General features: G+C 74.5%; 102 protein-coding genes, 1 tRNA gene and 2 pseudogenes (1 of these 105 cut by a window edge). 56 read left to right on the top strand and 49 right to left on the bottom strand.

Annotated features, from left to right (window positions below):
• Positions 1-216: the 3' end of a response regulator transcription factor gene (locus KBX06_RS01550; RefSeq protein WP_210832929.1), read on the top strand. It extends 444 nt beyond the left edge of the window; the window shows 216 of its 660 coding nt (coding positions 445-660); the start codon falls outside the window, past its left edge; the stop codon is at positions 214-216.
• 52 nt (positions 217-268) lie between these two features.
• On the opposite strand, the gene KBX06_RS01545 is transcribed toward KBX06_RS01550, so the two are convergent.
• The 3 genes from KBX06_RS01545 to KBX06_RS01535 all read right to left on the bottom strand — a co-directional run bounded on the left by KBX06_RS01545 (position 269) and on the right by KBX06_RS01535 (position 2729).
• Positions 269-841, bottom strand: a complete 573-nt coding sequence (locus KBX06_RS01545; RefSeq protein WP_210832350.1) for a DUF5709 domain-containing protein — start codon at positions 839-841, stop codon at positions 269-271.
• A gap of 104 nt (positions 842-945) precedes the next feature.
• On the bottom strand, positions 946-1671 hold the full coding sequence (locus KBX06_RS01540) for an ATP-binding protein (RefSeq protein ID WP_247684979.1): 726 nt from the start codon (positions 1669-1671) through the stop codon (positions 946-948).
• Between the two features lie 59 nt (positions 1672-1730).
• Positions 1731-2729 (bottom strand): SDR family oxidoreductase, encoded by a 999-nt coding sequence (locus tag KBX06_RS01535; RefSeq protein ID WP_210832348.1) that lies wholly within the window; start codon positions 2727-2729, stop codon positions 1731-1733.
• Positions 2730-2944: 215 nt separating this feature from the next.
• Here KBX06_RS01535 and KBX06_RS01530 point away from each other — a divergent pair, with 215 nt between their 5' ends.
• A complete protein-coding gene (locus KBX06_RS01530) occupies positions 2945-4147 on the top strand; it encodes a glycosyltransferase (protein ID WP_210832347.1) in 1203 nt (400 codons plus the stop codon).
• On the opposite strand, the pseudogene KBX06_RS01525 reads toward KBX06_RS01530, so the two are convergent.
• The 4 genes and pseudogenes from KBX06_RS01525 to aroA form a co-directional block, all read right to left on the bottom strand.
• Positions 4102-5035 (bottom strand): annotated as a pseudogene (locus KBX06_RS01525) (hypothetical protein). The gene KBX06_RS01530 and the pseudogene KBX06_RS01525 overlap by 46 nt on opposite strands.
• Before the next feature lie 59 nt (positions 5036-5094).
• Entirely contained in the window at positions 5095-5913 is an 819-nt protein-coding gene (hisN, locus tag KBX06_RS01520) for a histidinol-phosphatase (protein ID WP_210832346.1), read from the bottom strand.
• Positions 5914-6002: 89 nt separating this feature from the next.
• On the bottom strand, positions 6003-6971 hold the full coding sequence (gene rsgA / locus KBX06_RS01515; RefSeq protein ID WP_307854416.1) for a ribosome small subunit-dependent GTPase A: 969 nt from the start codon (positions 6969-6971) through the stop codon (positions 6003-6005).
• A 166-nt stretch (positions 6972-7137) separates the two neighbouring features.
• Entirely contained in the window at positions 7138-8439 is a 1302-nt protein-coding gene (gene aroA, locus KBX06_RS01510) for a 3-phosphoshikimate 1-carboxyvinyltransferase (RefSeq protein ID WP_210832344.1), read from the bottom strand.
• 102 nt (positions 8440-8541) lie between these two features.
• Here aroA and KBX06_RS01505 point away from each other — a divergent pair, with 102 nt between their 5' ends.
• The 5 genes from KBX06_RS01505 (at position 8542) to rsrA (ending at position 11898) form a co-directional block, all read left to right on the top strand.
• On the top strand, positions 8542-9252 hold the full coding sequence (locus KBX06_RS01505) for an SOS response-associated peptidase (protein ID WP_210832343.1): 711 nt from the start codon (positions 8542-8544) through the stop codon (positions 9250-9252).
• A 195-nt stretch (positions 9253-9447) separates the two neighbouring features.
• On the top strand, positions 9448-9840 hold the full coding sequence (locus KBX06_RS01500) for a WhiB family transcriptional regulator (protein ID WP_210832342.1): 393 nt from the start codon (positions 9448-9450) through the stop codon (positions 9838-9840).
• Between the two features lie 83 nt (positions 9841-9923).
• Entirely contained in the window at positions 9924-10538 is a 615-nt protein-coding gene (locus KBX06_RS01495) for an alpha/beta family hydrolase (RefSeq protein WP_210832341.1), read from the top strand.
• A 231-nt stretch (positions 10539-10769) separates the two neighbouring features.
• On the top strand, positions 10770-11609 hold the full coding sequence (locus tag KBX06_RS01490) for a sigma-70 family RNA polymerase sigma factor (RefSeq protein WP_210832340.1): 840 nt from the start codon (positions 10770-10772) through the stop codon (positions 11607-11609).
• 1 nt (position 11610) lies between these two features.
• The gene (gene rsrA / locus KBX06_RS01485; protein ID WP_210832339.1) at positions 11611-11898 is read left to right on the top strand and encodes a mycothiol system anti-sigma-R factor; all 288 of its coding nucleotides are present in this window, start codon (positions 11611-11613) and stop codon (positions 11896-11898) included.
• 135 nt (positions 11899-12033) lie between these two features.
• On the opposite strand, the gene KBX06_RS28630 is transcribed toward rsrA, so the two are convergent.
• On the bottom strand, positions 12034-12108 hold the full coding sequence (locus tag KBX06_RS28630; protein WP_369700219.1) for a 50S ribosomal protein bL37: 75 nt from the start codon (positions 12106-12108) through the stop codon (positions 12034-12036).
• A 307-nt stretch (positions 12109-12415) separates the two neighbouring features.
• On the opposite strand from KBX06_RS28630, the gene KBX06_RS01480 reads away from it, so the two are divergent.
• Both KBX06_RS01480 and KBX06_RS01475 read left to right on the top strand, forming a co-directional pair.
• The gene (locus tag KBX06_RS01480) at positions 12416-12637 is read left to right on the top strand and encodes a biotin/lipoyl-binding carrier protein (protein ID WP_172896635.1); all 222 of its coding nucleotides are present in this window, start codon (positions 12416-12418) and stop codon (positions 12635-12637) included.
• The gene (locus tag KBX06_RS01475) at positions 12634-13143 is read left to right on the top strand and encodes a GNAT family N-acetyltransferase (RefSeq protein WP_210832338.1); all 510 of its coding nucleotides are present in this window, start codon (positions 12634-12636) and stop codon (positions 13141-13143) included. The genes KBX06_RS01480 and KBX06_RS01475 overlap by 4 nt, the downstream gene beginning before the upstream one ends.
• Here the strand turns inward: KBX06_RS01475 and KBX06_RS01470 are convergent.
• Positions 13130-14881 (bottom strand): tetratricopeptide repeat protein, encoded by a 1752-nt coding sequence (locus KBX06_RS01470; protein WP_247685080.1) that lies wholly within the window; start codon positions 14879-14881, stop codon positions 13130-13132. The two genes, KBX06_RS01475 and KBX06_RS01470, sit on opposite strands and share 14 nt — an antisense overlap.
• 247 nt (positions 14882-15128) lie before the next feature.
• Between KBX06_RS01470 and KBX06_RS01465 the strand changes: the two genes are divergently transcribed.
• Together KBX06_RS01465 and KBX06_RS01460 are read left to right on the top strand one after the other, a co-directional pair.
• Positions 15129-16160, top strand: a complete 1032-nt coding sequence (locus KBX06_RS01465) for an SIS domain-containing protein (RefSeq protein WP_210832928.1) — start codon at positions 15129-15131, stop codon at positions 16158-16160.
• Between the two features lie 25 nt (positions 16161-16185).
• The gene (locus KBX06_RS01460; protein WP_210832336.1) at positions 16186-17829 is read left to right on the top strand and encodes a PAS domain-containing sensor histidine kinase; all 1644 of its coding nucleotides are present in this window, start codon (positions 16186-16188) and stop codon (positions 17827-17829) included.
• 237 nt (positions 17830-18066) lie between these two features.
• Here the strand turns inward: KBX06_RS01460 and KBX06_RS01455 are convergent, their stop codons facing one another.
• On the bottom strand, positions 18067-19464 hold the full coding sequence (locus tag KBX06_RS01455; RefSeq protein ID WP_247685078.1) for a glycosyltransferase family 39 protein: 1398 nt from the start codon (positions 19462-19464) through the stop codon (positions 18067-18069).
• A gap of 549 nt (positions 19465-20013) precedes the next feature.
• Between KBX06_RS01455 and KBX06_RS01450 the strand changes: the two genes are divergently transcribed.
• From KBX06_RS01450 to KBX06_RS01435, 4 genes are all read left to right on the top strand, one after another.
• Positions 20014-21723, top strand: coding sequence for a nitrite/sulfite reductase (locus KBX06_RS01450; RefSeq protein WP_210832335.1), 1710 nt, complete (start codon positions 20014-20016; stop codon positions 21721-21723).
• Positions 21720-21878 (top strand): hypothetical protein, encoded by a 159-nt coding sequence (locus KBX06_RS01445; protein ID WP_210832334.1) that lies wholly within the window; start codon positions 21720-21722, stop codon positions 21876-21878. The genes KBX06_RS01450 and KBX06_RS01445 overlap by 4 nt, the downstream gene beginning before the upstream one ends.
• The gene (locus KBX06_RS01440) at positions 21875-22684 is read left to right on the top strand and encodes a phosphoadenylyl-sulfate reductase (protein WP_210832333.1); all 810 of its coding nucleotides are present in this window, start codon (positions 21875-21877) and stop codon (positions 22682-22684) included. The genes KBX06_RS01445 and KBX06_RS01440 overlap by 4 nt, the downstream gene beginning before the upstream one ends.
• A 125-nt stretch (positions 22685-22809) precedes the next feature.
• Positions 22810-23550 carry a sirohydrochlorin chelatase gene (locus KBX06_RS01435; RefSeq protein WP_210832332.1) on the top strand — a complete coding sequence of 247 codons (741 nt, stop codon included), beginning with the start codon at positions 22810-22812 and terminating at the stop codon, positions 23548-23550.
• A 99-nt stretch (positions 23551-23649) separates the two neighbouring features.
• Here the strand turns inward: KBX06_RS01435 and KBX06_RS01430 are convergent, their stop codons facing one another.
• Positions 23650-23907: a WhiB family transcriptional regulator gene (locus tag KBX06_RS01430; RefSeq protein WP_007072794.1), complete on the bottom strand. Its 258-nt coding sequence runs from the start codon at positions 23905-23907 to the stop codon at positions 23650-23652.
• Between the two features lie 450 nt (positions 23908-24357).
• Positions 24358-25308 (bottom strand): diacylglycerol kinase family protein, encoded by a 951-nt coding sequence (locus KBX06_RS01425; protein WP_210832331.1) that lies wholly within the window; start codon positions 25306-25308, stop codon positions 24358-24360.
• A 43-nt stretch (positions 25309-25351) separates the two neighbouring features.
• On the opposite strand from KBX06_RS01425, the gene KBX06_RS01420 reads away from it, so the two are divergent.
• Positions 25352-25741: a hypothetical protein gene (locus KBX06_RS01420; protein ID WP_210832330.1), complete on the top strand. Its 390-nt coding sequence runs from the start codon at positions 25352-25354 to the stop codon at positions 25739-25741.
• A gap of 28 nt (positions 25742-25769) precedes the next feature.
• Here the strand turns inward: KBX06_RS01420 and KBX06_RS01415 are convergent, their stop codons facing one another.
• Together KBX06_RS01415 and sodN are read right to left on the bottom strand one after the other, a co-directional pair.
• Positions 25770-26177 (bottom strand): ATP-binding protein, encoded by a 408-nt coding sequence (locus tag KBX06_RS01415; RefSeq protein ID WP_121400125.1) that lies wholly within the window; start codon positions 26175-26177, stop codon positions 25770-25772.
• A 228-nt stretch (positions 26178-26405) separates the two neighbouring features.
• Positions 26406-26810 carry a superoxide dismutase, Ni gene (sodN, locus tag KBX06_RS01405; protein WP_210832329.1) on the bottom strand — a complete coding sequence of 135 codons (405 nt, stop codon included), beginning with the start codon at positions 26808-26810 and terminating at the stop codon, positions 26406-26408.
• Between the two features lie 86 nt (positions 26811-26896).
• On the opposite strand from sodN, the gene KBX06_RS01400 reads away from it, so the two are divergent.
• The 3 genes from KBX06_RS01400 to KBX06_RS01390 all read left to right on the top strand — a co-directional run bounded on the left by KBX06_RS01400 (position 26897) and on the right by KBX06_RS01390 (position 29622).
• A complete protein-coding gene (locus tag KBX06_RS01400; RefSeq protein WP_210832328.1) occupies positions 26897-27247 on the top strand; it encodes a S24 family peptidase in 351 nt (116 codons plus the stop codon).
• A gap of 141 nt (positions 27248-27388) precedes the next feature.
• Positions 27389-28564 carry an NADP-dependent malic enzyme gene (locus KBX06_RS01395; RefSeq protein WP_210832327.1) on the top strand — a complete coding sequence of 392 codons (1176 nt, stop codon included), beginning with the start codon at positions 27389-27391 and terminating at the stop codon, positions 28562-28564.
• A gap of 95 nt (positions 28565-28659) precedes the next feature.
• Positions 28660-29622, top strand: coding sequence for a zinc-binding dehydrogenase (locus KBX06_RS01390; RefSeq protein WP_210832326.1), 963 nt, complete (start codon positions 28660-28662; stop codon positions 29620-29622).
• 46 nt (positions 29623-29668) lie between these two features.
• Here the strand turns inward: KBX06_RS01390 and KBX06_RS01385 are convergent, their stop codons facing one another.
• From KBX06_RS01385 to KBX06_RS28625, 4 genes and pseudogenes are all read right to left on the bottom strand, one after another.
• Complete coding sequence (locus KBX06_RS01385) at positions 29669-30652, bottom strand: chlorophyllase (RefSeq protein ID WP_210832325.1); 984 nt, start codon at positions 30650-30652, stop codon at positions 29669-29671.
• Positions 30653-30853: 201 nt separating this feature from the next.
• Positions 30854-31387 carry a nucleotidyltransferase domain-containing protein gene (locus tag KBX06_RS01380; protein ID WP_210832324.1) on the bottom strand — a complete coding sequence of 178 codons (534 nt, stop codon included), beginning with the start codon at positions 31385-31387 and terminating at the stop codon, positions 30854-30856.
• A gap of 240 nt (positions 31388-31627) precedes the next feature.
• Positions 31628-32101 (bottom strand): hypothetical protein, encoded by a 474-nt coding sequence (locus tag KBX06_RS27555; protein WP_247684975.1) that lies wholly within the window; start codon positions 32099-32101, stop codon positions 31628-31630.
• Positions 32102-32249: 148 nt separating this feature from the next.
• A pseudogene (locus KBX06_RS28625) lies at positions 32250-32495 on the bottom strand (alpha/beta hydrolase); the annotation flags it as partial.
• A gap of 187 nt (positions 32496-32682) precedes the next feature.
• Here KBX06_RS28625 and KBX06_RS01370 point away from each other — a divergent pair.
• Positions 32683-32853: a hypothetical protein gene (locus KBX06_RS01370; RefSeq protein WP_210832323.1), complete on the top strand. Its 171-nt coding sequence runs from the start codon at positions 32683-32685 to the stop codon at positions 32851-32853.
• A gap of 134 nt (positions 32854-32987) precedes the next feature.
• Here the strand turns inward: KBX06_RS01370 and KBX06_RS01365 are convergent, their stop codons facing one another.
• The 7 genes from KBX06_RS01365 to KBX06_RS01335 all read right to left on the bottom strand — a co-directional run bounded on the left by KBX06_RS01365 (position 32988) and on the right by KBX06_RS01335 (position 43274).
• Positions 32988-34145 (bottom strand): acetate/propionate family kinase, encoded by a 1158-nt coding sequence (locus KBX06_RS01365; protein WP_210832322.1) that lies wholly within the window; start codon positions 34143-34145, stop codon positions 32988-32990.
• Positions 34142-36214 carry a phosphate acetyltransferase gene (pta, locus tag KBX06_RS01360; RefSeq protein WP_210832321.1) on the bottom strand — a complete coding sequence of 691 codons (2073 nt, stop codon included), beginning with the start codon at positions 36212-36214 and terminating at the stop codon, positions 34142-34144. Before pta ends, KBX06_RS01365 begins: the two co-directional genes overlap by 4 nt.
• An 85-nt stretch (positions 36215-36299) precedes the next feature.
• A complete protein-coding gene (locus KBX06_RS01355) occupies positions 36300-36479 on the bottom strand; it encodes a DUF6104 family protein (RefSeq protein ID WP_210832320.1) in 180 nt (59 codons plus the stop codon).
• 189 nt (positions 36480-36668) lie between these two features.
• Positions 36669-40451, bottom strand: a complete 3783-nt coding sequence (locus KBX06_RS01350) for a multifunctional oxoglutarate decarboxylase/oxoglutarate dehydrogenase thiamine pyrophosphate-binding subunit/dihydrolipoyllysine-residue succinyltransferase subunit (RefSeq protein WP_210832319.1) — start codon at positions 40449-40451, stop codon at positions 36669-36671.
• Between the two features lie 284 nt (positions 40452-40735).
• Complete coding sequence (locus KBX06_RS01345) at positions 40736-41548, bottom strand: ABC transporter permease (RefSeq protein ID WP_210832318.1); 813 nt, start codon at positions 41546-41548, stop codon at positions 40736-40738.
• The gene (locus KBX06_RS01340; RefSeq protein ID WP_210832317.1) at positions 41545-42480 is read right to left on the bottom strand and encodes an ABC transporter ATP-binding protein; all 936 of its coding nucleotides are present in this window, start codon (positions 42478-42480) and stop codon (positions 41545-41547) included. The genes KBX06_RS01345 and KBX06_RS01340 overlap by 4 nt, the downstream gene beginning before the upstream one ends.
• Before the next feature lie 131 nt (positions 42481-42611).
• Positions 42612-43274: a hypothetical protein gene (locus KBX06_RS01335; protein WP_210832316.1), complete on the bottom strand. Its 663-nt coding sequence runs from the start codon at positions 43272-43274 to the stop codon at positions 42612-42614.
• A 287-nt stretch (positions 43275-43561) separates the two neighbouring features.
• Between KBX06_RS01335 and KBX06_RS01330 the strand changes: the two genes are divergently transcribed.
• The 7 genes from KBX06_RS01330 to KBX06_RS01300 all read left to right on the top strand — a co-directional run bounded on the left by KBX06_RS01330 (position 43562) and on the right by KBX06_RS01300 (position 51306).
• On the top strand, positions 43562-44350 hold the full coding sequence (locus KBX06_RS01330; RefSeq protein WP_210832315.1) for a GNAT family N-acetyltransferase: 789 nt from the start codon (positions 43562-43564) through the stop codon (positions 44348-44350).
• A 77-nt stretch (positions 44351-44427) separates the two neighbouring features.
• Positions 44428-45219, top strand: coding sequence for a lysophospholipid acyltransferase family protein (locus KBX06_RS01325; RefSeq protein ID WP_374225550.1), 792 nt, complete (start codon positions 44428-44430; stop codon positions 45217-45219).
• Between the two features lie 93 nt (positions 45220-45312).
• A complete protein-coding gene (locus KBX06_RS01320; protein WP_089003225.1) occupies positions 45313-46014 on the top strand; it encodes a response regulator transcription factor in 702 nt (233 codons plus the stop codon).
• Entirely contained in the window at positions 46011-47570 is a 1560-nt protein-coding gene (locus tag KBX06_RS01315) for a cell wall metabolism sensor histidine kinase WalK (RefSeq protein WP_210832313.1), read from the top strand. Before KBX06_RS01320 ends, KBX06_RS01315 begins: the two co-directional genes overlap by 4 nt.
• A 62-nt stretch (positions 47571-47632) precedes the next feature.
• The gene (locus KBX06_RS01310; protein ID WP_210832312.1) at positions 47633-49219 is read left to right on the top strand and encodes a trypsin-like peptidase domain-containing protein; all 1587 of its coding nucleotides are present in this window, start codon (positions 47633-47635) and stop codon (positions 49217-49219) included.
• Between the two features lie 176 nt (positions 49220-49395).
• Positions 49396-50067, top strand: coding sequence for a BON domain-containing protein (locus KBX06_RS01305; protein WP_210832311.1), 672 nt, complete (start codon positions 49396-49398; stop codon positions 50065-50067).
• Between the two features lie 177 nt (positions 50068-50244).
• Positions 50245-51306: a glycosyltransferase family 4 protein gene (locus tag KBX06_RS01300; protein ID WP_210832926.1), complete on the top strand. Its 1062-nt coding sequence runs from the start codon at positions 50245-50247 to the stop codon at positions 51304-51306.
• Positions 51307-51317: 11 nt separating this feature from the next.
• Here KBX06_RS01300 and KBX06_RS01295 read toward each other — a convergent pair whose 3' ends face one another.
• Positions 51318-52952, bottom strand: coding sequence for a serine/threonine-protein kinase (locus KBX06_RS01295; RefSeq protein ID WP_210832310.1), 1635 nt, complete (start codon positions 52950-52952; stop codon positions 51318-51320).
• 177 nt (positions 52953-53129) lie between these two features.
• Here KBX06_RS01295 and KBX06_RS01290 point away from each other — a divergent pair, with 177 nt between their 5' ends.
• The 5 genes from KBX06_RS01290 to KBX06_RS01270 all read left to right on the top strand — a co-directional run bounded on the left by KBX06_RS01290 (position 53130) and on the right by KBX06_RS01270 (position 60220).
• Positions 53130-53963 (top strand): patatin-like phospholipase family protein, encoded by an 834-nt coding sequence (locus KBX06_RS01290; RefSeq protein WP_210832309.1) that lies wholly within the window; start codon positions 53130-53132, stop codon positions 53961-53963.
• Positions 53963-54979, top strand: coding sequence for a 1-acyl-sn-glycerol-3-phosphate acyltransferase (locus tag KBX06_RS01285; RefSeq protein WP_210832308.1), 1017 nt, complete (start codon positions 53963-53965; stop codon positions 54977-54979). The genes KBX06_RS01290 and KBX06_RS01285 overlap by 1 nt, the downstream gene beginning before the upstream one ends.
• A 9-nt stretch (positions 54980-54988) precedes the next feature.
• Positions 54989-55309 (top strand): divalent-cation tolerance protein CutA, encoded by a 321-nt coding sequence (gene cutA / locus KBX06_RS01280; protein ID WP_210832307.1) that lies wholly within the window; start codon positions 54989-54991, stop codon positions 55307-55309.
• A 47-nt stretch (positions 55310-55356) separates the two neighbouring features.
• Complete coding sequence (locus KBX06_RS01275; RefSeq protein WP_210832306.1) at positions 55357-59019, top strand: SCO7613 C-terminal domain-containing membrane protein; 3663 nt, start codon at positions 55357-55359, stop codon at positions 59017-59019.
• Between the two features lie 151 nt (positions 59020-59170).
• A complete protein-coding gene (locus KBX06_RS01270) occupies positions 59171-60220 on the top strand; it encodes an acyl-CoA desaturase (protein WP_210832305.1) in 1050 nt (349 codons plus the stop codon).
• A 58-nt stretch (positions 60221-60278) separates the two neighbouring features.
• Here KBX06_RS01270 and KBX06_RS01265 read toward each other — a convergent pair whose 3' ends face one another.
• Positions 60279-61055 carry a hypothetical protein gene (locus KBX06_RS01265; protein WP_210832304.1) on the bottom strand — a complete coding sequence of 259 codons (777 nt, stop codon included), beginning with the start codon at positions 61053-61055 and terminating at the stop codon, positions 60279-60281.
• A gap of 196 nt (positions 61056-61251) precedes the next feature.
• Here KBX06_RS01265 and KBX06_RS01260 point away from each other — a divergent pair, with 196 nt between their 5' ends.
• On the top strand, positions 61252-61545 hold the full coding sequence (locus KBX06_RS01260) for a 4a-hydroxytetrahydrobiopterin dehydratase (protein WP_210832303.1): 294 nt from the start codon (positions 61252-61254) through the stop codon (positions 61543-61545).
• The gene (locus tag KBX06_RS01255; RefSeq protein ID WP_210832302.1) at positions 61542-62693 is read left to right on the top strand and encodes an FHA domain-containing protein; all 1152 of its coding nucleotides are present in this window, start codon (positions 61542-61544) and stop codon (positions 62691-62693) included. The genes KBX06_RS01260 and KBX06_RS01255 overlap by 4 nt, the downstream gene beginning before the upstream one ends.
• 67 nt (positions 62694-62760) lie before the next feature.
• Here the strand turns inward: KBX06_RS01255 and rocD are convergent, their stop codons facing one another.
• The 3 genes from rocD to KBX06_RS01240 form a co-directional block, all read right to left on the bottom strand.
• Positions 62761-63975, bottom strand: a complete 1215-nt coding sequence (rocD, locus tag KBX06_RS01250; RefSeq protein WP_210832301.1) for an ornithine--oxo-acid transaminase — start codon at positions 63973-63975, stop codon at positions 62761-62763.
• Positions 63972-64787 carry a dimethylargininase gene (gene ddaH, locus KBX06_RS01245; RefSeq protein WP_210832925.1) on the bottom strand — a complete coding sequence of 272 codons (816 nt, stop codon included), beginning with the start codon at positions 64785-64787 and terminating at the stop codon, positions 63972-63974. Before ddaH ends, rocD begins: the two co-directional genes overlap by 4 nt.
• A 339-nt stretch (positions 64788-65126) precedes the next feature.
• Positions 65127-65960 (bottom strand): UbiA family prenyltransferase, encoded by an 834-nt coding sequence (locus tag KBX06_RS01240; protein ID WP_307854376.1) that lies wholly within the window; start codon positions 65958-65960, stop codon positions 65127-65129.
• A 238-nt stretch (positions 65961-66198) separates the two neighbouring features.
• Here KBX06_RS01240 and KBX06_RS01235 point away from each other — a divergent pair, with 238 nt between their 5' ends.
• Positions 66199-67551 carry a glycosyltransferase family 4 protein gene (locus tag KBX06_RS01235; protein WP_247684974.1) on the top strand — a complete coding sequence of 451 codons (1353 nt, stop codon included), beginning with the start codon at positions 66199-66201 and terminating at the stop codon, positions 67549-67551.
• A gap of 4 nt (positions 67552-67555) precedes the next feature.
• Positions 67556-69157 carry a glycosyltransferase family 2 protein gene (locus tag KBX06_RS01230; RefSeq protein ID WP_307854375.1) on the top strand — a complete coding sequence of 534 codons (1602 nt, stop codon included), beginning with the start codon at positions 67556-67558 and terminating at the stop codon, positions 69155-69157.
• Between the two features lie 93 nt (positions 69158-69250).
• Here KBX06_RS01230 and galE read toward each other — a convergent pair whose 3' ends face one another.
• Entirely contained in the window at positions 69251-70270 is a 1020-nt protein-coding gene (galE, locus tag KBX06_RS01225) for a UDP-glucose 4-epimerase GalE (RefSeq protein WP_210832300.1), read from the bottom strand.
• A gap of 16 nt (positions 70271-70286) precedes the next feature.
• Positions 70287-71381, bottom strand: a complete 1095-nt coding sequence (locus KBX06_RS01220; protein ID WP_210832299.1) for a glycosyltransferase family 2 protein — start codon at positions 71379-71381, stop codon at positions 70287-70289.
• A gap of 209 nt (positions 71382-71590) precedes the next feature.
• Between KBX06_RS01220 and KBX06_RS01215 the strand changes: the two genes are divergently transcribed.
• Together KBX06_RS01215 and KBX06_RS01210 are read left to right on the top strand one after the other, a co-directional pair.
• Positions 71591-72313 (top strand): VOC family protein, encoded by a 723-nt coding sequence (locus KBX06_RS01215; protein WP_210832298.1) that lies wholly within the window; start codon positions 71591-71593, stop codon positions 72311-72313.
• A 49-nt stretch (positions 72314-72362) separates the two neighbouring features.
• Positions 72363-73172, top strand: a complete 810-nt coding sequence (locus tag KBX06_RS01210; RefSeq protein ID WP_210832297.1) for an Fpg/Nei family DNA glycosylase — start codon at positions 72363-72365, stop codon at positions 73170-73172.
• Between the two features lie 130 nt (positions 73173-73302).
• On the opposite strand, the gene KBX06_RS01205 is transcribed toward KBX06_RS01210, so the two are convergent.
• From KBX06_RS01205 to KBX06_RS01190, 4 genes are all read right to left on the bottom strand, one after another.
• On the bottom strand, positions 73303-74181 hold the full coding sequence (locus KBX06_RS01205) for an aminoglycoside phosphotransferase family protein (protein WP_210832296.1): 879 nt from the start codon (positions 74179-74181) through the stop codon (positions 73303-73305).
• Positions 74182-74418: 237 nt separating this feature from the next.
• Entirely contained in the window at positions 74419-75837 is a 1419-nt protein-coding gene (locus KBX06_RS01200; RefSeq protein WP_210832295.1) for a WGR domain-containing protein, read from the bottom strand.
• Positions 75838-75988: 151 nt separating this feature from the next.
• On the bottom strand, positions 75989-77368 hold the full coding sequence (locus KBX06_RS01195; protein WP_210832294.1) for an FAD-dependent oxidoreductase: 1380 nt from the start codon (positions 77366-77368) through the stop codon (positions 75989-75991).
• 13 nt (positions 77369-77381) lie between these two features.
• Positions 77382-78539, bottom strand: coding sequence for a glutamate--cysteine ligase (locus tag KBX06_RS01190; RefSeq protein WP_374225549.1), 1158 nt, complete (start codon positions 78537-78539; stop codon positions 77382-77384).
• Between the two features lie 170 nt (positions 78540-78709).
• On the opposite strand from KBX06_RS01190, the gene KBX06_RS01185 reads away from it, so the two are divergent.
• From KBX06_RS01185 to KBX06_RS01175, 3 genes are all read left to right on the top strand, one after another.
• Positions 78710-79003, top strand: coding sequence for a DUF6412 domain-containing protein (locus KBX06_RS01185; RefSeq protein ID WP_307854373.1), 294 nt, complete (start codon positions 78710-78712; stop codon positions 79001-79003).
• Positions 79004-79098: 95 nt separating this feature from the next.
• Positions 79099-79845, top strand: coding sequence for a membrane protein insertase YidC (gene yidC, locus KBX06_RS01180; protein ID WP_210832292.1), 747 nt, complete (start codon positions 79099-79101; stop codon positions 79843-79845).
• 129 nt (positions 79846-79974) lie between these two features.
• On the top strand, positions 79975-81348 hold the full coding sequence (locus KBX06_RS01175; protein ID WP_210832291.1) for a chitinase: 1374 nt from the start codon (positions 79975-79977) through the stop codon (positions 81346-81348).
• A gap of 60 nt (positions 81349-81408) precedes the next feature.
• Here KBX06_RS01175 and KBX06_RS01170 read toward each other — a convergent pair whose 3' ends face one another.
• Together KBX06_RS01170 and KBX06_RS01165 are read right to left on the bottom strand one after the other, a co-directional pair.
• Positions 81409-82077, bottom strand: a complete 669-nt coding sequence (locus tag KBX06_RS01170; RefSeq protein WP_210832290.1) for a DedA family protein — start codon at positions 82075-82077, stop codon at positions 81409-81411.
• A gap of 124 nt (positions 82078-82201) precedes the next feature.
• On the bottom strand, positions 82202-82804 hold the full coding sequence (locus KBX06_RS01165; protein ID WP_210832289.1) for a DUF1349 domain-containing protein: 603 nt from the start codon (positions 82802-82804) through the stop codon (positions 82202-82204).
• 153 nt (positions 82805-82957) lie between these two features.
• Between KBX06_RS01165 and KBX06_RS01160 the strand changes: the two genes are divergently transcribed.
• Positions 82958-84610, top strand: coding sequence for an alpha-amylase family protein (locus tag KBX06_RS01160; RefSeq protein ID WP_210832288.1), 1653 nt, complete (start codon positions 82958-82960; stop codon positions 84608-84610).
• A gap of 4 nt (positions 84611-84614) precedes the next feature.
• On the opposite strand, the gene KBX06_RS01155 is transcribed toward KBX06_RS01160, so the two are convergent.
• Positions 84615-86201 (bottom strand): DUF4139 domain-containing protein, encoded by a 1587-nt coding sequence (locus KBX06_RS01155; protein ID WP_210832287.1) that lies wholly within the window; start codon positions 86199-86201, stop codon positions 84615-84617.
• Between the two features lie 139 nt (positions 86202-86340).
• On the opposite strand from KBX06_RS01155, the gene fabG reads away from it, so the two are divergent.
• Positions 86341-87099, top strand: a complete 759-nt coding sequence (fabG, locus tag KBX06_RS01150; protein ID WP_210832286.1) for a 3-oxoacyl-ACP reductase FabG — start codon at positions 86341-86343, stop codon at positions 87097-87099.
• Between the two features lie 39 nt (positions 87100-87138).
• Here fabG and KBX06_RS01145 read toward each other — a convergent pair whose 3' ends face one another.
• On the bottom strand, positions 87139-87558 hold the full coding sequence (locus KBX06_RS01145) for a hypothetical protein (RefSeq protein WP_210832285.1): 420 nt from the start codon (positions 87556-87558) through the stop codon (positions 87139-87141).
• Entirely contained in the window at positions 87551-87946 is a 396-nt protein-coding gene (locus tag KBX06_RS01140; protein WP_210832284.1) for a hypothetical protein, read from the bottom strand. Before KBX06_RS01140 ends, KBX06_RS01145 begins: the two co-directional genes overlap by 8 nt.
• 296 nt (positions 87947-88242) lie before the next feature.
• On the opposite strand from KBX06_RS01140, the gene KBX06_RS01135 reads away from it, so the two are divergent.
• The 3 genes from KBX06_RS01135 to KBX06_RS01125 all read left to right on the top strand — a co-directional run bounded on the left by KBX06_RS01135 (position 88243) and on the right by KBX06_RS01125 (position 92051).
• On the top strand, positions 88243-89652 hold the full coding sequence (locus KBX06_RS01135; protein ID WP_210832283.1) for a glycosyltransferase family 2 protein: 1410 nt from the start codon (positions 88243-88245) through the stop codon (positions 89650-89652).
• An 89-nt stretch (positions 89653-89741) separates the two neighbouring features.
• On the top strand, positions 89742-90965 hold the full coding sequence (locus tag KBX06_RS01130) for a glycosyltransferase (RefSeq protein ID WP_210832282.1): 1224 nt from the start codon (positions 89742-89744) through the stop codon (positions 90963-90965).
• Between the two features lie 180 nt (positions 90966-91145).
• Positions 91146-92051 (top strand): Gfo/Idh/MocA family protein, encoded by a 906-nt coding sequence (locus tag KBX06_RS01125; protein ID WP_210832920.1) that lies wholly within the window; start codon positions 91146-91148, stop codon positions 92049-92051.
• Between the two features lie 92 nt (positions 92052-92143).
• Here the strand turns inward: KBX06_RS01125 and KBX06_RS01120 are convergent, their stop codons facing one another.
• Entirely contained in the window at positions 92144-92335 is a 192-nt protein-coding gene (locus tag KBX06_RS01120) for a DUF2795 domain-containing protein (protein ID WP_210832281.1), read from the bottom strand.
• Positions 92336-92546: 211 nt separating this feature from the next.
• Here KBX06_RS01120 and KBX06_RS01115 point away from each other — a divergent pair, with 211 nt between their 5' ends.
• Entirely contained in the window at positions 92547-93803 is a 1257-nt protein-coding gene (locus KBX06_RS01115) for an erythromycin esterase family protein (protein ID WP_210832280.1), read from the top strand.
• Positions 93804-93902: 99 nt separating this feature from the next.
• Here KBX06_RS01115 and KBX06_RS01110 read toward each other — a convergent pair whose 3' ends face one another.
• On the bottom strand, positions 93903-96119 hold the full coding sequence (locus tag KBX06_RS01110; RefSeq protein ID WP_210832279.1) for an MMPL family transporter: 2217 nt from the start codon (positions 96117-96119) through the stop codon (positions 93903-93905).
• Between the two features lie 38 nt (positions 96120-96157).
• Positions 96158-96703, bottom strand: coding sequence for a TetR/AcrR family transcriptional regulator (locus tag KBX06_RS01105; protein WP_210832278.1), 546 nt, complete (start codon positions 96701-96703; stop codon positions 96158-96160).
• A 218-nt stretch (positions 96704-96921) separates the two neighbouring features.
• Here KBX06_RS01105 and ligD point away from each other — a divergent pair, with 218 nt between their 5' ends.
• Positions 96922-97881: a non-homologous end-joining DNA ligase gene (gene ligD / locus KBX06_RS01100; protein WP_210832277.1), complete on the top strand. Its 960-nt coding sequence runs from the start codon at positions 96922-96924 to the stop codon at positions 97879-97881.
• A gap of 326 nt (positions 97882-98207) precedes the next feature.
• Here ligD and KBX06_RS01095 read toward each other — a convergent pair.
• The 4 genes from KBX06_RS01095 to KBX06_RS01080 all read right to left on the bottom strand — a co-directional run bounded on the left by KBX06_RS01095 (position 98208) and on the right by KBX06_RS01080 (position 100841).
• A tRNA-Arg gene (locus tag KBX06_RS01095) sits at positions 98208-98279 on the bottom strand.
• 119 nt (positions 98280-98398) lie between these two features.
• Positions 98399-99091: a winged helix-turn-helix domain-containing protein gene (locus tag KBX06_RS01090; RefSeq protein WP_210832919.1), complete on the bottom strand. Its 693-nt coding sequence runs from the start codon at positions 99089-99091 to the stop codon at positions 98399-98401.
• 257 nt (positions 99092-99348) lie between these two features.
• On the bottom strand, positions 99349-100011 hold the full coding sequence (locus tag KBX06_RS01085) for a DUF305 domain-containing protein (protein WP_210832276.1): 663 nt from the start codon (positions 100009-100011) through the stop codon (positions 99349-99351).
• An 8-nt stretch (positions 100012-100019) separates the two neighbouring features.
• Positions 100020-100841 carry a DUF3105 domain-containing protein gene (locus tag KBX06_RS01080; protein ID WP_210832275.1) on the bottom strand — a complete coding sequence of 274 codons (822 nt, stop codon included), beginning with the start codon at positions 100839-100841 and terminating at the stop codon, positions 100020-100022.
• Positions 100842-100941: 100 nt separating this feature from the next.
• On the opposite strand from KBX06_RS01080, the gene argS reads away from it, so the two are divergent.
• The 6 genes from argS (at position 100942) to KBX06_RS01050 (ending at position 111439) form a co-directional block, all read left to right on the top strand.
• Positions 100942-102606 carry an arginine--tRNA ligase gene (argS, locus tag KBX06_RS01075; protein WP_210832274.1) on the top strand — a complete coding sequence of 555 codons (1665 nt, stop codon included), beginning with the start codon at positions 100942-100944 and terminating at the stop codon, positions 102604-102606.
• 7 nt (positions 102607-102613) lie between these two features.
• On the top strand, positions 102614-103999 hold the full coding sequence (lysA, locus tag KBX06_RS01070) for a diaminopimelate decarboxylase (protein WP_210832273.1): 1386 nt from the start codon (positions 102614-102616) through the stop codon (positions 103997-103999).
• 8 nt (positions 104000-104007) lie between these two features.
• A complete protein-coding gene (locus KBX06_RS01065; RefSeq protein WP_210832918.1) occupies positions 104008-105321 on the top strand; it encodes a homoserine dehydrogenase in 1314 nt (437 codons plus the stop codon).
• 148 nt (positions 105322-105469) lie between these two features.
• Positions 105470-106519, top strand: a complete 1050-nt coding sequence (gene thrC / locus KBX06_RS01060) for a threonine synthase (RefSeq protein ID WP_210832272.1) — start codon at positions 105470-105472, stop codon at positions 106517-106519.
• A gap of 258 nt (positions 106520-106777) precedes the next feature.
• Positions 106778-110083: an efflux RND transporter permease subunit gene (locus tag KBX06_RS01055; protein WP_210832271.1), complete on the top strand. Its 3306-nt coding sequence runs from the start codon at positions 106778-106780 to the stop codon at positions 110081-110083.
• Positions 110084-110194: 111 nt separating this feature from the next.
• Positions 110195-111439: an MFS transporter gene (locus tag KBX06_RS01050; protein ID WP_210832270.1), complete on the top strand. Its 1245-nt coding sequence runs from the start codon at positions 110195-110197 to the stop codon at positions 111437-111439.
• An 85-nt stretch (positions 111440-111524) separates the two neighbouring features.
• Here KBX06_RS01050 and KBX06_RS01045 read toward each other — a convergent pair whose 3' ends face one another.
• Positions 111525-111692 carry a hypothetical protein gene (locus KBX06_RS01045; protein WP_210832269.1) on the bottom strand — a complete coding sequence of 56 codons (168 nt, stop codon included), beginning with the start codon at positions 111690-111692 and terminating at the stop codon, positions 111525-111527.
• 106 nt (positions 111693-111798) lie between these two features.
• Here KBX06_RS01045 and thrB point away from each other — a divergent pair, with 106 nt between their 5' ends.
• Both thrB and rho read left to right on the top strand, forming a co-directional pair.
• On the top strand, positions 111799-112743 hold the full coding sequence (gene thrB, locus KBX06_RS01040) for a homoserine kinase (protein WP_210832268.1): 945 nt from the start codon (positions 111799-111801) through the stop codon (positions 112741-112743).
• A 297-nt stretch (positions 112744-113040) separates the two neighbouring features.
• Positions 113041-115170: a transcription termination factor Rho gene (rho, locus tag KBX06_RS01035; RefSeq protein ID WP_210832267.1), complete on the top strand. Its 2130-nt coding sequence runs from the start codon at positions 113041-113043 to the stop codon at positions 115168-115170.
• Positions 115171-115343: the final 173 nt, after the last annotated feature.

Raw genomic sequence — 115343 nt, 5'->3', positions numbered from 1 at the left:
GCCCGGGGCGCCGGCCCGGCGCCCCGGCTCACCGACCGGGAGACCGAGGTGCTGCGCCTGGTCGCCAAGGGGATGTCCTACCGGCAGATCGCCGAGCGGCTCGGGCTGTCCCACCGCACGGTGCAGAACCACGTGCAGAACACGCTCGGCAAGCTCCAGCTGCACAACCGGGTCGAGCTGACCCGGTACGCGATCGAACGGGGCCTGGACGACTGAGGGCCGTCGGGGAACCGCCCCCGAGGGCTGCCCCGACGACCCCCGCGACGGTTCAGACCGAGTGCGGCGGACGCGTCTCGTGGATGGCCAGCTCCTCGGCGCTCGCGCCGCCGCCGGCCGAACCGGCGTCGTACGCCACCGAGTCGGTCTCCTGGTCGGTGTGCGCCCCCTCGTCCGGTTCGACGAGCCGGCCGACCTGACCGTCGGCGACGCTGCCCAGCTTGCCGTGGTCGTAGAGGGAGACCGGCGAGTCCGGGTCGGAGGTGGGGCCGGGGTCGAGCACGTCCGCGTCGAGCTGGGCCTGGGCCGCGGCCTCCTCGCTGTCGGCCTCGGCGGCGATGTCCGGGTCGACGGGGCCGGACAGCGGGTCGTCGGCGGCACGTTCGTGCCGCTCCCGGTCCAGCTTGTAGTCGAGCGACTCGCCGTCGAGCTGCTCCTCGGCGGTGGTCCCGAACTGGTCCACCGCGACCGGCGTCCGGTCGCCCGGCAACTGGGCGGGCTCCGGGCCGTCCGCCTCGCGCCCGGTCAGGACGTCGTCGTTGGCGGTCGAGTCGTCGTCGGCGGTGTCGGGCAGGCCCTCCGCCTCGGGGTCGGACACGGGGGTCGGGTACTCGTCGTCGCGCATGGCTGACCACTACCCACCTCCCTGGCGGCATAACCGGTACCGGCCGTGGCCATCCGGGCGGAAGGGGCACGTCGGGGGACGGCGGGGCAGGATCGGGGCGGCCGTCAGCCGTGGTTCCCGGCCTCGTCGGCCACGTGCAGGACGCACCAGACGACCTTGCCGTCCGGCACCCGGCTGCTGCCCCAACTGCGGGCGACGGTGTCGATCAGCAGCAGGCCGCGCCCGCCCGCGGTGTCCGGCGGGGCCGTCCCGGTGAACGCCGGCTGCCGCGACGAGTGGTCGCGTACCGACAGGTGCAGGGTGTCGTCCCGGGGTGCCAGGCGGACCGTCATCGGGGTGTGCGCGTGGGCGACGACGTTGTTCACCATCTCGGTGACGGCGATGCACGCAGGCTCGATCAGCTCGGGCAGGGCCCAGGCCCCGCAGCCCCGCGCCACGAGCTGCCGGGCCTGCCGGGCGGCCCCGACGACGGGCGTCAGGTCGGCCTCGACCACCGCGGCCAGCGGCGCGGCGGCCAGCCCGGCCATCGCCCCGTCCAGGGTCGGCCAGGCCGGCACCCCCTCGACGGCACCGGACGGATCGCAGAGCAGCAGGTCGGCGGCGGGCCAGTGGCGCACCTCCCGGCGCACCTCGGCGAAGACGTCCCGGGCGGCCGGGTCGGCGACCCGCAGGTCGGTGAGGTCGGCCACCACCGCGCCGGGCCGGCCACAGAGACGGGTGAGCAGGCCGTCGCGCACGGTGGTCGCGCCGGAGTGGTCGAGCACACCGGTGACCCGGAGCACCCCGGATGCCTCGTCGGCCTCCACCTGGCAGCGCGCGTCGGTCGCCATGATCGCCCCATTCTGCACCGCCCGCGCGGAGCGCGCACCCGACCGCTCGCCCCCGGGCATCAGCGGTCCGTCCGCGCCCGGCGGGTCATCGCGGCCACCGTCCCGACGGCCGTCCCAGCCGCCGCCAGCCCGAAGGCGGCGCTCATCCGCGCCAGCTGCCGCCGCCGGCCGTGCCAGCCGCCGTCGGGCCGCGCCGCCGCATCGGGGCGGAAGACGTTGCCTGAGGTTTCCGGTCGAGGGGCGGGCCCGAACTGGGTGCGGTGCGCGTACCAGCCGAGGACCCGCTCGGCGAGCGCCGGGGCGAGCCGCCACTGGAGGCCGATCAGCCGGGCGGCCCCGCCGGCGTACGCCTCGCGCCGGGGGCGGCGCAGCAGCCGGACGATCGTGTCGGCCACCACCTCCGGCGGATAGACCGGGGGCGGTGGCACCAGTTCCTGGCCGCTGTGGTTGGCGGCGTGCCGGTAGTACGGGGTGTCGATGGTCGCCGGCAGCACCGTGCAGATCGAGACGTTGCCCCGGCCGGTGACCCGCATCTCCTGGCGGACCGTGTCGGCGAGCCCGCGGATGCCGTGCTTCGTGGCGTTGTACGCCGACTGGTAGGGCATCGCCACCTCGGCCAGCACCGAGGCGTTGTTGACCAGCACCCCGCCCCCCGCCGCGCTCAGGTGGGGCAGGGCGGCCCGCATGCCGTACGCGGCGCCGAGCAGGTTCACCTCCAGCACCCGGCGGAACTCCGCCATCGGGATCTCGTCGAAGAGCCCGACGACGGCGACCGCGGCGTTGTTGATCCAGCCGTCGATCCGGCCGAACTCGGCGACCGTGCGGGCGGCGAGGCGCTCGACGGCCGCCGGGTCGGTCACGTCGGTCGGCACCACCAGTGCCCGCCCGCCCAGCTCCCGGCACCGTTCGGCGACCTCCTCCAGGGCCGTCTCGCTGCGGGCGGCCAGCACCACGGTGGTGCCGCGCCGGGCGAGGGCGTGGGCGGTGGCCGTGCCGATGCCGCTGGAGGCACCGGTGAGCACGATGGTGGCGTCGGCGAGGCTGCGGGTCAGAGGCATTCCTCGCCCGTACCCCCACCGGCAGGGGTCATGCGAGCGATGCGGCGCCGGAATTGTCGTGACCGCGGGTGCCGGAGGCGGCGCCGCGACGGTTGTCGTCGCGCAAGCACCCGCCGGGCTCTTCCCGATCTGCCAGGTTTCGGCTCCTCCGGGTTCGGTTAATGGGACCCTCTGACCGAGGACCATCACTTGAGAAGATCGCATGGAGGTGACCCATGCGCGTCGGCCTCGTCTGCGCGCACGCCGGCCCACCCAGGGGCGCCGACGGCCTGACCGTCGGCACCCACCAGCACATCGCCCGGGTCGCCGCCGAACTCGCCGTGCGAGGCCACGACGTCCGGGTGTACGAACGCCGTGACGATCCGGGACTGCCGGAGACCGCAATGGTCGACGGCTACCGGGTGGAGCGGGTGCCGGTCGGCCCGGCCGCCCCGCTGCCCACCGCCGAGCTGGTGCCGTACGTGTCCGTGTTCGGTGCCTGGCTGGCCGGCCGGTGGGTGGGCGACTGGCACCCGGAGGTGGTGCACGGGCACTACTGGGTCGGCGGGCTGGCCGCCGCACACGCGGTCCGCGAGACCGACATCCCGGTGGTGCAGACCTTCCACTCCCTCGGTGTCGAGCAGCTGCGCCACCTCGGCCGGCAGTACGACGGCCCGGGGGAGCGGATCCCGCTCGAGCGGGCGCTGACCCGGGCGGTGGACATCGCGGTCGCCCAGTGCACCGACGAGGTCGACGAGCTGACCCGGATGGGGCTGCAACGCGCCTCCGTGGCGATGGTGCCGGCCGGCGTCGACACCGCGCAGTTCCACCCCGACGGCGAGGCCGCCCCCCGCGACCGGCGGGCCCGGATCCTCTCCGTCGGCGGGCTCTCGCCCGGGCACGGCCAGGAGGACCTGATCCGGGCCATGCGGCTGGTCGGCGACGCCGAGCTGGTGATCGCCGGAGGCCCGCCCGCCGAGCGGCTCGCCAACCACGCCGAGGCCCGCCGGTTGCGTGAGCTGGCCGAGCGCAGCGGGGTGGCCGAGCAGGTGAAGCTGGTGGGCGCGGTGCCGCACGAGCAGATGGCGACCTGGTACCGCTCGGCGGACGTGGTCGCCTGCACGCCGCACTACTCCTCCGCCGGCCGGGTGTCGCTGGAGGCGATGGCCTGCGGGGTGCCCGTGGTGGGCTACTCCCTGGGCGGGATCGCCGACGCGGTGGTCGACGAGGTCACCGGCCGGCTGGTGCCGCCGGGCGACGTCCGCACGCTGGGCGTGACGCTGCGCCGGCTGCTCGCCGACAACGCCGGGCGGTTCGCGTACGGGCACGCCGCCGTCGACCGGGTGCGGTGCAGCTACACCTGGGAGCGGACGGCGGGCGCGCTGGAGCGCCTCTACGAGCGGGTGGTGAGCCGGCGCAAGCCGGTCGAGGCGGCCTGACCCGGGTCGGCCGGCCACGGCTCCTCAGAGCGGGCGACCGGGCGCTGCGGCGCCCACCATGCCCCGGTCGCGTTCCCCGGCGACGGCGTGGTGGTGCTGGGGTTCGGCGTAGCGGGTGAGGCCGATGACGGCCGCGAGCGTGACCAGGAACCCGACCGCGGCGAGCCACTCCCGCCCGGGCCAGATCTTGTCGTTGAGCAGCAGCAGGCCGACGATCGCGGCGGGCACCGCCCCGGCGGCGTCCATCGCCGCCACGGCGGCCGTGGTCGAGCCGCGCTGCATGGCGAGCCCGAGCAGCAGCTGGCCGACGACCGAGTGGACGATCAGCAGGTAGAACAGCGGGTTCTGGACGAATGCCTCCGGCGTCGCGGAGGAGGCGAGGGGCCGGGCGGCCACCGCGGCGGCGGAGAACGCCAGCCCGGCCAGCGCGCCGAGCGCCACCGAGCCGGGCGCCCCGTGCAGGCGTACGGCGAAGAAGCCGATCACGGCGATGACGCCGAGCGACACCACCAGGGCGACCAGGCCGGCGGTGCCGAGCGGCTTGGCCGGCGCGGGCTCGGCGGAGAGCACCAGCGCGGTGATCCCGGCGAAGAGCAGCACCAGCAGGGCCACCTCGGCGGCCGGCAACCGCCACTTCAGCACCAGCACGCCGAGCAGGGCGGTGACCCCGAGCCCGGCGGCGACGCTGGACTGGACGAGGAAGAGCGGCAGGTCCCGGCGGGCGAGCAGGGCCAGCACGAACCCGGCCACCTGGCAGCCGAGCCCGATCAGGTAGGTGCGGTGCCCCGCCAGCCGTAGCAGCAGCCCCGGGTCGAAGGTGTGGTGCACGGTGGTGCGGGCGGCGGCCACCGACTGGAGCAGGTTGGCGACGCCGTACGCGACGATCATGGCCGCGAGGAAGCACCAACCGGAGGAGACCACCTGGCGAGGATAGAGGCTGCCGGAGGTCAGTGCTCGGTTGGCCGACCCAGCCGGGCGAGGATGTCGGCGTGCAGCGCACCGTTGCTGGCCACGGCGCTGCTCTCGGTGCCGGCGTCGCCGGAGGGGGCGGGTCGGCCGGCCAGATCGGTGAACGTGCCGCCCGCCTCGGTGACGATCGGCACCAGCGCGGCGACGTCCCACAGCGACAGCTCCGGCTCCACCATCACGTCCAGCGCGCCCTCGGCCAGCAGCATGTAGCCGTAGAAGTCGCCGTACGCCCGGCTGCGCCAGGTGTCCCGCATGAGCTGGAGCATCGCGTCCAGCCGGCCGTTGGACTCCCATCCCGTCAGCGACGAGTAGCAGAAGCTCGCGTCGGCGAGGTCCCGGACCGCGGAGACCCGGATCGGGGCGCCGCCGGCGGCGTCCGGCCCCGCGTACGCGCCCTCGCCGAGCGCGCCCCACCAGCGGCGGCCGAGCGCCGGCGCGGAGACCAGCCCGGCGACCGGGCGGTCGCCCTCCAGCAGCGCGATCAGGGTGGCCCACACCGGCACGCCGCGGATGAAGTTCTTGGTGCCGTCGATCGGGTCGACCACCCAGCGCCGGCCGTCCGGGCCGCCGGCGGGCTGCTCGCCGTACTCCTCGCCGAGCAGGCCGTCGGCCGGCCGGTGCGCGGCCAGCAGCGCCCGGATCTCCCGCTCCACCGCGGTGTCCGCGTCGGAGACCGGGGTCAGGTCGGGCTTCGCCTCGACCCGCAGGTCGAGCGCGCGGAACCGGGCCGTGGAGACGGCGTCGGCGGCGTCGGCGAGCAGATGGGCGAGGGCGATGTCGTCGGCATACCCGGGCATGCCCCGAACGGTAGCGGCGACCGGCTCAGGACCCCGCGGGCGGGTCGCGCCGTGCCCGCCCTTTGCGCGCGACTGCGGGGCTCGCACGCTCAGGACCCCGCGAGCGGGTCGCCGGGATTGCGCTGGTCGGGTTCCCGCGCGTCGCCCTCACCCGACCGGGAGGCCAGCAGCCGGCGGTACGAGGCGAGCCGGCGCGGATCGGCCTTGCCGGCGGCGACCCGGGCGTCCAGCCCACAGGCGGTCTCGTCGGGCGTGTGCGGGCAGTTGGCGGGGCAGTCGACCGTCCCCTCGACCAGGTCGGGGAAGCCGTGCAGCAGGCTGTCGGCGGAGACGTGCGCGAGCCCGAAGCTGCGTACCCCCGGGGTGTCGACGATCCAGCCGGCTGCGGGCGCAGGCGTGGCGGCGTCCCCGTCGTGCCGTGGGCCGCCGGGCAGCCGGGGCAGCCGCAGCGCCACCGCGCTCGTGGAGGTGTGCCGGCCCCGGCCGATCGCGCTGACCGTGCCGACCGCCCGGGCGGCGTCCGGCACGAGGCGGTTGACCAGCGTCGACTTGCCCACCCCGGAGTGCCCCACCATGACCGAGACCCGCCCGGCGAGCAGGTCGCGCAGGGCGTCGAGATCGGAATCCGGGCGGATCAGCACGTACGGCAGCTCCAGCTCGGCGTAGTAGCCGAGGACCGTCTCCGGGCCGGCCAGGTCGGCCTTGGTGAGGCAGAGCAGCGGCTCGATGCCGGCGTCGTACGCGGCCACCAGGCACCGGTCGATGAAGCCGGTGCGCGGCGGCGGGTCGGCCAGCGCGCTGACGATGACCAACTGGTCGGCGTTGGCGACGACCACCCGTTCCAGCCGCCCCTCGGCGGTGGTCTCGTCGTCGTCGGCGGTGCGCCGCAGCACCGACGTGCGCTCGGCGATCCGGACGATCCGGGCGAGCGCCCCGGCCGCGCCGGAGGTGTCGCCGACGAGGTTGACGCGGTCGCCGACCACCACCGACTTGCGTCCCAGCTCCCTGGCCCGCATCGCGGTGACCAGTGGCGCGTCCGGCCCGGCGTCGGGTGGCACGCACGTGTAGCGGCCCCGGTCGACGGCGATCACGAAGCCGTCCACCGCGTCGGAGTGCCGGGGGCGTGTGCGGGTACGCGGGCGCGACGACCTGCCGGGCCGGACCCGGACGTCGTCCTCGTCGTACTCCCGCCGTCTGGTCGTCAGGACCCGCCCCCTCGTCGTGTCAGCTCTTGCCGGTCACCATCGCCGACCATAGTGCCGGAAACTCGGGCATGGTCTTCGAGGTGCACGCCACGTCGCTCAGCTCGATGCCCGGAACGGCCAGGCCGGCCACGGCGGCGGCGTGCGCCATCCGGTGGTCGTGGTAGGTCTCGAACACCCCGCCGTGCAGCGGCCGGGGCCGGATCTCCAGCCCGTCGGGGGACTCGGTGATGTCGGCGCCGAGGGCGGCGAACTCCCGCGCCAGCGCGGTCAGCCGGTCGGTCTCGTGGCCCCGGATGTGGCCCACGCCGGTGAACACCGACGGCGAGTCGGCGAGCATGGCCAGCGCGGTCAGCGCCGGGGTCAGCTCGCTGACGTCGGAGAGGTCGGCGGTCAGGCCGTGCACGGCGCCGGTGCCCCGGACCGTCAGCCCGGCGGTGGAGAGGGTCACCTCGCCGCCCATCCGCTGCAGCAGCGAACGGAGCTGCTCGACGGGCTGGGCGCTGCTGCGCGGCCAGCCCCGCAGGGTCACCTCCCCGCCGGTCACCAGGGCGGCGGCGAAGAACGGCACGGCGCCCGACAGGTCGGGCTCGATCTGCCAGCCGCGCCCCGTCAGCGGACCGGGCTCGACCACCCACACGTCGGGGGTGCCGTCGTCGACCGCCGCACCGGCGGCCCGGAGCATCTGCACGGTCATCCGCAGGTGCGGCGCGGAGGGCACCGGCGGGCCCACGTGCCGGACCACCACGCCCCGGTCGAAGCGCGGCGCGGCCAGCAGCAGTCCGGAGACCAGTTGGCTGGACGCGGAGGCGTCGATCACCACCTCGCCGCCGGCCACCCGCCCGGCGCCCAGCACCGTCAGCGGCAGGCTGCCGGTGGCGGGGGCGTCCACGCGCACGCCGAGGGAGCGCAGCGCCCCGATGAGCGGGCCGAGGGGCCGGGTGCGGGCCTGCGGGTCGCCGTCGAAGGTGATCCGCCCGTCGGCCAGGCCCGCCACGGGCGGGACGAAGCGCATCACGGTGCCGGCCAGGCCGACATCCACGTGCGCGGGGCCGACCAGGGGGTGGGGGCGGACCAGCCAGCGCTCGTCGTCGCTGACCGACACGTGCGCGCCCATCGCGCGCAGCCCGGCGGCCATCAGTTCGGTGTCCCGCGCGCGCAGCGGCCCGGCCAGGGTCGAGGGGCCGCCGGCCAGGGCGCTCAGCACCAGGGCGCGCGCGGTCATCGACTTGGACCCGGGCAGGCGCAGCGTGGCCGCGACGGGGTCGGAGGCGGTCGGAGCGGTCCACGGCTGCGGCGGCCGGGTCGCGATCAGGTTCCCCACACCCCCATTCTGCCGTGTCCGGGCGTCAGTGCGGCCGGCTGGTGCGCGTACTCCCGGTCAGCGGGACAGCCGGCCGGCGCGCGGCGGGTTAGCGTGTGCGACATGTGCGGGAGGTACGCGACGACCCGGAGCGCGGGCGACCTGAGCACGCTGTTCGAGTCCCACGACGAGACCGACGGCGGCATCGGTCCCGACCACAACGTCGCGCCCACCGACCGGGTGCCGTTGGTGCGGGTCGGCCCGGAGGGCCACCGCGCGCTCTCGGTCGGTCGCTGGGGCCTGGTCCCGTCCTGGTCCCGGTCGCCCGCCGGCGCCGCCCGCATGATCAACGCCCGCGCCGAGACGGTCGCCACCAGCCGGGCGTACGCGGGGGCCTTCGCCCGCCGCCGCTGCCTCGTCCCGGCCGACGGCTGGTACGAGTGGGTCCGCTCGGCGGACGGGCGTAAGCAGCCCTACTACCTGACCCCGTCGGACGGCTCGGTGCTCGCCTTCGCCGGCATCTGGTCGGTCTGGGACGGTTCGGCCGGTCCGCTGCTGACCTTCAGCGTGCTCACCACCGCCGCGCTGGGCGAGCTGGCCGAGGTGCACGACCGGATGCCGCTGCTGCTGCCCCGGGGCCGCTGGGGGGCGTGGCTGGCGTCGACCGACGAGCCGGAGGGTCTGCTCGCGCCGCCTCCGCCGGACTGGCTCGCGACGCTGGAGATCCGCCCGGTGGGCACGGCGGTGGGGGACGTGCGCAACGACGGCCCGCAGTTGACCGAGAGGGTGGCGCTCGCCCGCGCCGCCGCGCCACCGGAGATGACGCTCTTCTGACAGTCCGACACATTGTCGGGTGTGATTTGCCAGAGTTGCGGGCGAAACGTCGCCCCCGCGTTCGCCCGTGTTCGCCGTGAAGTCTTGTACCGGTGTCCGTAAGTGCGATACAACACAGCGCCGGTGGTGGGTGTCGATTCGCACGGGGCGGACGACGCGCACCGATCTTGCCGGTCCCACGGGGGAGGTGGGTGGATGACACGGGCACGTATGCCCCGCCCGCACGAGGTGGCCGCCGCACGACGAGATCCGCGGCTGCTGCGGGCGTTGCGGGAGCGGCGCCAGGACGAGGCGTGGCGCACCAGAGGAACCTGCCAGAACGTCGACCCGGAAACGTTCTTTCCGGCGCCGAACGAGCCGGCCGACGCGGCTGTCGCGCTCTGCCGCAGCTGTGACGTGCAGGGCTCCTGCCTGGCGTGGGCCCTCGACGTGGGCGACTGCCACGGCGTCTGGGGCGGCACCACCCCGCGCGAACGGCGGGCGATGCTGATCGCCTGGCGCGACGAGGTGCAACCGGATCCGGACGCCGCCGACGAGGCTGGTCCACCGGTCCGGGACCGGCTGCTCACCCTGGTGCCGCTGAGCTGACCGCCGACTGAACCGGTCGCCGCCGGCCCGCCACCTCGGCGGGCCGGCGGCCCGTCCTGCCCCGGACGCCGCAGAATGGGCCGGTGCCGCACGACGACGACCTTCCGACCCCGCGCGGGCCCGCCCGGGTCGACACCGACCTGCCGACGGGTACGCCGAGCGCCCTGCTGGTGCTCGGCCACGGCGCGGGCGGTGACGTCGACGCCCCCGACCTGCGGGCGCTCCGGGACGCGGCCGTCGGCGCCGGCCTGGTGGTGGCCCGGGTGACCCAGCCGTACCGCGCCGCCGGCCGGCGTGCGCCGGCTCCGGCGGGGCACCTCGACGAGGCGTGGACCGCGGTGCTCGCCGTGCTGCGACAGCGGCATCCCGGCGTACCCCTGCTGGTGGGTGGGCGCTCCAGCGGCGCGCGGGTGGCGTGCCGCACCGCGCCGGCGGTGGGCGCCACCGGGGTCGTCGCGCTGGCGTTTCCGCTGCATCCGCCCGGCCGCCCGGAGCGGTCGCGGGCGGCGGAGTTGGCGACCGGCCTGCCGACCCTCGTGGTCAACGGAGACCGTGACCCGTTCGGGGTGCCGGAGCCGGGGCCGGGGGTGCGTGTGGTGACCCGCCCGGGGGAGCGGCACGACCTGCGGGGCGACCCGGCCGGTACGGCCGCGGTGGTGTGCGACTGGCTGCGCGGGCGGGGCTGGGCGCGACGCTGAGCGCGGGGTGGCGCGGCGGCGGGCCGTGTCCGGCGGCGGCGGCGGGTCGTTGCATCGGATGGCGCCGGACGCCCGGTTCGGGCGGCGGCGCCGGTCCTCCCAGGCCCTTCCTGGTCCCAGCACCGGCCCGCTGCCGGCGCCGGGACCGGGAAAGGGGAGGTCAGCGGAATGCCCCGCCCCGTCGAGGGCGTTGCACCCCCCGGACGACAATTCTGGCGAGGGGGGAGACCGGTGCCGACCGAGACACGGGCCCGGGAACGGGACGAGCGGGGAGCGCGGCAGCTTCGACGGCTGCTGGGCGGCCCGGACTGGCCCGCGGTGGTGCCGCCGGTCGGCCCGGCGGCGGGGCGCACGACCACGGTGAGGACGAGCACACCCGCCGGAAGTGAATCTGCGGGCACGTCCGGGCGCGTATCCTCGGCGGGACAGCATCCGACGCGAGGGGATGTGCGGTTGACCACCGAGAAGACGGACGAGCGCAGGGCCCGCTTCGAGCGGGACGCGATGCCCTTCGTCGATCAGCTCTACGCTGCCGGGCTGCGGATGACCCGCAACCCGGCGGATGCCGAGGACCTGGTCCAGGAGACCTACCTGAAGGCGTACGCCGCCTTCCACCAGTTCGAGCAGGGCACGAACCTCAAGGCCTGGCTCTACCGGATCCTGACCAACACCTACATCAACTCCTACCGCAAGCGGCAGCGCCAGCCCATCCAGGCGCCGACCGACGAAATCACCGACTGGCAGCTCGCCGAGGCCGAGTCGCACACCTCCAGCGGCCTGCGCTCGGCCGAGACCGAGGCGCTGGACCGGCTGCCGGACAGCGACGTCAAGGAGGCCCTCCAGCAGCTGCCGGAGGAGTTCCGACTGGCCGTCTACCTCACCGACGTCGAGGGCTTCTCCTACAAGGAGGTCGCCGACATCATGGGCACGCCGATCGGCACGGTCATGTCGCGCCTGCACCGGGGCCGACGTAATCTGCGCAAGCTGCTCGAGCAGTACGCCGCCGAGCGGGGCTTCAGCGCCGCGGCGTCGAAGAAGGGCTCGACCGCTTCCGCCGGCCGGGAGGTCTGACATGAGCTGTGGGGATCCGCACGAGACGGACTGCCGCGAGGTCATCGCGGAGGTCTACCTCTACCTGGACCTGGAGTGCGGCGAGGAGCGGCGCACGCTGATCCGGCACCACCTCGACGAGTGCGGGCCGTGTCTGCGCGAGTACGGCATCGAGCAGGAGGTGCGGGCGCTGGTCGCCCGGTGCTGCGGCAACGAGACCGCGCCCGACCAGCTGCGGGAGCGGTTGCGGCTGCGCCTCACCGAGCTGGTCGTCTTCGAGAGCAGCGAGTCGAAGGAGCTGGCCGACTGAGGTCCGGCCGGCAACGGCACCCGACCTCGGTCGGGGGCCACGGATACGGCGACGACGGTGGCCCGGGTCGGACGACCCGGGCCACCGTCGTTCGCGCCGACCGGTCGACGCCGGGCCGTGGGACCCGGCCGCCGGTCAGGAGTTGGGGCGCTTGCCGTGGTTCGCGCCGCTCTTCTTACGGGCCTTCTTCTTGCGGGCCTTCTTCGCCATGGTGACCTCCTCGTGATGGTCGGATCCGCCTGCGCACGAGCTCGGCGCCGGTGCACGCACCGGTCCTCCCGGCGCCGGGGTCCGACCCGCTGATGCTAGTGCGGCCGGCACCCGCCGTCGTCCGCCGGGGCCGCCGGCCGTGCGCCGCGCCGCCCGACACGCCTGAGGCCGCCACCCACCGGCCGGGCCGCGTTCCGCCAACCGGCCGGATGCGAGTCGATCGACCACCCGCCCGGGGCGCTCCACGCCCGCCGGAGGTCGCCCGCATGATTGGATACGTCGGCAGGCAACCGTGAGAGGGAGGGCCCTGGACATGGCCGAGGAGATCCGCGCCGAGATGGTGGCGAACGTCTGGAAGGTCGTCGCGTCGGCCGGGGACACCGTGTCCGAGGGGGACACGCTGGTGATCCTGGAGTCGATGAAGATGGAGATCCCGGTTGTCGCCGAGTCCGACGGTGTCGTCAAGCAGCTCGCGGTCAACGAGGGCGACGTCGTGCAGGACGGTGACCTGATCGCGGTGATCGATTGACCGGCCTCTCGGTCCGCCCGGCCGGGCCGGACGACTTCGCGGCGGTGGCCCGGCTGACGGTCGCCGCGTACGAGGCGGACGGCCAGCTCAAGGGCGAACACGGCTACGCCGCCGTACTCGCCGACGTGGCGTCGCGGGCCCAGGACGGCGAGGTGCTCGTCGCCGTCGACGACGCCACCGGCGAGCTGCTCGGCTCGGTGACCTTCGTCCTGCCCGGCACCCGTTACGCCGAGCTGTCCCGCTCGGGCGAGGCGGAGTTCCGGATGCTGGCGGTCGACCCGGCCGCGCAGGGGCGGGGCGTCGGCGCGGCGCTGGTCGAGGCCTGCGTGTCGCGGGCGGCCGGGCTGGGCTGTTCCGCCGTGGTCATCTGCGTGCGCAGCGGCTTCGCCGCCTCCGCCCAGCGGCTCTACCGGCGTCGCGGGTTCGTCCGGGCGCCCGAGCTGGACTGGGCGCCCCTGGACGGGGTGGAACTGCTCGGCCTCCGGCTGGACCTCAGCGGCTCCTGAGACGCCGCCAGAGGCGGCCCAGGCGGGAGCGCGGCCGGGGCGCCGGTCGGCTGGCCGCCAGCGAGGTGGCCAGGGCCGCGGTCTGCGGGTCCAGGGCCGGACTGGCCAGGGACAGGTGCGCCAGGGACGGCGCGATCGGTACGGGGCGGGTCCGGGCGACCGCCGCCACGTCGGCCAACCGCTCGGTCACCACCCGGGCCACCTCGGGGCGTACCTCCGGGTCGACCCAGGCGGCGGTGACCAGGGCGAACAGGGCCGCCTCGGTGACCCAGTCCTCGACGCCCCAGACCAGGTCCAGCAGCACCCGGCGCCGGGTCGACTCCGCCCACGGCTCGTCGGTGCGGTGGTGCAGCAGGCCGAGGCACGCCCACACCTGCACGCAGCGCACCCAGAGCGAGGGGTCCTGCCCGAGGACCCGGCCCAGCGCGGTGGGCGGCGCCTCCGGCGGATGCGCCAGCAGGCCGAGCAGGTCGGCCAGTTCGAGGGTGGCCAGGCCCACCGCCGCGTCGTACGCCGCCGGCGGGTGCGGCCACGCCGGGTGGGCGAGCTGCCGTAGCCGCGCGGCAGCCTCCGGCGAGGGCGCCGGCACGGCGGGCACGACCGTCGCCCCGTCGTGGTGCCAGAGCCGTCGGTCGGTCGCCCGCCGGGGCTCGCGCGGGTCCGGCTCGGGTACGCCGGCCACCTCGATCCGCAGCCCGGGCGCGGCCGTCGCGGCGGTACGCGTCGCGCTGGGCGGCGCGGGCGAGTCCAGCCGTACGGCGCCGAGGCCGGCGTGCTCGTCGGCGACGGCCCGGCGCAGCGCGTCCACCACCGGCCCCGTCGCCGGGGTGACCTGCCCGAGCCAGGGCCGACCCCGGCAGCTCTCGGCCAGGTCGCCGTGTTCGTGCGTGTCGTCGGGATGCTCCCGGACGAAGTCGGCGAGCGCGACGAGGTGTGCCACGTCGCCGTCGCGCTGGTGCCGCAGCCGGTGCGCGGTGTGCACGGCGCATTCGAACGACGGGTCCCGGGCCAGTGCCCGGTCGATCCAGTCGAGCGCCTCGTCGAGCCGCCCGTTGTCGGCGAGGGTGCCGGCGATGTCGGCGTAGACGGTCAGGTCGTCGGGGTCGTGCGCGACGGCGCGACCGAGTGCCGCCAGTGCCTCGCGGGTGCGCCCGGCGCTGCGGTACGCGTACCCGAGCCACACCTCGCCGATCTTCGACGGCTCCGCGCGTACGCCCCGGGCGGCCCAGCGGATCGCCAGGTCGACCTCGCCGACCCGCCTGGCCAGCGCGGACGCCGCGCCCAGCAGCAGTCCGCACCCGGGGTGGACGGTGACCGCGTTGCGGGCCAGCGCCAGGTAGGGGGCCAGGGCGGCCCGGTCGGCCCGGGGCACGGGATCGGACACGGCGGCGCAGACCTGCATCAGGATCCGGGCGGTCCGGTCCGGTTCGAGGCGCTCGGCGAGTTGCGGGGTGGTCACCCACGGCACCGCGGCCCAGCCGGTTCCCGGCGCGTGGCCGGTCGCCGCGACCAGCAGGTCGAGCCCCTCCGCGGGCCGGCCGACGGCGGCGAGCAGGTGCGCGCGGGCCACCACGGCGCCGACGAAGGCGTGACCCTGGAGCGGGAAGAGGTCGACGCCGCCCGCGCCGTCGGCGGCGGCGAGCCGGGCGAGGGTCTCGTGCACCTCGGGCAGGGTCGGGGCCTGGGCCAGCGCCGCGGCGACGTGACCCGCGGCGTGTCTCAGGTCGCCGTCGTCCATGGCGAGACGGGCCAGGGCCAGTTCCTCCGCCGCGGGCAGCGGCCGGTCGTCCTCGGGCACGTGGTCCTCTCGCTCGTCGGGCTCCGGTGGGTCGGGCAAGCCTAGGTGATGTTGCGGCGGGATGGTGATCATCTGCGCACTACTGCTCGTTCGATTGCTCGGTCCAGCTCAAACGTGCAAGACTGAGCAGGAAACGCGCGGCAACCGCGCAGTGGGAGGAGTTTCCGTGACGCGTGCAGGGGCTGGCATGGCCGCCGACATCGACGAGCAGCCGGCGGGCTACGAGCGGCTGCTCTCCGCCGGGCACGCCGGGGCGATCGCCCGGGTGGCGGCGGTCATCGCGCAACGCCGCCCCCGGCACGTGGTCTTCACCGCCCGGGGCACCTCCGACCACGCCGCCCTCTACGGGGCGTACCTGACCGAGATCCGGCTCGGTCTGCCCGCCGGCCTCGCCTCGCCCAGCGTCGTCACCCTCTACGGCGCCGAGCCGGACCTCTCCGACGCGCTGGTCGTGGGCGTCAGCCAGAGCGGCGGCTCGCCCGACCTCGCCGAGGTGCTGCGGACCGCCCGCGCCTCGGGCGCGCTGACCCTCGCGGTCACCAACGCGCCCGACTCCCCGCTGGCCGGCGTCGCCGAGCTCAGCGTCGACATCGCCGCCGGGCACGAGCGCGCGGTGGCCGCCACCAAGACCTACACCGCCGAGCTGCTCGCCCTGCTGATGCTCGTCGAGGGCGTCCGGGCCGGCGACGGCGCGCTGCCCGCCGACGAACGGGAGGCGCTCTCCGCGCTGCCCGCGCTGGCCGCCCGCACCCTGGAGGATCCCACCCCGGCCCAGCTCGCGCCCCGCTACCGCTTCGCCGGCCAGCTCGTCACCACCGGTCGCGGATACGCGTACCCGACCGCCCGTGAGGCCGCGCTGAAGCTGATGGAGACCTCCTACCTGCCGGCGCTCGCGTTCTCCGGCGCCGACCTGCTGCACGGGCCCCTCGCCATGACCGACCCGGACGTGCCGGTGCTCGCCGTGGTCGGCTCCGGGCCGGGTGGCCGGTCGATGGGCGAGGTGCTGCCCCGGCTCGGCGAGCGCCGCGCCGACGTGGTGGTGGTCGGCTCCGCCGAGGTCGAGGGCGCCACCCGGATGGCCGTCCCCGAGGTCGACGAGCGGTACGCGCCGCTGCTGGACATCCTGCCGTTGCAGCGCCTGGCGCTGGCGCTGGCGCTCGCCCGGGGCGAGGACCCGGACGCGCCGCGCGGGCTGAAGAAGGTCACCGCGACGATGTGACGCCCGCCGTGGCACGCTGGTCAGCGTGTCCACGCTGCGCGACCTCGCCGAGGAGCACACCCGCCTCCGTCCGGCCGACATCGACCACCTGCACCGGATCGCCGGCGACTGGCAGTTGCTGTCCGATCTGTCCTTCGCCGACCTGCTGCTCTGGGTACCCGTGGACGCTGACGGGGCGTTCCTCTGCGTCTCCCAGGTCCGGCCGACGACCGCACCCACCGCGTACCTGGACGACCAGGTGGGGCGGATCGTCGGTGGGCCCGAGGTGGCCCACCTGGAGGTGGCCCACCGGCAGGGCCGGATCTGGCGGGAGGGCGACCCGGTCTGGTACGGCGACGTGCCGGCCCGCCACGAGGCGATCCCGGTCCGGCTGCGCACCACCGCCGGCGAGGCCGGCGAGGTGATCGCCGTGGTGGGGCGGGACACCAACCTCTCCACCGCGCGTACCCCGAGCCAGCTGGAGCTGAACTACCTCACCACCGCCGACGACCTGGCCCAGATGATCGCCGACGGGACCTTCCCGCCGCCGCGCCATCCCGGGGAGACCACCTCCGCCCCGCGCGTCGGCGACGGGCTGGTCCGGCTCGACGCCGGCGGCAAGGTCACCTACGCCAGCCCGAACGCGCAGTCGGCGTACCGACGGCTGGGCTACGCCTCCCACCTGGTGGGCGAGGACCTGGCGGCGCTGCACCGCCGGCTGGCGAGCGACCCGCTGGAGGGCACGGACGCGGCGAACGGGATCCTCGCCGCGCTGCGCGGCGAGGCCCCGCCCCGCCGGGAGATCGACGCGCGGGGTGCGACGATGCTGACCAGGGCGCTGCCGCTGATGCCCGCCGGGGTGCCGATCGGCGCGCTGGTCCTGGTCCGCGACATCACCGAGGTACGCCGCCGCGACCGCGCCCTGATCACCAAGGACGCCACCATCCGGGAGATCCACCACCGGGTGAAGAACAACCTGCAGACGGTCGCCGCGCTGCTCCGCCTCCAGGCTCGCCGGGTGTCCATGCCGGAGGCCCGGATCGCCCTGGAGGAGTCGGTACGCCGGGTCGCCTCCATCGCGCTGGTGCACGAGACCCTCTCCATGTCCAGCGACGAGGCGGTCGAGTTCGACGGCATCGTCGACCGGGTGGCCAGCGCCGCGACGGAGGTGGCGGCGACCGAGGCCACGGTCGGCATGCGGCGCGAGGGCAGCTTCGGCGTACTGCCCGCCGAGGTCGCCACGTCGCTGGTGATGGTGCTCAACGAGCTGCTGCTCAACGCCGTCGAGCACGGCTTCCCGCCGCCCGCCGAGGCGACCGCCCCGACGGGCCCCGGAGGCTTCGCCCCGGCGCAACCGGCGCAACCGGCGCAACCGGTGGCCGCCGGCGCGGAGGGACCGGAGGGGGCCGGTCTGGCGGGATCGGAGGGGGCCGGTGCGGGCGCGGCGGAGGTCGTGGTGTCGGCGCACCGGTTCCGCAAGATGCTGCACGTCTCGGTCACCGACAACGGGCGCGGGCTGCCGCCCGACTTCGACGCCGAGCGGGGCGGCAACCTCGGGTTGCAGATCGTCCGGGCGCTGGTCACCGGCGAACTGCGCGGCACCATCGAGCTGCGCGACGGCGCGAAGGGCGGCACGGAGGCGACGCTCGTCGTTCCGCTGGTCCGTAACGACGGCCGCTCCACCGGCTGACATGCCGGGCGGTTGCCCCCGGGGTCGTGGCACGTGAGGGGTGTCGGAGGAATCATGATCAGTTGATCGGGGACCGGCCGGAACAGGCCCGCCACGCCGGCTCGCCGTCACCCGATCGAGCCCACGTGGGGAGCCCGCGTGGGGAGCCGGGTGGGGAGCGCGGGTGGGGAGCGCGGGTGGGGAGCGTGGGTGGGGAGCGCGGGTGGGGAGCGTGGGTGGGGGAGCGTGGGTGGGTGGTCAGCGGGTCAGGAGGGCGACGGTCAGTCCTGAGCGGGGCCAGACCCGTTCGACGATGAAGTTGGCGCGCAGCGCGTCGCCCTTGGCCCCGGCGACGGCGGCCAGCGGATCGTCGCGACGGCCGGCCACCACCAGCCAGACCCGCTGCGCGCCGGCCAGGCACTCGGCCGGGCGGGCGCACTCGGCGGCCCACAGGTCGCCCCGGCGGGCCTGGTCGTCGGTGACCAGCACGTCAGGGGGCCGACGGTCGCCCAGATGATAGGCGAGACCCAGGTCGAGGAAGAGCCAGCTCCGCCGGGGGGAGAAGACGACCGCGTCGCCCGGCCGCTGGCCGTCGGCGACGATCCGGGCCGCGCCCCGGTAGTCCACCGTCGCGCTGCGCGGCCACTCGTGCGTACGCCGCAGCGCCGCCTGGTCGGGCAGCCCGAGCAGACCGGCCAGGGCGACGACGGCCAGCGCCGGCGGCAGCGGCACCGCCGCCAGCGCCGCCCCGGCGAGCAGGCAGCCGAAGGGCACCACGAAGACGAGGTAGCGGGGAACCCAGAGCGGCACGGTCAGCCCGGCGGCGAAGAGCAGCAACACGGGCAGCAGCACGGCCAGCCCGGGCAGCAGCGCGCGCCGGCCGAGCCGTGCCGCGCCCAGCGCCGCGAGGCCCAGCAGCACTCCGCCAACCACCCCGCTCTGCACCACCCCGCCCGCGAGCGCGGCGAGGTCGTCGGGACGGGCGGTGTCCACCCAGCCGAGCTGCCGGGAACGCTGCGCCCTGGCGAGCAGCACCAGCGGCGCCACCAGCAGTACGGTCGGCAGCAGGGCGAGCAGCCAGCGCAGCGGGCGGCTCGGCGGCCCCGTCCGACGGGTGGCGAACACCGCCACCGCGTGCGCGGCGAGCAGGGTGAGCGCGACCAGGTGGGTGAGCCCGAGCGCGGCCACGGCGGCGGCGTACCCGGCCCAGCGCGTCCACCCCGGCCGGGCCGTCGCCTCGACCAGCAGCAGGGTGGCCAGCACGGCCAGGAGGGTGGCCAGCGCGTAAGGGCGGGCCTCCTGGCCGTACCGCGAGGTGCCCGGGAGCACCGCGAGGAGCAGCCCGGCGAGCAGCCCGGCCCGGGCGCCGACCAGCCGCTGCCCGAGGACCGCGGTCAGGCCGGCGGTGGCGGCCATGGCCAGTGCGGCGGGCAGCCGCAGCGCGGTCACCGAGTCGCCGAAGACGGCGACCCAGGCGTGCATGAACAGGTAGTAGGGGCTGGTGGCGGCGTCGATGGTGCCGGCGAGCCGGACGAGGTCCCCGGGCGACCGGGTCGCCGCGCTCCAGGTGGCCAACTCGTCGCGCCACGGCTGCGCGTGGTCGATCCCGGTCAGTACGACGGCCAGCGTGACCAGGCTCGGCGCGATCCAGACCAGCCGGCCGACACGATCCGGCCCGCCCGCCGCCTCGGGCACCGGCGGGACGCGCTCGCCGGGCGGGTCAGCGGAACCGGTCACGTACCGCAGCGTCACACAATCCGGACCTCCCGTGCGCCGATCCGGCGATCGGGCACGCGTGACCGGAGAAGCCCGGGACCACGGTCTGGTTGACGAACCGTGACTGGCCGCGCCGGACCTCGGCGGCCGGCGGTGTGGTCCGCTCGTCGCGATACCCCACAGGCATCGTCATTCCGCGCTGGCCCGTGATGTGGGATCCCGCACGCGCTCGTTGGCCGACCCTCGTCGGGTGTGGCAGCATGACTTCCATGACCGCCGCTGTCGTCCGCCGCTTCGTGGCCCGCCGCCACGTCGACTACGGCCGCGTGCGCAGCGCGATCTGTCCGGCCCACTGACGACGCCCGACCAATCTGTCTCGGGCGCGCCTCGCGCCGGCTGCCCCGACACCGTTGTCGCCAGCCCGTTCCGACGGGTCGGCCGCGCGCCTTGCGTGTCTCCGAGGCACCGCAGACAACGGAGGACGCCGCCATGGCGGTCAGCAGCATTCCGGCCCGGGCAGGGGACTCTCCCCGACCGGCCCGGACCCCCCGCCGCCCCAGGGGGGAAGGTCAGTGGGCGCTCGGTCACCGCGAGCCGCTCAACCCCAACGAGCGGATCAAGAAGGACGACGACCCGCTGAACGTGCGGGCCCGGATCGAGAACATCTACGCCCACCACGGGTTCGCCTCGATCGACCCGCAGGACCTCCGCGGTCGGTTCCGCTGGTGGGGCCTCTACACCCAGCGCAAGGCGGGCATCGACGGCGGCCGTACCGCCGTGCTGGAGCCGCACGAGCTGGAGGACGAGTTCTTCATGCTCCGCGTGCGGGTCGACGGGGGCGAGCTCAACCTGGCGCAGCTCCGCGTGGTCGCGGACATCTCCCGCGAGTTCGCCCGGGACACGGCCGACATCACCGACCGGCAGAACATCCAGTACCACTGGATCCGCGTCGAGGACATGCCGGAGATCTGGCGCCGGCTGGAGGCGGTCGGCCTCCAGACCACCGAGGCGTGCGGCGACTGCCCCCGGGTCGTGCTGGGCAGCCCGGTCGCTGGCGTGGCCCGCGACGAGCTGGTCGACCCGACTCCGGCCGTCGACGAGATCGTCCGCCGGTACGTGGGCGACAAGGCGTACTCCAACCTGCCGCGCAAGTTCAAGACCTCCATCTCCTGGCTGGTCGACACCCCGTACGAGGCGAACGACATCTCCTTCCTGGGGGTGGACCACCCGGACCACGGGCCGGGCTTCGACGTCTGGGTCGGCGGTGGCCTGTCCACGAACCCCATGCTGGCGCAGCGGCTCGGCGTCTGGGTGCCGCTGGACGAGGTGCCGGACGTCTGGGCGGGGGTGGTCGGCATCTTCCGCGACTACGGATACCGCCGGCTGCGCAACCGCGCCCGGCTGAAGTTCCTGGTCGCCGACTGGGGCGTGGAGAAGTTCCGCGAGGTGCTGGAGAAGGAATACCTGGGTCGGGCCCTGCTCGACGGTCCGGCCCCGCAGCTGCCCGACCGGCCGGTGGACCACATCGGGGTGCACCCGCAGCGCGACGGTCGGCACTGGGTGGGCGCCGCACCGGTGGTGGGCCGGGTCTCCGGCGGGCAGCTCGCCCGGCTGGCCGACGTTGTCGAGGCGCACGGCAGCGGGCGGGTGCGGCTCACCCCGTACCAGAAGCTGCTGGTGCTGGACGTGGCGCCGGAGCGGACCGACTCGCTGGTGCGCGAGCTGCGCGGGATCGGCCTGGAGGCGCGGCCGTCGGCCTGGCGGCGCGGCACGATGGCCTGCACGGGCATCGAGTACTGCAAGCTGGCCATCGTCGAGACCAAGGCGCGCGGCGAGGAGCTGGTGGCCCGGCTGGAGGAGCGGCTGCGTGACTTCGACGCCGACATCTCCATCCACCTCAACGGCTGCCCCAACGCCTGCGCCCGCACGCAGGTCGCCGACATCGGTCTCAAGGGCCAGCTCGTGGTCGGGCCGGACGGCCGGCAGGTGGAGGGCTTCCAGGTCCACCTCGGCGGCGGGCTCGGCATGGCCGAGGGGCAGACGGCCGGGTTCGGCCGCAAGCTGCGCGGTCTGAAGACCACCGCCGAGGAGCTTCCGGCGTACGTGGAGCGGCTGGCCCGGCGTTACCTGGCCGGCCGGGAGGCGGGCGAGACGTTCGCCAACTGGGTGATCAGGGTCGACGAGGAGGAACTCCGATGAGCGAGACCCGTTCCGCGCCGCTGTACTGCCCGTACTGCGGCGAGGAGGACCTGCGGCCGAGCGAGGCCGGCCACGGCGCCTGGGAGTGCCACGCGTGCGCCCGGGTGTTCACGGTGAAGTTCGCCGGCCTGCTCGGCCGGGCGGTGACCCGGTGAGCGCGGGCGCGGCCGGCCGGCCCGGCCTCGTCTCAGCGACGGGCCTGGGCCTGGTGGGCCTGGGCGCTCCCGCGCCGGCCGAGGAGCCCCGACCCGGCCCGGCCGAGGTGGCCGGGCGCGGCCCCGACGAGTTGCGCGCGCTGGCCGAGGAGGCCGGCCGGGAACTGGAGGGCGCGCCCGCGCTGGAGATCGCCCGCTGGGCGGCCGAGACCTTCGGCGACCGGTTCTGCGTCACCAGTTCCATGGCCGACGCCGTGCTGGCCCACCTGGTCTCCCGGGTCGCGCCGGGGGTGGACGTGGTGTTCCTCGACACCGGCCTGCACTTCCCGGAGACGCTCCGGGTCCGCGACGAGGTGGCCCGGACGCTGCCGGTGAACGTGCGGTCGATCCGGCCCCGACTGACCGTGGGCCAGCAGGACGGCCAGTACGGCCCGCGCCTGTTCAACAAGGCCCCGGACGACTGCTGCCAGCTGCGGAAGGTGGAGCCGCTGGAGCGGGCGCTCGCCGGCTACGACGCCTGGGCCGCCGGGCTCCGCCGGGACGAGTCGCCGACCAGGGCGAACACGCCGGTGGTGACCTTCGACGCCCGTCGGGGCAAGGTCAAGGTCAACCCGATCGCGGCCTGGCGGCAGGCCGACGTGGATGCGTACGTCGCCCGCTGGAACGTGCCGGTGAACGAGCTGTTCCGGCAGGGCTACGGCTCGATCGGCTGCTGGCCCTGCACCCGCCGCACGAAGGCGGGGGAGGACCCCCGGGCCGGCCGCTGGGCCATGTTCGAGAAGACCGAGTGCGGCCTGCACGTCTGACCGGGCCGGCCCCGGGCTCTCCCGGGCCGTCTGGTCCGGCCGGGCCGGCCCCGGGCTGTCCCGGGGCGCCGGGTCCGGCCGGGCGGGTTTCGGGCTGTCCCGGGGCGTCGGGTCCGCCCGACCCGGTGGTGCTGGTCGCCCACGGCAGCCGGGACCCGAGGGCCGCGGAGGCGACCCGGGCGCTGGCCCGGGCCGTGTCGGCCGCCCGCCCGGACACGCCGGTGCTGGCGAGCTGGCTGGACCACACCGAGCCGGGACCGACGACGGTGCTGCGGAACCTGGCCGCCGCCGGGCACCCCCGGGCCGTGCTGGTGCCACTGCTGCTCACCGCGGCGTACCACCGGCGGGTGGACGTCCCGGCGGCGGTCGCGGCCGTCCGGGAGGCGGGGCCGCCGATCGCGGTACGGGTGACCGACGTGCTCGGTCCCGCCGACGGGGAGGTGGACGCCGGTCTGCTGGCGGGTCTGCGCCGACGCCTGGCCGAGGCGGGGCCGGGGCGGTTCGACGCGCTGGTGCTGGCGGCGGCCGGCACCAGGGACGCCCGGGCGCGCGGGTCGGTGGGTAGGGTGGCCGCCGCCCTGCGCGCCGGTCTCGGGGTGCCGACCCGGGTGTCGTACGCCTCGGCGGCCCCGCCGGCAGTCGCGGCGGCGGTGACGCGGCTGCGGGACCGGGGTGCCGGGCGGGTGGCCGTGTCCGCGTACTTCCTTGCTCCGGGCCTGTTCCACGACGCCGTCGCCGCGGCGGCACGGGGTGCCGGGGCGGTGGCGGTGTCGGCCCCGCTGACCGACGCGCCGGAGCTGGCCGACCTGGTCCTGCGGCGGGTGGACGCCCTCGGCCGGGTGGCCGGGCTCACGTCGCTGACATGATCGGCAGCGGCGTGCGGCGGGTACCAGAGGTGGTGTGCGGACAGCATCACGCCCCGGCGGGCGTACCCGGCCGGGGCGTGATCGCTGGTGCGTGGGGGATCAGGCGGAGTGAGCGCGCAGCACCCGGAGGCCACCGCGGCGCTTGACAGCCCGCCGTTCCTCCTCGCTCATCCCGCCCCAGACGCCGGCGTCCTGACCGGACTCCAGCGCCCACTGCAGGCACTGGTCGGTCACGGAGCAGCGCCGGCAGACGGCCTTGGCCTGCTCGACCTGCAGGAGAGCCGGCCCGGACGTCCCGATCGGGAAGAACAGTTCCGGGTCCTCGTCGCGGCAGACAGCATGGTGACGCCAGTCCATGGCGGCAACACTCCTCATTCTGGGTGGGTGGCAGATATTGCTTCTGTTGCTTTTCCTATATGCATCCGCAAGGCCGATGGTGACGGTTCGCGTCTGCCTATTCGGCAATGCGTGAGCAGGCTGTGTTGGCCCCGCAGACCTGCTGGAACAGCTCAACCTGACGAGCGTATCCAGGCAATGTCCCGGCAACTCAAGTTCGCTTGTGAATACTTTCACGAACCCCGGGGATGTCAAGGGTGACGCTCGGAAAAACTCCGGGCGGTGAGCAAGCCCACAACCCCTTTGTCCGGATTCCAGCGCCTTCCTGGTTACCCGGTGTACCACTGTCGTGGATCAATATAGTACAGTCCGCGTGACATTGCTGACATTTCCGGCACCTGCCCCTCGGTGTGGCGGTCGTCTCGCCGGTCCGGCGTCGCGACCGCGTCGACCTAGGGCAGTACCCGAGACCTAGTAGATTACTCTCAGTGCGGCGGGAATGGATGTGAATCTGACTTTTTCCCGCTCGCCCAGGTAGTCGCCGTCGAGCTGGAACGCCTGCGGACGGGCCGAGACCAGGGTGAACTCGGCCAGATCGTGCAGCCGCAGCACCTGGCGGCCGTGCGGATCCGGCGTCTGGGAGAAGAACTGCGTGACTGTCCGTGTCGTGCTGGCCACGCGGAGCTGTCGCAGTGCCAGTACGTCCAGGCCCAGATCGAACGACGCCTCCGGGTTCGGGTTGACCTCGCGGTCGCCCAGATAGGTCCACGGCGCGGTGTTCTGGATGATGACCGTCGCCAGTTCGCCCTCCGCCAGCTCGCCCGGCCGCTCCAGACTGATCGCCGGGTGGCGGCGGTCGGAGTTGAGGAAGTACTGGGCCACGGTGGACCGGAAGTAGAGGGCGGGCGTCGAGACCCGGCCCCGCCGGCGGGCCTGCTCCACCCGGTGGATGACCGCGGCGTCGACGCCGAAGCCGGCGCAGAAGGTGAAGTAGCGGTCGTCGGCCCGGCCGAGCCCGATCGTCCGGTACCGGCCCAGTCGCAGGCCCTCCAGGATCATGCTGGTCCCGTCCGGCCAGTCCCGGGGCAGGCCCAGCGCCCGCGCGAAGACGTTGGTGGAGCCCCCCGGCACGGTCGCCAGGGCGGGCAGCCGCTCGGCCGGCGTGGCACCGTTCGGCAGGGTCGGCGGCTGCGCCGTCATCAGGCCGTTGACGACCTCGTTGACCGTGCCGTCGCCACCGAGCGTGACGACGACGTCGACGCCCTCCTCGGCGGCCCCGCGCGCCAGGTCGGTCGCGTGCCCCCGCCGTCGGGTGTAGCGCACGGAGAGGTCGACTTCGGAGCGCAGTGCCCGGACCAGCACGTCCCGGCTGCGCTCGCTGGTGGTGGTGGCCTTCGGATTGACCACCAGGACGGCCCGCATGGGCGGCACTGTACCGCGCGTCACCACAGGTATCGTGGCGCGCGTGACCATCGACTCCGACCCGATCCCCGTCACCCTCCGCTGGGCGGTCCGGTTGCTGCGGGCCGAGGCGGTCGCCGTGGGACTGGTCGCCGCGTGGCTGCTCTGGGCCGACCTCACGGCCACCACCACCGATCTCACGTCGGCGTTGCTGGTGACCGCGTTCGCCATCGGCGCGGCGGCGGCCCTCTGGGCGCTGGGCGGCGCCCTGACGCGCCGCAGGGCGGGAGCCCGGGCCCCGGCGATCGTGCTCCAACTGATGCTGCTGCCGATCGGATGGTTCATGCTCCAGGGCGGCATGGCGTGGCTCGGCGTACCGCTGATGGTGCTCGGCCTCTGCGTGACCGCCCTGCTGGTCAGCGCCCCCACCACCCGGGCCCTCGGCTTCGGGTGACGCCCCGGGCGCGACGCCGAACGGACGGTCAGTAGCCGGAGGCGCGGCGGGTGAGCAGCGAGATGGTGGCCCGGCCGTCGGCGGCCGTCGCGGCCGCCGACGTGGTCAGCGCGGTGAGCACCTTCCAGGCGAAGGACGACTCGGCCGGGAGGGTGGCACCACGGACGGTCGGCACGGTCACCTCCACCGTGAGCGCGTCGTCGGTGACCGCGAAGCGGCAGTCGAGTTCCGCGTCGCGGGTGGCGATGGCGAGCAGCATCGCGCACGCCTCGTCGACGGCGATCCGCAGGTCCTCGATCTCGTCGAGGGCGAACTGGAGCCGCGCCGCGAGCCCCGCGGTCGCGGTACGTAGCACCCCGAGGTAGCCCCCGTCCGCGGGCACGGTGAGGTGCACGACATCGTCGTCGGTCGTCGGCTGCCCGGTCAGTTGAGTCACCACTCATCCCCCCGGTCGGGGACTCTACCCGCTCGGTCGCCCAGGCGTGTGGGGACCGCCACGTTCCCGCGCGGAGGGACCATCAGGGCGCCCCGCCGAGCCCGTTGGAGGCCCGCTCCCGGCCGCGGTCGGCGGCGCGTTCCCGCTCCGCCAGCTCGTGCGCCGTGACGACGACGGCCGGCACGTCCTCGGGACGTACCGGCCGGATCGTCGGCGGACCGGTGCGGGTCAGGCCTGCTTGGTCTCCCAGAAGATCTTGGAGATCTCGTCGATCTTCTGGAGCAGCTCGTCGGCCTTGGACGGGTCGGTGCCGCCCTTCGCGCCGGCGGCGCCGGCCAGCTTGGTGGCCTCGTTGAACAGCTGGTGCAGGTGCGGGTACTTCTCGAAGTGGGCCGGCTTGAAGTAGTCGGTCCAGAGCACCCACAGGTGGTGCTTCACCAGGTCGGCGCGCTGCTCCTTGATCAGGATGGCGCGGGTGCGGAACTCGGGGTCGGTGTTGGACTGGTACTTCTCGCAGATCGCCTTCACCGACTCGGCCTCGATCCGGGCCTGGGCCGGGTCGTAGACACCGCAGGGCAGGTCGCAGTGGGCGCTGGCGGTCACGCGGGGCGTAAGGATGCGCGGAAGTCGCATCAGGATCCTCCATGGGAAGTTTGCGATGATCCAAGACGACATTACTCCTGGACGCGCTCCGGGGAGGGCGGGTGGAGGGGAAACCGATGGGTACCGATCGTCCGGCGTCGGCTCCCCGGCTGCGCTGGCCGTTGACCGCCGTGCTGGTGACCGGCCCCTCCATGTCGCCCACGCTGCGGCACGGCGACGCCGTACTGGTGCGCCCGGGCGGTCGGGCGGTCCGCCCCGGCGACGTCGTGGTCGCCGTCTTCCGCAGCCGTCCCGACCTGCTCGTGGTCAAGCGCGCGGTCCACGCCCGGGACGGCGGCTGGTGGCTGCGCGGCGACAACGACCTGATCACCGACGATTCCCGGGCGTACGGGGTGGCCGACGTGCGGGGCCGCGTGGTGGCCCGCTACTGGCCCCGGCCCGCCCGGGTGCGCCCCCGCCGGATATGACCCCGCTCACATCGGTGTGACGGTGGCGACACTATGCTCGGAGCGTGCCCGGGTGACCCCCGCACCGCGCGCCGCCGCTCGAACGCCTCACCTCGCGTCCGCGCCGGCCGCTCCGTCTGCTCGACAGATCCTGGAGTCACCATGTCATCGTCCCCCGTGGACCCCGCTGATCCCGTCTTCCGGCTGCACCGGGGCGGCAAGATGGCCGTCGCCTCGACCGTCCCGCTGACCAGCCGCGAGGACCTCTCCCTCGCGTACACCCCGGGCGTGGCCCGGGTCTGCGAGGCGATCGCCGCCGACCCGGCGCTCGCCGACGACTACACCTGGGTGTCGCACACCGTCGCGGTCGTCACCGACGGCTCGGCCGTACTCGGGCTGGGCAACATCGGCCCGCGCGCGGCGCTGCCGGTGATGGAGGGCAAGGCGGTGCTGTTCAAGCAGTTCGCCGGCGTCGACGCGGTGCCGGTCTGCCTGGACACGCAGGACGTGGACGAGATCGTGGCCGTGGTGCGGGCGCTGGCCCCGTCGTTCGGCGGGATCAACCTGGAGGACATCAGCGCGCCGCGCTGCTTCGAGGTGGAGCGTCGCCTCGACGAGGCGCTGGACATCCCGGTCTTCCACGACGACCAGCACGGCACCGCGATCGTCGTGCTCGCCGCCCTGCGCAACGCGGCGGCACTGCTCGACCGCAAGCTCGGCGACCTACGGGTGACCGTCAGCGGCGCCGGCGCGGCCGGGGTCGCGGTGACGAAGATGCTCGTGGCCGGCGGCGTGAACCCCGACCAGGTGGTGGTCTGCGACTCCAGGGGGATCATCGGCCGGCACCGGTCCGGGCTGACCGGCACCAAGGCCGAACTGGCGGCGAGCACGAACGCCGACGGTCGCGAGGGCGACGTCACCGAGGCGCTGCGCGGCGCAGACGTGCTGATCGGCGTCTCGGGCGGACAGATCCCGGAGGCGGCGATCGCCGGCATGGCTCCCGGCGGCATCGTCTTCGCGCTGGCCAACCCGACGCCCGAGGTGCACCCGGAGGTGGCCGCCCGGCACGTGGCGGTCGTCGCCACCGGCCGCAGCGACTACCCCAACCAGATCAACAACGTGCTGGCCTTCCCGGGCGTGTTCCGGGGCGCGCTGGACGCCCGCGCGACCCGGATCACCGAGGGGATGAAGGTCGCCGCCGCCGACGCCATCGCCGGCGTGGTGGCCGGGTCGCTCACCGCCGAGGCGATCGTCCCGTCCCCGCTCGACCCCCGGGTCGCCCCCGCGGTGGCCGAGGCGGTCGCCGAGGCCGCCCGCCGCGACGGCGTCACCCGCTGAGGGTGTAAGGAAGGGCCCCTTCCTATCGCCCAGGCGATAGGAAGGGGCCCTTCCTTACACCGGTGCACTTCTTGACGCCCGCTCAGCTTGTTACCGTGCCGATCATGCGTGCTGCCTTCGCCTCCCGCTTCGACGACGCCAACCCGCTCGCCGCGCTCACCGTCGGCGAGCAGCCCGAGCCGACCCACCCGGCCGACGACTGGGTGACCGTGCAGGTGCGGGCCAGTTCCCTCAACCACCACGACCTCTGGTCCCTGCGCGGGGTCGGGCTGCGCGCCGAGCAGCTGCCGATGATCCTCGGCTGCGACGCCGTGGGGGTGGACCCGGACGGCAACGAGGTCGTCGTCTTTCCGGTGATCCCCACCCCTGGGGACCCGCGCGGCGTCTCCATCCTCTCCGAGCACTTCCCCGGCACGCTGGCCGAGCGGGTCGCCGTACCCCGGTCGAACCTGCTGGCCCTGCCGGCGGGCCTGGCGGCGGCGGACGCGGCCTGCCTGCCGACGGCCTGGCTGACCGCGTGGCGGATGCTGACCACCAGGGGCCGGGTCGACGAGGCCGACGCCGTGCTGGTGCAGGGTGCCGGCGGGGGCGTCGCCACCGCGGCCGTCGCGCTGGCCGCCGCCATGGGCAAGCGGGTGTACGCGACCAGTCGCGACGCCGCCAAGCGGGCCCGGATCGCCGAGCTGGGCGCCACCGCCGTCGAGCCCGGCGCGCGGCTGCCGGAGCGGGTCGACGTGGTCATCGAGACGGTCGGGGCGGCGACCTTCGACCACTCGCTGAAGTCCGCCGCGCCGATGGCCCGGATCGTGGTCTCCGGCGCCACGGCCGGGCACGAGCCGAAGGTCAACCTGCGCCGGGTCTTCGCCATGCAGCTGGAGATCCTGGGCACCTCGATGGGCACCCCCGACGAACTGGCCGCCCTGCTCGCGTTCTGCGCCGAACGCGGCGTACGCCCGGTGGTGGACACCGTGGTCCCGTTCAGCGCGGTCGCCGACGCCTTCGCCCGCCTGCACTCCGGCGACGTCTTCGGCAAGGTCGTCGTCGATCACACCGCCTGAGGCCCGGACCGGTGGCCTGCTCCGAGCGGGGGAGGCCACCGGTCGTTCAGAGGCGGTTGTCGAGGGTGGCGAGATCGTCGCGGGCGGCGTCGGTGGGGATGCGGCCCTTGGCGGCCTGGTCGCCGTAGAGCGACCAGCGCAGGAACTCGACCGTGGTGTCCGCGACCACCCGCAGCGCGGCGCCGTCGCTGAGCAGCGCCCGGCCGTGGTCGCCCTTCGGCAGGCTCAGCATCGCCTTCGGCCAGGGCACCCTGTCGTAGACGGCCTTGCCGGCGGCGTACTCGACCACCTCGTCGGCCTCGCCGTGCACGAAGAGCTGCGGGGCGGCGGCGCCCGCGAAGGCGGTGCCGACGCCGAGCGCCGTGCCGGCGAAGACCACCCCGGCGTCCAGCCGCTCGTCCCGGCCGGCGGTGAACAGGCCGATGGTGGTCACCCCGCCGCCCGAGTGCCCGGCCGCCGCCACCCGGTCGGTGGCCAGCCGGCCGCGCAGCGGATCGCCGGCCCGGGCTTCGAGGGCGAGCACCTGGGTCAGCACGTACGACACGTCGGCCGGCTGGTTGAGCACGTCGAGCACGTTGCCGTCGCCGCCCCGGGCGGTGTGCGGGAACGTCGGCGCGGCCACCACGAACCCGGCCGCCGCCCAGCGGGTCAGCAGCGTCGCGTAGTCGGTCGGCCGGCCGTTCAACCCGTGACTGAACATCACGACGGGGAACCTCCCCCCGGCGGCGTCCGCCGACCGCTCCGGCTGCCCGCCGGGCTTCCCGGCCGCCGGGTACCAGACGGTCACCGGCAGCGACCGCTTCCCGTCGCGGTTCAGCTTCAGCTGGCGTACGCCGACGGCGAACGCCTTGTCGGGCGCGGTGCCGGCGGGCACCCGCGGGGTGGGGGCGACCGCCTGCGTGGGCGGCGCCGGGGCGGCCGTCACCTGCGGAGCCGCCTGCGGGGCCGACCCGGTGTCGTCGGAGCAGCCGACCAGACCGGCCGTGAGCAGGGCGGAGGCGAGCAGGGCGGGGGTGACACGACGCGGCATGGAAACGATTGTGCCTCGCCACCCGCCCGCGACCGCCAGGATCGACGCGGTGCACCCCGTCGCACCGTCCCCGGGCGTGTCTGCCGGCTACCGGCACGAGCCGTTCTTGCCGTCCCGGCGCGTGCGTGCCGGCCGGCCTCATGATCCTTTGACGTCGGCCCGGGCGGGGCGCGGCTCGGAGCCCGGCGGAGCGTCAACGGATCATGAGCGCCGCTCGGGGACGCCGGCGGCGCGGAGGCGGGCCAGGTCGGCGGCGTCCTTGGGGCGCCGGGGTCGTTCCGGCATCCAGACGGGGAACATCTCCTTGAACTCGATCTGGGCGGCCACCGAGATCATCGGGACGGTCAGCGCGCCGATGCGGCCGGGCGGACCGGCCAACATGCCGTCCGGCAGGGCGGTGCCCGCCCACGGGCCGGCACCCACCACCACCTGGCCCGTCGCGTCCCGGGCCAGGTAGGCGACGCTCATCTCGACGTCCTCGCGGACGAGGTCGAGCTGCACGTCGACGGGCATCCGAGGGTCGGGCCGCCAGCCGTGCCCGTGCAGCAGGCCGGCCAGCCGGTCGGCGTCGGCGCGCCAGCAGTACCAGTCGACGTCGACGTGCGCCCTGGTGACCTCGCCCAGGTGGAAGTCCATCGCCCAGCCGCCCCGCAGCCACACCTCGATGCCGGCCGTCGCCGCCAGCCCGGCCAGCTCCGTGATGCCGTCCAGCTGCCGCCCCGCGAGATCGTCCACGCCGGCACCGTAGCCGCGATGGTCCCTCCCGCGCACGCGCCTTCGTCCGCTCGGCCTGGCGGTGACCGGTGACCGGTGTCCGGTGTCCGGTGACCGGGTGTCCGGGTGGATGGTGACCGGTGGCCCGGGCGGGGCGCGGCTCGGAGCCCGGCGGAGCGTCAACGGATCATGAGCGCCGCTCGGGGACGCCGGCGGGCGGCGCAGTCGGGGGGTCCGGCTCCTGCGCCGGCACGGGCGGGATCAGCGGGCGAGGCGGGACTCGAACGCCGTCACGCCGGCCCGGCGGGCGTCGGCGGGCAGGCGGCGGCCGGCCGTCTCGTCGCCGTAGAGCGTCCAGCGGAGGAAGTCGGTGGTGGTGGCGATAACCTGGTCGAAACCGGGCCGTCCCGGGGTCAGGTACTCGCCGTGGCCCTGCCCGAGCAGGCTCAGGAAGCTGGACGGGCCGGTGGTGCGGTGGTAAGCGGCGCGGCCCACCGTCGCCGGCACGATCCGGTCCGCCGTACCGTGCACGAAGAGCAGCGGGGCCGCCGGCCCGGCGAAACCGCCGGCCATCCCGCCTCCGGCGATCACGATGCCCGCGCGCAGCCGCCCCGAGCGCCCGGAGGTGAACATGCCGGCCGTGGTGAAGCCGCCCGCCGAGTGGCCGGCGGCGGCGATCCGGGCGACGTCGAGGTGCCCGGCGAGCGGGTCGCCCGCCCGGGCGTCGAGCCGCACCAGGTGCCGGATCAGCCGCCAGCCGCCAGCCGTCGGCCGGCTGGTGGCGTACGTCGGCGCGGCTGAACCGGGCCGCGCCGCGCCGCGTGTGCGGGTAGGCCGGGGCGGCCACCACGAAGCCGTTGGCGGCCCAGCGCGTGGTGAGCCCGGCGTGCAGCTCGGGCAGGCTGTGCAGCCCGTGGCTGTAGACCACCACGGGGAAGCGCCCGGCGGCCACCGCGCCGCCGTCGGCCGGGTACCAGAGGGTCACCGGCAGGGGGCGCGCCGAGGCCGGGTCGACGGTGAACGTGCGTACGCCGACGGCAAAGGTCGCGACGGGCGCCGGACGCGCGGGCGGCACTGCGCCGGGCGCGGCGGTGGCCGCCGGGGCGCAACCGGCCAGCAGCGTCGTCATCAGTACGCCGACCAGCCGCTTGATCCCCACGGCTTGACGGTAGGTGTCCGGTGGCCCGGACCGGCCCCGCCGTCCGGACCGGACGCTCCCGCCACCCGGGCGGATCGTCTCCACCGGCCGGCTCGACCTGACCCGGTTCGCGTGCCGGGGACGGCGGCCCGCAACCGGCTTGGCTAGGGTCACCGCCATGGCTGAGAACCGCACCGACCCGAGCGGCAACACCGAGGCGTTCCGCGCCTACGCCCACACCGCCGAGCCCGAGGCCCCGGCCGGCGCGTCCCGGACGCCGCTGCTCGTCGGCGCGGCGGCGGTCGCGGTCGTGCTGGTCGCCCTGCTCGCCTGGCTCGCCCTGAGCTGAGCCACGGGGCGACCCCGAGCGCCGCGCGCCCGCCGCTCCGCCCGGCTTGCCCGCCGCTCCGCCCCGGGCCACCGCGTGCAGCGCGCCCGCCGCGGCGCGTCCAGCCGCTCGTGCCATGCCCGAGCCTCCGGCGGTCAGCCGGCCGTGGCGACCACCGCGCGGGTCTGGAGGGCGATCTCGCGCTCCTCGTCGGTGCCGACGACGCAGACGGTCACCTCGGCGCCCGCCGGCGAGACGACCCGGTCGCCGCTGCCGGCGTTGCGCTCCGGGTCCACCGCGATGCCGAGCCGCTCCAGGCAGGCCAGGGCGGCGGCGCGGACCGGCGCGGCGTGCTCGCCGACGCCGGCGGTGAAGGTGACCGCGTCGACCCGGCCGAGCAGGGCGTAGTACGCGCCCACGTAGCCGGTGATCCGCCGGCAGTAGACGTCGAAGGCGAGCTTCGCCGCCGGGTCGCCGTCCGCCCGGCGCGCGAGCACCTCGCGCATGTCGTTGGCGCCGGTCAGCCCGAGCAGGCCGCTGCGGTGGTTGAGCAGGTCGTCGATCTCGTCGACGGAGAGCCCGCCCTCGCGGCGCAGGTGGAAGATCACGGCCGGGTCGAGGTCGCCGCTGCGGGTGCCCATCACCAGGCCCTCCAGCGGGGACATGCCCATCGAGGTGGCCACGCTCCGGCCGCCGGCCACCGCGCAGGCGCTCGCGCCGTTGCCGAGGTGCAGGGTGATGGTGTTCACCTCGCCGTACGGGCGGTCGAGCAGTTCGGCGGTGCGCCGCGACACGTACGCGTGGGAGGTGCCGTGGAACCCGTAGCGCCGGATGTCGTACCGCGCGGCGGTGTCCCGTTCGATCGCGTAGGTCGCGGCGGCCTCGGGCAGGGTGTGGTGGAACGCGGTGTCGAAGACGGCGACCTGCGGCACCTGCGGCAGCGCCGCCCGGGTGACCTCGATGCCGGCCAGGTTGGCGGGGTTGTGCAGCGGCGCGAGCGGGACCAGGTCTCGGATCGCCGTCAGCACCGCGTCGTCGACGAGCACCGGCTCGCCGAACCGCTTCCCGCCGTGCACCACCCGGTGCCCGACGGCGGTCAGCCCGGTCAGGTCGAGGGTGTCGAGGATGCCCCGGACGGCGGTCTCGTGGTCGGCCGGCCCGCCGCCGGCCTCGCCGACCCGCTCCACGGTGCCCTTGTCGACCACCCGGTCGCCGTCGAAGAGCCGGTACTTCACCGACGACGACCCGCAGTTGAGCACGAGGACCCGGCCGGTCTCCTGTGGCGCGGGGGCACCGCCGACGGGCGCGTTCACGACGACTCCTCGGTGGCTGCGGCCTGGATGGCGGTGATCGCCACGGTGTTGACGATGTCCGGCACGGTGGCGCCCCTGGAGAGGTCGTTGACCGGCCGGCGCAGGCCCTGCATGACCGGCCCGACGGCCACCGCACCGGCGGAGCGCTGCACCGCCTTGTACGTGTTGTTGCCGGTGTTCAGGTCGGGGAAGACGAAGACCGTGGCCCGGCCGGCGACCTCGCTGCCGGGCAGCTTCGTCGCCGCGACCGCCGGGTCGATGGCGGCGTCGTACTGGATGGGCCCCTCGACGAGCAGGTCGGGCCGGCGCTCGCGGACGAGCCTGGTGGCCGCGGCGACCTTCTCGACGTCGGCGCCCGCCCCGGAGCTGCCGGTGGAGTAGGAGAGCATCGCGACCCGGGGCTCGATGCCGAACCGGGCAGCGGTGTCGGCCGAGGAGATGGCGATGTCGGCGAGCTGGGCGGCGTCCGGGTCGGGGTTGACGGCGCAGTCGCCGTAGACCAGCACCCGGTCGGCGAGCAGCATGAAGAAGACGCTGGAGGCGACCGAGACGCCCGGCACGTTCCGGATGATCTCGAACGCGGGGCGGATGGTGGCGGCGGTGGTGTGGGTCGCGCCGGAGACCATTCCGTCGGCGTGCCCCGTCTGCACCATCAGCGTGCCGAAGTAGTTCGGCTGCGCGACGATGTCGTGGGCCAGCTCGAGGGTCACGCCGCGGTGCGCGCGCAGCCGGGCGTACGTGGTGGCGAACCCGTCGCGCCACTCGCTGGCGGCCGGGTCGACCACCTGCGCGCCGGTGATGTCGATGCCCAGCTCCCGGGTGCGCCGGGCGATGTCGTCGGGGCGGCCGAGCAGGGTGATGTCGGCGACGCCCCGGCGCAGCAGGATCTCCGTCGCCCGCAGGATCCGTTCCTCCGCCCCCTCGGGCAGCACGAGGTGCCGGCGCCGGGCCCGGGCGCGGTCGATCAGGTCGTACTCGAACATCAGCGGGGTGACCCGCTCGGAGCGGCTGACCCGCAGCCGGCGGGCGAGGTCGTCGGTGTCCACGCAGCGCTCGAACGCGCCGAGCGCGGCCTCCACCTTGCGCGGGTTGGCCGCGCTGGGCCGCCCCTCGATCCGGCTGGACGCGGCGACGGTGTCGTAGCTGTCGCTGGGCACGGAGAGCACCGCGAGCCCGGTGTTGAGCCCCTCGACCAGCCGCATCGCGCGCGGGTCGGGCTGCTCGCCGAGGGTCAGCACCAACCCCGAGACCGAGACCTGCCCGGCTATGTGCGCGGCGCTCGCCGCCACCAGCAGGTCGGCCCGGTCGCCCGGGGTGATCACCAGCGCGCCCTCGGTCAGGTGACCCAGCAGCGTCGGCACGTGCGCCGCCCCGACCACGTAGTCGAGCACGTCGCGGCTGAGCGCGTCGTCGTCGCCGGCGAGCAGGGTGGCGCCGAGCGCCGCCGCCACCTCGGCCACCGTCGGCGCCGACACGGTCGGCACCTCCGGAATGGTGTACGTGGGGACGGGCAGTTCGGGCAGCGTCATCGGGCCCGGCACCCGGTTGGCGATCACCGCCAGCACCGTCGCCCCGAGGTCTTCCAGATCGTGGTACGCCCCGCGCGCGGCGGCCGCGATCGCCGCCGGATCCTGCTCGAAGCCGTCGATGACGGGTACCACCACGCTGCCGAACTCGGTGGCCAGCCGGGCGTTGAAGGCCAGCTCGCGGGGGCCGGCCCCGTCGCCGCCGTCGGCGAAGTCGCTGCCCACCACGACCACGGCGGGGCAGCGCCGTTCGACCTCCCGGTAGCGCTCGACGATGCCGCTGACCAGTTCCTCCCGCCGCCCGTCGGCGACCAGCGCGGTCGCCTCCGCGTAGCTGGTGCCGCTCAGGTCGGCCAGCGGCAGCTCGATCCGGTAGCGGTCACTGAGCAGGGCGAGGATCGGGTCGGGGCCGTGCCCCCGTACCAGCGGCCGGAACGCGCCGATCCGCTCGACCTGCCGGGACAACAGCTCTGCCAGGCCCAGGGCGATGGTCGACTTCCCGCCGCCGGATCCCACGCTGGTCAGGTACACACTTCGCGCCACGCACCCACCCTAGAAGATCGCCGGATGCCCGGCTCGGGTCCACGTACCCCCTGATCACGGAAACATGGCCCTGCCCGCGGCCGGTCTACTCGTCGTCGGGGTCGTCGAGCCGGGCGAGCCAGGTGGCGAAGCGTTCGATCGGGGTCTCGAACTCGGGGTTCAGGTCGACGAAGTCGCGGAGGCGCTCGCCGAGCCATTCCACGCTGACCTGCTCGTCGCCCCGGCGTTCGACGAGTTCCTCGATGCCGCGGTCGGTGAAGTACATGCTGTCCGTTCCTCGTTCGTCGCTGTGTGGTGCGGAATCCGGGGTCGGCCCGGTCACGGTACCTGCCCCACCGGGCGCCGGGCTGAGCTGTGGGCACGGTGCCCACCGGCGGTGGGCGGGGCCGGGACGGCGACCGGGGCAGAGCCGTCGTCGTGACGGTCCTGCCCCGGTTCGGCGTCTGCGCTCAGGTCACGGGCGGGGCAGGGCCGCCTCGATCAGCGCGGTCTGCTCGACCTCGTGCATCTTCGCGGAGCCCACGGCCGGGGCGGCCGCGGCCGGGCGGGAGATCCGGCGCAGCCGGACGTCCGCCAGGTGCTCCAGCAGGTTGAGCGCGACGAACGACCAGGCACCCTGGTTGGCCGGCTCCTCCTGCACCCAGGCGAAGTCCTCGGCGTTCGGGTACGCCGCCAGGGCGGCCCGGATCTCCTCGACCGGCATCGGGTAGAGCTGCTCGATCCGGATGATCGCGGTGTCGGTGACGCCGCGCTCGTTACGGGCCTGGAACAGGTCGTAGTAGACCTTGCCCGAGCAGAGCAGCACCCGCTTCACCTGCTCCGGCGCCGGAGCGCCCGAGTCGGGCAGCACCGGCTGGAAGGTGCCGGTGGTGAAGTCCTCCACCGGGGAGACGCAGAGCTTGTGCCGCAGCAGCGACTTCGGCGTGAACACCACCAGCGGCTTGCGCTTCGGCGACAACGCCTGGCGGCGCAGCAGGTGGAAGTAGTTCGCCGGGGTGGTCGGGATGGACACCCGCATGTTGTCCTCGGCGCACATCTGGAGGAACCGTTCGGGGCGGCCGGAGGTGTGGTCCGGGCCCTGGCCCTCGTGGCCGTGCGGCAGCAGCAGGGTCACCGCGGAGCGCTGGCCCCACTTCACCTCGCCGGAGGAGATGAACTCGTCGATCACCGACTGGGCGCCGTTGACGAAGTCGCCGAACTGCGCCTCCCAGCAGACCAGCGCGTCGATGTTCTCCACCGAGTAGCCGTACTCGAAGCCCATCGCCGCGTACTCGCTGAGCAGGGAGTCGTGCACGAAGAACCGGGACCGCTCGCCGTCGCCGGTCAGCGACTGCAACGGCAGGTGGTCGTTGCCGGTCTGCGCGTCGACCACGGAGGCGTGCCGCTGCACGAAGGTGCCCCGGCGGGAGTCCTGCCCGGCGAGCCGGACGGTCACCCCGTCGTGCAGCAGCGAGCCGAACGCGATGATCTCGCCGAAGCCCCAGTCGATGTTGCCCTCGACGGCCATCTTGGCCCGCCGGTCGAGCAGTTGCTGGATCCGCTTGTGCGGGGTGAAGCCCTCCGGCAGGTTGACGTGCGCCTCGCCGACGGCCCGGACGACGGCGGCGTCGGTGGCGGTCTCCACCTGCGGCTCCGGCTCGTCCTCCCGCTTGGGGCGGCTGAGCTGCCGCGGCGTGGTGGCGGCGTCCCGGGTGGCCTTGAAGACCCGCTCAAGCTGCGACTGGTAGTCGCGCAGCAGCTCCTCCGCGTCCTCGACGGTGATGTCGCCGCGCCCGATCAGCTCCTCGGTGTAGAGCTTGCGGACGGACCGCTTCGAGTCGATGATCTTGTACATCTGCGGGTTGGACATCGACGGGTCGTCGCCCTCGTTGTGCCCGCGCCGGCGGTAGCAGACCATGTCGATGACGACGTCCTTGTTGAACTCCTGCCGGTACTCGAAGGCCAGCCGGGCGACCCGGACCACGGCCTCGGGGTCGTCGCCGTTGACGTGGAAGATCGGCGCCTGGATCATCCGGGCGACGTCGGTGCTGTAGAGGCTGGAGCGGCTGTACTCCGGGGCGGTGGTGAAGCCGACCTGGTTGTTGACCACCACGTGGACGGTGCCGCCGGTGCGGTAGCCGCGCAGCTGCGACAGGTTGAGGGTCTCGGCGACCACGCCCTGACCGGCGAAGGCGGCGTCACCGTGCACCGCCAGCGGCAGCACGGTGTAGCCCTCCAGCTTGAGGTCTATCCGGTCCTGCTTGGCCCGGACGATGCCCTCCAGCACCGGGTCGACGGCCTCCAGGTGCGACGGGTTCGCCACCACCGAGACCTTGACCGCGTGGTCGCCGTCGGGCGTGGTGAACTTGCCGTTCTGGCCCAGGTGGTACTTCACGTCGCCGGAGCCCTGCGTGGAGCGCGGGTCCAGGTGGCCCTCGAACTCCGAGAAGATCTTCTCGTACGGCTTGCCGACGATGTTGGCCAGCACGTTGAGCCGGCCACGGTGGGCCATGCCGATGACGACCTCGTCCAGCCCGCCCTCGGCGGAGGCCTCCAGCACCTCGCCGAGCAGCGGGATCAGCGACTCGCCGCCCTCCAGCGAGAAGCGCTTCTGCCCGACGTACTTGGTCTGCAGGAAGGTCTCGAACGCCTCGGCGGCGTTGAGCCGGTTGAGCACGTGCTTCTGCTCGTCGGGCGACGGCTTCTCGTACTTGCGCTCGATGCGCTCCTGGATCCAGCGCCGCTCCTCCGGGTCCTGGATGTGCATGTACTCGATGCCGACCCGGCGGCAGTACGAGTCGCGCAGCACGCCGAGGATGTCGCGCAGCTTCATCCGCTGCCTGCCGGCGAAGCCGTTGACCGGGAACTCGCGGTCGAGGTCCCAGAGGGTCAGCCCGTGCTGGAGCACGTCCAGGTCGGGGTGCTTGCGGATCTTGAACTCGAGCGGGTCGGTGTCGGCCATCAGGTGGCCGCGCACGCGGTACGCGTGGATCAGCTCGTGCACCCGGGCGGTCTTGTTGATCTGGCCCTCGTTGTTGACCGCGACGTCGCGCATCCAGCGCACCGGCTCGTAGGGGATGCGCAGCGAGGTGAAGATCTGGTCGTAGAAGAGGTGCTGACCGAGCAGCAGCTCGTGCATGACCTTCAGGAACTCGCCGGACTGCGCGCCCTGGATGATCCGGTGGTCGTACGTGCTGGTGAGGGTGATGACCTTGCTGACGGCCAGCTCGGCCAGGGTGGCCTCGGACATGCCCTGGTAGGGGGCCGGGTACTCCATCGCGCCGACGCCGATGATCGCGCTCTGCCCCTGCATGAGCCGCGGCATCGAGTGCACGGTGCCGATGCCACCGGGGTTGGTCAGCGAGATCGTGGTGCCGGAGTAGTCGTCCATCGTCAGCTCGTTGCGGCGGGCACGCCGGACCACGTCCTCGTACGCCTGCCAGAACTGCCGGAAGTCCATCTGCTCGCAGGCCTTGATGGAGGGGACCACCAGGTTGCGGCTGCCGTCCGGCTTCGTCAGGTCGATCGCGATGCCCAGGTTGACGTGCTCCGGCCGGACCATGACCGGCTTGCCGTCGACCTCGGCGAAGGAGTTGTTCATCTCCGGGTGGGCGACCAGGGCGCGGACCATCGCGTAGCCGATGAGGTGGGTGAAGCTGACCTTGCCACCGCGCCCACGGGTGAGGTGGTTGTTGATCACGATGCGGTTGTCGACCAGCAGCTTGGCCGGGACGGCGCGCACGCTGGTGGCGGTCGGCACGGCCAGCGAGGCGTCCATGTTCTGGACGATCTTCGCCGCCACGCCGCGCAGCGGGGTGGTCTGTGGGCCGGTGGCGGTCGGCTTGGTCGCCGCCGGCTTGGCGGGGGCCGCCTTCGCGGGGGCCGCCTTCGCGGGGGCCGCCTTCACGGGCGCCGGCTTGGCCGGGGCGGCCTGGGCGGCGGGCTTCTCCGGCCTGGGCTCCGGCTTCTTCCCCGCCGGCTTCTCTTCCGCCGGCTTCTTCTCCGCCGGCTGCGCGACCTCGGTGGCCGCCTCCTGCTGGCCGGCGGGCTCCGGCTTGGCGGCCGGCTTCGGGGCCTGCTCAGCTCCGCGCGGCTTCCCGGCGCCGGGCGCCGGGCGGTAGTCCGCGAAGAAGTCGTGCCAGGCCGAATCGACGCTGGTGGGGTCGGCGAGGTAGCGCTGGTACATCTCCTCGACGATCCACTCGTTCGGACCGAAACCCGCCAGTGGGTTCTCCTGCGAAGTCTGCTGGGTCGACACGGCCGGTAATCGCCTCTTTCACGCGGGTTTGTGTGTCACGCGGTGTCCGGGGTCGCCCTGCCTTCGAGCGCACACGAGACGGCTCCCAGGCTACGCCGTACGGATGCCACAGGCATTTCCGCCTCCGACCCGTGGCCGGTTTCACAGAAGATGCCAGAAGTTCACCAAACGCTGCGTGTCGCGTCGGCTCCTGATAGAGCCCGGCAATGTGGGCGGACCCCGGTGTGACCGGGGCGGGGGTGGTGTCCGGCACCACCCCCGCCCCCGTCCTCGCGGCGCAGCGGTCAGGAGATGTCGCGTCGCCGGGTGATCAGGACACCGACGACTCCGCTCACCACCGCGTAGCCGATCAGCACGAGCGCGCCGACCCACCACGCGGGGGTGAAGTCCGTCTGGCCCTCGCTGACCATGACGGTCGAGGCGATGGCGGGCCAGATCACCTGCCACTTGACCACGGCCTCGCTGTTGAGCAGGTTCGACAGCAGCATGAAAAGCAGCCCCACCACCTGCGTGCCGACGAGGTAGAGCACCGCGGCGGTGATCACCGCGCCGAGCTGGTTGGTGATCAGCGTGCCGATGCCGATGCCCAGGACCGTCCAGATCGCGTACGCCAGCAGGTTGAGCAGCAGCGCCCGCTGCACGGCCCACTCGCCGAGCAGGGTGCCGTGGCCGTTGGCCGACAGGAACACCGCCCCGGCGGCCAGGTCGATCAGCGTGGTCACCAGCCAGAAGCCGATGCCCAGCAGGCTGGCCGCGGCCAGCTTGCTGAGGATCACCGACGTGCGCCGCGGCGTGGCCAGGAACGTGGTGGTGGCCGTCTGGTGGAAGAACTCGTTGGTGACCATCAGGATGCCGATCAGCATCACGAACATCAGGCCCAGGTACTGCCCGGAGGTGTAGAGGTTCGCGGCCTGCGCCGCCGCGGAGGCCTGGTCGCCGGTGACGCCCAGCTCCTCGGCGTTGCCGTTCAGCGTCTCGTTGGCGACCCAGGCGTTGAACGCGAAGGCCAGCGCGATCGACAGGAACGCGGCGATGGCCAGCCACCACCACGTGCTGGTGGTACGGATCTTGAGAAGCTCGGACCGGACGAGGTTCATCGGATGCCCGCCTTTCCGGCCGTCAGCTCCAGGAAGACCCGTTCCAGGTCGGGCCGTTCCGTGGTCAGTTCGTGCAGCTCGACGCCCGCCGTCAGGGCGACCCGGCCCACGGTCGGGGCGTCCACCCCACCCACCAGCAGGACGCCGTGTTCGTCGACGTCGAGCGTCGCCGGGCCCTCCTTGAGGGCGGCGGTCAGCGCGTCGGCCTGCGGGGTACGCACGCGGACCCGTACGCCCTGCGCCATCGAGCCCATGACCTGCTCGACCGTGCCCTGGCGGACCAGCTGCCCGGCGGCGATGATCACCACATCGTCGGCGAGCAGCTGCATCTCCGAGAGCAGGTGGCTGGAGACCAGCACCGTGCGGCCCTCGTGCGCCAGGTTCTTGAGGAACCCGCGCATCCACCGGATGCCCTCCGGGTCGAGCCCGTTGGCGGGCTCGTCGAGGATCAGCACGCGGGGGTCGCCCAGCATGGCGGCGGCGATGCCGAGCCGCTGCTTCATGCCGAGCGAGTAGCCCTTGAACTTGCGCTTCGCCGCCGGGGTCAGCCCGACCTGCGCCAGCGCCTCGTCGGCCCGCTGCTTCGGCAGCCCCGCCGCCGCCGCGATCACCCGCAGGTGGTTGATGCCGCTGCGGCCCTTGTGCGCGCTGGAGGCCTCCAGCACGGCACCGACGTGCCGCAGCGGGTCGGTGAGGTCGGCGTACCGCAGCCCGCCGATGGTCGCCGTCCCGCTGGTCGGCGTGACCAGGTTCAGCAGCATCCGCAGCGTGGTGGTCTTGCCGGCGCCGTTGGGGCCGAGGAAGCCGGTCACCCGCCCCGGTTCGACGGTGAACGACAGGTCGTTGACGGCCCGGACGTTCTTGTACTGCTTCGTCAGGCCGGACACCACGATCTGACCGTCACCGGTGGGGCTTCTCTGCCCGTCAGTCATTGCTCTCCTTCGTGCGGTGGCGTCGGGGTACGCCGTGACACAGCGTGGCGGGCGGGCGCAACCAGGTCAATCAGGCGCACTTCCGAGATCCACCTCCGCCTCAGGCAGGAGGCCCTCATCCCCAGGGACGATTATCCGGCGTCGTCCGCCACGGCGATCCAGGTGGCCCGGGCCCAGGCCAGGAGGGTGCCGCCGGGGGCGTACAGACTGGTGTGCACGAGCGCCTTGCGGCCCTCGCCGCCCACCACGACGCCCGTCACCACGCACTCGTCGCCCGGCTCCGGCAGCGCCGCGACCACCGCCGCGATCCGGCCGAGGACGTACGGCCGGCCGGGGGCGATCACCGCCCAGCCGCCGGGGCAGTCCAGCGCGGCCCAGACGGTGGGCGTCGTGACCGATCCGGGCGCCCGGAACGGTGCGGCGGTGCGGCCGTCCGGCAGCCGCCCCGGAAAGATCCGCAACCCGTCGGGGCGGTCCGGGCCGCAGACGTAGCAGCTCGGGAAGGGGTGGTCGATCAGCCCCGGGTACGCCGCCGAGGCGGCCCGCGCGGCCGGCAGGTCCACCGGCGGCACCACGGCCCGGGGGTCCTCCGTGGGGCGGACCTGGGCGACCACCGTGCCCCGCGGGTCGCGGACCTCCCCGTCGACGACAGTGAGCGGGATCTCCAGCGGGGGCGGTCGACGCAGGGTCACCTCGACCGGCCCCGGGGCGCCGGACCCGGCGGCGAAGACCCCCGCGCTCCAGCCGCCGTTACCCGAGCCGGGTGGCCCGTTGAAACGCGACTCGATGATCATCAGACACCTCCGGCGACGACGTCCGGCCCGTCGCCGGTACGCCCCCGGCAGCCTCGCACGCCGTCGACCGGGCCCTGCCACCGAGCGGTCGCCCGCCGGGCCGACCCCCGCGGAGGGGCCCTGCCCTGAGCGGTCGCCCGCCGGGCCGACCCGTCGCGGGCGGGACCTGCGCGCCACCCGCTGAGACGGGCCGCGTCCCGCCCGCTCGACCGAGTGGCACGGGCCGTTCACCTCATCGACACTCCTCACCCCGCCGGCCGGCAACCCGGGCCGCCTACACAGGTCCCATGGCCGTTCTGCACGCCGCTGGCGCACCCCTGACGACCAGCGGATACACCCTGCTGATCACCGACGACCCGAGCGAGGTCGCGGCCGCGCAACGCCTCCGTCACGAGGTGTTCGCCACCGAACTCGGCGCGATCCTGCGCCCGGGCGCCGCCGGGCTCGACGTCGACGACTTCGACCCGTACTGCGACCACCTGATCGTCCGGCGGGAGAGCACCGGCGAGGTGGTCGGCACGTACCGGCTGCTCCCGCCGGGGCGTACCGACCGGCGGTACGCGGGGACCGAGTTCGACCTCAGGGCGCTCGACCCGCTCCGCGACGACCTGGTCGAGGCGGGCCGGTCCTGCGTGCACCCCGACCACCGTTCCGGGGCGGTCATCAACCTGATGTGGGCCGGCATCGTCCGCTACCTGCACCTGCGCGGGTCCCGCTGGCTCGGCGGCTGCGCCTCGGTGCCGGTGGCCGACGGGGGCGGGAGCGTCGCGCGGGTGTGGGACGAGGTCTCCGCGCGGCACCTGGCCCCGCCCCGACTGCGCGTACGGCCGCGGCGCCCCTGGTTCGCCGAGCCGGGGGTGGCGACCGGCCCGGCGGCGACCGGCCCGGCGGCGACCGGCCCGGCGTCGGGGGCCGTGCCGCCGCTGCTGCGCGGCTACCTGCGTCTCGGCGCCTGGGTCGGCGGCGAGCCGGCGTACGACCCGGACTTCGGGGTGGCCGACTTCTACGTGCTGTTCTCCCTGGACCGGATGAACCCCCGCTACCTGCGGCACTTCCTCGGTGGGGCCGGGCGGTGAGCACGGCCGGACGTCTCTGGCTGCCCGTGTCGGGGTGCGGGCCGCGATGCCTTCCGGTCGCCGGCGAGGTGCCGGCCGTGTCGCCCGCCCGGCTGTTGGCCCGGCTGCTCGCGGTCCTCGGCATGCTGGCGGCGGGAACAGGGCTGGCGGTGCTGCTGCCGGTGCTGCCGGCCGGTGCCCGGGCGGCGGCGATTCGCGGGTGGGCCCGGTGGACGGTGCGCGCGTTCGGCGTGCGCCTGGTGGCGCGTGGCCGGCCGCCCCGGCGGGGGCTGCTGGTCGCCAACCACGCCTCCTGGCTGGACGTGTTGGCGTTGCTGGCCGTCGCGCCGGCCCGGATGGTGGCCAAGCGGGAGGTCCGGTCGTGGCCGCTGGTCGGGCCGCTCGCGGTGGCGGCCGGCACCGTCCTGGTCGACCGTTCCCGCCCCCGCGACCTGCCCGCGACGGTGGCCCGGGTCGCCGCCGCGCTGCGCGCCGGTCGCCCGGTGGCGGTCTTCCCGGAGGGTACGACGTGGTGCGGCACGGCCGACGCGGTCGGCTGCCGGCCGGGTCGGGGGTTCCGCCCGGCGCTGTTCCAGGCGGCGATCGACGCCGGGGCGCCGGTGGTGCCGCTGCGGATCGGCTACCGGTGCGCCGTCACCGGCGTGCCGACCACGGCCGCCGCCTTCGTCGGCGACGACGACCTGCTCCGCTCGGTGCGTCGGGTGCTCGCCGCCCGGGACCTGGAGGTGCGGGTGAGCGTCTCCGCCGCCCTGCATCCCGTGCGGGGCGCGGACCGGCGGCTGCTCGCCCGGGCGGCCGAGTCGGTCGTGCACCTCGCCGTCGCCACCCCGCCGGCCCGGCGCAGGCGAGGGCTGGGCCTGGCCGCGTGACCTCGATCGGCTCCCTGTCCTGCGGCCCGCCTCACAGGTTCTTTCCAGCGGGTGCCCAGCGCGGACGCAGCGAGAGCGCGGATGATGGGCGGCATGGCCGCTACCCAGACCGAGGCGCGACTGCTCGTCGTCGAGGACGACCCCAACATCCTCGAACTGCTCTCCGCGAGTCTGCGCTTCGCGGGCTTCGACGTGGCCACCGCGACGAGCGGCAGCGCCGCTCTCAACGCCGCCAAGGACCACCGGCCCGACCTGGTGGTGCTCGACGTGATGCTGCCCGACCTGGACGGCTTCGAGGTCATCCGGATGCTGCGCGAGGGCGGCACCCGGACGCCGGTGGTCTTCCTGACCGCCCGCGACGCCACCGACGACAAGATCCGCGGGCTCACCCTGGGCGGCGACGACTACGTCACCAAGCCGTTCAGCCTGGAGGAGTTGACCGCCCGGATCCGGGCGGTGCTGCGGCGCACCAGCAGCGGCGAGCAGGCGCCCTCCCGGCTCACCTTCGCCGACCTCGAACTTGACGAGGAGACCCACGAGGTGCACCGGGCCGGGCAGCGGGTGCAGCTCTCGCCCACCGAGTTCAAGCTGCTGCGCTACCTGATGCTCAACGCCAACCGGGTGCTGTCGAAGGCGCAGATCCTCGACCACGTGTGGAACTACGACTTCCGGGGCGACGACAACATCGTCGAGTCCTACATCTCCTACCTGCGCCGCAAGGTGGACAACACCCAGCCCCGGTTGATCCACACGTTGCGCGGCGTCGGCTACGTCCTGCGCAAGCCGGCGGCGTGAGACCGCTCCACCAGGGCAGGGCGTGGCTGCGCGGCGTACCGCTGCGGGTGAAGCTGGTCGCCTCGGTGCTGGCCCTGGTCGCCGCCGCGCTGCTGGTGATCAGCTCGCTGACCACCGTCTTCCTCCGCGGCTACCTCATCGAGCAGGTGGACGCGGAGCTGAGCGGAACCACCCGCTCGGTCAACGCGGTGCTGAACCTCTACAAGGAGGGCCGCAGGGGCGACGCCGTGCTGCCCAGCGACTTCGTGGTCGCCCTCGCCCAGCCGGGCGGGGTGATGTCGCCCGTGTACGACGACCACAACCTCCGGCCCGAGCAACTGCCGCGGCTCCCGGACAGCGTCGCGGGCTTCGCCGCGGAGACCGGCGAGCCGCACACGGTCACCTCCCAGGACCGCAGGTCCCGCTGGCGCATGCTCTACACCCAACTGCCCGACGGTGAGATCCTGGCCGTCGGGCAGCACCTCACCGACGTCGACCGCGCCGTGAAGCAGTTGATCTGGATAGACCTGCTGGTCGGCGGCGCGGTGCTGATCCTGCTCGCCTCCATCGGCGCGGCGATCGTCCGGACCAGCCTGAAACCGTTGGTGGAGATAGAACGTACGGCTGCCGCCATCGCCGGCGGCGACCTCACCCGACGGGTGCCCGACCCGGAGGAGGGGCAACCCTGCCCGACCTCGGAGCTGGGTCGGCTCTCCCGGGCGCTGAACGCGATGCTGACCCAGATCGAGGTCGCCTTCACGGCACGGGCCGCCTCGGAGGCCGCCGCCCGGCACGCCGAGGCCGCCGCCCGGGACGCGGCCGGCGCGGCACTGGCCTCCGAGGCGCGGGCCCGGCGCTCCGAGGAGCGGATGCGGCAGTTCGTCGCGGACGCCTCGCACGAGCTGCGGACGCCGCTGACCACCATCCGGGGCTTCGCCGAGCTGTACCGCCAGGGCGCGGCGAGCGCGCCGGAGCAGACCGCCGACCTGCTGCGCCGCGTCGAGCAGGAGGCGGCCCGGATGGGGCTGCTGGTGGAGGACCTGCTGCTGCTCGCCCGCCTGGACCGGGAGCGACCGCTCGCCCTCGCCCCGGTGGAGCTGCCCGTGCTGGCCAGCGAGGCGGTCGAGGCTGCGCGGGCGGTGGCGCCGGAGCGCCGGATCGAGCTGGAGGTCAGGCCCGGCTCCGGCCCGCTGGTGGTCTACGGCGACGACGCCCGGCTGCGCCAGATCATCGGCAACCTCATGACCAACGCCCTCACGCACACCCCGCCGGAGGCCTCGGTGACCCTGCGGCTACGGGCCGAGCCCGGGAACCTGGCCGTGGTGGAGGTGGCGGACACCGGCCCCGGGCTCACCCCCGACCAGGCGGAGCGCGTGTTCGAGCGCTTCTACCGGGTGGACGCGGCGCGCACCCGGCGGGCCGGCGGCAACACCGGCACCGGGCTCGGCCTGGCCATCGTCGCGGCGTTGGTGCGCGCGCACCACGGCACCGTCGAGGTGGCCGAGACCTCCGGCGGGGGAGCGACCTTCCGGGTCCGACTACCGCTGGTGCCGGACGCCGAGGGTGATGGCGAGTGACTTTCAGCCAACATTCAGGCTCGTTCCAGGCGGATCGCAGTGGTGCGCGTCAAGGTGGACGCATGACCGAGTACGAGTCCGACCCGCAGCGCCGGCCGGCCCGCACCGACGCCGAGCCGTCGCACCCCACCGCCGAGCTGCCGCGCGCCGAGCGCGCGCAGTCCGACTCCGCCCCCACCGTCGGCGTCACCGCCCTGGCCGCCGACGGCTCGGCCGCTGGCGACGGTGCCCCGACCGCCGCCGAGCCGGCCCGCGCCCCCGACGCCGCCGGCCCGCCCGACCGGCCCACCCCGCCGGGCCCCACCCCGCCGGGCCCCTTTGCACCGGCACCGGCCGCTGCGCAGTACCCGGCGGCTGCGCAGTACCCGGCTTACGGCCAGCCCCAGCCCGGTCACCCGCACGTCGCCCAGCCCGGTCACCCGCACCTCGCGGGCCAGCCCGGCCACCCGCCGGCCACCGGTCAGCCCGGCGCGCCCTGGTACGGCCAGCAGCCCGGTTGGGGCGGCGGGGGCCAGCCGGGACAGCCGTACGGCCAGCAGCCGCACCACCCCGGCCAGCCGGTGCCGCCCTGGGCGGCACCGCAGACCGCAGGCCCCCGGCCCGGCCGGATCGCCAAGTTCGCCGGCGCCGGCGTGGCGGTGTTCGCGCTGATGCTCGGCTCGGGCGTCGCCGGCGGGGCGCTCGCGCTCGCCGTGGACGGCGACTCGGGCATCACCCGCACCTACTCGGCCGCGCCGGTCATCAACGGAGCCGACCTGCCCCGGATCGCCGCCGCCGTGCAGCCCAGCGTCGTGTCGATCGCGACGGACAACGGCGAGGGCTCCGGCGTGATCCTCACCGCTGACGGCTTCGTGCTCACGAACAACCACGTGGTCTCCTCCGGCAGCGGCGACAGCGTCGTGGTGACCTTCGCCGACGGCAAGACCGCCCGGGCCCGGATCGTCGGCACCGACCCGAAGACCGACCTGGCGGTGGTGAAGGCCAACGGCGTCAGCGACCTGAAGGCCGCCACCTTCGGCGACAGCGACGGGATGCAGGTCGGCGACCAGGTGCTCGCCCTCGGCAGCCCGCTGGGCCTGCAGGGCTCGGTCACCGCGGGCATCCTCAGCGCCCGGGACCGCACCATCCAGGCGGGCAGTGGCCAGCAGCGGCAGGAACCCGGCCAGGGAGCCACCTCGATCGCCGGCCTGCTCCAGACCGACGCGCCGATCAACCCGGGCAACTCCGGTGGCGCCCTGGTCAACACGCGGGGTGAGGTCATCGGCATCAACACCGCGATCGCCACCGCCGGGCAGGGCAGCAGCGGAAACATCGGCGTCGGCTTCGCGATCCCCAGCAACAAGGCCAAGGACGTGGCCGGCAAGCTCCAGCGCGGCGAGAAGGTCAGCCACCCGTCGCTCGGGGTCAGCGTGACCGCCGCCGAGGGCGGGGGCGCCCTGGTCGCGGCGGTCACCCCGGGCAGCGCCGCCGAGAAGGCCGGCCTGCAGCGCGGCGACGTGGTCACCCGGTTCGGCGACAAGGCGGTCAACGACTCGGACGATCTGGTCGGCGCCGTGCAGGCCGGCAAGGTCGGCGACCGCGTCGAGGTCACCTACAAGCGCAACGGCACCGAATCCAGGGCAACCGTGACGCTCGCCGAGGCGTCGTAACCAGTAACCGATACCTTCCTCCTCCCTCCGGCGGCGGGTGGCGGGGCCAAGGGGGTTGGCTCCGTCACCCGCCGCTCCTTCCTGACGGCGGCTCACCCGGTGCGGGTGAGCCGCCGTCACCCGTCGCGCCGGCACCGTTGGACAGCCAGGACCGGCGAGGCGTACGGAGGGGTGCGATGACCACGGCAGCGGTCGCCCGGACGGACGAGCGGATCCAGCGGGACGTGCTCGACGAACTGGCCTGGGACGCCCAGGTGCAGCCCAACGAGATCGGGGTGACCGTCGACGACGGGGTGGTCACCCTGACCGGCTGGGTCGACGCGTACGCGCGCAGGTGGGCGGCGCTGCGCTGCGCACAGCGCGTACGGGGGGTGCGGGCGGTCGCCGACGACGTCGAGGTGCGCCTGCCCGGCGAGCCGGGGCGTACGGACGCGGAGATCGCGATCGCGGCGGGCCGGGCGCTGGAGTGGGACAGCTTCGTCCCGGCGGAGCGGCTGGACGTCACCGTGGCCAACGGCTGGGTGATGCTGCGCGGCGAGGTGGAGTTCGGCTGGCAGCGGCGTACCGCCGAGCGGGAGTTGCGCCGGCTGCGGGGCGTACGTGGGGTGACCAACCTGGTCGAGGTGCGGCCCGTCAGCCGGCCCGACACCGGGCGGACCCGGCGCGACCTCCAGCGGGCCCTGGGGCGCGGCATCGGCACGGAGCGGGTGACCGTCGAGCTGGACGGGGACACGGTCGTGCTCACCGGGGTGGTCCGTTCCTGGTGGGAGCGGGACGAGGCGGAGCGGGTGGCCTGGTCCGGCGAGGGGGTTCGGGCGGTGCGGGACCGTCTCCTCGTGGGCGGGTGACCGCCCGGTGCGTCCCGTTTAGTGGTGCCACCCCCGGGAAACCGTCGCCGACCCTGCACGGCCGGGGTCGCGGCGAGGCCGGCCCGGTGCCCCACAGCAGTGACCGAGAGGGAGGTGTCCGTGGCCGTCGACCGTCCGTCGTCCGACCGATCGGCAGAGCGGCCGTTGCGGATCGCGATGGTGGTGCCGCCGTGGCTGTCGGTGCCGCCGCCCGGCTACGGCGGCCTGGAACAGGTGGTGACCGGCCTGGTGGAGACGCTGGTCGGCCGGGGCCACGCGGTCACCGTCTTCGGGGCCGGCCGGGAGCACGGGACGGCGGCCGAATTCGTCTCCACGGTGCCCGAACTCCAGTTCGACCGGCTCGGCGAGGCGCTGCCCGAGCTGGCCCACCTGGCCCGGGTCAACCACCGGGTCCACGCCGGCGAGTTCGACATCGTGCACGACCACACCACCATCGGCCCGCTGATCGCCGGCCACCGGGCCGTGCCGACGGTGGCCACGGTGCACGGCAACCCCGTGGGCGAGTACGGCGACGTGCTCGGCGAGACCGACCGGGGGGTCGGGCTGGTGGCCATCTCGCACGCCCAGCGCCGCCTCAACCCGGGGCTGGGCTGGGTCGGTACGGTGCACAACGCGATGGACGTGCGGGGCGTGCCGCACAAGAGCGCACCCGGGCGGGGGCCGGTGCTCTGGTTGGCGCGGTTCAGCCCCGACAAGGGCCCGGACCTCGCCATCCGGGCGTGCCGGGCGGCCGGCCTGCCGCTGGTGCTGGCCGGCAAGTGCAACGAGCCGGCCGAGCGCCGCTACTACGACCAGGTGGTCCGGCCCCTGCTCGGCGCGGACGTCCGGGTGGTGCTCGACGCCGACCGGGCCGAGGCCCTGCGGCTGCTGGTCGACGCCCGCTGCCTGATCATGCCGATCCAGTGGGACGAGCCGTTCGGCATGGTCATGGTGGAGGCGATGGCGACGGGCACGCCGGTGGTGGCGCTGGACCGGGGGGCGGTGCCGGAACTCGTCCGGCCCGGACGCACCGGCCTGATCTGCGAGCGCGTGGACGAGCTGCCCGGCGCGTTGCGGGCGGCGTCGGACCTCGACCCGGCGGCCTGCGTCGCGCACGTGGCGGAGAGGTTCTCCACCGAGCGGATGGCCACCGGCTACCTGGAGGTGTACCGCCGCTTCATGGCGTGGGCGGCCCGCGACGCGGCGGCCCGGGAGCCGGTTCGGGCCCCGGCCCGCTGACCGGTCGACGGTCAGACCCGGGCGGCCCCGAGCGCGCTGATCGCGCTGTCGAGCCGCCGGGCGTACGCGTCGGTGACGGCACCCTCGCCGCGGCGGACCGCGACCTTCTCGCGCAGCCGGGCGATCCGCTCGCCCAGGTCGGTAGAGCGGGCACGGGCCGCGTCGGTCAGGTTGCGCAGCTCGTTGCGGAAGTCGAGGCCGACGTCGGGCCGGATCCCCCCGTCGTCGAGACCGGCGTCGATCAGCCCGTCGACCCGGTTGGCCGCCTCGACGAGGTCGTCGCGTCCCGGCCGCGGCCCGGTCGGCCGGGGCGCGACCGGCGCGGCGGACGTCGGCCGCGCGGAGGCCGCCGGGGACGGTGCGGCGTCGGCCGTCGGGGTGGGGGAGGCCGGCGGATCGGAGGGGCCCGTGGCGGGCAGTGACCGGGGCGGGCTGGTCTCGTCCTGACGGATCGCGGGCACGGCGAGGGCCACTCCCACGAGCAGCACGACCGGCACGACCAGCACCGGCCGCGGCAGGCGGCGTCGACCGCGTTCCCGGGCGAGGCGGGCGCTGCGCGACTCGGGCCCGCCGCCCGGCTCCGTCCCGGCCGGGCCTGCCAGGCCGCCCGGCTCCGGCCCGGCCGGGCCTCGGGCGGCCGGTTCGCCCGTCCCGTCCGGCCCTGCCCCGGCTCGCTCCGCCCCCGCCGGCTCCGCCCCCGCCGGGCCGCCCGGTCCCGTCACCGGTGGCGCGGTCCCGACCGTCGGTGCCGGGGTCGGCAGCGTCGGGAGGGTGACGGTCGGCGCGAGCATGGTGGCGGCCTGCGGGTCGGCAGGGAGCAACTGGTCGCGCAGTACGGTGGCGACCTGGCGGGCCGTGGGCCGCTCCAGCGGGTTCCGCTCCAGGCAGCGCAGGCAGGTGCGGGCGACCTCCGGAGGCAGTCCCGGCATGTCCGCCAGCGTGGGCGTGCCGTCGGCGGCGAGCGCCTCGCTGAGCTGCTCCCAGGTGTCCGCCGGGTACGGCACCCGGCCGGTCAGCGCCTCGTAGAGCAGCACGCCGAGGGAGTAGACGTCGGTGGCCGGCTGTGCGGGCGCCCCGTCGAGCCGCTCCGGCGCCACGTACGCGGGCGTGCCGAAGGTGCCCCCGTCCTCGTCGTCGTCCGGTGCGCCGATCCGGGTGGCGATGCCGAAGTCGAGCACCTTGACCCCCGACCGGGTCATCATCACGTTGGCCGGGGTGATGTCCCGGTGCACGATGCCGAGCCGGTGGGCGGCGGCCAGCGCGTCCGCCACCTGGGCGCCGACCTCGGCCGCCTCGGCCCAGGGCAGTGGCCCCTCGGTGAGCCGCACCTCCAGTTCCTCGCCGGCCAGCAGCTCCATCACCACGAACGAGGTGATCGACCCGTCGGGCGCGACCGTCTCGCCGTAGTCGTGGACCGAGGTGACGTGCGGGTGGACGAGCTGGGCGGCGGCGCGGGCCTCCTCGCGCACCATGTCGCGGAAGCGGGCGTCGGCGGCGAGCGACGGGGCGAGCACCTTCAGCGCCACGACCCGGTCGAGCACCTCGTCCCGGGCCCGCCAGATCACCGACATGCCGCCGGCGCCGATCTGGTCGACGAGCCGGTACCGGCGGGCCAGCAACCGGCCGGGGTGCAGTGCTGGCTTCACGGATGGCACCTGCCTCGCTGTGGGAGCGGTATCAGGTTGCGCGAATGTGTCCGACCTGTCAACGGTCGGCTACCTTCCGGAACCGGGCGGTGCCGGGGCCCGACCGTCGACGCCGCCCGGGTCACCTCGCCGGGCGGCACCGGAGGACCCCTTTCCCGCCCGTGCCAGGATGAAGCCATGTCGCGGGGACCGGTGGCGTTCGTGCTCGGAGGCGGGGGAGTCCTCGGCGCGGTCGAGGTGGGCATGCTGCGGGCGCTGTTCCGGGCCGGCATCCGACCCGACGTGGTGCTGGGCACCTCGATCGGGGCGGTCAACGGTGCGCTGGTCGCCGCCGAACCGTCCGAGGTGGTCACCGACCGGCTGGTCCGGCTCTGGGCCTCGCCCGAGGCGAGCGAGGTGTACGGCGACTCGGTGGCCCGCCAGCTGCGCCGGTTCGCCGCCCGTACCCACCTGCACTCGCCCCGCCCGCTGCGCAAGCTGCTGGAGGCCGAGCTGGGCGCGGAGACCACCTTCGCCGATCTGCGGGTGCCCTTCCGCTGCTGCGCCGCCAACATCGAGCGGGCCGCCGAGCACTGGTTCGACAGCGGGCCGTTGGTGCCGGCCGTGCTCGCCTCCGCCTCGGTGCCGGGGCTGCTGCCGCCGGCCCGGATCGACGACCAGCACTACATCGACGGCGGGATAGTGAACTCCATCCCGATCGGCGAGGCGGTCGCCGTGGGCGCCAGGCGGATCTTCGTACTCCAGGTGGGCCGGATCGAGCGGGAACTGAGCCCGCCCCGGCGGCCCTGGGAGATCGCCCAGGTCGCGTTCGAGATCGCCCGGCGGCACCGGTTCGCCCGGGAGATGGCGGCCCTGCCCGACGGGGTGGAGGTGCACGTGCTGCCCACCGGGGGGTTGGAACCGCGCGACGACACGCCGTGGGCCTACCGGGACATGGCGGCGGTGGGGCGGCGGATCAGCCGTGCCTACACGGCCTCCCGGCGCTACCTGGCGACGCAGTTGGAGCCCTGATGCCCCTGCCGCCGCGGTGGGCCCGCCGGCTGTTCCTGGCCCCTGGCGTGGTGCTGCTCGCGTTCCTGGTGGTGACGACCCTGCCGATCTGGGCGCTGCTCGCGGCGGCCGTCTCGCCGCTGGTCCCGGGCCGGCTACGCCCACTGCGCCTGCTCTGGCTCGGCTGCGTCTACCTGGTCTGGGACGCGACCGCGCTGCTCGCGCTCTTCGTGATCTGGGCGGCCTCCGGCTTCGGCTGGCGGGTCCGTTCGCCCGGCTTCCAGCGGGCCCACTACGTGCTCGCCGGCTGGTTCCTGCGGGCGCTCTTCTGGCAGGCCCGCTGGGCGCTGCACCTGAACATCGACGTGGTGGGCACCGACCCCGACACGGCCCTGCCCGGCCGGCCGGAGCTGGTGCTCTGCCGGCACGCCGGCCCCGGCGACTCGTTCATCCTGATCCACGCCTTGGTCAACTGGTTCAACCGGGAACCGCGGATCGTGCTGAAGGACAGCCTCCAGTGGGACCCGGCGGTCGACGTGCTGCTCAACCGGCTGCCCAACCGCTTCCTCGCGCCGGGCCCCGAGGGCCGGGGGTCGGTGACCGAGCAGATCGGGCACCTGGCCCACGGCCTGGACGACGACGACGCCTTCGTCATCTTCCCGGAGGGCGGCAACTTCACCCCCGGCCGCCGGCTGCGGGCCATCGACCGGCTGCGCGGACTCGGCCTGGAACGAATGGCGCGGCGCGCGGAACGGCTGCGGCACGTGCTCGCCCCGCAGCCGGGCGGGCTGCTCGCCGCGCTGGAAGCGGCGCCCGACGCCGGGGTGATCTTCGTGGCGCACACCGGCCTGGACCGGTTGCTCACCATCGGCGACGTGTGGCGGGAACTGCCGATGGACAAGCGGATCACCATGCGCTTCTGGTCGGTTCCGCCGGAGGAGGTGCCGACCGGCCGGCAGGAGCGGATCGACTGGCTTTTCGACTGGTGGGCCCGGATCGACGAGTGGATCGCCGCCAATCGGGACGGTGCCGCGTAGGGTGCGCTGGTGGACCAGATCTGCGTGGTGACGACGGTGGTGGACGCCCGCTCGGTCGCTGACGTGATGGCGGCGGCGGCCGTCGCCGGTCGGCTCGCGGCCTGCGCGCAGGTGGGCGGCCAGGTGGACAGCACCTACTGGTGGCGTTCCGGGGTGGAGACCAGCACCGAGTGGTCGGTGCAGTTCAAGACGGCACCGGACCGGGCCGCCGCGCTGGTGGAGCAGGTCCGGGCCAGCCACCCGTACGAGGTGCCCGAGATCCTGGTGACCCGGGTGGACAGCGGCGACCCCGCCTACGCCACCTGGGTGTACGAGCACACCCGGCCCTGAGTATCCGCACTCTTCTCAGGTGATCTCCCGGCCACCATGATGGCCGGGTGCAGAACACCGGCTACCCCTGTCCCGCCTGCGGCGCGCCGGCCGACCTCGGCTCCGGCTGCTCCGGTTGCGGCCGGCCGCCGTACCCGGCCGCCGCCGAGGTGGTCCGGCTCGATCGGGAGATCGTCGCGCTCGGCGGCGAGGTCGAGCGGGCCCGCGCGGCGTACCAAGGGCTGGTCGATCGGCTGGGCGCGACCCGGCGACGTCGGGCGGCGCTGGCGGCCGCGGTCCGCGCGGAGTTCCCCGTACCGCGCCCGGCGGCTCCCGCGACCTCCGTGCCGGTGCGCCCGGCGGATCCCGGGACCGCGCCGGTACGCCCCGCGTCCGCCGCGACCCCCGCGCCGAGGGTCACCCCGCCGGCCGCCAACCCGGTACCGGCGTGGCCGGGCCGGGGGCCGGTCGCCACGGTGCCCGCGCCGGCCGGTGCGGGCGTCGGCAGGGCGGAGACCTCCACCCGTACCGTGCAGAACCTGCTCTTCGTCCTCGGCGGGCTGCTGCTGGGCACCGCCGCCGTGGTCTTCACGGCGGTCGCCTGGGCGGCGGTCGGGGTCGCCGGTCGGGCCCTGATCCTGTTCGCGTTCACCGCGCTCGCCCTGGCGGTGCCGCTGGTGGCGGTGCGGCGTGCGCTGCGCGGCACCGCGGAGACGTTCGCCGCCGTCGGCCTGCTGCTGGTGCTCCTCGACGGGTACGCCGCCTGGTCGGTGGACCTGGCCGGCGTGGCGGACTGGCCAGCCACCCGGTACGCCGCGCTGGTCGGCGGGGCCGGCGCGGCGGTCGCGGCCGGGTACGCCCGGCTGAGCGGGCTGACCGTGCCGTGGTTCGCGGCCCTGGTGACCGCGCAGCCGGTGCTGCCCCTGCTCGCCGCCGACGCCCGGCCGGACGCCGCCGGCTGGGCACTGGTCTTCCTGGGGGTGGCGCTGTTCGACCTGGCGGTGCTGGTCGCGCTGCGCCGCCGGGGCGCCCCGGCGACCGGTGCCGCGACCTCGGCCCGTTCGGCGCCCGCGCCGGTCCGCGACCGCCCGGCGGTCCTCGCCGGGCGTGTCCTCGCCTGGATCGGGCATGCCGGCGCGCTGCTCGTGGCCGCGTGCTGCGCGCTGGTGCCGCTGGCCGTCGGCCGGGTCGCCGGCGTCGAGGTGCTGGCCGGGGCGCCACTGCTGCTGGTGGCGCTGACGCTGCTCGGCACCGCGCTGCTCACCGGCGGGCCGGTGTTCCGCGCCGTGGCCGCCGCGGTCCTGGTGCCGGTGCTGGCCGCCGCCATGGTCCGCCCGATCGCGGAACTGGGCCTGGCGCCGCTGCTCACGGCGTTGGTCGTGGTGGCGCTGGCCGGCGCGGTGCGGCTGCTGCCCGCCGGGTGGCGGACCGGTCCGCGGGCGGGCGCGTTGCTGGTGGCCGGCGCGGCGACCCAGGTCGCCGTACTGCTGGCCGTCGCGTTCGCCGCGGCGACCGCGCGTCGGTCCCTGCCGCCGTGGCGGGGGGCCGACGCCGGGCCCGACCTCGGCCAGGGGTGGCAGGCCCCGGTGGTGGTCGCGCTGACCGTGGCCGCCCTGGCGCTGCTCCTGCCGAGGGCCGCCCGGCCGGCGCTGGCCGCGGTCGGCGGGGCGGCCGTCGTGCTGGCGGTGCCCGCCGGCTGGCCGTCGCCCTGGCCCGCCGTGGTGGCCCTGGACCTGGTGGCGGCGGTGGGCCTGCTCGCCGTCGCGGTCCGGCGTCCGGGCATCCGGTCCTGGACGGTCCTGGCGGCGGGGGGCGCCGGGACCGTCCTGCTCGGGCACGGGCTGGTCGTGGGGTTTGCCGCGCCCGCGGGGGCGGGGGCGGCGCTCGCGGTGGTGCTGGTCGCGGGGACCGCCGTGGCGGCCGCCGGCCGGCGCGGCACCCCCGTGCAGCGCGGGGTGGCCGGGGTGGCACTTGCCGTCGTGCCGCTCGCGGTGCCGGCCGGCGCGGTCGTCGCCCTGATCGCCGCCGGCGCGCCCGCCTGGTGGCAGGCGCGGGCGGCGCTCGCCGCCGTCGCGCTGCTGCCCGGCGGGCTGCTCGCGGTCCGCCGGCACTGGCCGGACCTGCGGGCGTACGCCGGCGTCGGGGTCGCCGTGGCGGTCACGGCGGTCGGTCTGGCGCCGCTGGTCGTACCGGCCGACGAGCCGGTGACGCTCTACGCCGCCGTGGCGGTGCTGCTGGCGACGCTGGGCGGCACGGCGCGTCCGGACGTCGTCCCCCGGGTGGCCGGCGTCGGGCTGCTCGTGGTCTCGGTCGCCACCGCCGCCCCGGTGGCGCTGACGGCGCTCGTCGCCCCGTACGGGGACGTGGTGCCCTGGTCCGGGGCGCCCACGGTCCGGGCCGATCCGGGTGTGCTCCCGGTGGGTCTGGCGCTGACCGTGCTGGCGGTGGCCGGGCTGGCGGCCGGCCGGTTCGTACGGTCCGGCCCCACCGCCACGGACGGTGCCCCGTCGGCGGGCGCCGGCTGGTGGCGGGCCGCGCTGGTCGCGTCCCCGTTCGCCGCGACCGCGCTGCCCGTGCTGCTGGTGGCCGCCGGCGTGCCGTGGCCGGTGCTGCCGGTCGTCACGCTGCTGGGCGGGGTGGCCCTGGTCCTGGCAGCCGCGCTGGCCGCGCCGCGCCCGCTGCTCGGCCCGGTCGGGGTGCCGGTGGGGCTGGTGCTGGCGGCGTCCGGGCTGCTCGGGCTGCTGGCCACCCGGGCGGGCACGATCGCCGGGCTGGGCGTGCTCGTGGTGGCGGCGGCGGTGGTCGGTGTGGCCGCCCGCCGTGACGACGCCCGGTTGGGCGGCGCCCTGGTGGCGGTGGCCGCCGCGACCGGCCTGGCGGTCGTCGCGCCGCTGGCCGGCGGGTTGCCGCTGCGGACGGCCGCGTTCAGCGTGCTCGGCGTCGCGGTGCTCACCCTGGCCGCCGCGGCGATGCTCGGCGGCCCCCGGGCGTCCGCCGGACAGTCGCCGGCCGGTGCGGCGGTGCCCGGTCCGGTCGGTGCGGCGGCTGCTCCGGCCCGGCGGGGGCACCTCGCGGCGGCGGCGCTGGACGCGGCGGCCCAGGCGGTGGCGTTGGTCGCGCTGCTGCTCGCCGTGGGCTCGCTGCGCCACGCCGCGGCGGTCTGCGTGCTGTGGGGCGCCACCGTCGCGCTGCGGGTGCTGCGCCGGGGCGAGCCGCCGCGGCGACGGTGGGTCTTCGCGGGCATCGCCGGCGGCAGTGAACTGCTCGGCGGCTGGCTGCTGCTGGCCGCCGGGGACGTGGCGGTGCTGGAGGCCTGGACGGTGCCGGCGGCGGCGTCGGCTCTCGCGGCGGGCGTGGTGGCGTTGCGTACCCGGCCCGGGCTGACCAGTTGGCTGGCGCTGGGCCCGGGGCTCGCGGCGGCGTTGCTGCCGAGCCTGGTGTCGGTGCTGGTGGGCTCGGACCCCCAGCCGTGGCGGCGGCTGCTGCTGGGCGTCACCGCGCTCGGCGTGGTGCTCGCCGGCGCGACCCGCCGCTGGCAGGCGCCGGTGCTGTCGGGTGGGGTGACCCTGGCGCTGCTCGCGCTGCACGAACTGGCCGGCGGCTGGGACGTGCTGCCCCGGTGGATCTTCCTGGCCGTCGGTGGGCTCGCGTTGATCGGGCTCGCCACCACCTACGAGCGGCGCCGCCGGGACCTGGCCCGCCTCCGGGCCGCCGTCGGCCGGATGGGTTGACCGGCACCCGCCCCCGGGTCGGGGGTAGGGCCCGCCCTACCCCCGACCCGGGGGCGGGCAGGGTTACCCAGCGCAACCGTTCGCCGGAGACTGGAGGCGGGGCGCGCCGACCGGCGCGGGCCGGGATCGAGGAACGGGAACGGGAGCCGCAATGGTGCTCGGAGCGGTGGCGGACCCGCCGGTACGGCGGGGCAGTGACTACGCGCAGTTGTCCCGGCGGATCAGCGGGGCGGGCCTGTTGGAGCGGCGCCCGGGACGGTACGTGACCCGGATCGTGCTCACGCTGGGCGTCTTCGCGGCGGGCTGGGCGGCGGTCGGCCTGGTCGGCGACTCGTGGGCGCAGCTCCTGGTGGCCGTCCTCCTGGCCGTCGCCACCACCCAGGTCGCGTTCCTCGGTCACGACGCCGGCCACCGGCAGATGTTCCGGCGGCGCGGGCCGAGCGAGGCGATCGGCCTGCTCACCGGCAACCTGGCGGTCGGGCTCAGCTACGGCTGGTGGGTCGACAAGCACAACCGCCACCACGCCAACCCGAACCACGAGGACGAGGACCCCGACGTGGGGGCCGGCGCGCTGGTCTGGACGTACGAGCAGGCCGCCGCGACGCGCGGGTTCGGCCGCCGGTTGGCCCGCCGGCAGGCGTGGCTGTTCTTCCCGCTGCTGCTGCTGGAGGGGATCGCCCTGCACGTGGCGAGCGTGCAGGCGATCGTGGGGCGGGACTCCGCCGGCCGGTTCCGCACCCCGATGCGGCACCGCCCGGTCGAGGCGCTGCTGCTCGTCGCGCACGCCGTGGGCTACCTCGGCGCGCTGCTGCTGGTGATGTCGCCGTTGAAGGCGCTGCTCTTCGTCGCCGTCCACCAGGGACTGTGGGGCTTCTACATGGGCTGCTCGTTCGCGCCGAACCACAAGGGCATGCCGATGCCCACCGCCGACGACGACCTGGACTTCCTGCGCAAGCAGGTGCTCACCGCCCGTAACGTGCGGGGCGGCCGGCTCGTCGACGTCGCCCTGGGCGGGCTCAACTACCAGATCGAGCACCACCTGTTTCCGAACATGCCCCGGGCCAACCTGCGCCGGGCCCGGCCGATCGTCCGGGCCTACTGCGCCGAGCAGGGCGTCCCGTACGCCGAGACGGGGCTGGTCGAGTCCTACCGGCAGGCGCTCGCGCACCTGCACGAGGTGGGCCGGCCGCTGCGCGGCTGACGACGCGCGTACGGGGGCGGTGCCGTCCGGCGCCGCCCCCGTACGCGTGCGGGCGGGCTCAGGAACCCAGGGACTCGATCAGCTCCTGCGGGGCCTCCTGCGTGTCGCCCGCGGCGGGCTTGCGCACCGAGACCGGGGCGCCGAAGCCCGAGTACGTGGTGACCATGGTGCCCAGCGACTCGTGCAGCACCTGGGTGTCGATGGCGAACTCGACGAGCCGGCCCTGGTCGTCCACCCGGGCGGTGAACGGCACGGCCCTGGCCTTGTCGCCGAGGTCCTGGATGGCCTTGTCGTCGGGCTTGGTGCGGGTGTAGTCGAGGGTGCCGGAGTAGCTGCCCGGGGCGGTCTCCTCGACGTCCACCACGCTGTCGGCCATCTGCTTCGCGCCGCCCGGGTCGCCGTCGGGCATCAGGTTGAGCTGGCCGCTCCTGCCGAGCTTGGTGGCGTCCATGTGCATCCACTTCTTCGGCATCCCCGGCATGCCGGTGACCTTCAGGTAGACGTCGTTGCCGAGCATCAGGATCCGGAAGGTGCCCTCCGGGCCCATCTTCATCGTCATGTCGCCGGTCCTGGTGGCCGGGTCCATCGCGCCGCTGCCGTTGATGATCGGCGACGTGAGCTGCATCTTGACGCTCTGCTGGTTCAGCTTCCGCGCGGCGGCGCTCAGCTCGGCGCGGGCGTCGGCGGCGGCGCTGCTGGCCGCTGCCGCGCCGGTGGCGGTGCCGCCGTCGCCGGCCGGAGCGTCCGCGCCCGTCCCCGTGCCGCATCCGGTCAGCCCGAGGGCGAGCGCGGCGACGAGCGCGACCCCCTTGGTCGCCAGCCGTCGAGTGTTCATCGTGGAATCTCCTCACGCAGGGTGGGCCGAGGGCGACGCCGTCGCGGCCCCGACCGGGCCGCCGGTCAGCCTAACCCCGCCGATCCACAGCCGCCCATCGATGCCGTGGCGGTCGGAGGGCCGCCGTGCTGCCGGGTTGGCCACACCTCGCGCCGCTGGTCGGCGTCGTCGCGGCGGGTCCCGGTAGGGTCTCCCCATGGCAGACGTGCTCACCGCCGAGGCGGTGCGAGACGAGCTGGGTGGGCTGGCGGGCTGGTCGGGAGACCCCGCGGGAATCACCCGCACCGTGGAGCTGGCCGGCTTCCCGGAGGCGGTCGCGGTGGTCGACCGGGTCGCCGTGGCGGCGGAGGAACTGGACCACCACCCCGACATCGACATCCGCTGGCGCACCCTGACCTTCCGGTGCGTCACGCACTCGGTGGGTGGAGTCACCCAGCGTGACCTTGAGCTGGCTCGGCGGATCGACGACATCGTGGGGAGCGCCGGATGAGATTCGAGATCAGCAAGGTGCTGGACGCCATCGAGGGCCGGGTCAGCACCGACCCGTCGCTGGCCCGGGCGGTCGTCGACCTGGCGGAGGTGATCCGCTACCAGGACCTCGACGGCGGCCGGCCGGCCAGCCTGCTCCGCCTCGGCATGGTGATCGACGCCCTCGCCCGGGAGTTGGAGGAGGACAGCGTCCCGGTCTACGCGGTGGTGCACCGGGCCCTGCTCTCCGACGCCGACCTCACCTCCAACGAGCGCATGGTGGTCCGCCGGTGGGCCGACGACGGGCTGGTCGAGGTGCTCGACAACCCGGGCGACCGGATGCTGGAGGTGGCCGACCTGCTCGGGCTGCCGGTGCTCACCCGGGTGCGGGCCGACGGCCTGCGCGGGCGCTACCCGTGGCTGGTCGAGCAGGCCGGGCGGGTGGTGGCGCCGGTGCCCGGCGCCGGCGGGCCGGCCTTCGTCGCCCACGTCGGCGGCGGGCACACGCCGGTCGCCGGTGACCGCTCCCCGGCCGGCGCGAAGCTGCTCTCCCGGCAGTGGCGCTGCGCCGAGCCCGGCTGTGCGCTCTTCGGGAGCGGCGGGGGCGGCGGGGCCTTCGCCGACCTGTCCCGGGTGACGGAGCGCAGCCCCGCCGGGCAGCCGCCGCCCACGCTGCGCGGTGGCGTGCCCACCTGCCCCCGGCACGGCACCCGGCTCGGCGACGGCGGTCCGCGACCGCGCAGCGCCGTCCTCGCCGTCCGGGTGGGCGGGCTGATCCGTCGCCGCTTCGTGCTCACCGACGACCAGCCGGCCGTGGTGGGCCGGGCGCCCGACCAGGCCGGCGGCATCGTCCTCGGGCAGTGGCTCAACGACGAGGCGCGGCGCTGGATCAGCCGCAGCCACCTGCGGTTCGAGCTGCGCGTCGGCGAGGTGATCGTGACCGACGTCAGCACCAACGGCTCGGGCATCCGCCCGGGCGGGTCGATGGCGGAGGCCGACCGCGTCCCGCTGGCGCCGCAGCAGTCCCGGGTGCTGGCCGAGGGCGACATGGTGGAGCTCTACCCCGGGGTGCAGATCGGCCGGCCCGACGAACTGCCCAGCGGCGCCCCCTACACGCCGACCTCGGTCATGGCCGAGGCCCCCACGATGGCGATGCGCCTGCCCCGCTGATCCGCCGGGAGACGACGGCGGGCGCCGGGACCGTGGTCCCGGACGCCCGCCGTCTGCCGTACGGGGCTCAGCCGGCCAGCACGGCGGCGAGCTGGGCGACCGCGTGGTCGATCTCCTCCTCGGTGATCACCAGCGGCGGGGCGAGCCGGATGGTGGCGCCGTGGGTGTCCTTGGCGAGCACTCCGCGCTCGGCGAGCCGCTCGCACGCCTCCCGGCCGCTCATCAGCGCCGGATCGATGTCGAGGCCCGCCCACAGGCCCCGGCCCCGCACCGCGACGAGGCCCTTGCCGACCAGCGACCGCAGACCGGCGTGCAGCCGGGCGCCCAGCTCGGTCGAGCGGCGCTGGAACTCGCCGGTGGCCAGCAGCCGGACGACCTCGGTCGCGACGGCGCAGGCGAGCGGGTTGCCGCCGAAGGTGGAGCCGTGCTGGCCCGGCCGGAGCACGCCGAGCACGTCGGTGTTCGCGGCCACCGCGGAGACCGGCACGATGCCGCCGCCGAGCGCCTTGCCCAGCAGGTACATGTCGGGCGTGACGCCCTCGTGGTCGCAGGCGAAGGTGTCCCCGGTCCGGCCCAGGCCGGACTGGATCTCGTCGGCGATGAAGAGGACGTTCTGTTCGGTGCAGACCCGGCGTACGCCCGGCAGGTAGCCCTCCGGCGGCACCACGACGCCCTGCTCGCCCTGGATGGGCTCGAGCAGCACCGCGACGGTGTTCTCGTCGATGGCGGCGCTCAGCGCGGCCAGGTCGCCGTAGGGGACGACCGTGAACCCCGGGGTGTACGGCCCGAAGTCGGCCCGGGCGTCCTCATCCGTGGAGAAGCTGACGATGGTGGTCGTCCGGCCGTGGAAGTTGCCCTCGGCCACCACGATGTTGGCCATCCCCGGGGCGACACCCTTGACCTGGTAGCCCCACTTGCGGGCGACCTTGATGCCGGTCTCCACCGCCTCGGCGCCGGTGTTCATCGGCAGCACGAGGTCCTTGCCGCAGAGCTCGGCCAGCTCGCGGCAGAAGTCGGCGAACTGGTCGTGGACGAACGCCCGGCTGGTGAGGGTGAGCCGGTCGAGCTGGGCGTGCGCGGCGGCGATCAGCGTCGGGTGCCGGTGGCCGAAGTTCAGCGCCGAGTAGCCGGCCAGGCAGTCGAGGTAGCGGCGGCCGTCCACGTCGGTCAGCCAGGAGCCCTCGGCGGAGGAGATGACCACCGGCAGCGGGTGGTAGTTGTGCGCGGTCCACCGCTCCGCGTCGCGGATCGCCTCCGGCGTCCGCAGCATGTCGTCGATCACTGGCTCGCCTTTCCCTGACGGAGTCGCAACGTGCAGCACTTCGGCCCGCCGCCGGCCTTGCGCAGCTCGGAGAGGTCGACACCGATCGTCTCGTAGCCCCGGTCGCGCAGCTTCGCGGCCAGGCCGGTGGCCTGCGCCGGCAGCACGACGTGCCGACCGTCGCTGACCGCGTTCAACCCGAAGACCTCGGCGTCGGCCAGGGTGGCGTGCACCGCGTCGGGGAAGAGCCGGCGCAGCACGGCCCGGCTGCCGGGCGAGAACGCCTCCGGCAGGTACGCCACCGTCCGCTCGTCGAGCACGGTGAGCGCGGTGTCCAGGTGGTAGAAGCGGGGGTCGACCAGCTGCATGGTCACCACCGGGTAGCCGAAGACCTCCTGGAGCTGCGCGTGCGAGGCGTGCGCGGTGCGGAAGCCGGTGCCGGCCAGCAGGAAGTCGCCGGCCAGCAGGATGTCGCCCTCGCCCTCGTTCACGTGCTTGGGGTCGTACATCTCGAAGCCGGCGGCCTCGAACCAGGCGCGGTAGGCGGGGGCCTCGTCGGCGCGCTGCGGGTCGCGGAACTGCACGGCCATCGCCCTGCCGTCGATCACGGTGCCACCGTTGGCGGCGAAGACCATGTCGGGCAGGCCGGGCACCGGAGTGATCTCCTCGACGGTGTGGCCCAGGTCCCGGTAGGTCTGCCGCAGCTGCTCCCACTGCCGGACGGCGAGGTCGGCGTCGACCGGCGCGGTCGGGTCCATCCACGGGTTGATGGCGTAGTCGACGGCGAAGTACGTCGGCCGGCACATCAGGAAGCGCTGGCTGGTGGCGTCCATCGTCATTGTCCTGCTCCCAGGGTCGGGCGCGCCCGGCCACCTTCGGCCCACGGGCTGGCGCCGTTGCTCAACGCTATGCGGCGCCGATGGTGGAATCCACCGTTGGAAGTTGCGCAGGCCGACGGATCGTTGCGTCTGGAGCATGCTGGACGATGGTTCGTTGCGTATCGAGCCCTGTCGGTGCGTCCTGTCGGTAGCCGGGCCAGGAAAACGCTTCGGGGGCGGCGAACCGCCGCCCCCGAAAAGGGTTGCCCGGCTGGTGAACCACCAGGCTGGTCGGGCGTCGCCGGTGCACCACCGGCGTTGCCGGCGCATCGCCGGCGAGCCCGTCAGTGCCCGCTAGAAACGATCCACAAACTGTGAGTCAAGCCACTCGCGGAACCGCTGCACCCAGTCCCCGTCGGTGGTCGGCCAGTCGAACTGGCCGGTCATCGCCAGCACGCCCAGCACCACCGCGCCGAGACCCAGCGCGATGCCGAGCAGCGCGTCGGTCTTGCCGGCGATGTGCCGGCGGCGGGTGGCCATCAGGCCGAGCACCGCGAGGACCGCGCCGAGGGCGCCGAGCGCGATGCCGTATCCGGCGAGGGTGCCGGTGAGCACGAAGAGCGCCCCGGCCACGCCGACGATCAGTCCCAGCGTGGCGAGCAGGCTGGCCCGGGGCTTCGGCCCGGCGACCACCGGACGCTCAGGCTCGCGGTCGGCGACGCCGTCGCCGTCGCGGTCGACGGGCCGCTGCACGGTGCGGTCCCCGTCGAGCGGGCGCTGCACGGTGCGGTCCCGGTCCGTCCGGCCGGCCAGCGCCGCGGCGCTCGGGTCCAGGTCGGTCGTCCGGCCGTCGAGGGTCCGTTCGAGGGCCGGGTCGGGGTCGGGGTCGGTGGTCCGGGGGGTGCGCCGGAGGCCGTCGTCGGTGGATCGGGCCGTGGCGGCCCGGGCGACCGCCGCCCGCTCGGCCGCCCGCCGCTCGGCGTCTCCGTCCCGGCCGTCGGCGGCGTCGCGCCCGTCGGCACCGTCGGCGTCCGGCGCCGTGCTGCTGCGGTAGGTCGTCTGCTCGCTGTCCCGCTCCGTGACCACCGGGTCGGCGACCCGGCCGGGGCCGTCGGTCCGGTCCCGGCCGCCGATGTCGTCGTCCGTCGGCGTCGGCTCGGTCCGACGCGACAGGGAAGGAATCTTCACCACAACACACCTCCTGAGGCAGACGCGGCCGGACGGAAGTGGTGCGGTCCGCCGCGCGGTAACACGCCCTGCGGTACCCACCCGCTCTGATCGGTACACCCGCCGACGGCCTGGCCGGGGGCTTGCTTGCCGCCGGGTGAACATCGGTCGTCGACTTGCCGTCCGGCCCGAAGAAGGGGTTCGGCCGGCCATAGGATCTCCGCGGCCGGCCGGCCACGTCGGCCGCGGAAGGGTGACGATGGAGATTCGAGCCGGAGCCAGGGGCCGGGTGGTCATGCTGGTCGACAACGCGGTCCAGGGCGACTCCCGGGTGCAGAAGTCGGCCCGCTCGGCCGCCGCCGCCGGCTGGGACGTCACCCTGCTGGGCCGCTCGCCCGACGGCGAGCCGCACCGGTGGCGGATCGGCGACGCCCTGGTGCGGCTGCTGCCGATGGGCCGCCCCGGCGCACCCGTGCCCCGGACGCCGCGTCGGGACGCGGCGGCGCTGCTCGGGCGCCTCGGCCTGCGGACACCCGTCGAGCGGGCGTACACCCGGCTGTGCCTGCGGCTGTACGGCGACCGCGCCTGGCGCCGGTTGCAGCCGGCACTGTGGAGCTACGAGCACGCCTACGGCCCGGTGCTCGACGAGCTGGCGCCCGACCTGATCCACGCCAACGACTTCCGGATGCTCGGCGTGGGCGCGCGGGGGCTGCTGCGGGCCAGAGCCGCCGGCCGCCGGGTCAGCCTGGTGTGGGACGCCCACGAGTTTCTGCCGGGCATCAAACCCTGGAGCGACAACGTGCGGTGGCTGCCCGCCCAGTTGGCGCACGAACGGGAGTACGCGCGCCACGCCGACGCGGTGCTGACGGTCTCGCCGGAGCTGGCCCGCCTGCTGCAACGCGCGCACCACCTGCCCGAACTGCCCACCGTGGTGCTGAACGCGCCCGAGAGCCGCGAGGCCGGCGACGGGCCGGTGCGGGCCACGGAGACCCTCCGCGCGGGGTTCGGCCTCGGGCCGGGCGACCCGCTGCTGGTCTACAGCGGCGCCGCCGCGCCGCAGCGCGGCCTGGACGTCCTGGTCGAGGCGCTGCCGCTGCTGCCCGGCGTGCACGTCGCGCTGGTGGTCAACCATCCCGACGGCGAGTACGTCCGGTCGCTGACCGCACGGGCGGCGGACCTCGGCGTCGGTGACCGCCTGCACGTACGGGGGTACGTGCCGCACGACCAGGTGGTGCCGCTGCTGGCCGGGGCCGACCTCGGGGTGATCCCGATCCAGCACTGGCCCAACCACGAGATCGCGTTGATCACCAAGTTCTTCGAGTACTCGCACGCCCGGCTGCCCATCGTGGTCAGCGACGTGCGCACCATGGCCGGCACCGTCCGGGCGACCGGGCAGGGCGAGGTGTTCCGGGCCGGGGAAGCCGGGGACTTCGCCCGCGCCGTCCGCGCGGTGCTCGCCGACCCTGCCCGGTACCGGGCGGCGTACGACGATCCGGCCCTGCTGGCGGGGTGGACGTGGGAGCGGCAGGCCGTGGAACTCGACCGGGTCTACACCCGGCTGGTGCCGGCGGGCGCCCACGGCGGGTCGGACGCGTACGGCCGGGTCGGCTGATCCGGTGGTCGCCGACCAGCCGACGGCGGGCCACCGGGACGGCTCCCGGCCGCCCGACGTGACCGTCGTCGTGCCCGTGTACAACACGATGCCGTACCTCACCGGATGCCTGGACTCGCTGCTCGCGCAGAGCATCGGCACGGACCGGATGCGGATCGTCGCGGTGGACGACGGGTCGACCGACGGCAGCGGCCGGCAGCTCGACCGCTACGCCCGCCGGCATCCGGGCACCGTGACCGTCCTGCACCAGCCCAACTCCGGCGGCCCGGCGGCGCCCTGCAACCGGGCCCTCGACCTGGCCACCGGGCGGTACGTCTTCTTCGTCGGCGCGGACGACCGGCTCGGTCCCGAGGCGCTGGAGCGGCTGGTGACCGCCGCCGACCGGTACGGCTCCGACGTCGTCCTCGGCCGGGTCGTCGGGGTGAACAGCCGCTACGTCCACCAGGAGGTCTTCGCCCGCACGGCGGTCGACGTCCGGCTGGCCGACTCGGCCCTGCCGCTGTCGCTGGCCAACACCAAGCTGTTCCGGCGGGAACTCGTCGAGCGGCACCGGCTGCGGTACCCGGAGGACATGCCGATCGGCAGCGACCAGCCGTTCACCCTGGAGGCGTGCCACCGGGCGGCCCGGGTCACGGTCCTCGCCGACTACGACTACTACCACGCGGTGCGGCGGCTGAACGCCCGCAACATCACCTACCTGAGCCGGGCGGAGGAGCGGCTCGACTGCGCGCGGCGGCTCGTGGAGTTCGCCGTCGGCCTCATCCCGCCGGGCGAGGAGCGGGACGCGGTGCTGCGGCGCTACTTCCGCTTCGAGGTGGCGGCCCTGCTCGACGACGACTTCCTGCGGCTGGACGGGCCGACCCGACGACTGCTGCACGCCGGCGTACGGGAGCTGGCCGGGCGGCACCTCACCGCGCCCGTACGGGACAAGCTGCCGGCGGAGACCCGGCTGCGGATCGGCGTCGCCGAGCACGGCACCCCCGACGACCTGGTCGACGTGATCCGGCAGGACGCGGAGCGCGGGGTGCCGCCGACGGTCGTCGAGGGCGGCCGGCGGTACGCCGCGTACCCGGGCTTCCGGGCGTCGCACGGCCGGCTGCCCGACGGCGTCTTCGACGTCACCGACGCCGTGGACTGGCTGGCCCGCTTCGAGGTCACCGGCATCGGCTGGGACCGCGACGCCGACGCCGGGCCGGCTCTCGTCCTGGACCTGCGCACGCCCCTGCGCGACCTCGACCGGCTCTGCCCGGACCCGCCGCGACTCACCGTCGGCGAGCTGGCGGGCGTCGTACGGCCCACCACGGCCGCCGGCGGCGGCACGCTGCGGGCCCGGATCAGCGTGGCCGAGGTGCTGCGCGCCAGCGCGGTGACCGGGCAGCGCCGCCCCGTGCACCTGACACTGCCCGCGCCCGACGGCCGGCCCGGGACCGCGCCGCTGCGCGCACCCCGCCGGCTCCGGTTCCCCCGACCGGTGTTCCGCCCGCGCGGGCGGCGCTGGTACGCGGTGTCGCCGGTCACCGACGGCAGCGGCCGGTTGATGATCTCCGTGGTGCCACTGACCCCGCGACGGGTGCTCGCCCGGCTGACCGCCCGCCGCCCCTCCTGACGGGCGCCGCCCGGCGCAGGCCCACCGGGAGCCGGCCGAGCGGCGGCGGCCCCGGGCCGTTCCGGCCCGCCCGGTGCCGGGGCCGGCCGGCGGCTACCGCAGGGCGAGCGGGGCCACGGCCAGGTGCCGGCGGTCGTCGAGCGCCCGCCACTCCAGCGCGTGCCGGATGCCGTCCTCGATGCCGAAGCGGGGCGACCACCGCAGCAGGTCCTGGTAGCGGCGGCTGCGGTTGTAGACCCCCGGCACGTCGCCCGGCCGTCGGGGGGCCTCCCGGTAGGGCAGGGGCTGCCCGGTCACCGCGGCGAACGCGGCCAGCAGCTCCCGGACCGTGGTGCCCACCCCGGTGCCGATGTTGAGCGCGGCGTACCCGTGCGGTCCGGTGGCCGTCACCTCGTCGAAGTGGGCCAGCGCGGCCACGTGGGCCTGGGCGAGATCCCACACGTGTACGTAGTCCCGGACGGCGCTGCCGTCGCGGGTGGGCCAGTCCGTGCCGGTGATGCGGAACTCGCCGCCGCTGGTGTACGCCTCGATCATGCGACCCAGGGCGTGCGTCGGGTGGAGCAGTTGGAGCCCGGTGCGCAGCAGCGGATCGGCCCCGATCGGGTTGAAGTAGCGCAACGCCACGGCCCGCAGCTCCCCGGCCCGCGCGCAGTCGGCCAGCACCGTCTCGACCATGGCCTTGGTGCGGGCGTACGGGCTGACCGGGTCGACGGGGGAGGACTCGTCGACCGCGAAGTCCGCACCCGGCCGGTAGACGGCGGCGGTGGAGCTGAACAGCACCCGCCGGCACCCGTTGCGGACCAGGTGGCGGACCAGTTCGACGGACTTCGCGAGGTTCTCCCGGTAGTAGCGCAGCGGGTCGCGGGTCGACTCGGGCACCACGATCACCCCGGCGCAGTGCACGGTCGCCCGGATCTCGGGGTGCTCGGCGAAGATCCGGTCGAGCAGGTCCCCGTCGGCGACGTCACCCCGGTAGAAGGGGCGGCCGGCCGCGAAGGACGCCCGGCCGGTCGACAGGTCGTCGAGGATCACCGGCGTGATGCCCCGGTCCAGCAGCGCGGAGCCGACGGTGCTGCCGATGAAGCCGGCGCCGCCGGTGATCAGGTACTTCACGTTCGTCACCGTTCCGTCAGGTGTCCGCGCCGGCGGGCGCGTTCGAGGTGGTCGGAGCGGGCCGCGTCGGTCGCGGGCGCAGCGACCGGCGCAGCCGGCCCGCCGCCCGGTGCGCCGCCCGCAGGACCGCCCAGACGAGGTACGCGTCGTGGCGCACCATCCGGTGCTTGAGCCCGGCGACCCCGCCCGGCCGGGGGTAGCCGGCAGGAGGCAGCCAGCGCCGGTAGTCCGCCGCCATCCGGCGGAAGAACGCGCGGCGGGCCTCCGGCGGCAGCCGGAAGTCGTTGCCGACGATCACCAGGTAGTGGTCGAGCATGACGCGGAACAGGTCGGGCCGGAACCGGTCCGGGGCGGCGCCGCCGGTGGTCGCCAGCCAGCCGAAGACCGAGGCGTACTGGTCGAAGACCTCGAAGTGCCGCGAACTCAGGGTGGCGGTGATCCGGTCCCGGGGCCGCTGCCGGTAGTGGTAGCAGTCCCGCTCCAGCACGTCGATGCTGCCGGCGGCGATCAGCAGGGGATGGCTGTAGGCGCAGTCCTCGTACCAGCCGGGCCGGAAGGAGAGCCCCGACCCGGCCAGGAACGCGCGGCGGACGAGCTTGGTGCACGCGGACTGGGCGAGCGTGAGCAGCTCGGGCCGGTCGGCCAGGCGCAGCGGGACGGACCGTCCCCCGAGGGCCGGCCCGGACGGCCGGGCCACCACCCGCCCGTCGGGGAACACCTCGGCGTGCTCGACGATCAGCACGTCGGGGCGGGTGCCCGCGAGCCGCTCCCGCACCGCCGCGACCGCGCCGGGCGGCAGCCAGTCGTCACCGTCGACGAACCAGAGGTAGTCGCCGGTGGCGTGGGCCGCACCGGCGTTGCGGGCGCCGCCCAGGCCGGCGTTCTCGGTCAGGCGGACCACCCGCACCCGGGGGTCGCGCGCGGCGTACCGGTCGAGCAGCCTCCCGCTGCCGTCCGGCGAGGCGTCGTCGACCGCGACGACCTCCACGTCCTCGGCGCCGGGCTGGGCGAGGATCGAGTCGAGGCAGGTCGCGAGGTACGCCTCGACGCCGTGCACCGGAACGACGACGGACAACGTCGGGCGGTCGGCTGGGGTCTCGGCACCGTCCACGGCTCGGACTATGCCGAGGCGTCCCGACCGGGCCGCCACACGCAGGTGAACTGGGCCTGACATTCTTCGAGCCGGCCCGGTGCGCCGCCCCGGCGCCGGCCGACCCCGCCGGGCACCGTCCGCCTCCGGTTCGCGGGCGGAACGGGCGAGGGGCATCCTGTCGTACCGGTGGGCAATCATCTGTCGACGCCCGTCGGAGGGGGGAAACGATGATCGGCAGCTTGCGGACCGTCGCGCTGGACACCCGTGACATCGCCGGCCTGGCCCGGTTCTACCAGGAGTTGGCCGGGTGGACGCAGAGTCATGTCGAGGACGACTGGATCACGATGACCACCGACGACGGCTGGCGGGTGGCGGCCCAGCTCGCACCGGAGCACGTGGCACCCCGGTGGCCGGATCCCGCCCATCCCCAGCAGGCCCATCTCGACCTGCGGGTGCCCGACCTGGCGGCGGCCAGCGCCCGGGCGCAGGAGCTGGGCGCGACCCTGTTGCGTCGCGACGAGCGGTGGCACACCCTGGCCGATCCGGCCGGGCACCCGTTCGACCTGTGCCTCAACGCCGACGACCCGCGCACCACGCTGATGGGCGTGATGCTGGACTGCCCCGACGCCAGGGCGCTGAGCGTGTTCTACGCGGAGCTGCTCGGCAAGCCGGTGACCTACGAGGGCGACGGCATGGCGATGATCGGCGAGGACGGCGCCCAGCCACTCCTGTTCCAGCAGGTGGCCGACTACCGACCGCCGCGCTGGCCCGATCCGGCCCACCCGCAGCAGCTCCACCTCGACGTGCGGGTCGACGACGTGGCGGCGGCCGAACCGGCGGCGCTCGCGCTCGGCGCCACCCGGCTGCCGGGCGAGGGGGACAACTGGCGGGTGTACGCCGATCCCGCCGGCAAGCCCTTCTGCCTGGTGTGGGACCTGGATCAGGGGTGAGGCGAAGCCCGCGGGTGGGCACCGGGCGCGCTGGCTATCCTTGGCACCCGTGCCAGAGGGACACACCATCCACCGGCTGGCGGCGCGGCACGCCGAGCTGTTCGTCGGGGACAAGCCGCACGCCGCCAGCCCGCAGGGCCGTTTCGCCGAGGGTGCGGCCCGGCTCTCCGGCACCGTCCTGGAGGCCACCGAGGCGTACGGCAAGCACCTGCTGCACCACCATGCGGGCGAGCTGACCCTGCACGTGCACCTCGGGCTCTACGGCAGGTTCGCCGACGGCGCCGGTGAGCCCCCGGAGCCGGTCGGTCAGGTGCGGCTGCGGCTGACCAGCGACCGGCACTGGCTCGACCTGCGCGGCCCCGCCGCCTGCGAACTGCTCACCCCGCCCGAGGTGGCAACGCTGCGGGGCCGGCTCGGCCCTGACCCGCTGCGCGCCGACGCCGACCCCGAGCGGGCGTACGCCCGGGTCTCCCGCAGCCCGACGCCGCTGGCGGCGCTGCTGCTGGACCAGTCGGTGGTGGCCGGCACCGGGCTGATCTTCGTCACCGAGGCGCTGTTCCGGGCCGGGTTGCCGCCGACGCTGCCCGGCCGGCGACTGACCCGCGCCGGCTGGGACGCGCTCTGGGCCGACCTGGTGGCGCTGATGCGGCTCGCTGTCGGTCGCGGCCGGATCGACACGGTCCGCGAGGCGCACCTGCCCGAGGCGATGGGCCGCCCCGCGCGGGTCGACCGGCACGGCGGCGAGGTGTACGTCTACCGCCGCCCCGGCGAGCCCTGCCACGTCTGCGGCACGCCGGTGAGCCGGGGCGGGCTGGCCGGCCGCAACCTCTACTGGTGCCCCACCTGCCAGCGGAGCTGACCCCCGGGGCACGCCGCACCGGTCCCGCGCCGGTCCTGAGTGTTGAGCCCGCCGCACGGATCACGCACTCCGCCCGCCCCCGTCGCCGCCCCCGCCTCCGTCGCCGTCGCCGTCCCCGTCGCCGCGCGGGTCACCCGGCCGCGAGCAGCCAGCGGACCACCTCCACCTGGTTGGGGAAGACCTTTCCCTCGCCGATGCTCCAGGCCAGCGTCTGCCCGACCGTCCAGCCGCGTACCCGCTCCCGGTCGAGCCCCAGCTCCGCGCTGAGCCGGTCCAGCCGGTGCCGGACGGCCTCCGGCGAGTGCCCCAGCTCCGGGCCGCGCACCAGCGGCACCACGCCGAACTCGCGCTCGCCGGTCAGCGGCTTCGGGTCGATGAGCAGCCACGGCTCCCGGGTCGCCCGCAGCACGTTGCCGGCGTGCAGGTCCTGGTTGACCAGCACCTGCTCACCCTGGCTGCCGACGAGGTCCGTCAGCAGGCCCAGCGCCGCGTCGAGCAACCGCCGCTCGTACGGCCGGCCGGCCCGCTCCCAGTTCCCCGGCAGCCGCTCCAGCCAGCCGGCGGCCTCCTCGGCGAGCGGGGTGAACGGCGGGCCGGCCGGTAGCCACAGCCGGGGCAGCAGCCCGACCGCCACGTCCAGCGCCGCGTCGGCGGGCAGGGCGTGCAGCGGCGTTCCGGGCACGCACCGCTCGACCAGCAGCGCCCGCCGCCGCGGGTCGTGCCCGAGCAGCCGGGCCGCCCCCGCCCCGGCCCAGCGGTCCAGCGCCGTCGCCTCGTGGACGCTGTCGGGGTCCGGGTACTGGAGCTTCAGCACCGCCGGCGTGCCGTCGGACAGTTCCGCCGGCAGGGCCAGCGACGCGAAGGCGTACGGGAAGGGCGGCCCGAGCCGCAGCGACCAGCGCTCGGCGCAGGCGGCCACCCGATCCGGCAGCGCCGCCAGCCACTCCCGTCCGGCCGGCACGTTCCGCACCCAGCCCAGCCCTTCGGGAATCAGCAGTTCGGAATCCACCCGGTCATCCTGAACCAGCGCCCGCCCACCCCGCACCACCGATTCCCCCGCCCCCCACCCACCTGCCGGCGAAAGCTCGGGGTAGCGCTGCACGGGCCGCCCACCCGGGCGCCGAGCGAGGTGCGCCGGCTGGTGATCAAGAGGTTTCGGTCCGCCACGGAGATCGAACCGGACGCAAACCTCTTGATCACCGCGTCGGGGGAGGGGCGGGCGGGAGGTGGGGTCAGCGGGGTGGGGTCAGCGGAGGCGGCGGATGTCGCCGTGGGCGCGGTAGAAGCCGCCCCGGCCGGACTCGCGGACCTGGGTGACCAGGTAGCGCGCGCCGGGCTCGCGGATGCCCTTGGGGAACTGCACGGACCAGTCCCGGTGGTAGCCGGGGGAGACGACGTGCACCCGCAGCCGGCCCCGGTCCTCGACGCACTGCACGATGACGCCGCCGTCGACGTCGCTGGTCACCTCGACCGTCGTCCAGGCCGCCGGCTCGGGCATCCGGGGCGGTGCCTTGACGTCGACCACCTCCGGCACGCTGCCGGCCTCCGCCGCCCGGATCGCCGGCTCGCTGGCGTCGACGCAGGCCAGGTAGCCGCCGGTGGTGACCACGTAGAGCCGATCCTCGTGGTATTGCATCGAGTAGGCCGAGCCGCAGCCGGTGCCGAGCTTCCACAGCCGGTTGCCCGCCGCGTCGAAACAGTAGATCGAGGACTGGCTGTCGCCGGCGAAGACGTAACGGCCGCCCTCGGCCGTGGCGCAGGAGAAGACCGCAGCGTCGCAGCGGTAGCTGCGCTCGGCACGGCCGTCCTTCGCCAGGCGCACCACCTCACGGGTGCCGGTGCCCGCGAACACCGCGCCGGGCTCCTGCCAGCCGAAGAGCACCGAGCCGGTCGGGGTGTGCCACAACTCCCGGCCCGTCCGCCAGTCGTAGCCGGTCACGCCCTGCGAGTGGCCGTGGTAGAGCGCGTCGGCGTCGCAGCGCACCATCCACGCCGACCGGCCACGGCCCTGCCGGCGCCAGAGGAACTCGTCCTCGTGGTCGACGGCCACGACGCCGCCGCCCGCGTCGGAGACGCCCAGCACCCCGTCGTGGATGTCCAGCCAGTAGATGTCGATCTCCGGCGCGATCTCGTAGGCCACCCGGGGCACCTTGCCGGACAGGTCGTAGACGTTGCCGTCGTCGCAGCCCGCGTAGATCCAGGCGTCGTCGGCGACGATGCACTTCACCCCGTCGGGCAGGCGGACCTGGTCCAGCACCCGGGCGTCGTGGCCGAGCGTGGTGATGACCCCGCGCTCGTTGCCGACCATGCAGCTCTGCCCGTCGACGAAGATGCCGAAGGCGGGGGCGCCGGAGTCGTAGCGCCAGAGCACCGGGGCGGTGCGGGCCGTGGAGCGGGTGCTGACGATCTGCCGCCGGGAGACGGCGCGTTTCTGCCGTACGCCCGGCACGGCCGGGGCGTAGCCCTTGCGTACCTTCTCGCCGATCTTCTTCGCCGCCGCCGCGCGGGCCTTGGCGTTGTCGGCGTAGGCCGTGGCCTTGACCTGGCCCTGGTCGCCGATCCGGCCGTAGCGGACGGTCAGCGCGGCGTCGTCGACGACGACCTCGTAGAACTTGTGCGCACCGTCCGATTCGGACAGTTCGAGGTAGGTCGTCTCCTGCGACATGGGGGCCTCCGAGGGGGTCAGCGACCGGCCCGACGTGGCCGGCGCGGCGACAGCGGGCACACACTAACCGCCACCCCCGACAAAGCCCGAAAGGAAGGGCCCCTTCCTATCGCTATAGCGATAGGAAGGGGCCCTTCCTCACACCTGACGCTCAGCGGCCGACTGCCGCCAGGGCGTCGACGGCCTTGCGGGCGGCGATCAGCACCGGGTCCCAGACCGGGGCGTACGGCGGGGCGTAGCCCAGGTCGAGCGCGGTCATGTCGTCCACCGTCATGCCGTTCCACAGCGCCACCGCGAGGGTGTCGATCCGCTTGGCCGCCTCGGACCAGCCGACGATCTGCGCCCCGAGCAGCCGCCCGCTGGGCCTCTCCGCGATCAGCTTCACCGTCATCAGCCGGGCACCCGGGTAGTAGCCGGCGCGGTTGGTCGACTCCACGATCACCGAGACGAACTCGAACCCCGCCGCCGCGGCGTCCTTCTCGCGCAGCCCGGTGCGCCCGACCTCCAGCTCGCAGACCTTGGTGACGGCCGTGCCGATCACCCCGGTGAAGGTGGCGTACCCGCCGCCGATGTTGATGCCGGCGACCCGCCCCTGCTTGTTGGCGTGGGTGCCCAGCGGCACGTGCACCGGCAGCCCGGTGACCCGGTGCACGGTCTCCACGCAGTCGCCGGCGGCCCAGACGTCCGGCATTCCCTGCACCCGCATCTGACGGTCCACCATGATCCCGCCGGTGGCGCCCAGTGGCAGGCCGGCAGCCTCCGCGAGCGCGGTGTTGGGGCGTACGCCCAGACCGAGGACGACCACGTCGGCGGGGATGGGCCCCTCGGCGGTGACCACCGCGGACACCCGGCCACCGGTCTCCTCCAGGCCGGTCACCCCGAGGCCGGTACGGATGGTGATGCCGATGCCCCGCATCGCGTCGGTGACCAGTTCGGCCATGTCCGGGTCCACGGTGGCCATCGGCTGTTCGGCCTGCTCGACCAGGGTGACGGCGAGCCCGCGTTGGATCAGCGCCTCGGCCATCTCCACGCCGATGTAGCCGCCGCCGATCACCACGGCCCGGCGCGGCCGGGGCTCGGCCTCCAGCCAGTCGCGCAGCGCGGCGCCGTCGTCGAGGGTCTGCATCCCGAAGACACCGGCGGCGTCGGTCTCGGCCCAGCCGGGCTTCTTGGGCACCGCGCCGGTGGCGTACATCAGGGTGTCGAAGCGTTCCCGGACCTCGCCGCCGCCGTCGAGGTCCCGCGCGCGTACCTCGCGCCGGTCGAGGTCGATGGCGGTCACCTCGTGCCGGAGCCGGACGTCGATGTCGAACTTCTCCCGGAACGTCTCCGGATCGCGGGCGATCAACTGGTCCCGCTCGGGCACCAGCCCGCTGATCCAGTAGGGGATGCCGCACGCCGAGTACGACGTGAAGTGCCCCCGCTCGAAGGCGACGATCTCCAGGTCGCCGCGGTCGCGGCGGCGCCGCGCCTGCGACGCCGCCGCCATTCCCGCGGCGTCCCCGCCGATGACGATCAGCCGTTGCACCACGGGCACCATCCTTTCACGAACGATTCGTGCCGCGGGTCTGTCGCGCGACGTCGGAGACCACGTCCACGAGCTTGCCGGTACGCGCGAAGACGGCACGCTGCCGGGCCGCCCCGCTGCCGTGCCGGCGCAGCCCGGCGACGAGGTCGGTCACCTCGTCGAGGTCGCCGTGCCGCTCCAGCGCCGGGCGCAGCCGCTCGACGAACTGGTCGAACAGCTCCCAGGCCGGCCGCAGCTCGCCGTCGGTCAGGTCGACGCTCTCGCCCTCCAACCCGTCGTGGGCCGCCCGCCAGTGCGCGGCGACCAGCAGGTGGTGGTCGGTGCGCAGGGCGGGCCGACCGGCGGCCATGTCGTCCAGCGCGGTCGCCACCATGGCCCGGACCAGGGCGGCGACGAGCACCGCGTCGTCCACGGACGGGCAGACGTCCCCGATCCGGATCTCCACCGTCGGGTACTTGGCCGACAGGCGGGCGTACCAGTAGAGCATCCCCTCGTCGAGCATCATCCCGCTCGCGATGAGCTGCCCGATCAGCCGCTCGTAGTGCTCGTGCGACGCCAGGAACGGGGTGGGCGCCACCGACGGCCAGCGTTCCCACTCCACCGACCGCCAGCTCGCGTACCCGGTGTCCTCGCCCCGGGCGAAGGGGGAGTTGGCGGTCACCGCCTGCAGCACCGGCAGCCAGGGCCGGACGTGGTTGAGCACCTGCACGCCGGTGTCCGGGTCGGGCACCCCGACGTGCACGTGCATCCCGTTGTTGCCCGGGCCGGGAACCAGCAGGCGGAACCGCTCGATCATCCGGTCGAAGCGGGGCTTGTCGACCACCGGCGGCACGGGACCGTCGACCGGTCCGGTGCCGATGGCGAGCAGCCGTACGCCCGCCCGTTCGGCCGCGTCGGCGAGCGCGGCCCGCAGCACGCCGAGGGAGTGCCGGATCGAGGAGAGTTCGAGGCCGGGTGGGCTGCCGATCTCGATCTGGCTGGTCTGGAACTCCCGCTCCACCTGGCCGCGCAGCTCGGGCGGCACCTGCTCCATGACGAGGTCGACGGCGGGCACCGCGGCCCCGGTGTGCGGGTCGGCGAGCAGGAACTCCTCCTCGACACCCACCGTGAGCAGGTCGGTCCCCCCGGTCGTTCCGCTCGGAGCCTCCGCCACCTGGCCGGTCATCGTCACCACCGTCCGTTCACGCCGGTACCGGGCCGTCCGCCCGGGGTCGGTCGGTGGTTACCCACCGTGTGGAGGTGGGGAAACGCGGCCCGGCGTGTCGGCCGTGCGCGCCGGCCCGCGAGAGCGGGTGCCGTCCGTTCGGGCCGGACGGCGTGACAGGGGGTCCTAGGCTTCTCGGCGTGCCGGGGCCGCTGGGGATCGCGTTGGGGACGTGGGCGTTCACCCTCGTCCACCTGATGCTGCTCGCCGACCGCCCGGCCGGGCTGCTGGCCGGGGCCGCGCTCGCCGCGGTGGCGCTGCTCGCCGTCGCGTTCGCGGCGCACGTGGCCGGGGTCGTCGACGCGCCCCGGGCCGGCCGTTCCGCCGCCCTGCGCGCCCGGGCCCGCCGCCGCCGGGTGCCGCGGCAGGTCGATCCGGACGCCGCCGGGCGGCCCCGTCCCCGCGCACCCGGGCCGCGCCCCTCGGCCGCGTAGCACCGCCGCGCGGCCGATTCCGCCGTTCATCCGCCCGTCCGGCGACTCTTCTCCGCGCCGGGCCGGCACTCCGGAATCGGACCGAGGGGTCAGCCATGCTCGCCTTCGCACCTCTGCCCGCCGCCGTCGGCGCCGCCGGCCGCGCGCTCACCTGGTTCACCACCCTGCTCGAACCGCTGGCCGGCGACGCGGCCACGGCCGCCGCCATCGTCGTCCTCACCGTCGTCGTCCGCCTGCTGATCTCGCCGCTGACCGTGGCGCAGGTGCGCGGGGAGCGGCGCCGCGCGGCGCTCGCCCCCGAGGTCCGCGAGCTCCAGCGGCGGTACGCGGACGACCCCGCCCGGTTGCCGGGCGAGTTGTTCGCGCTCTACCGGGCCAACGGCGCCAGCCCGGTGTCCGGCTGCCTGCCGTTGCTGCTCCAGGCTCCGGTCCTGCTGGTGATGTACCGGCTCTTCACCACCGCCGAGGGCGGCACCGGGCTGCTGGGCGAGCGGCTGGCCGGCGTGCCGCTGGGCCACCACCTCGGCGACGGGCTGGGCGGCGGGGCGCTGCCGCTGTTCGGGGTCCTGCTGGCGGTCCTGCTGGCGCTGGCCTGCTGGACGTCGCGGCGGATGCGGCGTGCGGCGGCGACCGCGACGGTGGCCGGTACGCCGACCGAGGGGCCCGGTGCGGCCGTGCCCGGTCGGCTGCTGCCGCTGCTGCCGTACACGACGGTGCTGGTGGCGGTGGTGCTGCCGCTCGCGGCGGTGATCTACCTGGTCACCACCACCGCCTGGTCGGCGACGGAGCAGGCGGTGCTGCGCCGCCCGCGCCCGACACCGGAGTCCGTCGACGGCCGGTGACACCGGCTTCCATCGACGACCGTTGTCGTCGACTTCGGTCGGCGGGCGTCTGGACAGAAACAGTTAACACTCCTAATAATGGGCGTCAATGTTGATGCAGGTGGATGGTGTCCGGGTGTGGAGGGTGTCGTGAAACGATCCAGATCTCTGGTTTTCTCGCTGGTCACAGCCGTGGTGGCGGCGCTCGGCGCGGTGTGGGTGGCGATGCCGGCGTTCGCCGCCGGGGTGACCGCCAGCTTCGTCAAGACGTCCGACTGGGGGTCGGGCTGGGAGGGGAAGTACACGATCACGAACGGGGGCGGGTCCGCGGTCGACGGCTGGACGGTCGCCTTCGAACTGCCGGCCGGGACGACCCTCGGCAGCTACTGGGACGCGCTGCTGACCTCGGCGGGCCAGCGGCACACCTTCACCAACCGGTCCTGGAACGGCCGCATCGCCCCAGGGGCCTCGGTCTCGTTCGGCTTCCTCGGCTCCGGGCCGGGCGCGCCCGTCAACTGCCAGCTCAACGGCACGCCGTGCGGCGGCGGCACCAGCCCCACCACCGCCCCGCCGACGACCGCACCGCCGACGACCCCGCCCCCGACGAGCCCGCCGCCGAACACCGGTCTGCCGAAGCGCATCCTCACCGGCTACTGGCACAACTTCGACAACCCGGCCGTCGAGCTGCGCCTGCGTGACGTGCCGGCCGAGTACGACGTCGTCGCGGTCGCGTTCGCCGATGCCACCGCGATCCCCGGCGCGGTCGCCTTCACCATCGACCCCGGCCTGTCCACCGCCCTCGGCGGCTACACCGACGCCGACTTCTCCGCCGACGTGCGCGCCCTCCAGTCCCGGGGCAGGAAGGTGATCATCTCGGTCGGCGGCGAGACGGGCCGGGTGGCGGTCAACGACGCCGCCTCCGCCGCCGCGTTCAGCGACAGCGTCCACGCGCTGATCCAGCGGTACGGCTTCGACGGGGTCGACATCGACCTGGAGAACGGGCTGAACCCGACCTACATGGCCCAGGCGTTGCGCTCGCTGCGGGCCAAGGTGGGCGCCGGACTGATCATCGCGATGGCCCCGCAGACCATCGACATGCAGTCCCCGGAGAGCAGCTACTTCAAGCTGGCGCTCGACATCAAGGACATCCTCACCGTCGTGAACACCCAGTTCTACAACTCGGGAGCGATGCTCGGCTGCGACCGCAACGCCGCGTACGCCCAGGGGACGGTGAACTTCATCGTCGCGCTGGCCTGCCTCCAGTTGGAGGCCGGGCTCCGCCCGGACCAGGTCGGTCTCGGCCTGCCGGCCGGCGCCGGTGCGGCCGGCGGCGGCATCGTCGCGCCCTCCGTGGTCAACGCCGCGCTGGACTGTCTGGACCGTGGCACCAACTGCGGCAGCTTCCGCCCGCCGCGTACCTACCCGGGCATCCGTGGCGCGATGACCTGGTCGGTCAACTGGGACGTGACCAACGGCAACGCCTTCGCCCGCACGGTGGCCCCCCACCTCAGGACCCTGCCCTGACCCTGCCCCTGAGCCCTGTCCCCCCTGCGGGGGCAGGGCGGGGCGGGGTGGGAGTGGGGCTCAGGAGGCGGCGTCGGCGTGGTCGCGGTGGCGGGTGCGGCGGCGCCTGGTCTTCTTGACCGCCCACCAGGAGATCATCACGACGAAGGCGGCGACGATGCCGTAGTCGAACCACCTGCTGTACTGCTCGATCTGCTGCCAGCGGGAGCCGAGCGCGTATCCCAGACCGACGAAGAGCGCGTTCCAGATGCCACTGCCCAGCGTGGTGAACGCGATGAACTCCGGCAGCGGCATCCGGTTGGCCCCGGCGGGGATCGAGATCAGACTGCGTACCACCGGCATCATCCGGCCGAAGAGCACCGCCCACCGGCCGTGCCGCTCGAACCAGCGGTCGGCCTTCTCCAGGTCGTCGAGGTCGACCAGGGGCAACCGGTCGAGCCACCGCTTGAGCCGGTCCTCGCCGGCAACCGCGCCCAGCCAGTAGAGGACGAGCGCCCCGCCCAGGGAACCGGCGGTGGCGGCGAGCCCCACCACGACGACGTTGAACCGTCCCTCGCCGGCCAGGTAGCCGGCCATCGCCAGGACGATCTCGCTGGGGACCGGCGGGACGATGCTCTCCAGGGCGACCAGCAGGGCCACCCCGATGGCGCCGGCGGCGTCGATCACCCCCGCCACCCAGCCGGTCAGGCCGCCGAGTCGGGTCGGGTCGACGTTCTCGGCGAGTGCCATGGCGATCCTTCCGGCCGGTCCGATCAGGGTCATCTACCCTTCGTCCCGGCCGTCACACCTGCCCGCGCTGGCCGCCGCGCAGCGGCTGCACCACCGGTCGCGAGTCGGTCCGGCGCACCCCGGTTCAGCCCTCCGGGTGCAGCTCCGCGTCGGCCGGCCCCCGCCGCCAGCCGGTGAACCGGACCCGCAGGCCCGCCCGGGTGGGCGAGCAGCAGTACGGCCCGGCCGCCGCCACCGCGTCCGCTGCCAGCGGGGCGAGCCGGACCAGCCGCCACGGCTCGTCGTCGGACCGGGCCCGTACGGTGAGGGCGTCCCGGTCGCGGCTGACCCGGACGGTCACCTCCCGGCCGGCCCAGATCGGCACCGGGGCGACCGACCAGTCGGAGACCTCCCGGGTCACCACGGCGCCGACCTGCGGCTGGCCGTCGCTGACCTCCACCCCGGCCTTGACCCAGTTCCGCTCGTCCACCCGCACCAGCACGCCGGCCTGGTCGAACTGCTCGCCGTAGTCGAGGACGAAGGTGACCTCCACGGCCTCGCCGGCGGGCAGCGGCGCGAGCAGCGCCGGGGCGTCGTCGTGGACGAAGCCGTACGAGGTGTGCCGCCACAGGTCGCTGCCCTCGGCCGGCTGCACCAGCAACTCGCCCGCCGGCCCGGGCTCGACCAGCACCGGCTCGTTGCACCACTCACCCTCGGCCCAGTCGACCGGCCGCGTCGCGTCAACCATGCCGGCGACGGTACCGCCGGTACCCACCTGTTCGCAGTAGCCGGCCACCGTGGCCGTCGTCGTCGGTGCCGAGCAGTGCCGTCGGCGCCGGAGCCGGCCGCAGCGGGACTGCTCACGTTTGCCGGCAGCCCGGATCGGAGACATTAGCCAGGCATGGCTGACAGGTGGTACTCGGAGGCGGTCGTCTACTGCCTCGACATCGACACGTACGCGGACTCCGACGGTGACGGGGTCGGTGACATCCGGGGGCTCATCGGCCGGCTGGACTATCTCGCCCGGCTGGGCGTGACCTGCCTCTGGCTGCACCCCGTCCACCCGTCGCCCAACCGGGACGACGGCTACGACGCGACCGACTTCTACAACATCGACCCGCGCTTCGGCACCCTCGGCGACTTCGCGGAGCTGCTGCACCAGGCGCAGAACCGTGGCATCCGGGTGATCATCGACCTGGTCGTCAACCACACCTCGAACGAGCACCCGTGGTTCCAGTCCGCCCGCTCGTCGCCCGACTCGCCGTACCGGGACTGGTACGTCTGGTCCGACCACGAGCCGGCCGACCGGCACCAGGGCATGGTCTTCCCCGGCGAACAGCACGAGACCTGGACCTACGACCGCACCGCCGAGGCCTGGTACTACCACCGGTTCTACAAGTTCCAGCCGGATCTGAACATGACCAACCCGGCGGTCCGTGCCGAGGTCAAGAAGATCATGTCGTTCTGGCTCCAGCTCGGCGTCTCCGGCTTCCGGATGGACGCCGTGCCGTTCATCATCGAGCTGACCGAGCCGGGCAACCCCGACTCGCCCAAGGACTACGAATTCCTCACCGAGCTGCGCCAGCACGTGCAGTGGTACCGGGGCGACGCCGTCCTGCTCGCCGAGGCCAACGTCGAGCCCGACCAACTGCCGACCTTCTTCGCCGACAGCGGCGGCTCGGGCAACCGGCTGCACATGCTCTTCGACTTCATGCTCAACGGGCGGCTGATGCTGGCCCTGGCCCGGCAGGACCCGGAGCCCATCATCGAGGCGCTACGGGACACCCCGGCGCTGCCCGAGGGTGGGCAGTGGGCCACCTTCCTGCGCAACCACGACGAGATCGACCTCTCCCGGCTCACCGCCGAGCAGCGCAACCAGGTGTACGCGGAGTTCGGTCCGGACGAGGACATGCGCATCTACGACCGGGGCATCCGCCGCCGGCTCGCCCCGATGCTCGGCAACGACCGCCGCCGCGTCGAGCTGGCGTACGCGCTGCAGTTCTCACTGCGCGGCACGCCGGTGCTGCGCTACGGCGAGGAGATCGGCATGGGGGAGGACCTGTCGCTGCCCGGCCGGGAGGCGATCCGCACCCCGATGCAGTGGTCGTACCAGCCGAACGCGGGCTTCTCCACGGCGGACCCGGAGAAGCTGGTCCGCCCGGTGATCGACAAGGGTGAGTTCTCGTACGAGAAGGTCAACGTGACCGCCCAGCGGGGCGACTCGAAGTCGCTGCTCGCCTGGTTCGAGCGGATGATCCGTACGCTCCGCGAGGCCCCGGAGGTGGGCTCGGGCTCGACCACCCACATCGACGTGCCGACGCCGCCGGGGGTGTTGGCGCACCGGGCCGACGGGCGCGCCGGCACGATGGTCTTCGTGCACAACCTCGGCACCGCCGACGCCGAGGTGGACCTCAGCGTGCTGGAGCCGGAGGCGGACCTGCCCAACGAGGTCCTCGCCGACCGCAACTACGGCGAGGTCGGCAAGCTGGACCGCCTGAAGGTGGCCGGCCACGGCTACCGGTGGATCCGCCTCTGCCGCGCGCGCGGTTTCTGACCGGTCACTCCCGCCAGCCGGCCAGCTCGACGCCCCTGGCGAGTTCGACCCGGAAGCCCAGGGTGATCTCCCCGCTCTCCCCCGGCCCGAGCGGCAGCCGCCAGGTCAGCTCGCCCAGCTCCGTGCGCTCTGCCGGGGGCGGGACGAGGGTGGGCTCCCGCACGACCACCGCCTCGTCGCGGGACACCGGAAGCTGGTCGCGCACCTCCACGGTGGCCGGCCGGGGCGTGTGGTTGGCGACGCTGATCCGGTACTCCACGTCCCGCCGCCGGGTCGAGCCGAGCGTGGCGCGGGTGTCGGAGCGCCGGCTGAGCCTGCGCTCCACGCGGACCCGGTCGTCCACCCCGAGGGCCAGTTCGGTCTCCTCGCCGGGCGCCCACGTCGGCAGTCGGGTGGCCGCGACGAAGTCGGCACCGTGGAAGACCGCCGCCGGCCCGGGGAGCAGGGTGTGCGACGAGGTGTTGCGTACGGTCGCCCGCAGGTGCGCCTCTGTCGCGCGGACCGGTACGGCCACGTGGTCCAGCCGGGCCGGCAGGTCCAGCACGGCGATGGTGGCCCGGTGGGCGCTGCCGTCCGCCGGCACCGCGACCGGGCGGGCCGGGCGGTAGGTGGAAGCGGTGACGCCCTGCTCGACCGTGGCCGCGCTCTCCCGCACCCTGGGGCGCGGTGGGCCGGACCGGGCCGCCGCACCGGCGGGCGCCGCGCCGGGGGCTGCCGGCGCCGGCATCGCGCCGAAGCTCGCCGCCGCCATCGGCATCGGCGGCGGCACCGGCCGGGCGCGGTCGAGATACCAGGGCGTCAGCTCGGGTACGCCGGTCGCCGCCGCCGGCCGCGCCGTCGAGAGTTCGAGCACGCACTCCGGCCAGTCCTCGCCCGTGTCCTGGCTGACCAGGCCGAACCAGGTGACGGTGACGGCGTCGTCGACCAGCCGCACGTCGTAGGAGGGCTGCCAGCGGGCCCCGTCGACCAGGTAGGTCAGCTCCAGGTCCAGCTCGGCGTCGTCGGCGTCCACCGACACGGTCACCTCGGCGGCCAGCCGGTCCGGTTCGCGCTTGCCGCTCGCGGCGTCCAGCTGCCGGTCGACGGCCGCCAGCTCCTCGGTCAGGTCGGTACGCCGCCGGTCCAGCCCGCGCCGGCGGCGCCGGGAGTCGGCGAGCTGGCCGGCCACCGAGTCGGCGAAGGTGGCCACGTCGGTCGGGGCGGCGTCGCCGGCGGCCAACGCGCGGGCGTACGTGCCGCCGGCCCGGTCGGCCAACCGGGTGAGGAACTGCCCCCGCTGCGTCTCGACCTCGTACGCGTCGTCGACCTCGGCCAGCTCGTCGGCCAGTTCCCGGCTGCGCTGCTCCAGCGCGCGGACCTGCCCGTCGGCGCTGCGTGCCTGCCGCCACGTCGCGACGTCAACGCCGAGCACGGTGGCCGCGCCCCGGCCGCCGACCCGCAGCGAGTCCCGCCGCAGGCCCAGCGGCAACGGTGCGACGCGTACCCGGTGCTCGCCGGCGGCCAACCGGGTGCTGCCCCGGCGGGTGACCCGGGCCCGGTCCGGATAGACGGTGACACCGACGACGGGCGCTTCGATCTCCACTGTCTCCACGGCGGCGAGAGTAGCCGCACGGCGCTCCTGACCCCGACCGGCCGCGACGGGTCCCGGGAGCCGGCGCCCGTGCCGGGCCGGCACGGCGTACGGCTGGGTTAAGCTCCTTCGATCGAGCGCAAGTTACCGGGAGGTAGGCATGTCGGAGGAGCAGCGGGTCGCCATCGTCACGGGGGCGGCGCGGGGGATCGGGGCGGCCACCGCCCGGCGGCTGGCGGCCGACGGCCTCGCGGTCGCGGTGGTCGACATCGAGGAGTCCGCGACCAGGGAGACCGTGGACGCCATCGCCGCGGCCGGCGGCCGGGCGCTCGGCGTCGGCGCGGACGTGTCCGACCGGGCCCAGGTCGAGGCGGCCGTGCAGCGGGTCGCCGCCGAGCTGGGCGCCCCGACGGTGCTGGTCAACAACGCCGGCGTGCTCCGCGACAACCTGCTGTTCAAGATGACCGACGCCGACTGGGACACGGTCATGGGCGTGCACCTGCGGGGTGCGTTCCTGTTCTGCCAGGCCGCCCAGAAGCACATGGTCGAGGCGAAGTGGGGCCGGATCGTCAACCTCTCCAGCACCTCGGCGCTGGGCAACCGGGGTCAGGCGAACTACTCGGCGGCGAAGGCCGGCCTCCAGGGCTTCACCAAGACCCTCGCCATCGAGCTGGGCCAGTTCGGGGTGACCGTCAACGCGGTGGCGCCCGGCTTCATCGTCACCGACATGACCGCCGCCACCGCCGCCCGCATGAAGGTCGACTTCGAGGCGCTCCAGAAGCACGCCGAGTCGGAGATCGCGGTACGCCGGGTCGGTCGCCCCGAGGACATCGCGCACACCATCTCGTTCCTCGCCAGCGAGGGCGCCTCCTTCGTCTCCGGCCAGGTCATCTACGTGGCCGGCGGCCCCAAGTCCTGACCCCCGCGTACGCCCCGGCGGGCGTCCGCCCGCCGGGGGTCAGGGCCTGGCGGGGCGGGTGCGCCAGAGCCAGAACAGGCCGAGCACCGGCAGGACCAGCGGGATGTAGCCGTACCCGCTGCCGAACCGCGACCAGACCGTCTCGTCGGGGAAGAGCTCCGGGTCGACGAGGCTGAGGGTCCCGACGCCGAGCACCCCGGCCAGCTCCACGGCGCAGCACGCCAGGGCGACCCGTCGGCCGGCGGCGCCGGCGCGGGCCAGCCCCACCGCCGCGACGATGTAGATGGCCGCGGCGAGGGCCGAGAGCAGGTACGCCACGGGCGCCTCGTCGAACTTCGTGGCGATCTGGAGACCGGCACGGCTCGTCGCGGCGATCGCGAAGAGCAGGTAGACCGCGATCAGCAGCCGTCCCGGGCCGGCGTTGGTCCGCTTCCGTTGCGGAGCGCGCACCTCAACCACCGAGCACCTCCCACGTCTGCTGGAGTCGTACGACGACCACCGGCGTGACCAGGCAGACCGCGCAGACGATCGCCGAGCCCCAGCGCGTCGGCTCCATCCGGGCCAGCACCCAGGCCAGCGGTGGCAGGCACACCAGCGTCGCCAGGTACCCGAAGAAGGCACCCGGCTCGTCCGGTCGCCCGCCGCCGCCGAGGGCGACCAGCGCCACCGCCGCCAGCGCGAGCAGCGTCACCTCCAGTACGGCCAGGCCGGCCAGCTGCACCCGGTCCGGCGCGCGGTGGCGCAGCGTGGCTACCAGCGCCCAGGCGGCGACGAGGAGCGACAACACGATCGAGGCCGTCGCGAGGAGCCCGTCCACCGGCGAACCCGCCGTCGTCGCGCTGGTCACCGGGGGCGTCCGGAGTGCGGTTCGGTCACCGGCACAGCCTACTGACCCGCGTGGTACACCCCGTCACCCGCCGTCCCGCCTCGGCGACTCGTCGTCCGCCCGGCCCGGCCCCCGAAGGGCGCCCGGCGTCGGGTCGGCGCGGGAACGAGTCCGGCCCGAGGCGGCGACCGTCGTGAAAGGACGGTCCTACCCCTATCGACCCCTACTTATGTAATAAGCAAACCTTCCGGAACGCTATTCTCGGGCGACTGTCGCCTGAACTCCGACGGCGAGCTCGTCTGACGGAGAGGATCGCCGTGTCTGTACCCGCCATCCGCCCGGCGCTGAGCGTGGTGATGCCGACCTACCAGGATCCGCAGTGCCTCGCGCTGACCCTCAAGGCGCTGACCCGCCAGACGCTGGCGCCGGAACGCTTCGAAGTGATCGTGGTCCGCGACGGTGGCTCGTTCGACGGGTACGCCGCGGCCCTCGCCGAAGGCGCCGGCCTGCGCCTGCGCGTGCTGGAACTGCCCGGCCGCAAGGGCCGCTCCGCCGCCCGGAACGCAGGGGCGCGGCGTGCCGCCGCGCCCCTGCTGGTCTTCCTCGACGCCGACTCGTGGGCGGTGCCCGACCTGTTGGAGCGGCATCTGGCGTGGCACAGCACGCCCGGCAACGCGGCGGTGCTGATCGGCCGGCGGGACGAGATCGGCCTCGCGGACCTGCCCGCCGTGCTGGCCGGTGAGTCGCACACGATCGCGCGTGCCTTCCCGCACGGTGGCGACCTGCGGTTCGCGACGGGGCTTCCGGACGACAACGACTGGCTCCAGGCCGGCTGGGTGATCGCCTACACGCACAACGTCTCGCTCTCCAGCGCGCTCTTCGCGCAGGTCGGCGGCTACCGCGAGGCGTTCGGTCTGAGCTACGGCGTGGAGGACGTCGAGCTGTTCTACCGGGTGGATCGCAGCCTGCCGGACGGCGTGAACTTCGGCTACGACGACGAGGCCCGGGTCGTCCACCTGCCGCACCACAAGAACATCACCCGCAACTGGATGGAGATGAAGGCCAACTTCCAGCAGGCCGCCAAGCTGTACCCCTGCCTCGAGTGGGAGTTGCTCACCGCCGTCATGGGCTACGAGGCGATCCGGCGGATCCTGCACTACCGGGCGCTCATCGACGAGTGCGTCGAGCGGTCGGCCTGCGCCATCGGGCCCGCCGTCGCGCGCCTCGCCGGCCAGGTGCGGGGGCCCCGGACGCTCTGGATCGGCACCGGCCGCGCCGGGTCGGGGCTGCCCGCCTCGGCGCTCACCTTCGACTACGCCGCACCCATCGGGCCGGCCAACTTCCATCTGCTCGGCGTCGCCCCGCCCATGCCACCGGGCAGTCTGGACGCGGTGGTCAGCGTCGACTTCTGGCGGTACCTGCTGTGGCCGGAACTCTGCCAGTTCATCTCCGCCTCGCTGGCGCTGGCCGGCGAGGTCCACCTGGTCGCCACCGCCGACGCGACGCCGGGGATGTGCGCCGCCGACCCGCAGACGCTGGACTACCTGCGCCAGGCTCAGGCCGCCGAGTACGCGGCCGAGCTGCGCGCGGTCGAAGGGCTCGGCGACGTGTTGACCCTGCGCGCCCGTCAGGCCGCGACCAGCGCCGCGCGCCGAGTGCCCGGCCAGGTCGCCCCCAGGGCGCGCCCCCCGGCACTGGCGCCGGGGCGCTCCCCGACGCCGGGCTGACATACCGACGGTGTGGGCAGGCCCGACAAAGGTGTCGAGCCCGTTCCGCCGCGCCCGGATCCGCCGCTGAAGACGGAAAGGCGAATGTGATGCGCGTACTGCTGTCGACTCTCGGGTCGCGCGGCGATGTCCAGCCACTGGTGGCGCTGGCATCGCGGTTGAAGGCGCTCGGCGTGCAGGTCCGCCTCTGTGCCCCACCGGACTTCGCCCGCTGGGTGGCCACGTTCAGGATCCCCTTCGTGCCCGTCGGCCCGCCCTGGCGCAGGTCGGCGGCGCCCGGTCCGCGGGCCGCCATGCCGCAACCCTCGCCGGCGCAGGTCCGCAAGCTGGCCGAATCCTCCGTCGGAATCCAGTTCGAGGTGTTGTCGGCGGCCGCCCGGGACTGTGACGTCCTCGTCGCGACGACCGGCCTTCAGATCGCCGCCCGCACCGTGGCGGAGAAGCAGGGCATACCGTACGTCTACGCGGCGCTCTGCCCGGCGGCCCTTCCCTCGCCGCACCATCCGCCGTTGCCGCTGCCGGTCCTCGGCGAGGTGCCGGCGCCCGCGTCGGCCGACAACCGCGAACTGTGGGCGGCCAACCTGCGGCACGTCAACGACACCTTCGGCGTGCCGCTCAACGCGCTCCGGTCGACGGTGGGACTGGGTCCGGTCGACGACGTGAGCGACCACATCCACACCGACGAGCCGTGGCTGGCCACGGACCCGATGCTGGCGCCCTGGCCGGATGCCGCGGGCACGACCGTCTGGCAGACGGGCGCCTGGCTGCTGCCGGACGAACGGCCCCTGCCCACCGAGTTGACGACCTTCCTGGACGCCGGCGAGCCGTGCGTCTACGTCGGATTCGGCAGTGTCGCCGCACCCCCGGGCCTGCTGGAGACGGCTGTCCAGGCGGTGCGCGCGGTCGGCTGCCGGCTGGTCGTCTCCCGGGGCTGGGCACCGCTCTCGTTGACCGACCGGGCGCCCGACTGCCTGGTCGTCGGCGAGGTGAACCAGCAGGCGCTGTTCAAGAAGGTGGCCGCGGTGGTCCACCACGGCGGCGCGGGCACCACGACCACGGCCGCGCAGGCCGGTACGCCGCAGGTCGTCGTGCCGCAGGTCTACGACCAGCACTACTTCGCGCGGCGGGTGTCCGCGCTCGGTATCGGTACCGCGCATCCCGGCGCGGTGCCGACCGCCGAGTCGCTGACCGCGGCACTCGGCGCGGCGCTGCGGCCCGAGGTGGTCGCCCGCGCCCGCGCGTTCGCCGGCGTCGTGCGTACCGACGCGGCGCAGGTCGCCGCGAAGCGGTTGACCGCCACCCTGGGGGCCTGAGCGGAACGGCCCTCCCCGCCGACGACCGTCCAGCCGACCACCGGCGGCTCCACGCCCGCCACGACCCGGACAACCGGCACCCGACAGGAAGCCGGGCGCGACCACGACCTCCGACACCGGCCCCCAAGCGTGGCTCATCGTCGCGGGTACCGTGGGGTGACGACGACGGTGGAGGTTCTCGTGGTGCGGTTCGGGTTGTTCGGCACCGGCCACTGGGCGGCCGAGACCCACGGCGCGGCGCTGGACACGCACCCGGGGGTCGCGTTCGCCGGCGTGTGGGGGCGGGACCCGCGCAAGGCCGCCGCCCTGGCCGAGCGCTACGGGGTGCCGGCGTTCGACGACGCCGATGCGCTCGTCGACGCCTGTGACGCGGTCGCCGTGGCCCTCCCGCCGGACGTCCAGGCCGACATCGCGGTCCGGGCGGCCTCCGCCGGCCGGCACCTGCTGCTGGACAAGCCGCTCGCGTTGAGCGTCGCCGACGCCGACCGGGTGGTCGACGCCGCGCAGGCGGCGGGCGTCGCCTCGGTCGTCTTCTTCACCAGCCGCTACCAGCCCGACGTCGCCGCTTTCCTCGCCTCGACGGCCGCCGTCGGCGGGTGGCACACCGCCAGGGCCGTCCGGTTCGCGTCCATCTTCCAGCCCGGCAGCCCGTACGGTGCCTCGTCCTGGCGGCGGGAGCACGGCGCGCTGTGGGACATCGGCCCACACACGCTGTCGCTCGTCCTGCCGGTGCTGGGCCGGGTGACCCGCGTCGCCGCGATGGACGGGCCACGCGGGCTCGTCCATCTGCTCCTCACCCACGACGGGGGCGCGACCAGCACCGTGTCGCTGACCCTGGACGCCCCGCGGGAGGCGGTGAGCCGGGAGTTCGTCCTCTACGGCGAGAACGGCGTGGAGAGCGTTCCGGCCGGCGGGGGCGACCCGTCGACCGCCCTCGGGGTGGCGATCGACCAGCTGCTCGAGGAGATCGGGTCGGGCACCCGGGACCACCGCTGCGACGTGCGCTTCGGCCGGGAGGTCGTCGCCGTGCTGGCCGCCGCCGAGACCGCCCGGGCCGAGGGCCGTACCGTCGACCTGCCGGGCTGAGACGCGACCGACCGTCGGCGCCACCCCGGTCGGGCACGTCTGGCCCGAGCAGTGGCTGGTGCTGTTCCGGCTGCCGCACGCCCGCTGAGGAGTCAGGCCAGCGTGTTCAGTGCCTCGCTCAGCTCGGCGGGGGAGCCGAACTCCTCCGCCGGCAGGGACCGGAGCGTCTGGAGGGTCTCGGTGCTGACCCCGTTCTCCTGGCCCCAGCGGACGAGGTCGTCACGGGAGACCGGATAGTCGAGCCCGGCCAGGTACTCCTGCAACTGAATGCCGGTGACGGTCATGCCGGCGGGCTACCCGCTCAGCCCGCCGGCACACCAGCCCACCGGCCCACCGGCCCACCGGCCCACCGGCCCGCCGGCACACCAGCCCACCAGCCCACCGGCCCACCGGCACACCGGCCGGTCCGGCTCCGCGGCGGCCCGCGTCGCGGCGGGACCGCCCGCCGATCGACGGTCGGCGGTTTGCCCGGCGGCGCGCCGGGTAGCCGCCCGCATGCTGGTTCAGCGGCTCGGCGCGCCGAGCGACTTCGACCCGTTGCTGGAGCGCGTGAAGGACGCCCGGATCGTGATGATCGGCGAGGCGACGCACGGCAACTACGACTACTACCGGCTGCGCGAACAGCTCACCCGCCGGCTGATCGCCGAGCGCGGGTTCTCCTTCGTGGCCGTGGAGGGGGACTGGCCCGACTGCGACCGGGTGCACCGTTCGGTGACCGCCGCCCCGGGCGGGGCCGCCGACCCGCGGGTCGCGCTGGAGCGCTTCGAGCGCTGGCCGACCTGGATGTGGGCGAACGCCGAGGTGGCCCGGTTCTGCGCCTGGCTGCGGGCGTGGAACGTGCAGCGGCCCGAGGGGGCCCGCGCGGGCTTCCACGGCCTGGACGTCTACAGCCTCTGGGAGTCCATGCAGGCGATCTTCGACTACCTCGGCGAGGAGGACCCGGGCTCGCTGGAGGCGGCGCAGGACGCGTACCGCTGCTTCGAGCCGTACGGCAAGCGGGTCGAGGAGTACGGCATGGCGAGCCGGTTCGTGTCGGCCCGCTGCGAGGATGAGGTCGTGCGGCTGCTGGCGCGTACCCGCGAACAGGCCGCCGCGGACGGCCCGGACAGCTTCTCGGCCTGGCAGAACGCGGAGGTGGTGGCCGGCGCGGAGCGCTACTACCGGGCGATGGTGCGCGGCGGGCCGGAGTCGTGGAACATCCGGGACACGCACATGGCGGACACTCTGGACCGGCTGCTGGAGCGCTACGGACCGGGCGCGCGGGGCGTCGTCTGGGCGCACAACACGCATGTCGGCGACGCCCGGGCCACCGACATGGCCGCCGACGGGATGGTCAACGTCGGCCAGTTGGCCCGCGAACGCCACGGCGCCGACGAGGTGGTCCTGGTCGGCTTCGCCGGCTACCGGGGCACCACCGTCGCCGCGCCCCGCTGGGGCTCGCCGGCCGAGCCGATGGTCGTGCCGCCGGCCCGCCCCGGCTCGGTCGAGCACCGGCTGCACGAGCTGATGCCCGAGCGGGCCGTGCTGGTCTTCGGCGGCGACGACCAGCCCGAGTGGGTCACCGGGACCGCCGACCACCGGGCGATCGGGGTGGTCTACGACCCGTCCTTCGAGTCGTGGGGCAACTACGTGCCGACCCGTCTGGCGCAGCGCTACGACGCCCTCGTCTGGTGCGACGAGACCACGGCCCTGCACCCCCTGCCGGCCCTGACCACCCCCGGCGAGATGGAGACCTACCCGGCTGGCGTCTGACCCCGCCTCCCCACTGCGGTGAGCACGCAGTCGTGGTGCCCGTTGCGACCGGATTCGTCGGTTGCGCGGGGCACCACAACTGCGTGCTCGACGAGTGGGTCAGGTGCGGGCCGCGGACCTGTCGTCCAGGTGGGCGCGCAGGCCCTCGCCCTCGATGTCGACGTTGGGCACGGCCCTGTCCAGCCAGCGGGGGAGCCACCAGGCCCGCTTGCCGAGCAGCGACATCACGGCCGGCACGATGGTCATCCGCACCACGAAAGCGTCGATGGCGACGCCGATGGCGAGCGCGAAGCCCATCGACTTGATGACCGGGTCGTCGAGGAACACGAAGCCACCGAAGACCGAGATCATGATGAGCGCTGCGGCGGTCACCACCCGGGCGCCGTGCCCCATCCCGTTGATGGTCGCCTGCTGTGCGGTGTCGCCGTGGACGAAGTCCTCCCGCATCCGGGAGACCAGGAAGACCTCGTAGTCCATGGCCAGGCCGAACAGGATGCCGATCAGCAGGATCGGCAGGAAGCTGACCAGCGGGCCGGGCGTGTCCAGGCCGACCAGGTCGGCGAGGTGGCCCTGCTGGAACACCGCCACGGTGATGCCGAAGGTGGCGGCGACGGTCAGCAGGAAGCCCAGCGCGGCCTTGACCGGAACCAGCAGCGAGCGGAACACCAGCATCAGCAGCAGCACCGAGAGCCCCACCACCAGCAGCAGGTACACCGGCAGGGCGTCGGAGAGTTTCTCGGAGACGTCGATGCCGATCGCGGTCGCCCCGGTCAGCAGCACCTCGACGTCACGGAACTCGCCCACCGCCGCGCGGACGTCGTTGACCAGGGTCTCGGTGGCCTCGTCGGTCGGGCCGGTCTTCGGCACCACCCCGAGCAGCGCGGTGCGGCCGTCCGGGCTGAGCTGCGGCGGGGCCACCGCGAGGACGTTCTCGGTGCGCTGGACCAGCGCGGTGACCTGCGGGATGGCGGCCGAGGTCGCCTGCGGGGTGTCCCCGGCGACCACCACCGCGAGCCGGCCGGTGAAGCCCGGCCCGAAGCCCTCGGTGATCAGGTCGTTCGACGCCCGCGCCGGCGAGCCGACCGGCGCGGTGCCCGCGTCGGGCAGGGCCAGCCGCATGTCGGGCGCGGGCAGCGCGAGCAGCCCCAGCCCGACCAGGCCGGCCAGGATGACCGGCACCCGGAACCGGGTGACGAGATGCGCCCAGCGGAACCCGAAGCCCGACCGGTCCTCGGCGGGCGGGGTGGCCGCGGCGGCGCCTGCCGCCGGTTCCCCGGCCGTCCCGTCCTCGACCGGCGCCGAGGAGCGCAGCTTGCGGGGCAGCACCCGGCGCCCGGCGAAGCCGAGCAGGGCCGGCTGGAGCGTGATCGCGACCAGCACCGCGACGGTGACCGTGCCGGCGGCGGCCAGACCCATCACCGTCAGGAAAGGGATGTTCACGACGGCCAGCCCGGCCAGCGCGATGACCACGGTGGCGCCGGCGAAGACCACGGCCGAACCGGCGGTGCCCACGGCGCGGCCCACCGCCTCGTCCGGCGGCAGCCCCTCCGCCAGGTTCTGTCGGTAGCGGGAGGTGATGAAGAGCGAGTAGTCGATGCCGACCGCGAGGCCGAGCATCAGGGCGAGAATCGGCGCGGTGCTGCTCAGGTCGACCACGCTGCTGATGGTGAAGAGGCCCGCCATGCCGACGCCCACGCCGATCAGCGCGTTGAGCATCGTCATCCCGGCCGCCACCAGCGAGCCGAACGTAACCACCAGGACGATGGCGGCGACCGCCACACCGATCGCCTCGGTCGAGCCGACCTCCGGCACGCTGCTGAGCACCTCGCCGCCGGGCGCGACCTCCCAGCCCTGGGCCTCGGCCCGCTCGCCGACCTTCTCGTACGCGTCACGCTGGGCGTCGGTCACCTCGTCGGCGCCGGTGGCGAACTGGACCTGGACCAGCGCGTACCGGCCGTCGGGGGAGACCGCCCCGACCTGGAACGGGTCGACGGCGCCGACGACGCCGGGCAGCGTCGCGGCCTCCTGGGTGAGTTCCTTCACCACGGCCTGCCCCTGCGGGGCGGCGAGCGCGCCGTCGGCCGGTGCCTTGACCGCGATCGTGCCGGTCGCGCCGCTGGCCGCCGGGAACTGCTCGGAGAGCAGGTCCAGGGCGCGCTGCGACTCCGTGCCGGGCATGGTGAAGTTGTCGGCTATCGGGCCGCGCAGGGTCGCGGCGGCGAGGCCGAGGCCGACGAGTACGACGAGCCAGATCGCCGCGACGAGTCGCCGCCGGCGCATCGAGCCCCGGCCGAGCCGGTAGAGCAGGGTGGCCATGAGTTCCTTGTCCTCGGTCGTGAATGGTCGGAAACGGGTCAGTCGACGGGCTCCAGTGCCCGCCGGGCGAGTGCCAGCAGGGCGGCGCGCAGCTCCTCGTCGGCGACGTCGGGGAACTCCCCGCAGGTCTCGGAGATGCCGGCGAGCAGCACCAGCGCCGTGATCCGGGCGGACGGGCGTGCCGGGTGCCCGGCGAGCGCGTCGACCAGCCGCTCGGAGATCCGCTGGATGTGCGCGAAGGCGGGCTGCTGGAGCAGCTCCGGGAACTCGCCCCGGAGCAGGGCGATCTCCCGCCGGAAACGGACCGCGAGGTCGACGAAGCCCTCGGCGGCGACCCGCTGGGCGGCGGTGCCACGATGCGCGCGGATCCGCTCGTCGAGCGCCTGGAGGACGCCGATCGCCGGGGCCATCAGCTCGGTGAGGATGGCCTCCTTGTTGGCGAAGTGGTAGAGCACCGCCGCCTTGGAACAGCCCACCTCGCGGGCGATGTCCTGCAACGAGGTGCCCCGGTAGCCGGTCGCCGCGAAGCGTCGAGCCGCCGCCACGAGGATCTCGTCGTGCGTCTCCGGAGCCATTCGTGCCACTGCTGGTCCACCTCCCCGACCAGCATGCCTGACCGATCGGTCAGGCCCTGACCGATCGGTCAGATCGGGGCCGTGGCGTTCGCCACAGGTGCCGGAGGTTCAACCCCGTCGGACGCCGGCGGCTGCTCGACGTCGTCCGGATCGCTCGCGACACGTTCGTCGCGTTCGCCCCGCCGCGTCCGGTTGACCAGCGGTCCTCGGGCCGCGAAGGTGGTCGGATGAGTGGCGCTGACGGGACCCGCGACGGGGTGTCGCTGACCAACCTCGACCAGCCGCTGTCCGACGGTGCCGACGCGACCAAGCGGGACCTGGTCGACTACCTCGACGCGGTGCACGAGCGGATCCTGCCGCGGCTGCGCGGCCGGCCGCTGTCGGTGATCCGGGTCCGGCCGGGGCAGCCGCCGTTCATGCAGAAGAACCTGCCGAAGTACACGCCGGACTGGGTGACCCGTACGCCGGTCTGGGCCGAGGCGTCGCACCGCGAGATCTCGTACGCGCTCTGTGACGACCGGCGCACCCTGCTCTGGTTCGCCAACCAGCGCGCGGTGGAGTACCACCCCACCCTGGCCACGATCGACGACCTGCACCGCCCCACCCACCTCGTACTGGACCTCGACCCGCCCGAGGGAGACTCCTTCGCGCTGGCGGTCGCCGCCGCACGGCTGGTCCGGCAGGCGCTCGCCGACGCGGGGCTCGCCGGCGCGGTCAAGACCAGCGGCGCCAAGGGCGTGCACGTCTTCGTGCCGGTGGAGCACGGCGCCACGGTGGAGGACATGGCCGCCGCCACCCGGGCGGTGGCTGCCCGCGCCGCACGGCTGGACCCGGCGCTGGCCACCACCGCCTTCATCCGCGAGGACCGGGGCGGCAGGGTGTTCGTCGACTCGACCCGGGCCGGCGGGGCGACCGTGGTGGCCGCCTACAGTCCCCGGTTGCGGCCCGGCGTGCCGGTCTCCTTCCCGGTCGACTGGGCCGACCTGGGCGACGTGACCCCGGCGGACTTCACGATCCGTACCGTCCCGGCGCTCGTCGCCGAGCGCGACCCCTGGGCCGAGCGGCTGCCCGCCCCGCAGCCACTCCCGGCGGACCTGGTCGCGGAGGGGCACACCATCCCGGTCGCCCGGGTGCAGGCCATGCACGAGGGCAAGCGCCGGGCCCGCGCCCGTCGCGCCGCCGGCTGACGTACGCGCACCGCCCACCCCCGGGCCGTCGCCCGCCGACCACCCGCCCGTCGCCCGTGCTGCCGGTCGTCCGTGCTGCGTGTCGCGCCGGCTCGTCGTCCGTTGCCCGCCGCGCCCGGGCTACGCACTCCCCGGAGTACCTGCGTCAGGTCGCGGCCGAATTCTCGTCGCCGGGCACCGGGTGCGGCTGGTGGGCGGGGCGGTGACGGCCGCGTTGGCGTTCGTCGCGCTGCTGCGTTGGGCCCGCGCGACCGCTCCGCACACCTGACGGAGACGAAACGAAGGGCGGACGCGTCGGCGCCCGCCCTTCGGTATGTCATCTCTTGTGCCCCCGGCAGGATTCGAACCTGCGCCCCCGCCTCCGGAGGGCGGTGCTCTATCCCCTGAGCTACGGGGGCTCAGCGACTGGAGAAGACTAGCAAACGCCTCCCCTGAACGCCGAATCGGTATCCGGTGCCGGCCCTCGTGTCGCTCCTGCCCGTTCCACCGCCGACGCCGCCGGCCGGTCCCGCCGGTCTCAGGCGGCGACGGCGCGGCCGCAGCTGGGCAGCGGGTGCAGCGCGATGCGGCGGGGCAGTCGCCGGGGCCACTCGTTGCGGGGCCAGGAGCCGTCGACGATCAGGTGCACGGTCCGCTGCTCCTCGCCGCTGAGCCGCAGCACGAAGTCGCGGGGGAGCGGCGGGTCGACCGACGGCGTGGTGATCATGAAGCGTACCCGGCCGCGGGACGAGACGGCGGAGATGACGTCCGCCGCCGGCATCGTCCCGCGCAGGCGTACGCGGCCGATCCAGTAGACCTCGGCAAGGTGCTCCTGGGCGGCCCGGGTGATGGCGGGGTACGCGCTGCGCACCCAGCGTTCGACCGCGCCGACGCAGAGGCCGCAGGCCCGCTCCCGGGGCTCGCGCGGGCCCAGCCCCCAGGCCCGCAGGTACGCCCCGACAGCCCCGGCGTCCATGGGCGCCTCGAAGCGGCGCTGGATGAGGGCGTGCAGGTTCTGCCGTGTCCACAGCTCCTCGTCCAGGCCCAGCTCGTCGGGGTAGACGCCCCGCAGGACGTCGATGAGTTCGAGCTCCTGTTCGCGGCTGAGCGTTCCCGGCTCGCCCTGCCGCTGTCCGCGACGGACGGCTGCCACCGCCCCGTCACCGCCGATGGTGTGGCGACGGCACCAGCTGGTGACCGAACGCCGTGCGTCTCTCAGTGCAACCCCCACGTCCTGCGCAACGAGCCCGAATCGCAACTGGTCACGATATGTGCGGAGAAAACTCTCTTAGCGTTGTAATCGGCTCTATCGGGCATATTGCTTCCATCGGCCGCGAACCGGACACCGGGCTGTCGGGGGGCCCCTCGCCGCCCACCGGGCGGCGCGGCGGCCCGCTGCCGGATCCGGACGAGATGCCGAGAGGCCCGCGGCACCGGGCGAACCGGGGCGACGCGGGCCTCTCGACGGGCGGTGGCGCGGCGGCGGGGTCAGCCGCCCAGCCGCTGGAGCGCGTTCTGGAGGTTGGTCAGATCGTTGCGCTGGGTGTTCTTCATGGTCTGCGCGGTCCTGACCACGTCGGGCTCGTCGCTGACCTCGAGGATGCCGTCGATCATGTGGATGCCGCCCAGGTGATGCTTGATCATCAGTTGCAGGAAGAGGACGTCCAGCTCCCGGCCCTCCGCCGCGTGCAGCTTCGCCATCTCCTCGGGCGTGGCCATGCCCGGCATCAGACCGTTCTTGACCAGGCCGGCGCCGTCGGACATCCACGACATCGACGGCTCGCTGCCCGCCGGGTCGAGCCCCCAGGAACGCAGCCACGTGTGCATGGTGCCGATCTCGCCCTGCTGGGCGGTGGCGATGTCGCCGCCGATGCTGCGGACCTCCGGGTCGCTGCCCTCGTCGAAGGCGACCAGACCCATCTCCACCGCCTGCGCGTGGTGGGTCATCATGTCGCGCGCGAAGCCCGCCTCCGCCGAGGCGTCGCCCGGCCGGGTCAGCCGGGGCGACAGCAGGCCGCCCGCGTACCCGAGGAGCAGCCCGACCACGACGGCCAGGGCCAGCGCGGCCGTGCCCCAGCGGGCCGGCGACCGCCGCTGCTCCGGAGCCGGGCTGGTCGGCTCACCGGTCTCGGTCATGGTCGGGATGCTCATCGCTCTCCTCAGCCCTGCGGCATCTGCGGGGCGTCGTCACGCGGCGTGGTGCCGGTGGCGGTGATGCCCTGGCTGCACAGCGCGGTCGGGCCCTCCACCGAGGCGTTGACCTTCAGCGTCTTGATGAACTCGTCGATCCGGCCGTCGTCGGCGTTGTCGACCTTGAGCTGGTAGCCCCACGCCTGGAGCGAGATCGGCTTGTCCAGCCCCTCGAACGGGCTGAGCATCAGCTTCTCCTTGCCCCGCACCTTGTCGGCGAGCTTCGTCACCTGGTCGGCGGGCAGGTCGGGACGGTAGGTGATCCAGACCGTGCCGTGCTCCAGGCTGTGCACCGCGTGCTCGTTGGCGATCTGGGCGGGGTAGACGTCACCCATGCAGTTCTGCCAGGCCCCGTTGTGCGGGCCGGCCACCGGCGGCAGCACCGTGTAGGTGATGGGCCCCGCCTTGTGGTTGCCGCCGGCCACCAGGTCCTTGTCCTTCTCGCGGTAGTTGACGATGCCCTCGATGGCGTCCGCCCGGTCCTCCCAGGGCTTGGAGCCCTGGAACGTCGCCCAGGCGCCGTAACCGATGATCGCCACCGCCAGCACACCCACGGCGGTGAAGAGCGCGATCGGCCCCCAGGAGCGGCCCTGGCTCACCTTGACCGGGGCGATGGGCTTGCGGCCCTTGCCCCCTGCGCCGGGACGGGTGCCCGTCGGCTTGCCGGACCCGGTCCTGGTGCCGGTGGACCCGGTCCTGGCGCCGGCGGCCGGCCGGCCCGCCGCCGGCTTCTTGCCGGTGCTGACCACGTTCGGGCGGCGCTCGGGGCCGCCCGGGGTGCTGATGCTCATGGTGCCTCGTCAGGTCGGTCGGTCAGGGGATCCGGCGGGCCGGTCTCACACACTGGGTCGCCGCCGCGGGTGCCGAGTCTACCCCCGATAACATGGATCGGTGACTCCCGCAGAACTCGCCGAGGTCGTCCTCTCCGCAGCCCACGCCGTCTTCACCGAGCGTGGCCTGGACCGCTCCGCCCTGCCGGAGCGGACGGTGGTCGAGCGACCCCGAAACCCCGAGCACGGCGACTACGCCTCCACGCTGGCACTCCAGCTCAGCAAGAAGGTGGGCGTCGCGCCGCGTGAGCTGGCCACGGCCCTGGCCGACCAGCTCGGCCGGGCCCCGGGGGTCAAGTCGGTGGAGATCGCCGGTCCGGGCTTCCTCAACATCCGGCTCGACGCGGCCGCCGCCGGCCTGCTCGCCCGGATGATCGTCGAGGCGGGCGAGGCGTACGGCCGCAGTGACCGGCTCGCCGGCCAGAAGATGAACCTGGAGTTCGTCTCGGCGAACCCGACCGGCCCGGTGCACATCGGCGGCGTCCGCTGGGCGGCCGTCGGCGACGCGCTGAGCCGGCTGCTGCGCGCCACCGGCGCCGAGGTGGGCACGGAATACTACTTCAACGACGCGGGCTCCCAGATCGACCGGTTCGCCCGTTCGTTGCTCGCCGCCGCCAAGGGCGAGCCGGCCCCCGAGGACGGCTACGCCGGGGCGTACATCAACGAGATCGCCGACGCCGTGCGGGGCACCCGGCCCGACGTGCTGGAACTCGACGACGCCGCCGCCCAGGAGGTCTTCCGGGTGGAGGGCGTACAGCTCATGTTCGCCGAGATCAGGTCCTCGCTGCGCGGCTTCGGGGTCGAGTTCGACACCTACTTCAACGAGAAGGACCTGCACGACCGGGGCGAACTGGAACTGGCCCTCCAGCGCCTGCGCGAGCAGGGCCGGGTGTTCGAGTCCGACGGCGCGACCTGGCTGCGCACCACCGACTTCGGTGACGACAAGGACCGGGTGCTGCGCAAGTCCAACGGCGAGTGGACCTACTTCGCCGCCGACTGCGCCTACTACCTCGACAAGCGGGAGCGCGGCTTCGAGCGGGTCGTGATCATGCTGGGCGCCGACCACCACGGCTACATCGGCCGGATGAAGGCGATGTCGGCGTGCTTCGGCGACGACCCGGAGCGTAACCTGGAGATCCTGATCGGCCAGCTGGTCAACCTGGTCCGCGACGGCGCCCCGGTCCGGATGAGCAAGCGCGCCGGCACGGTGGTGACCCTGGAGGACCTGGTCGACGCGATCGGCGTGGACGCCGCCCGCTACGCGCTGGCGCGCTACTCCAGCGACTCCCCGATCGACATCGACGTGGAGCTGTGGACCCGGGCCACCCGCGACAACCCGGTCTACTACGTGCAGTACGTCGCGGCCCGGACGGCCAGCGTGGGTCGCAACGCCGCCGAGGTGGGGCTGACCCGGGGCGACGCCGAGGCGTTCCGGCCGGAGCTGCTCGGGCACGAGAAGGAGAACGAGCTGCTCAAGGCGCTCGCCGAGTTCCCCGCCGTGGTCGCCACGGCGGCGGAGCTGCGCGGCCCGCACCGGGTGGCCCGCTACCTGGAGGAGCTGGCCGGGGCCTACCACCGGTTCTACGACGAGTGCCGGATCCTGCCGCGCGGCGACGAGGAGACCACCGACCTGCACCGCGCCCGGCTCTGGCTGAACGACGCCACCCGCACCGTCATCGCCAACGGCCTGCGCCTGCTCGGCGTCTCGGCCCCGGAGAGGATGTAGATCGGTCATGCGCGCTCACGAGGCCGGTGCGCTGCACGGCGACATCGGCAGCCGGGGGCCGGCGTGGCTGCGTACCCCGGCCGACGTCAACGCCCTGGTGCCGCAGCTCTGGCCGCGCAACGTCACGCGCGGCGGCGACGGCGCACTCGCGGTGGCCGGGCTCGGCGTCCGCGACATCGCGGCCGAGTTCGGCACCCCGGTGTACGTCCTCGACGAGGACGACCTGCGCTCACGCTGCCGCGACTTCCGCACCGGCTTCGCCGGTGCCGACGTCTACTACGCCGGCAAGGCATTCCTCTGCCGGGCGGTGGTCCGGATGATCGCCGAGGAGGGCCTGCACCTCGACGTGTGCACCGGGGGCGAGCTGGCCACCGCGCTGTCGGCGGGGATGCCGCCCGAGCGGATCGGCTTCCACGGCAACAACAAGTCGGTTGCCGAGCTGGCCCGGGCGCTCGACGCCGGGGTGGGCCGGATCATCCTCGACTCGTTCGACGAGATCGGCCGGCTCACCGCGCTGGCCCGCGAGCGGGGCGTCCGCCCCCGGGTGATGATCCGGGTCACCGTCGGCGTCGAGGCGCACACCCACGAGTTCATCGCCACCGCCCACGAGGACCAGAAGTTCGGCTTCTCCCTCGCCGGCGGGGCGGCGGCCGAGGCGGCCCTCCGGGTGCTCGACGAGGGCGTGCTGGAGCTGCGTGGCCTGCACTCGCACATCGGTTCGCAGATCTTCGACGCGAGCGGCTTCGAGGTCTCCGCCCGCCGGGTGCTCGGCCTCCAGGCGCAGATCCGCGACGCGCGCGGGGTGGAGCTGCCCGAGCTGGACCTCGGTGGCGGCTTCGGCATCGCGTACACCACCCAGGACGACCCGGCCGCCCCGCAGGAGCTGGCGAAGCGGCTGCGCCGGATCGTCGAGTCCGAGTGCGGCGCCGAGCGGCTGGCGGTGCCGCACCTGTCGATCGAGCCGGGCCGGGCGATCGTGGGGCCGGCCGTGTTCACCCTCTACGAGGTCGGCACGGTCAAGGACGTCGACGGCATCCGCACGTACGTGAGCGTCGACGGCGGGATGAGCGACAACATCCGTACCGCCCTCTACGACGCGTCCTACTCCGCGACGCTGGCGTCCCGCGCGTCGGCCGTGGAGCCGATGCTCGCCCGCGTGGTGGGAAAGCACTGTGAGTCCGGGGACATCGTGGTGCAGGATGAATTCCTGCCCGCCGACGTGCAGCCCGGAGATCTTGTCGCGGTGCCGGGCACCGGCGCCTACTGCCGGAGCATGGCCAGCAACTACAACCACGTACCCCGCCCCCCGGTGGTCGCGGTGCGCGACGGCCAGGCGCGCCTGATCGTCCGGCGGGAGACCGAAGAGGACCTGCTCGCATTGGACGTGGGATGACATCACCTGTGCGCCTGGCACTGCTCGGCTGCGGCACGGTCGGTAGCGAGGTGGTCCGGCTGCTGCACGAGCAGGCCGCCGACCTCACCGCCCGGATCGGTGCCCCGCTGGAGATCACCGGCATCGCCGTACGCCGTCTCGGCCGCGACCGGGGTGACCTGCCCGTCGACCCGGGCCTGTTCACCACCGACGCGCTCGGCCTGGTCAAGCGCGACGACGTGGACGTGGTTGTCGAGGTCGTCGGTGGCATCGAGCCGGCCCGGGGCTGGCTGGTGGAGGCGTTGCGGGCCGGCAAGAGCGTGGTCACGGCCAACAAGGCGCTGCTCGCCGAGGACGGCCCCGCCCTGCACGACGCGGCGGCCGAGGGCGGCGGCGACCTCTACTACGAGGCGTCCGTGGCGGGCGCGATCCCACTGCTGCGCCCGCTGCGCGAGTCGCTGCACGGCGACCGGATCAACCGGGTCACCGGCATCGTCAACGGCACCACCAACTTCATCCTCTCCGCCATGGACGCCACCGGCGCCGGCTTCGCGGAGGCGCTGGAGGAGGCCACCGAGCTGGGCTACGCCGAGGCCGACCCGACCGCCGACGTCGAGGGCTTCGACGCGGCGGCCAAGGCGGCCATCCTCGCCTCGCTGGCGTTCCACACCCGCGTCGGCGCGGCCGACGTGCACCGGGAGGGCATCACCGAGGTCACCGCGGCCGACGTGGCCAGCGCCAAGGCGATGGGGTGCACGATCAAGCTGCTCTGCATCGCCGCCCGGGGCGCCGACGCGGGCGGCCGGGAGACGGTCAGCGTGCGGGTGCACCCGGCGATGATCCCGCTGAGCCACCCGCTGGCCAGCGTCGGCGACGCGTTCAACGCGGTCTTCGTCGAGGCCGAGGCGGCCGGGCCGCTGATGTTCTACGGCCGGGGCGCGGGCGGCGCGCCGACCGCCAGCGCGGTGCTGGGCGACGTGGTGGCGGTCTCCCGCAACCGGCTCGCCGGCGTGCGGTCGGCCAGCGAGAGCGCGTACGCCGACCTGCCGGTACGGCCGATGGGGGAGGCGCTGACCCGCTACCACGTCAGCCTCGACGTGGCCGACCGACCGGGTGTGCTGGCGGCGGTGGCCGGGGTGTTCGCCCGGCACGACGTCTCGATCGCCACGGTGCGGCAGGGCCCGGCGGGGGGCGGCGCGGCCGGCCGGGGCGAGGACGCCGACCTGGTCATCGTCACCCACGTCGCCCCGGACGCGGCGCTCGCCGCCACCGTGCGCGAGCTGCGCGGGCTGGACATCGTCCGCTCGGTGGCGAGCGTGCTGCGCGTCGAGGGCGGGCTCTGACCGGCCGGTCCGCGGCGTCCGGCGGGGCGGGCGGCTCCGTGTCTCGCCTGGTGGTTAACTGCGGGTGCGCCGGCGGCGACCCGGCGAGGCTGGGCCAGGCTGGTGGCGTACCCGGGGCGGCGGGGCGGTAGAGGCGAGGGAGAACGACATGTGGCGGGGCCTGATCGACGCGTACCGGGACCGGCTGCCGGTCACCGACGCCACCCCGGTCGTGACCCTGCACGAGGGGAACACCCCGCTGCTGCCCGCGCCGGTGCTCTCCGCCCGGCTCGGCTGCGACGTGCACCTGAAGGTGGAGGGCGCCAACCCGACCGGCTCGTTCAAGGACCGGGGCATGACGCTCGCGGTCTCCAAGGCCGTCGAGGCCGGCAACAAGGCGATCATCTGCGCCTCCACCGGCAACACCAGCGCCTCCGCGGCGGCATACGCGGCCCGCGCCGGGCTGACCTGCGCGGTGCTCGTGCCGCAGGGCAAGATCGCGCTGGGCAAGCTGGCCCAGGCGCTCGTGCACGGGGCGAAGCTGCTCCAGGTCAACGGCAACTTCGACGACTGCCTGTCGCTGGCCGCCAAGCTCGCCCAGGACTACCCGGTCGCCCTGGTCAACTCGGTCAACATCGACCGGCTGCACGGCCAGAAGACGGCCGCGTTCGAGATCGTCGAGGCGTTGGGCGAGGCGCCCGACATCCACTGCCTGCCGGTCGGCAACGCCGGCAACGTCTCCGCCTACTGGATGGGCTACTCCGAGGAACTGCGGGACGGCAACGTCACCCGCGCCCCGAAGATGTACGGCTTCCAGGCCGCCGGCGCCGCCCCGATCGTCAGCGGGCAGGTGGTGCGGGAGCCGTCCACGATCGCCACCGCCATCCGGATCGGCAACCCGGCGAGCTGGACCAGGGCGATCGACGCACGGGACTCCTCGGGCGGCCTGATCGCCGCCGTCACCGACCGCGAGATCCTGGCCGCGTACCGGCTGCTGGCCCGTGAGGTGGGGGTCTTCGTCGAACTGGGCAGCGCGGCCAGTGTGGCCGGCCTGCTCCAGCAGGCCGCCGCCGGTCGGGTCCCGGCCGGCTCGACGGTGGTCTGCACGGTGACCGGCCACGGTCTGAAGGATCCGGAGTGGGCCATCTCCACCGCGCCCGTGCCCACCACCATCGCCAACGACCCCCTGGCCGCCGCCCGCTGTCTCGACCTGGCCTGAGCCTTCGGCTGACCGCCACCGGTCACCGGTCACGGCAGTCGCCACCGGTCGGCACGGCGACGGCGTACACCGCCGGTGGCGGTGGCGGCGCACACCGCCGGTGGCGGTGGCGGCGCACACCGCCGGTGGCGGTGGCGGCGCGGGCGCGGACGTGGGTCCTGTGCATCGGACGTGGGCAGGGGCGAGCGGGGCCGCCCGGGCGGGGTGGGGGAGAATCCGTACCCCGCCAATCGCCTTTTCCAGGAGTGAGTCACGCCGATGTCGCTGCTCGCCAGATTCAGCCTCGCCAACCGAGGGCTGGTCGCCCTCATCGCGGTGGTGACCACGCTGTTCGGGGCGTTCGCCGTACCGTCACTGAAGCAGCAGCTCCTGCCGTCGCTGGAGTTCCCCGCCGCGTTCATCGTGGCGGTCTACCCCGGCGCCGGGCCCGAGGTGGTCGAGTCGCAGGTCACCGAGCCGATCGAGAACAGCCTCCAGGGCATCCCCGGGCTGGACCAGGTCACCTCGACCTCCCGCGAGGGAGCCGCGACCGTCCAGGTCCAGTACGAGTTCGGCACCGACCTGGACGACGTCGTCAACAAGATGCAGACCGCGCTCAACCGGATCGACGCGCAGCTGCCGGAGGGGGTCGACCCGCAGGTCATCGCCGGCAGCACCGACGACCTGCCCGCGGTGGTGCTCGCTGCCTCCGGCGGTGACGACCAGCGCGTCCTCGCGGAGAAGCTGCGCGGCACGGTCGTGCCGGAGCTGGAGGCGATCGAGGGGGTACGGACGGTCGAACTGACCGGCGCCCGCGACGACGTCGTGGTGGTCACCCCCGACCCGGCCAAGCTGGCGGCCGCGAAGCTCCAGCCGACCGCCCTCGGCGCGGCGCTGAAGACCAACGGCGTGACGGTGCCGGCCGGCGCGGTGACCGACGGCACCCGCGCGCTTCCCGTGCAGGTCGGCACCCGGCTGGCGACGCTGGACGACCTGCGTGGCGTCGTCGTCGCCCCGGCGACGGGCCGGACTGCCCCGGTCCGCCTCGGCGACGTGGCCACCGTCGAGCAGCAGCTCGCGCCGGCCACCGCGATCACCCGTACGAACGGCAAGGACAGCCTGGGCATCGCGGTCACCGCCTCCCCGGACGGCAACGCGGTGGAGATCTCCCACGAGATCCGTGACCGCCTCGCCGACCTGCGGGGGGCCTCCGGCGCCGAGCTGACCGTCGTCTTCGACCAGGCGCCGTTCGTCGAGAAGTCGATCGAGACCCTGACCACCGAGGGCCTGCTGGGCCTGGTCATGGCCGTCGTGGTCATCCTGGTCTTCCTGCTGTCGATCCGCTCCACGGTGGTCACCGCGGTCTCCATCCCGCTCTCGGTGGTGGTCGCGCTGATCGCCCTCTGGATCGGCGACTACTCGCTCAACCTGCTCACCCTCGGCGCGCTCACCATCGCGGTCGGCCGGGTGGTCGACGACTCGATCGTCGTGCTGGAGAACATCAAGAGACACCTGGAGTACGGCGAGCCGAAGCGCGAGGCGATCCTCGCCGCCGTCCGTGAGGTGGCGGGGGCGGTGACCGCGTCCACCCTCACCACGGTGGCCGTCTTCGCGCCGATCGCGCTGGTGGGCGGCTTCGTCGGGCAGCTCTTCGCGCCGTTCGCGATCACCGTCACGGTGGCCCTGCTCGCCTCGCTGCTGGTCTCGCTGACCGTCATCCCGGTGCTCGCGTACTGGTTCCTGAAGCCTCCGGCCGGCACGGCGGACGACGCCGCGCTGCGCCGGGCGGCGGAGGAGAAGGAACTGCGCAGCCCGTTGCAGCGGGCGTACCTGCCGGTGATCGGGTTCGCGACCCGCAAGCGGGCCACCCGGTGGATCACGCTCGGGCTCGGCGTGCTCGTGCTGTTCGGCACCTTCGGCCTGTCCCGGCAGCTGGAGACCAACTTCCTGGACGACTCCGGCCAGGACACGCTGAGCATCACCCAGGAGCTGCCGGCGGGCACCGGGCTGGCCGGCACCGACGCGGCGGCCCGCCAGATCGAGGCGGTGCTGGAGCGCACCGAGGACGTCGAGACGTACCAGGTCACGGCCGGCGGCGGGGACAACCCGTTCGGTGGTGGCGGCGGCAACAACGTCGCCAACTGGTCGCTGGCGCTCGGCGACGGCACCGACGCCCAGCAGATGCGGGAGAAGCTGCGCCGGGAGTTCGACGCGCTGGGGCCGGGCGTCGGTGAGGTCAGCTTCGGCGCCGGTCAGGGCGGGGCGGCGGCCAACCAGATCGAGGTGGTCGTGCAGGGCGCCGACCAGGAGGCGCTGACCCGGGCCGCCGAGGAGGTCCGTACGGCGATGGCCGGGCTGGCGGGCGTCGAGGACGTCTCCACGAGCCTCGCCACGCGGGTGCCGCGCGTCGACGTCACCGTCGACCGGGTCGCCGCCGGCCGGGTCGGGCTCACCGAGGCCGCCGTCGGTCAGGTGGTGGCGCAGGCGTTCCGGGGCTCGCCCCTGGGGCAGGTCACGCTCGACGAGGGGCAGCGCGACGTGGTGCTGCGGTTCGCGGGCAGGCCGCCGACCACCGTGGCGGAGCTGCGCGCGATGCCGGTCGGGCCGGTGAGGCTCGACGACATCGCCGAGGTCACCCAGACCGAGGGCCCGCAGCAGGTGAGCCGGATCGACGGCGAGCGCAGCGTCTCGGTCACCGGTACGGCCACCGGCTCGAACCTCGGGGCCATCACGCAGGAGTTGCAGAAGAAGCTGGACGGCATCGACGTGCCGGGGGCGAGTTTCGCCATCGGCGGGGTCAGCGCGGACCAGGAGGAGGCCTTCGCCGACCTGGGGATGGCCGTGCTCGCCGCCATCGCGATCGTCTTCCTGATCATGGTGGCGACGTTCCGCAGCCTGGTCCAGGCCCTGATCCTGCTGATCTCCATCCCGTTCGCGGCGACCGGCGCGATCGGCCTGCTGCTCGCCACCGGCACCCCGCTGGGCGTGCCGGCGCTGATCGGCGTGCTCATGCTGGTCGGCATCGTGGTGACCAACGCGATCGTGCTGCTGGACCTGGTCAACCAGTACCGGGCCCAGGGCATGGGGGTCCAGGAGGCGGTGGTCGAGGGCGGCCGGCGCCGGCTGCGGCCGATCCTGATGACCGCGGTCGCCACCATCTTCGCGCTGCTGCCTATGGCGCTCGGCCTCACGGGGGAGGGTGGCTTCATCTCCAAGCCGCTGGCCATCGTGGTGATCGGCGGTCTGCTCAGCTCGACGCTGCTCACCCTGATCCTGGTGCCGACGCTCTACGCGATGGCGGAGAACACCAAGGAGTCGTTCCGCTCCCGGCGGGCCCGCCGGTCCGGTGGGGCGGCCCCGGGCACCGAGGCGGATGCGGACCCGGCCGGCGACGACGGCGGGGCGCCCGCCGCCGAGCCGGTCCCGGTGCCCGCCGCGGGCCCGGCGTCCACCGCCGAGGCGGAGGCCGCCGACGCTGCGGCGGCCAGGCCGGCGCCGTCGGGCGCGCTGGTGGACGGCACCGACCAGTTCGAGGTGCTGCGGCTGCCGAAGAGCCGCAGGTCTCCGCTGCCGCCGGCCGAGTAGCGACGGTCCGCGCACGCCCCCGACGGGTCCCGCCCGCCGGGGGCGTTCGCGTTCGGTCAGGTACCCGCCGTACGCCGGGCCCGCCGGTCGTCGCCCGGTAGGGTCCCGGACGTGCCGTCCACCGTCTCGGTCCTGACCCGCAACCGGAACTTCCGCAATCTCTTCCTCGCGGAGCTGGTGGTCTTCGGCGCCGACTGGTTCGTCATGGTGCCGCTGCTGGTGCTGCTGCCGAACCTGACCGGCAGCGGCGTGTGGGGCGCGCTGGTGCTGGCCGTCGACACCGGGATCGTGGCGTTGCTGCTGCCGTACACGGGCACGATCGCCGACCGGTTCGACCGTCGCAAGATCATGATCATTTCGAACGTCGCGGCGCTGCTCGGCGTACTGCTGCTGCTCGGGGTGCGCAGCGCCGGAACCGCCTGGTTGGCGATGGTCGGGATCGGGGTGGTGGCGGTCGCCAAGGCGTTCTACTCGCCGGCGGCCCAGGCGGCCCTGCCCAACGTGCTCGACCCCGACGAGCTGGCCGCCGGCAACGCCGTCGCGGGTTCGGCCTGGGGCACCATGACCGTCGTCGGCGCCTCCCTGGGTGGCGTGCTCAGCGCCGTCGTCGGCCCGTACGCCTGCTTCTGGGTGGCGGCCGTGGGCCTGGTGGTCGCCGCGGGCCTGGCCACGCTGATCCGCCGGCCGTTGCAGGTGCCCCGCGACGCGGAGCTGCCGGTGCAGCGGACCTGGCCCGCGATCCGTGAGGCGCTGGGCTACATCGGGCACCGGCCGAGGGTGCTGGCACTGGTCACCGTGAAGTCGGCGGTCGGCCTCGGCAACGGCGTGCTGACGGTGTTCCCCCTGCTCGCGGCGGTGTACGGCGTGGGCCCCATCGGCACCGGGCTGCTCTTCGCGGTGCGTGGCGCGGGGGCACTCGTCGGGCCGATCCTGATGCGCCGGGTGCTGACCAGACGGGCCTGGCTGCTGCCCGGGCTGGCGCTGTCCATGTCCCTCTACGGCCTGGCCTACCTCGGCACCTCGGTCGTGGGCTGGTTTCCGCTGGTGCTGGCCCTGGTCTTCGTCGCCCACTTCGCGGGCGGCAGCAACTGGGTGATGTCGAACTTCGCCCTCCAGGGCGAGGTGCCGGACCGGCTGCGGGGCCGCGTCTTCGCCACCGACATGATGCTCGCGACCCTCGCCGTCTCGGTCAGCCAACTCGCGGTCGCCGCCGTGGTGGACACCGTGGACGAGCGGGTGGTGCTGGCCAGCTGCGGCCTGGTCACGGTGGTCTATGCGATCGGCTGGCGGATCGCCACCCGCCGGCTCTCGCTCACGGACCCGGCCGGGCAGCCGGTCCCGAGCGCCGCCCGCTGACCCGCCCCCGGGGCTGGCCCGGGCGCCGCCCGCTGACCCGCCCCCGGGGCTGGCCCGAGCGCCGCCCCGCAGCCCCGCCCGGCGGTCAGGGCCGGTCCGTCCCGACGCCCGTCGGCGAGTCCGGCCGGGACCGGCCGCCGCCGATGAGCGATCCGTCGCCGAACGGGCCGGCCTGCACGTCGCCCGCCCGCCGCCCGGCCAGCACCGCCGCGAGCAGCAGGGCAACCCCGAGCGGGTACGCCAGCGCCAGCATCCGGGGCCGGCGGGACCGCCACCGGCCGGCGGAGGCGGTTGTCCGGTCCTGTCCCAGCCGGCGGGCGGCGATCCGCTTCGTCGGTGTGCAGCCCTACCATGAGCCCGTGTCGACGAACTTCACCTCCGGCCCGGTCCGGGTCCGGGTCCCCGCCACCAGCGCCAACCTGGGGCCGGGGTTCGACGCGCTGGGGCTCGCCCTGGCGCTGCACGACGACGTGGCCGCCGAGGTGACGGCGGGGGGCGTCACGGTGGCCGTGACCGGGCAGGGCGCCGGGGAGTTGCCGGCCGACGACCGGCACCTGGTCGTCCGCGCCATGCGGGCGGCGTTCGACGTGCTCGGCGGGCAGCCGCCCGGGCTGGCTGTGGAGTGCGTCAACCGGATCCCGCAGGCACGTGGGTTGGGCTCCTCGTCCGCGGCGATCGTCGCCGGCGTGCTGCTGGCCCGGGCGCTGGTCACCGACGGCGAGGCGTGCCTCGACGCCGCCGCCGCGCTGCGCCTCGCCGCCGGGATCGAGGGCCATCCGGACAACGTGGCGCCGTGCCTGCTCGGGGGTTTCACCCTGGCCTGGACGGAGCCGTCGGGCGCCCGGGCGGTGTCGTTGCCGGTCGCCGACGGCGTACGGCCGACGGTCTTCGTGCCGGCCGAGCGCGGTCTGACGGCGACCGCGCGGGCGGCGCTGCCCGCCACCGTGCCCCACGTCGACGCGGCGCTCAACGCCGGCCGTGCCGCGCTGCTGGTGCACGCGCTGACCGCCGACCCGGGCCTGCTGCTGCCGGCCACGGTCGACCGACTGCACCAGGGCTACCGCGCCGACGGCATGCCGGGCACCGCCGCCCTGGTGGAAGCGCTGCGTGAGGCCGGTGTGGCCGCTGTGGTCAGCGGTGCGGGCCCGACGGTGCTGGCCCTGACCGGCCCACCCGAGGGCTTCGACCCGGGAACAGGCTGGCAGGTCTGGCGGTTGGATCCAGACGGGCGCGGAGCACAGGTTGCCCGGGGTAGACTTGGACACGCAGAGCGGGACCCTGTTGCCGCAGGTCGGAAGAGTTGATTACGCTCTAGACCTAGCACAGCCGCGAAGCATGCGATCTCTCTGCGGGTCGGCGCACCCCCGAAGCTCTCGGCGGTCAGCCCGTCACCCCTGCCTAGGCCCACGCCGCACCGCAGTCTTCACGGGTCGCCGCAGACGGCGAGACCTGCTCACCGACGTTTGGTGAGTTCGGAAACCGACCGGCTGCTGTGTCACAGACTCCCGCGACGCGTCCTTGCGAGGCGGGTGCACCGAGGCCGCCCGGCCACCTTGTTTGTCGACTCCGGGCAGTCCCGGCCTATCGAGGGAAGGAATCCATTGAGCGACACCACCGACGTGACGTCGGATGTTTCCAACGTCGCTGGCGATGCCACCACCGCCGCCGCCCCCGCCCGTCGTCGGCGTAGCGGCACCGGCCTGTCGGCGATGCTGCTGCCGGAGCTGCAGAGCCTGGCCGCCTCGCTCGGCATCTCGGGCACGGCCCGCATGCGCAAGGGCGAGCTGATCAGCGCGATCTCCGAGCGGCAGGGCGGCGCCGCCGCCGGGACCCCTCGACCGCGGGCCGAGGCCGCTGCCGCTGCCGCTCCCGCCCGGGAGGAGGCCCACGCCGAGGTCCGCGAGACCACCGAGCGGCCGGCGGCCGAGCGGCGTACCGCGGAGCAGGCTCCGGCCGAGCCGGCGGCGGTCGAGGCCGAGCCGCGTGGCCGGACCCGGCGCAGCCGGGCCGCCGCCTCCGAGGCCCGGGCCGCGGAGGCCCGCCCGGCGGAGCGTCCCGCGGAGACGCGGACGGAGGAGCGTCCCGCAGAGACGCGGACGGAGGAGGCCGAGCCCGGCGAGCGCGCCGACCGGGGCGAAACCCGTGGCCGTGATCGTGCCGAGCGGGGTGATCGTGCCGAGCGGGGTGATCGTGCCGAGCGGGGTGATCGTGCCGAGCGGGGTGATCGTGCCGAGCGGGGTGATCGTGCCGAGCGGGGTGATCGTGCCGAGCGGGGTGATCGTGCCGAGCGCGGTGACCGCAACGAGCGGGCCGAGCGGGGCGACCGGGCCGAGCGGGGCGACCGCAACGAGCGGGGCGACCGCGGCGAGCGTGCAGAGCGGGGCGACCGGGACCGCAACGAGCGCGGTGACCGGGGCCAGCGCGTCGAGCGTGACAACGACGGCGACGACGACGAGGGCGGCGGCCGGCGCGGCCGGCGCAGCCGGTTCCGGGACCGCCGCCGTGGCCGCGGCGACCGAGCCGAGGGTGGCGACGGCGGGCGCGACGGCGGGCGCGACGGTGGGCGTGACGGCGGGCGCGAGCCGCAGGTCGGCGAGGACGACGTGCTCGTCCCGGTGGCCGGCATCATCGACGTGCTCGACAACTACGCCTTCGTACGGACCACGGGCTACCTGGCCGGCCCGAACGACGTCTACGTCTCCATGTCGCAGATCAAGAAGTACGGCCTGCGGCGCGGTGACGCCATCACCGGTGCGGTGCGCGCGTCGCGCGACGGCGAGCAGCGGCGGGACAAGTACAACCCGCTGGTGCGGCTGGACACCATCAACGGGATGGAGCCGGACGAGGCCAAGCGCCGGCCGGAGTTCTACAAGCTCACCCCGCTCTACCCGCAGGAGCGGCTGCGGCTGGAGACCGAGCCGCACATCCTCACCACCCGGGTCATCGACCTGGTCATGCCGCTGGGCAAGGGCCAGCGGGCGCTGATCGTCTCGCCGCCGAAGGCGGGCAAGACGATGGTGCTCCAGGCCATCGCGAACGCGATCACGCACAACAACCCGGAGTGCCACCTGATGGTGGTGCTGGTGGACGAGCGGCCCGAAGAGGTCACCGACATGCAGCGGTCGGTGAAGGGTGAGGTCATCGCGGCGACGTTCGACCGTCCGCCGCAGGACCACACCACGGTGGCCGAGTTGGCGATCGAGCGGGCGAAGCGTCTGGTCGAGCTCGGCCACGATGTGGTCGTGCTGCTCGACTCGGTGACCCGCCTCGGTCGGTCGTACAACCTGGCGGCGCCGGCCAGCGGCCGGATCATGTCGGGTGGTATCGACTCCACCGCGCTCTACCCGCCGAAGCGTTTCCTGGGTGCGGCCCGCAACATCGAGAACGGCGGCTCGCTGACCATCCTCGCCACCGCGCTGGTGGAGACCGGGTCCATGGCGGACACGGTCATCTTCGAGGAGTTCAAGGGCACCGGCAACGCGGAGCTGAAGCTGGACCGGAAGATCGCCGACAAGCGCACCTTCCCGGCCATCGACATCCACCCGTCCGGTACGCGCAAGGAGGAGATCCTGCTCGCGCCGGAGGAGTTGGCCATCATCCACAAGCTCCGGAAGGTCCTGCACTCGCTGGACTCGCAGGCGGCGCTGGATCTGCTGCTCGACAAGCTCAAGCAGACCCGCACCAACATCGAGTTCCTGATGCAGATCGCCAAGTCGACGCCGGGGGAGTGACCCTCTCCGGGTGAGCGAGTGGGAAGGGCACGGCCACGCGGCCGTGCCCTTCCCACGTTCTTGGCCCTGGTGATGTCATTTGCGCAGGTGCCGCTCGCGGAATCTGTGGTGGCGCCCCCACGGGCCGGGGGGACGGTCGACGTACCAGCAGCGCCGGTCACTTTGGGTCATCG

Origin of the sequence: Micromonospora sp. C31 (assembly GCF_018070575.1) — a bacterium.
In the GTDB taxonomy this organism is placed as follows: Bacteria; Actinomycetota; Actinomycetes; order Mycobacteriales; family Micromonosporaceae; genus Micromonospora.
Note: the sequence above shows the minus strand (reverse complement) of the source record. Positions and strands in the feature narration are given on the sequence as shown.

Coding starts and splice junctions, on each gene's coding strand:
- ddaH (WP_210832925.1), bottom strand. CDS start 64,787: ATGGACGCCACCAGCCAGCGCTTCCTGATGTGCCGGCCGACGTACTTC.
- KBX06_RS01170 (WP_210832290.1), bottom strand. CDS start 82,077: ATGGCACTCGCCGAGAACGTCGACCCGACCCGACTCGGCGGCCTGACC.
- KBX06_RS01110 (WP_210832279.1), bottom strand. CDS start 96,119: ATGGCCACCCTGCTCTACCGGCTCGGCCGGGGCTCGATGCGCCGGCGG.
- KBX06_RS01200 (WP_210832295.1), bottom strand. CDS start 75,837: ATGTCGCAGGAGACGACCTACCTCGAACTGTCCGAATCGGACGGTGCG.
- KBX06_RS01340 (WP_210832317.1), bottom strand. CDS start 42,480: ATGACTGACGGGCAGAGAAGCCCCACCGGTGACGGTCAGATCGTGGTG.
- KBX06_RS01505 (WP_210832343.1), top strand. CDS start 8,542: ATGTGCGGGAGGTACGCGACGACCCGGAGCGCGGGCGACCTGAGCACG.
- KBX06_RS01370 (WP_210832323.1), top strand. CDS start 32,683: ATGGCTGAGAACCGCACCGACCCGAGCGGCAACACCGAGGCGTTCCGC.
- KBX06_RS01535 (WP_210832348.1), bottom strand. CDS start 2,729: ATGCCTCTGACCCGCAGCCTCGCCGACGCCACCATCGTGCTCACCGGT.
- KBX06_RS01530 (WP_210832347.1), top strand. CDS start 2,945: ATGCGCGTCGGCCTCGTCTGCGCGCACGCCGGCCCACCCAGGGGCGCC.
- KBX06_RS01500 (WP_210832342.1), top strand. CDS start 9,448: ATGACACGGGCACGTATGCCCCGCCCGCACGAGGTGGCCGCCGCACGA.
- thrC (WP_210832272.1), top strand. CDS start 105,470: ATGTGGCGGGGCCTGATCGACGCGTACCGGGACCGGCTGCCGGTCACC.
- KBX06_RS01120 (WP_210832281.1), bottom strand. CDS start 92,335: ATGACCGTCACCGGCATTCAGTTGCAGGAGTACCTGGCCGGGCTCGAC.
- KBX06_RS01130 (WP_210832282.1), top strand. CDS start 89,742: ATGCGCGTACTGCTGTCGACTCTCGGGTCGCGCGGCGATGTCCAGCCA.
- rsrA (WP_210832339.1), top strand. CDS start 11,611: ATGAGCTGTGGGGATCCGCACGAGACGGACTGCCGCGAGGTCATCGCG.
- sodN (WP_210832329.1), bottom strand. CDS start 26,810: ATGCGACTTCCGCGCATCCTTACGCCCCGCGTGACCGCCAGCGCCCAC.
- lysA (WP_210832273.1), top strand. CDS start 102,614: ATGCGCGCTCACGAGGCCGGTGCGCTGCACGGCGACATCGGCAGCCGG.
- KBX06_RS01330 (WP_210832315.1), top strand. CDS start 43,562: ATGGCCGTTCTGCACGCCGCTGGCGCACCCCTGACGACCAGCGGATAC.
- KBX06_RS01320 (WP_089003225.1), top strand. CDS start 45,313: ATGGCCGCTACCCAGACCGAGGCGCGACTGCTCGTCGTCGAGGACGAC.
- KBX06_RS01045 (WP_210832269.1), bottom strand. CDS start 111,692: ATGCTGGCGCTGGCGTACCCGCTCGGGGTTGCCCTGCTGCTCGCGGCG.
- KBX06_RS01285 (WP_210832308.1), top strand. CDS start 53,963: ATGCCCCTGCCGCCGCGGTGGGCCCGCCGGCTGTTCCTGGCCCCTGGC.
- KBX06_RS01115 (WP_210832280.1), top strand. CDS start 92,547: ATGCTGGTTCAGCGGCTCGGCGCGCCGAGCGACTTCGACCCGTTGCTG.
- KBX06_RS01055 (WP_210832271.1), top strand. CDS start 106,778: ATGTCGCTGCTCGCCAGATTCAGCCTCGCCAACCGAGGGCTGGTCGCC.
- ligD (WP_210832277.1), top strand. CDS start 96,922: ATGAGTGGCGCTGACGGGACCCGCGACGGGGTGTCGCTGACCAACCTC.
- KBX06_RS01305 (WP_210832311.1), top strand. CDS start 49,396: ATGACCACGGCAGCGGTCGCCCGGACGGACGAGCGGATCCAGCGGGAC.
- KBX06_RS01470 (WP_247685080.1), bottom strand. CDS start 14,881: ATGGACGACGGCGACCTGAGACACGCCGCGGGTCACGTCGCCGCGGCG.
- KBX06_RS01430 (WP_007072794.1), bottom strand. CDS start 23,907: ATGGACTGGCGTCACCATGCTGTCTGCCGCGACGAGGACCCGGAACTG.
- KBX06_RS01355 (WP_210832320.1), bottom strand. CDS start 36,479: ATGTACTTCACCGACCGCGGCATCGAGGAACTCGTCGAACGCCGGGGC.
- KBX06_RS01265 (WP_210832304.1), bottom strand. CDS start 61,055: ATGAACACTCGACGGCTGGCGACCAAGGGGGTCGCGCTCGTCGCCGCG.
- KBX06_RS01425 (WP_210832331.1), bottom strand. CDS start 25,308: ATGCGGGCCGTCCTGGTGGTCAATCCGAAGGCCACCACCACCAGCGAG.
- KBX06_RS01450 (WP_210832335.1), top strand. CDS start 20,014: ATGGCGGTCAGCAGCATTCCGGCCCGGGCAGGGGACTCTCCCCGACCG.
- KBX06_RS01235 (WP_247684974.1), top strand. CDS start 66,199: ATGGAGATTCGAGCCGGAGCCAGGGGCCGGGTGGTCATGCTGGTCGAC.
- KBX06_RS01445 (WP_210832334.1), top strand. CDS start 21,720: ATGAGCGAGACCCGTTCCGCGCCGCTGTACTGCCCGTACTGCGGCGAG.
- KBX06_RS01300 (WP_210832926.1), top strand. CDS start 50,245: ATGGTGGTGCCGCCGTGGCTGTCGGTGCCGCCGCCCGGCTACGGCGGC.
- KBX06_RS01540 (WP_247684979.1), bottom strand. CDS start 1,671: ATGGCGACCGACGCGCGCTGCCAGGTGGAGGCCGACGAGGCATCCGGG.
- KBX06_RS01545 (WP_210832350.1), bottom strand. CDS start 841: ATGCGCGACGACGAGTACCCGACCCCCGTGTCCGACCCCGAGGCGGAG.
- KBX06_RS01160 (WP_210832288.1), top strand. CDS start 82,958: ATGGCTGACAGGTGGTACTCGGAGGCGGTCGTCTACTGCCTCGACATC.
- KBX06_RS01215 (WP_210832298.1), top strand. CDS start 71,591: ATGATCGGCAGCTTGCGGACCGTCGCGCTGGACACCCGTGACATCGCC.
- KBX06_RS01345 (WP_210832318.1), bottom strand. CDS start 41,548: ATGAACCTCGTCCGGTCCGAGCTTCTCAAGATCCGTACCACCAGCACG.
- KBX06_RS01260 (WP_210832303.1), top strand. CDS start 61,252: ATGGCAGACGTGCTCACCGCCGAGGCGGTGCGAGACGAGCTGGGTGGG.
- KBX06_RS01290 (WP_210832309.1), top strand. CDS start 53,130: ATGTCGCGGGGACCGGTGGCGTTCGTGCTCGGAGGCGGGGGAGTCCTC.
- KBX06_RS01080 (WP_210832275.1), bottom strand. CDS start 100,841: ATGAGCATCAGCACCCCGGGCGGCCCCGAGCGCCGCCCGAACGTGGTC.
- KBX06_RS01310 (WP_210832312.1), top strand. CDS start 47,633: ATGACCGAGTACGAGTCCGACCCGCAGCGCCGGCCGGCCCGCACCGAC.
- KBX06_RS01385 (WP_210832325.1), bottom strand. CDS start 30,652: ATGCCGCGTCGTGTCACCCCCGCCCTGCTCGCCTCCGCCCTGCTCACG.
- KBX06_RS01335 (WP_210832316.1), bottom strand. CDS start 43,274: ATGATCATCGAGTCGCGTTTCAACGGGCCACCCGGCTCGGGTAACGGC.
- KBX06_RS01400 (WP_210832328.1), top strand. CDS start 26,897: ATGGGTACCGATCGTCCGGCGTCGGCTCCCCGGCTGCGCTGGCCGTTG.
- KBX06_RS01270 (WP_210832305.1), top strand. CDS start 59,171: ATGGTGCTCGGAGCGGTGGCGGACCCGCCGGTACGGCGGGGCAGTGAC.
- hisN (WP_210832346.1), bottom strand. CDS start 5,913: ATGCCCGGGTATGCCGACGACATCGCCCTCGCCCATCTGCTCGCCGAC.
- yidC (WP_210832292.1), top strand. CDS start 79,099: ATGCTCGCCTTCGCACCTCTGCCCGCCGCCGTCGGCGCCGCCGGCCGC.
- fabG (WP_210832286.1), top strand. CDS start 86,341: ATGTCGGAGGAGCAGCGGGTCGCCATCGTCACGGGGGCGGCGCGGGGG.
- KBX06_RS01395 (WP_210832327.1), top strand. CDS start 27,389: ATGTCATCGTCCCCCGTGGACCCCGCTGATCCCGTCTTCCGGCTGCAC.
- KBX06_RS01255 (WP_210832302.1), top strand. CDS start 61,542: ATGAGATTCGAGATCAGCAAGGTGCTGGACGCCATCGAGGGCCGGGTC.
- KBX06_RS01165 (WP_210832289.1), bottom strand. CDS start 82,804: ATGGTTGACGCGACGCGGCCGGTCGACTGGGCCGAGGGTGAGTGGTGC.
- KBX06_RS01085 (WP_210832276.1), bottom strand. CDS start 100,011: ATGAGCATCCCGACCATGACCGAGACCGGTGAGCCGACCAGCCCGGCT.
- KBX06_RS01465 (WP_210832928.1), top strand. CDS start 15,129: ATGGCCGCCGACATCGACGAGCAGCCGGCGGGCTACGAGCGGCTGCTC.